The organism is Streptomyces sp. NPDC058198 (assembly GCF_042882605.1).
Taxonomy (GTDB): Bacteria; Actinomycetota; Actinomycetes; order Streptomycetales; family Streptomycetaceae; genus Streptomyces.
Map to the genome: position 1 here is coordinate 57,672 of NZ_JBHVVP010000011.1, position 113,369 is coordinate 171,040.

Genomic DNA, 113,369 nt, shown 5'->3' on the forward strand with positions numbered 1-113,369 from the left:
GCGCGCGTCCCGGTCTGCCAGGGCGCGTCGAATCCGCGCGCGTACCGCCCGATCAGGACGAGCAGGACGGCGAAGAGCGGCATCCAGGTCAGCCGGGCGAGAATCCAGCCGAGGGAGTCGGGGGAGGCCGTCAGGCCCGGCACCGCACCGGCGAAGGAGCCGGGCACCGCGGCGGCGAGCATCGCCGTCTGGTGCCAGCACAGGACCGTCATCGCGGAGAGATTGATGACGACGACCGGCGCCCAGAGGGCGGGCTTCCTCAGGAGGCGTGCGATCCGGTCCCGCAGCAGGATCGCCGCGCCGCTCTGCGCGGCGGCGAGGGCGAGGACCAGCAGGGACGGTGGATGCGAGTTGGTGCGGGCCTCGCCGGGGACACCCACCATCGACGCCGGGTAGTGGAAGACGACCAGCAGCGCGGCGAAGAGGAGCGTGCCGCCGATGAGCAGAGCGCGCGCCCCGCGGCTGCCGATCTTTCCCTCGGCCCAGGAGACCCCGAGCTGATACGCGAAGAGCCAGCCAGGCAGGATGTTCACCATGCTCAGCCACGAGGGCATGGTGTCCGCAGCGGGTCCGTAGGGCAGGAAGTCGACGGCGGCGACGGTCACCAGCAGGGGAGCGGCGGCCCACGCGCCCAGCGTGTGTGCGGCGCGCACACAGTACGGCGTCAGCGCGGTCACCACGGTGTAGACGCCCACGAACCACAGCGGCTGGATCACCAGCGTCGACCCGGTGCGCAGGGTGGCGCCCGGCACGCCGAGCGCGTACAGCACCGGGATCAGCACCGCCCAGACGGCCGTCACGCCGAGGACGGGCCTGCCCAGCCGCGCCACGCGCTGCCGCAGCCAGGCGGCGGTCGTGGACTTCCTCCCACGGTACGAGAGCACGGAGGCATACCCGCCGACCAGGAAGAAGATGCCCAGCATCTGCAGCACCCAGCTCACGGGCGCGAACCCGCCGAAGGCGGCGAGCGGACTCGCGTTGTGCAGCGCGCCGTCGCCGTCCAGGGTGAAGCCGCCGAGCAGCCAGTGCCCGGTCGGCACGGCGAGCAGCGCGAGGGCGCGCAGGCCGTCGATCGCGCGGTCACGGTGGGCGGGGGTCCGCGCCTCGATCTTCCCGATGGTCCCGGCGAGTGTCATCGCACCTCTCCCCGCGTGACTTCTCCCCGCGTGATCTCTCCGGCCGCGATGGCGGCGAAGGTACGGAGCGATTCGGTGCCGGGCGCGAAGTAGCCGGTGTGGCCCCGGGCGTCCCCGGCGGACACCCGGCGGGCGCCGAACTCCGGGTCGGTCGGGTCCTTGCCGTGGCCCAGGCCCGCGAACTCGACGTTCGGGACCTTGGAGATCCAGTCGGAGGGGTCCTTGGCGGCCCAGACACGCGCGTCTGTATGGAGATCCGCCACATCATCGGCGCGCATACCGGGCGAGCCGAACACCACAATGTCGGAGGCGTTCACCTCATGAGCGGCGAGACCGCATACGACGGAGCCGTAGCTGTGGCAGAACAGCACGGGCTCCTTCACCCCGGCGGCCGCGAGCCCCCGGGTGAACCGGGCCAGCCGTCCGGCCCCTGCCTGGGCGAGATCACCGGTGGCCGCGTCCGGACCGACCCCGACGGGAGTGGTGTAGCCGGCCCAGGCGATGACGGCGGTACGGTCCCCCGTCGCGGCCCGCAGCGAGGCGGCCATGCCGGCGGGGGCGCCGTACGGATCCTTCGTACGGTCGAAGGTCGCCGCGTCGATGTCCGAGCCCGGTACGACGACGGACACCCGGCGCGCGGTCGTCAGATCGCCGTACACCTCGGCGACCTGGCCACGGCCGCGCGGATCGAAGGCGAGGATCTGCCGGCCGGGCTCCGCCAGCCGCTCATACCGGGGGTTGTGCTCGGCCCGTACGGCAAGGGCGTTGGCCTCGTACCGCAGCGCGACCGGCACACCGTCGAGATTGCCGACGACGAGGGGGTGACGGCGGATCAGGTCCTGCCGCTGACGGGACGGCAAGGCGGCGAAGAACCGGGCCACCCGGGCGGGCGAGGCCGTCGCCGGATCGGGCAGCGCCCGGCCGAGCGAACCGTCCGCCCGCCACGCGGCGCTCCCGGCGGGCGGCCCCGTCACGGCCCGCTGCGCACTGCCGGAGGCCCAGCCCGCCGTTCCCGTGACCACGGTGGTCGCCAGTGCGGCGGCGGCCAGGGTCCTCTTGTAGCGGCGCATGTACGTCTCCTTCTGCTGCTCGTCCATGGAGGTGGCGAGCAGGAAGGTAAGGAGACGGTGTACGGCGGGACGTCACCCCGGGGAGCCAACCAGCGGGTGATACCTGGGCAGGGGAGGTACCCCGTGGTGGTGGGTTTCCGTACCGCTGCGGGAGCCCGGGAGCCCGGGAGCCCGGCAGCCCGGGCCCCCGGGCTCAGGCGGCTCAGGCGGACGCGTCGCCGGGGGTGACGAGACCCGACTCGTACGCGAAGATCACGGCCTGCGCGCGGTCGCGCAGAGCGAGCTTGGACAGGATGCGACCGATATGGGTCTTCACCGTCTGTTCGGCGACCACCAGCTGGTCCGCGATCTCCTGGTTGGACAGACCGTGGGCGATCAGTTCGAGCACCTCGGTCTCCCGGGGTGTGAGACCGCGCAGCCGCAGGGCACGGTTCCTGCGCGGGGCGGGCCGCTGCTGGGCGAAGTCCGCGATCAGCCGCCGGGTCACGGACGGCGCGAGCAGCGCCTCGCCGGCCGCGACGATCCGTACCGCCGCGATCAGATCGGCCGGGGGCGCGTCCTTGAGCAGAAAGCCCGACGCCCCGGCGCGCAGCGCCTCGTACACGTAGTCGTCCACGTCGAAGGTGGTCAGCATCAGCACCTTCGGCCGGTGGACGACCCCCACCGGCTGGCTCAACAGCTCCCGGGCGGCGGCCAGTCCGTCCATCTCCGGCATCCGGACGTCCATCAGGACCACGTCAGGATGGACGGAACGGCTCACCCGCACGCCCTCGCGGCCGTCCGGCGCCTCACCCACCACATCGATGTCGGCCTGGGCCGACAGCAGCGCCGCGAACCCCGCGCGCACCATGGCCTGGTCGTCGACGATGATCACGCGGATGGTCAAGGGACGTCCTTAGCAAGGGGTTTGAGCCCGGGGTGGGGGTCGGGACCGGGGTCGGTCAGGGGGAGCCGCGCGGCGACCCGGAAGCCGCCGTCGGGCAGCGGCCCGGTGTCGAGCGTGCCGCCGGTCAACCGTACGCGCTCGCGCATACCGACCAGGCCGTGGCCGGTTCCTGAGGTCTCCAGCGGTGAAGTACGTCCCGTCGCGGGGCCGTTGACGACCAGCACGGTCAGCCGGTCGCCGTCGGGGACCACCGACACCCGCGTCCGCGCGCCGGGCGCGTGGCGCACCACATTGGCGAGGGCCTCCTGCACGATGCGGTACGCGGAGAGGTCCACGGTCGCCGGAACGTGTCCGAGGCCGGCCGGCAGGGACAGCTCGGCGGGCACTCCGGCCCGTACCGTCGCCTCCACCAGCTGCTGCACCCGGTCCAGACCCGGCTGCGGCCCCCGCTCACCGGCCGCGTCCTCCCGGCGCAGCACCATCAGCAGCCGCCGCATCTCCGCCAGGGACTCACGCGCGCTCGCCGCGATCGACCCGAACTCCTCCCGTGCCTGGGGGGACAGGCCCTGGAGCCGGTACGGCGCCGAGTCGGCCTGCACGGTGATCACCGACATGTGGTGCGCGACGACATCGTGGAGTTCGCGAGCGATCCGGGTCCGCTCCTCCAGCAGCGTCCGCCGGGCGCGCTCCGCCTCGCTGATGGTCTCCTGCTCGACCAGCCGCCGCTGCGCCTCACCGCGCTCGCGCACGGCCACCCCGATCAGCAGCACGACACCGCCGAGCACGAACAGCAGCAGCGCGCTCGCGTTGTCGCGACCGGGGGCGAGGGAGTCCAGGCCGAGGCCCGCCGCACCCGTCAGGAGCCATACGGCGACCACGGTCCGCCGGGTCTCGCGCAGAGCGAGCGCGAGCAGCAGGAAGAGGTAACCGATGATGACCGGTGGGGTCCACGGCCAGATGTTGTACGGGTGGAGGGACTGGGTCAGCAGCGTCACGGCGCCGAGGACATCCGCGGAGAAGATGATCCACCAGGCTTGCAGCGGCCGGTGCGCCAGCATGAGCAGGGGCGCCGCCTGTGCGACGCCGAGCGTGCCCGCCAGGCCGCCGTTCAGACCGTACTGGCTGGTCAGGACCGTGATGGTGACCGGGATGAACGTGGCGGCGAGCGCCAGCACGACGACGTGGGGAAGCAGCCGCTGCCACTGCTTCGGCGCGTGCGCGAGCAGGGGCGTCGGCGGGTGGGAGGGATGGGTCAGGCCATGGGCGAGCTCGCGCAGATTGCGCCGCGCGGCGCTCAGCGGACCGTCGGCCTGCGGTGGCGTACGGGGCGGAAGCGCGGGCGGAGGCGGGTGAGGCGGTGGCGTATGGGACATGGCCCGCTCAGCGTAGGTACCCCGGCCCGGCTCCCGCGTCATACCCAGGAGCCGGTCCGAACGTCATACCGAGGTATGACGCCCGGCCCCCGATGTCCTGCCCCCCACGCCCCGGACCCGACGCCCGGACCCGACGCCCGGCCCCCGATGTCCTGCCCCGACGCCCGACGCCCGACGCCCGAAGCCCGGCCTCGAAGCCCGCCCCGGCGCCCCGCCCCGGCGCCCCGGCCCGGGCGTCACAACTCCGCGAGCAGCTCCGCCTTCTTCGCGGTGAATTCCTCGTCGGTCACCAGGCCCGCCTGATGCAGCTCGCCGAGATGCCGGATCCGGTCCGCGACATCGGCCGGGTCGCGGCGGCCGGACACCACCGCCGGGACCGGGACCGCCGCGCGGCTCGATGACGCGCCCTGGACCGCCTGCAGGACCGCCGCCGCGAAGGGCAGCGACTCGTGCACCGGCCCGTAGCCGAGCCCGAAGACGACGGCCGCCGGATCGTGGTCCACCTGGGACGGCTGGGGGAGTCCCGCGCTGTGGCCGTCGCGCCGCAGCAGCCGCAGATAGCCGTCGAAGACCTCGGGCGAGCGCCACTCGACCCCGTGCAGCTCCCCGACCGGGAAACCCTGGTCGCCCGCCTTCCACTTGGCGGAGGACGCGCCCGTCCAGAACCAGCGGAAGGACACCCGGTCGCCGTCGAAGGACGCCTTGCCGTCGTACGCCTTGAAGTGCAGGGGAGGTTCGGGCGCGGTCACCAGATAGCGCTCGGCCGGCTCCTGCCCGTCCCGTACGTCCCAGGGGCGGCGGGCACCGTCCCGGATCAGCGCGGCCCGCAACTCGTCGGCGTAGTACTCCGCGAGGGTCTCGCGCTCGGCCGGCAGCACCAGCCGGTACGGATCGCCGCTCTGTTTGAGCTGCCCGGCCGCGGCCTCCATCAGCGGGTCCGCGCCGGCTCTCGGCACAGCGTGCAGCACCACCGTCCCGCGCTTTCCGGGGGAGAGCGTCACCGATGACAACGCCTCGTGGGGGATGCGGCGTTCACGTAGCGCCTGGAAGAGCTTCGGCGTCCGTATCCCCCGTTCGAAGCGGATGAGCACGGAGTCGCTTTCGAACTCCCAGGTGGCATGAATCCCCGCAAGCACATCACCCATGCGCCTCATCGTAGGGCGCGGGCGCCCGTGCGTCGCCTGCCGAAGCAGACGAATTCTACGCGCGTCCGAACTCACCCACCCCGGTCTCACCCGACCCGGCGATTCCGCTCCTGCAGGCGGCATCGCCGTCGGCACAGCTCACCGCGTCGTACGAACCGACCCCGATGTCCGCGAAGTTGTCGAGGCTCTCCGTACCCGGCTGGAAGTATCCGCTGTGCCCGAGCGCGCCGGCCGCCGAGAGCACCCGTGACCCGAAGCCCCGGGACACCGGGTCCGCGCCGTGCCCGAGTCCGCCGACCGCCAGGTACGGGACGTCCTGGATCCAGTCGTCACGGTCCCGCATGGCCCACACATGGGCGTCGGTGCTCAGTTGGTCCGCGTTCCCGACCCGCATTCCGGGGCTGCCCGCGACCGCCACGTCCGTGACCCTGGCCGGCAGAGCGGCGGCGGCGACCCCGCAGACCACGGAGCCGTAGCTGTGGCAGAACAGGGAGACCCGCGACGCCCCCGGCAGCGCGGCGGTGAGCGCGGAGAGCCGTACGGCACCGTCCTCGGCGAGCTTGCCGATCGCCGCGTCCACCCCGAGACCGGCGGGCGAGGTGTAGTCGGCCCAGGCGATGACGGCGGTTCTGGTGTCCGGGTCGGTGGCTCGCTCGGCGTCGTACAGCGACGCGGCCATGCCCACCGGCGCCGTATACCTGCGCTCGGTCCTCTCGAACGTCAGCACATTGGTGTCCACACCGGGCACCACGACCGACACGCGCTGCGCGTGGTCGAGGTCGCCGAAGACCTCGGCGGCCCGGCCCTTCCCCGACGGGTCGAAGGCGAGGATCTGCCGGCCGTCGCTCAGCATCGACGCGTAGCGGTGCATCCGGCGGCCCGCCTGCTCCCGGCCGTCACCCGAAAGTCTGGTGTCGGTCATCCGGCGGTGCTCCACATCACGCGCCTGGGTGAGAGCCAGCCGGTTGGCCCGGTAGCGCAGTGTGACGGGGGCGCCGTTGAGATTGCCGACGACGAGCGGGTACGCCGTTGCGAGCCCGATCCGCTGACCGGCCGTCAGGGAGGCGAAGAAGGACGTCAGCAGTTTCGGCGGCCCCTTCGGGTCCGGCAGGTGACGGACACCTATCCGGCCCCGCTCCCAGGCGGTGAAGGCGACCCGCAGAGGCTCGCCCGGACTGTGCTGATGGCGTACGGCGGTCCATCCCGTGGTCGCCAGCATCACCAGCACGACCGCGAGAGCCAGCAGGGTGCGCCATGCGGTGAGGGAGGGAGAGGAGTCGAAGGAAGTCACTGCGGAACACCCTAGGACGCGGGTGGGGGGCCTCATGACGAGGGTGAGGCAGATCACGGGCGACGGAGGGTTGAACTGGCGGTAACTTCACCCTGCGTGCGCGGGGCGCGCACGCTCCGGCGCATTACGGGGCGTACGGGACGCGGAACCGGATGCCCGTACGGACCTCACGACCGCTGGCGCGCCCCGGTCGACCAGCTCTCGGCGAGCGCCGGGCCCAGGTGGTCGAGATAGCTCTCGGACAGCGCGCGGTGCGCCTCCAGGCTCATGTTCTGCCCCTGCCCCCACAGCCGGCCGGTCACCCGTATCACGCTGGTGAACGCGGCGACCGCCACCCGGGGCCGCGGATCGGTGTCCACGTCGAGACCCTCGCGGCCGGCGATCAGCCGCGCGACGGCTTCCTCCAACTCGGCGGAGCGGCGCAGATGGACGGCGAGCAGGGCCGGGGTCGATTCGATCATTTGATACGTCCGCATATACAGCCCGACCGGAACGGCGGCCTCGATCGCCTCACCGATCGTGTCCCAGGCGGCGGCGACGGCGTTACGCATCGCCTCGAACGGGAACTCGGCGGCGGGCCGCACGCGCAGCGCCTCGACGAACCTTTCCTCGACCATGTCCACCACGGCGAAGGCGACCTCTTCCTTGCTGGCGAAGTAGCGGAAGAAGGTGCGCTGGGAGACCTCCACGGCGTCCGTGATCTCGTCGACGGTCGTCCGGTCGTACCCCTGGGTGGTGAACAGTTCGAGCGCCACGCGCAGCAGGGCGTCCCTGGTGCGCTGCTTCTTGCGGGCGCGCAGCCCTGTCGGCTGTTCAGCCGCTGTTCCCTGTCCGGTGGTTGTGTCCTTCCGGAAGGAACACCGATCGGTCCTCATTCCACCGCTTTCGATACTTTTGCCCTGCTCGGTGTTCTGTGAGCTACCTGACAGTTACCAACTTGTGAATTGGTTAGTCAAATGTCAGCGGCTGACACTAGCGTGGCCGATATGACTAGTCAGACCACCGTCGACATGGCGAAGAGCCCGGAATCCCCGGCGCCGGCGTCGCCCAAGGGGCTGCGCGGCCACCCCTGGTTGACGCTCTTCAGCGTGGCCATCGGCGTGATGATGGTGGCGCTCGACGGCACCATTGTCGCGATCGCCAATCCAGCCATCAAGAACGACCTCGGCGCGAGCCTCGCCGATGTCCAGTGGATCACCAACGGTTACTTCCTCGCCCTCGCCGTGGCGCTGATCACCGCGGGCAAGCTCGGTGACCGCTTCGGCCACCGGCAGACCTTCCTCATCGGCGTCACCGGCTTCGCCGTGGCCTCGGGGGCCATCGGTCTCTCCCACAGCATCGCCCTCGTGGTCACCTTCCGGGTGCTCCAGGGGCTCTTCGGCGCCCTGCTGATGCCGGCCGCGCTCGGCCTGCTGCGCGCCAGCTTCCCCGCCGAGAAGCTCAACATGGCCATCGGCATCTGGGGCATGGTCATCGGCGCCTCGACGGCCGGCGGCCCCATCATCGGCGGTCTGCTGGTCGAACATGTCAGCTGGCAGTCGGTCTTCTTCGTCAATGTGCCGGTGGGCGTGGTGGCGCTGGTGGTCGGCGCGGTGATCCTCCGGGACCACCGGGCGGAGAATGCCCCGAAGTCCTTCGACATCCTCGGCATCCTGCTGCTCTCCGCGGCCATGTTCTGTCTGGTCTGGGCGATCATCCAGGCCCCGACCTGGGGCTGGGGCTCCGGTCTCACCTGGCTGTTCATCATCGGCTCGCTGGTCTGCTTCGGGCTCTTCGCCTTCTGGGAGACGAAGGTCAAGGAACCCCTCGTACCGCTGGGGCTGTTCCGCTCCGTGCCGTTGTCCGCCGGCGTGATCCTGATGGCGCTGATGGCCATCGCCTTCCTCGGCGGCATCTTCTTCATCACCTTCTACCTGCAGAACGTGCACGGCATGAGCCCGGTCGACGCCGGTCTGCATCTGCTGCCGCTCACCGGCATGATGATCGTCGCCTCGCCGCTGGCGGGTTGGGCGATCACCAAGGTGGGCCCCCGTATCCCGCTGGCCGGCGGCATGGTCTTCACGGCGGTCGCCATGTTCGGCATGTCGACCCTGGCCACGGACACCAGCAGCTTCACCATGTCGATCTGGTTCGCCCTGCTCGGCTTCGGCCTCGCCCCGGTCATGGTGGGCGCCACCGAGGTCATCGTGGGCAACGCCCCGATGGAGTTGTCCGGTGTGGCCGGTGGTCTCCAGCAGGCCTCCATGCAGATCGGCGGCAGCCTCGGTACGGCCGTGCTCGGCGCGATCATGGCCTCGAAGGTCTCCAGCGACCTGCCGGGGAACTGGACCGCGGCCGGTCTGCCGCCGCTCACCGGGGCGCAGGCGGACGCGGCCACCGAAGCCGTTCAGGTCGGCGTGCCGCCGGTGGCGCCGGGCACCCCCGCCGCCATCGCGGAGAAGATCACGAGCGTCACCTACGACACGTTCGTGGCCGGCATGGGGCTGGCCTGTCTGGTCGCGGCCGGTGTCGCGGCCGTGGCGGTCTTCGTCGCTCTGCTGACGAAGCGTGGCGCCAACGCGGACGCGGCGGGCGGAGGGGTGCACGTCTGACGTCAGCCCCCGGCTGACCCGACGTCAACTCCGCGCCTGTGACAGCCCCGCCGGAACCTTCCGGCGGGGCTGTCGCCTATCCGGGTGGAGGGCGCCCCCGCCCCTTCCGCGGGCCGCGCGCCGCGGGTCAGGGTACGGAGGACCGATTCGTACGACACGGGGGCTGATCCACATGCGCACGACCCTGCGTAAAACCACGTCCAAAGCCAGGTCCGAAGCCGGGCTCACGACCGCGCCGAAGATCCTGGCCGTCGGAGCACTGGCCGTCGCCGCGCTGCTGCCGCAGACCCTCGACGCCGCCGCCGCTCCACCGCGTCTAGGGGAGTGCGCGTCGGGCGAGCTCTGCTTCTGGGAGAAGGACGACTTCAAGGGCGTACGACGGACCCATGAGCTGTCCGGTACCGAGGTCGGGAGCTGCGTGCCGCTCCCGCGAGGCGCCACCGTCCACTCGCTCGCGAACCGCACCGGGCGGCCCGTGACCACCTATCAGTCCGAAGAGTGCGCGGAGACCGGCGAGTTCCAGACCTACCCGGGAGACGGCACCTGGCTCCCCCGATCGCCGTACCGCGTACGGGCCTTCAAGGTCTGGGAGCACTGAGCGGTCAGCGACGGGCCGGCCGGTACGCCGAAGGGCGGCGCAACCCGTGGGTTCCGCCGCCCTTCGACCTCGTCCTACAGTTCCGTCACCGCGGTCACGCGTCGCCGCCCGCCGCGCCCGGGTCCGCCGCCGAGGTGTCCAGCAGCTGGTAGCGGTCCACCGCCTGCTTCAGCACCGAACGGTCGACCTTGCCCTCCCTGGCCAGCTCGGTGAGGACACCGAGCACGATCGACTGCGCGTCGATGTGGAAGAAGCGACGGGCCGCGCCACGCGTGTCCGCGAAGCCGAAACCGTCCGCCCCAAGCGACTGGTACGTGCCGGGTACCCAGCGCGCGATCTGGTCGGGTACGGAACGCATCCAGTCGGAGACCGCCACGAACGGGCCCTCCGCGCCGGACAGCTTCTGGGTCACATACGGAACGCGCTGCTCCTCCTCCGGGTGCAGCAGATTGTGCTGCTCCACCTCGACGGCCTCACGGCGCAGCTCGTTCCAGGACGTCGCCGACCAGACGTCGGCCTTGACGTTCCACTCCTCGGCGAGCATCCGCTGCGCCTCGACCGCCCACGGCACGGCCACACCGGACGCCATGATCTGCGCCGGGATCGAGCCCTGCTCGCCCCGCCGGTAGCGGTGGATGCCCTTCAGGATGCCCTCGACGTCCACGTCGGCCGGCTCGGCGGGATGCTGGATCGGCTCGTTGTAGACGGTGAGGTAGTAGAAGATGTCCTCGCTGTCCGGGCCGTACATCCGGCGCAGACCGTCCTTGACGATATGCGCGATCTCGAAGCCGTAGGCGGGGTCGTAGGCGACACAGGCCGGGTTGGTCGAGGCCAGCAGATGCGAATGGCCGTCCGCGTGCTGAAGCCCCTCGCCGGTCAGCGTCGTACGTCCGGCGGTCGCACCCAGCACGAAGCCGCGCGCGAGCTGGTCGGCCATCTGCCAGAACTGGTCGCCGGTCCGCTGGAAACCGAACATCGAGTAGAAGACATAGACCGGGATCAGCGGCTCGCCGTGCGTGGCGTACGCGGAGCCCGCCGCGATCAGCGAGGCGGTGCAGCCCGCCTCGGAGATGCCGTCGTGCAGCATCTGCCCGGTCGGCGACTCCTTGTACGCGAGCAGCAGCTCACGGTCCACGGACTCGTACTGCTGGCCCAGCGGGTTGTAGATCTTCGCGCTCGGGAAGAACGAGTCCATTCCGAACGTGCGGTACTCGTCGGGGGCGATCAGCACGAAGCGCTTGCCGATCTCCTTGTCCCGCATCAGGTCCTTGAGCAGCCGGACGAACGCCATGGTGGTGGCGATCGACTGCTGGCCGGACCCCTTCTTCACCGCCGCGTAGACCTTGTCCTCGGGGAGGTTCAGCGGCTTCGCCCGCACGATCCGCGTCGGCACGTACCCGCCCAGCGACTTGCGGCGGTCGTGCATGTACTGGATCTCTTCCGAGTCCTTGCCGGGGTGGTAGTACGGCGGTGCGCCGTCCTCCAGCTCCTGGTCCGTGATCGGCAGGTGCAGCCGGTCGCGGAAGCCCTTGAGGTCGGAGACGGTCAGCTTCTTCATCTGGTGGGTCGCGTTGCGGCCCTCGAAGTTCGGCCCGAGCGTCCAGCCCTTGACCGTCTGCGCCAGGATCACCGTCGGCTGGCCCTTGTGGGCCTTGGCCGCCGCGTACGCCGCGTACACCTTCTGGTGGTCGTGACCGCCGCGGCCCAGATGCAGGATCTGGTCGTCCGACATGTTCTCGACCATGGCGCGCAGCCGCTGGTCGTCACCGAAGAAGTGCTCACGGATGTACGAGCCGGTCTCGGTGGCGTACGTCTGGAACTGCCCGTCCGGCGTGGTGTTCAGCCGGTTGACCAGGACGCCGTCCCTGTCCTGGGCGAGCAGCGGATCCCAGGAGCGGTCCCAGACCAGCTTGATGACATTCCAGCCGGCGCCGCGGAACTGCGACTCCAGCTCCTGGATGATCTTGCCGTTGCCGCGCACCGGGCCGTCGAGGCGCTGCAGATTGCAGTTGACGACGAAAGTCAGGTTGTCCAGGCCCTCGCGGGCGGCGATGGACAGCTGGCCCAGCGACTCGGGCTCGTCCATCTCGCCGTCGCCGAGATACGCCCAGACATGCGAGTCGGAGGTGTCGGCGATGCCGCGCGCCTCCATGTAGCGGTTCATCCTGGCCTGGTAGATCGCGCCGAGGGGGCCGAGGCCCATCGAGACGGTCGGGAACTCCCAGAAGTCCGGCATCAGCCGCGGGTGCGGATAGCTGGACAGGCCGTACGGGGCCTTCGACTTCTCCTGGCGGAACGCGTCGAGCTGCGTCTCGCTCAGCCGGTCGAGCAGAAAGGCGCGGGCGTAGATGCCGGGGGAGGCATGGCCCTGGAAGAAGATCTGGTCGCCGCCCTTGCCGTCGTCCTTGCCCCGGAAGAAGTGGTTGAAGCCCACGTCGTACAGGGAGGCGGAGGAGGCGAAGGTGGCGATGTGGCCACCGACACCGATACCCGGGCGCTGCGCGCGCGACACCATCACGGCCGCGTTCCAGCGGGTCGCGTTGAGGATCTTGCGCTCGATCTCCTCGTTGCCGGGGAAGAACGGCTCGTCCTTGGTGGCGATGGTGTTGACGTAGTCCGTGCTGCGCATCTCGGGCACAGCCACGCGCTTCTCGCGCGCGCGCTCGATCAGCCGGAGCATCAGATAACGGGCGCGCTCACGGCCTCGCTCGTCGACAGCGGCGTCGAGCGAGTCGAGCCACTCCTGGGTCTCTTCGGGATCAAAGTCCGGGACCTGGCTGGGAAGGCCGCCAATGATGATCGGGTTGCGATCGGATCCGGAAGCCACGCTTGTCCTTCGCTGTTTGGTCGTGTCGTGCCCCTGCACGCGATCGATGCAGTGCACGCCGTCGGGATACTGCTTCTACGCGGGCCCGGGGCCCGCGGGTGACCCCGCGGAGCGGCCCAGGGCATGGGCACGTACGCCGCCTCCATCGTGTACCGCGACGGCGGAAACGTCATCTCTACTGAGGGGTAACCAGTGGTCTCCGGGAAATCCCGCTCCGAAGCCGGTCCCCACGTCGGTCAAATCGCAACCTTACGCCCAACCCGTCTATGCGTTTCGTTCGGCCGTTCGGACCCGATTGGCGTACGGAAGCGGCATAACATTGCAAAGTGGGAGGAAATATATGGGGTGTGTCACAGGAGGCGGTGCCGAAGTGGCAGGAGATGCGATGAAGCGGCCCGGATCGTCACCGTTTCGGCGGTCTCGGCGGTCGGGTACTTGCGCGATCCGTCCCGTCCGTGTGGACTACGGCCAATGCCTCGCGCACGCGCGTGGCTGAAGCATTTTCCGAAACATGATCAGGAGGCAATCCGTGAGCGCGACCGCGGACCACGCGGAGGAACGGACCAACCAGGCAGCACGGCTGGGGTTCGAACCCGGACAGGTGGTCCAGGAGATCGGCTACGACGACGACGTCGAGCAGGAGCTCCGCGAGTCCATCGAGGCCGTCATCGGCCAGGAGCTCGTCGACGAGGACTACGAGGACGTGGCTGACGCCGTCCTGCTGTGGTTCCGTGACGAGGACGGCGACCTTACGGACGCGCTGGTGGACGCCATCGGTCTGATCGAGGAGGGCGGAGCGGTCTGGCTGCTGACGCCCAAGACCGGCCGGGATGGCTACGTCGAACCGAGCGACATCAACGAGGCCGCCCAGACCGCTGGCCTGTCGCAGACCAAGAGCGTCAACGCCGGCAAGGACTGGACCGGCAGCCGGCTCGTCACTCCCAAGGCGGCGAAGTCCAAGCGCTGACTCCGAGCGCCGCATCGAGCGCGCAAGACGCAGCCGGTAACAAGCAGCCTTGAGGGCCCCCGCCGATCTCTGTCGGCGGGGGCCCGTGCGTAGGCTGGAGGGTGTCTGACGGCATGTGACGGCATCCGCGGAACCCTGTGAAAGGACGTGCTCCATGGCGATCGAGGTCGGCGCCCCCGCCCCGGACTTCGCACTGAAGGACAACCACGGCCGGACCGTGCGGCTGTCCGACTACCGCGGACCCGACGGCGCGAAGAACGTGGTGCTCCTCTTCTACCCCTTCGCCTTCACCGGTGTGTGCACGGGCGAGCTGTGCGCCCTCCGCGACGAGCTGCCCTCGTTCGTCAACGACGACACGCAGCTGCTCGCCCTCTCGAACGACTCCATCCACACCCTGCGCGTCTTCGCCGAGCAGGAGGGCCTGGAGTACCCGCTGCTGTCGGACTTCTGGCCGCACGGCGAGGTGTCGCGCGCGTACGGCGTCTTCGACGAGGAAAAGGGGTGCGCCGTGCGCGGCACCTTCATCATCGACAAGGAGGGCATCGTGCGCTGGACCGTGATCAACGGTCTGCCGGACGCCAGGGACCTCGACGAGTACGTCAAGGCGCTCGCCACTCTCTGAATGCGCCCCGGACGCTCTGAATGCGCCCCGGCCGCCCCGAAATCGCACAGCGACGGGGAACCGGTCACTAGGATCCAGTCGTTCATCCGATGCCAACGCTTCAGGGGCGCGACCCGCGGCGGCAGCCGCCGATCACGGTCGCCGGCCCCGAGAAACCATAGGGAGGACTCGTGGGAGTCAGCCTCAGCAAGGGCGGAAACGTCTCGCTGACCAAGGCCGCGCCCAACCTGACCGCGGTCACCGTGGGTCTGGGCTGGGACGTCCGTACAACCACCGGCAGCGACTTCGACCTCGACGCCAGCGCCCTGCTGACGAACGCCGAGGGCAAGGTCGCCGTCGACGGGAACTTCATCTTCTTCAACAACCTCAAGAGCCCCGACGGCTCCGTCGAGCACACCGGTGACAACCTCACCGGTGAGGGCGAGGGCGACGACGAGGCCATCAAGGTCAACCTGGCGACAGTCCCCGCCGACGTCGAGAAGATCGTCTTCCCTGTCTCGATCTACGAGGCGGAGAGCCGCCAGCAGTCCTTCGGCCAGGTCCGCAACGCCTTCATCCGCGTCGTCAACCAGGCCGACAACAACGAACTGGCGCGGTACGACCTGAGTGAGGACGCCTCGACCGAGACCGCGATGGTCTTCGGCGAGCTGTACCGCAATGGCGCGGAGTGGAAGTTCCGTGCCATCGGCCAGGGGTACGCCTCGGGACTGCGCGGCATCGCGCAGGACTTCGGCGTCAACGTCTGAGCCGACAGGACCTGGTCCTTCCGTGTCCGGCGCCGCACACTCCGTGCGGCGCCGGACGCGCATCGGTACGGGAACGAACGGCATGAACAGGGCTTGAACGGGCATGACGTCAGGCGCGTCTTGCCGGCAGCACGGCACCACATCACCTCGGGGAGGACTCACCATCATGGGCGTCACGCTCGCCAAGGGAGGCAATGTCTCCCTCTCCAAGGCCGCACCGAACCTCACCCAGGTGCTGGTCGGGCTCGGCTGGGATGCGCGCTCCACCACCGGAGCGCCCTTCGACCTCGACGCCAGCGCACTCCTCTGCGAGTCAGGCAGAGTGCTCGGCGACGAATGGTTCATTTTCTACAACAATCTGACGAGTCCGGACGGATCCGTCGAACATACCGGCGACAATCTGACGGGTGAGGGCGACGGCGACGACGAGTCGCTGCTCGTCGACCTCTCCAAGGTGCCGGTCACCTGCGACAAGATCGTCTTTCCGGTCTCGATTCATGAGGCCGACAATCGAGGCCAGACATTCGGGCAGGTCAGCAACGCTTTTATTCGGGTGGCCAACCAGGCCGACGGACAGGAGCTCGCGCGCTACGACCTCAGTGAGGACGCCTCCACCGAAACCGCGATGATCTTCGGCGAGCTGTACCGCTATGGCGGCGAGTGGAAGTTCCGGGCGGTGGGACAGGGGTACGCGTCGGGGCTTCGGGGCATCGCTCTAGACTTCGGGGTCAACGTTTCGTAAAGCAGCATGCTGCGCGGGGGAAAACCCGTTAATCACCAGATGGGGTAGCCAGTGATCCTGAAAACCTTCGGCTGGTCGTTCGCCATCACGGCGGTCGGCCTCGCCTTCGCGGCCTGGCAGTGGGGGTGGGAGGCGTTCGGGATCGTACTGATCCTGTCGATCCTTGAGATCTCGCTGTCGTTCGACAACGCGGTCGTCAACGCCGGGGTCCTGAAGAAGATGAATGCCTTCTGGCAGAAGATCTTCCTCACCATCGGCATCCTCATCGCGGTGTTCGGCATGCGGCTGGTCTTCCCCGTCGTCATCGTCGCGATCAGCGCCAAGGTCGGGCCCATCGAAGCGGTCCAGATCGCGCTCGACAACCCCGACCGGTACGAAGCCCTGGTCACCGACGCCCACCCGGGCATCGCCGCCTTCGGCGGTATGTTCCTGCTGATGATCTTCCTCGACTTCATCTTCGAGGAGCGGGACATCAAGTGGCTGAGCTGGCTGGAGCGCCCGCTGGCCAAGCTCGGCAAGGTCGACATGCTGTCGGTCTGCATCGCGCTGATCGTTCTCCTTGTCACCGCGCTGACCTTCGCCACCCACGCCCACACCAGCACGGGCTATCAGGACAAGTCGGCCACCGTGCTGCTCGCCGGCGTCGCGGGTCTGATCACGTATCTCATCGTCGGCGGCCTCTCCGGCTTCTTCGAGAACCGGCTCGAGGAGCAGGAGGAGCAGGAGCACGAGGAGGAGGAGAAGGCCAAGGCGGAGGGCAAGCCGGTCTCTGCCATCGGCCTGGCCGGCAAGGCCGCGTTCTTCCTCTTCCTCTACCTGGAGGTCCTGGACGCGTCCTTCTCCTTCGACGGTGTCATCGGCGCCTTCGCCATCACCAACCAGATCTTCTGGATGGCGCTCGGCCTCGGTATCGGCGCCATGTACGTCCGGTCGCTCACGGTCTACCTGGTCCGCCAGGGCACCCTGGACGACTACGTCTACCTGGAGCACGGCGCGCACTACGCGATCGGTGCGCTCGCCGTGATCCTGCTGGTCACCATCGAGCACTCGATCAACGAGGTCATCACCGGTCTGGTCGGAATCATCCTGATCGCTGCCTCGTTCTGGTCCTCGGTGCGCCGTAACAAGGCACTGCAGGCGGAAGGCGGCGACAAGGACGCCGACGGCGACAAGGCGGCAGTGCACGTCTGAGCCGTGCTCCGGTGAGCCCTCCGGTGAGCCGGTCTCCGGGGTGTGACCCGGACAGGAATCAGGGAACGCTCTGAACGGGGCGGCCGACAGGCGGAAGCCTCTCGGCCGCCCCGTTGTTCCGTGTGGTGGTGGCGAGTTGACGACAGAGGAGGGGTGGGCATGGCCTTCTGGGACAACCTGTGGCAAGGGCAAAGGGCATCGCAATTCGATTCGGGCAGTGCCGCGTCCAACTCCATCGAGCTGACCAAGCGGCGGCCGACGGTCTCGCTCTCCAAGCAGGGAGCGGCCACCGGCAATCTGCGGGTGAACCTCTCCTGGCAGATGCGTACGTCCGACATCGAAGGACGGTCCAAGCAGAGCGGCCGGCTGCTGGGCAACCCCCTCAAGCTCTTCAAGCCCGAGGTGGTGCAGGCCCATACCCAGGGCATGGTCAATGTGGACCTGGACCTCGGCTGCATGTACGAGCTGACCGACGGCAGCAAGGGCGTGGTGCAGCCGCTGGGCAACTTCTTCGGGGACCTCAACGGGCCGCCGTACGTCAAGCTCAGCGGCGACGACCGGTTCGGCGCCGCCTCGGGCGAGACGATCTTCATCAACCTGGACCACCAGGAGGAGATCAAGCGGCTGCTGGTCTTCGTCTACATCTACGACCAGACGCCGGCCTTCGACCGCACGCACGCCACCGTGACGCTGTACCCGAGCAACGGCCCGCGTATCGAGATCGAACTCGACGAGCACGCCCCGCAGGCCCGGTCCTGCGCGGTGTTCTCGATGGAGAGCGTCAAGGGCGAGCTGACGGTGCGCCGTGAGGTGAAGTTCGTCTACGGCTTCCAGGCGGAGCTGGACCGGCTGTTCGGCTGGGGCCTGCAGTGGGGGCGCGGCTACAAGACGAAGACCTGAGGCGGCCTTGACCGCGGACGCCCGCGGCGGTGCCCCGGGCGTCCGCAGCCTAGGGGCGGATGAACTGCGGGCCCATCGGCGGGAGCCGGAAATTCGGGTCGGGCGCGGGCGCCGCCGCGGCGGCCGGCTGCGGATAGCCGTACGCGGGCTGCGGCGCCGACACCGGCTGCGGATAGCCGTATGTGGGCGGGGCCGACGGCAGGGCGGGCTGCGGATATCCGTACGCCGGCTGTGCGAACGGCTGGGTGGGCGGCTGGGCCGGCTGAGGCGGCAGCTGTACGGACGTCTCGGCGGCCTGCGACGGGTCGGGAGCGGTCGCGGACAGCGGGTCGTCGGCGGCCCCTTCCGTCTCGTCCACCGAGATGCCGAACGCCGTGGCCAGACCGACGAGGCCGGTCGGATACCCCTGCCCCACCGCGCGGAACTTCCACGCGTCCCCGCGCCGGTAGAGCTCGCCGCAGATGATCGCGGTCTCCTCGCCGGTCTCCGGCCTGACATCGAAGACGGCCAGCGGTTCGCCGTCGGCCGCGGCAGCGTCGTACAGAAGTATCCGGAGATCGTTCACATGCTGGAAACTCGCGCCGTCCGAGGAGGCCGCGAGCACCACCTGCTCGACCGAGGGGTCGAGCGCGGTGAGATCGGCCTCGACCGTATCGGTCAGCTGCTCACCGACCTGCTTCTTGGGCAGCCGCCGTACCACCCCCGACGGATGCCGCGGCTGGTTGTAGAACACGAAGTCCTCGTCGGAACGCACCCGGCCCCCGGCGCCGAGCAGCAGGGCGGAGGCGTCCACGTCAGGGATCCCGGGCCCTGGGGACCAGCGCAGCACGGCTCGTACAGCCATGGCGTCGAGGGGGACGTTCGAGCCCTTCAGCATCGCGTGCGTCATGCCGGTCATCCTGCCTTCCCACCGCCCGCGCGGACAACGTGGGGCTGGTTCACGACGTCACAGGACACGCGCGCGAAGCGGACGAGTTACCAGGATTTCATGCGGCGTGGGAACTCTTGACACCCGTCCGTACGTACTATTACCGGCCACATGACCATACGGCCACATCGGCAGTACGGGGGATCCACATGCGTCATTTCGGGCATATCCCGGCCGCCGCCCGGCAGCGGCTGTTCCATCAGGAGCCGTGCGAGTTCACCGCCGACTCCCCGGCCGTCCTGCTGTCGGCCGCTCTCGGCGCCACCCTCTACAGCCCGGCCACCCGGCCGCGGCTCGCCGACGATGTGGTGAAACTGGTCGGTCGCGGGGTCGTCTCCATGGTGCTGTGCCTGGAGGACTCCATCGACGACTCCGAGGTCGAGGCGGCCGAGGACAATCTGATCCGGCAGTTCGAGGACCTCGACGAGCGGGGCGACGAGACGCCGCTGCTCTTCATCCGCGTCCGGGAGCCCGATCAGATTCCGGACCTGGTGCGGCGCCTCGGTGCCTCCATTCGGCTGCTGTCCGGATTCGTACTCCCCAAATTCACCGAGGAGCGCGGGACGCTTTTCCTGGAGGCGCTCGCGGAGGCGGAAAACACGAGCGGCCGCAGGCTGTACGCGATGCCCGTGCTCGAATCGCCCGAGCTGCTGCACCTGGAGACGCGGACCGCGACGCTCACCGGGATCGCCAACGTCGTCGACAAGTACCGCGACCGGGTGCTCGCGCTGCGCCTGGGTGTCACCGACTTCTGCTCGGCGTACGGGCTGCGGCGGGCCCCCGACATGACGGCGTACGACGTACGGATCGTGGCCGGGGTCATCGCCGACGTGGTGAACGTACTGGGACGCGCCGACGGCACGGGCTTCACGATCACCGGTCCCGTCTGGGAGTACTTCCGTCTGCAGGAGCGGATGTTCAAACCGCAGCTGCGGCGCAGCCCGTTCCTCGAAGGCCGGGCCGAGGAGCTCCGTACGGCCCTGATCGAGCACGACCTCGACGGGCTGCTGCGCGAGATAGAGCTCGACCGCGCCAATGGGCTCCAGGGCAAGACCTGCATCCATCCCTCGCATGTCCCGCCCGTCCACGCGCTGTCGGTCGTCAGCCATGAGGAATTCAGCGACGCCCAGGACATCCTGCGGCCCGAGCGGGGCGGGGGCGGTGTGCTGCGCTCGGCATACACGAACAAGATGAACGAGGTGAAGCCGCACCGCGCCTGGGCCGTACGTACCCTCCATCGCGCCGAGGTCTTCGGTGTCGCGCGGGAGGACATCGGTTTCGTGGAGCTGCTCACCGCCGGCCTCGCCGAGTGACGAAGAAAGAGATCGCCAATATGACGTGGTCGGGGACATGGGTCGCTGAGCGGCTGGGAGTCGAACTCGCGGGTGGGGAGGGACTGCGGGATCTGCTCGGTCTGGCGCTGCGCCGCAACCCCAAGCGGGCCCATCTCCTTGTCTCGAATGTGCTGGGCAAGCATGTGCCGCAGCGCCCCCGGGTCGTATACGGAACAGGGGTCGAGCTCGGCGAACGCGTACGGGATCTGCTGGGCGCGGACGTGGAGCGGGCGGTGGTGCTCGGCTACGCGGAGACCGCGACCGGCCTCGGCCACTCGGTCGCCGACGGGGTGGGCCGCGCCCCGTACCTCCACTCCACGCGCCGCCCGGTCACGGGTGTCGCGGGGGCGGGAGGCTTCGAGGAGGCGCACTCGCACGCCACCTCGCATCTGCTGCTGCCGGAGGATCCCGGGCTGCTCGCCGGGGACGGCCCGCTCGTCCTCGTCGACGACGAGTTCTCCACGGGCAACACCGTCCTCAACACCATCAGCTCCCTCCACGAGCGCTATCCGCGCGCGTGGTACGTGATCGTCGCCCTGGTCGACATGCGCTCGGCGGCCGATCAGGGGCGGCTCGCGGAGTTCGCCCAGGAGATCGGGGCCCGCGTCGATCTGGTCGCCCTGGCCTCGGGCACGGTCCGGCTGCCGGACGGGGTCCTGGAGAAGGGCCAGGCGCTCGTGGCCGAGCATGAGGCGCCGGTTCTGGCAGCGGCTCCGGCGTCGGCCCAGGCACCTGCCCAGGCTGCGGCGTCGGTCCAGGCCCAGGCTGCGGCCCAGGCCCCGGCTCTTGGCGCGGTTCCGGTGCTGGAAAGCGCGGGGCCTGCGGTGCGGGATGTGATGCCGGACGGGGCGCGGGTGGCCCGGGTGGCGCTCGACTGGCCGGCCGGGCTGCCGGACGGCGGCCGCCACGGCTTCACCCCCGCCCACCGGGCCCGGCTGGAGTCCGCGCTGCCCGCCATGGCGGCCGCCGTCACCGACGAGCTGGGCGACGCCCGGCGCGTCCTGGTGCTCGGCTTCGAAGAGCTGATGTACGCCCCGCTGCGGCTGGCCGAGGAGCTGGAGCGGACCGTCGGCGCGGAGGTGCGGTACTCCACCACGACCCGGTCGCCGGTGCTGGCCGTGGACGACCCCGGATACGCGATCCGCAGCCGTCTCGTCTTCCCCGCGCACGACACCGCGGCCTTCCCGGACGGTGACGGCGCCGGCGACCGGTACGCGTACAACGTCGCGGGCGCCGGCTTCGACGCCGTGGTCGCCGTCGTGGACTCCGTGGCCGACTCCGCCGAGCTGCACGCCCCCGACGGACTGCTGGCGCAGCTCGGCGCGCACATACCGCGCATTGTGCTGACCGTCGTGCCCTCGTACCTCCCCGGGCCCTCGACTACCCCCGCATCCACGCCCGCGACCGCCTCCGCGTCCACGCCCTCGTCAACGTCTACGGCCACGCCCTCGCGTGAACCTGAACGGCAGGAACCCTCCATGCTGCCCGAACCCCTGCGCGGCCCCGCCTTCTCCTCGTACGCGCCCGACGATGTGGGCTGGCTCCTCCAGGACCTGTCCGATGTGGAGCTGGAGGCCCCGACGGAGGAGCGCGAGGAGGCGATTCAGAGCGGCGGCGCGCACTACGCCGAATCCCTTCCGGTCGAGTACCAGCCGAGCGCTCAGTACCAGCAGCTCTTCAAGTCCGCCCTGGACACCTCGGCAGCCCGTATCGCCCGGGCCGTCGGCACCGTCACCGAGACTGTGCTCGCCGAGCGGTCACCCCGCCCCGTCCTCGTCTCCCTGGCCCGCGCCGGCACGCCCGTCGGCGTCCTGATGCGGCGCTGGGCCCAGCAGCGGCGCGGACTGGACCTGCCGCACTACGCCGTCTCCATCGTGCGCGGCCGTGGTATCGACACCAACGCCCTGCGCTGGCTGGCCGCCCACCACGATCCCGCCGATGTCGTCTTCGTCGACGGCTGGACCGGCAAGGGCGCCATCACCCGCGAACTGGCCCAGGCCCTCGCCGCGTTCGACGGCTTCAACCCCGAGATCGCGGTCCTCGCCGACCCGGGCGGCTGCGTACGGACCTATGGCACCCGCGAGGACTTCCTCATCCCGTCCGCCTGTCTCAACTCGACGGTCTCCGGGCTGATTTCCCGTACCGTCCTGCGCTCCGACCTGGTCGGCCCCCATGACTTCCACGGGGCGAAGCACTACCGCGAACTGGCCGGTGCGGATGTCTCCGGCCACTTCCTGGACACCGTCGCGGCCCGCTTCGACGAGGTCGCGGACGCCGTGGACGCCGAGGTCAAGGAGCTGCTCTCGGCGGACCGCGCGCCCACCTGGGAGGGCTGGGCGGCGGTCGAGCGGATCAGCGAGGAGTACGGCATCCACGATGTGAACCTCGTCAAGCCGGGGGTGGGCGAGACGACCCGCGTCCTGCTGCGCCGGGTTCCCTGGAAGATCCTCGCCCAGCGCGACGCGGGCGCCGACCTCGACCATGTGCGGCTGCTGGCCGAACAGCGCGGAGTGCCCGTGGAGGAGGTCGACGGCCTTCCGTACACCTGTGTGGGGCTGATCCACCCCCGGTACACGCGCGGTGCGACCGGCGCCGACGGCAAGGCGGTGGCCACGCCGTGAACGCTTCCTTGCGCACTTCCCTGAACACTTCTCTGACGCCGCCGGCCCTGGTGGCCAGCGACCTCGACCGCACCCTCATCTATTCGACCGGGGCGCTCCAGCTTCCGATGCCGGACGCCGAGGCGCCACGTCTGCTCTGTGTCGAGGTGTACGAGAGCAGACCACTGTCGTATCTGACGGAGACGGCTGCCGGACTGCTCGACCGACTCGCCCGCACGACCGTCTTCGTACCGACGACCACCCGCACCCGCGAGCAGTACGGCCGGATTCATCTCCCGGGCCCCGCACCGCGGTTCGCGATCTGCGCCAACGGCGGCCATCTGCTGGTCGACGGGGTGTCCGATCCCGACTGGCACGCGCAGGTGACCGGCCGGCTGACCGACGAGTGCGCCACCCTCGCGGAAGTCCGCGCCCATCTGCTCTCCGCCGCCGACCCCGCGTGGCTCCTCAAGGAGCGGATCGCCGAGGACCTCTTCGCCTACCTCGTCGTCGACCGCGCTCTGCTGCCCGAGGGCTGGGTGAAGGAACTCGCCGAGTGGGCCGGGGGGCGCGGCTGGACCGTCTCCCTGCAGGGCCGCAAGATCTACGCCGTACCGCGGCCGCTCACCAAGAGCGCCGCGATGCGCGAGGTGGCCCGCAGGACGGGCGCCGAACTCACCCTGGCCGCGGGGGACTCGCTTCTCGACGCCGATCTGCTGCTGGCCGCCGACCGCGGCTGCCGGCCGGGCCACGGCGAACTCGCCGACACCGGCTGGAGCGCCCCGCATGTGGACGCGCTCCCGCATACGGGCGTGGCGGCGGGCGAGGAGATCCTGCGTCGCCTCACGCTCGCCGCTGACCCGCACGGCCCGGACCCGCTCGGCTGACCGCTCCCGTCGGCCGGTCGGTCAGCCGCAGCAGCCACCGCCGCAGCAGCCTCCGCCACCACCGGCCGACGGGGCGGGGCCCGGGGCGCCGCCCTTGGCCGTACCACCCACCGCCACGGTGGACAGCAGCTTCACGGTGTCGTCATGACCCACGGGACAGGACGCGGGGGCAGCGGACTCCGACATGGGGCGGCTGAGCTCAAAGGTGTCACCACAGGAGCGGCAGCGGTACTCGTAGCGAGGCATGGGCCCAGGCTATCCGGGTCCTGGCTTTCTGCGGGGCCGTCCGCCTTCCGGCTATCCGACGCCCAGGCGGCCCCTGCCGCCCTTGGCCCTGAGGCGCTGCTCGTGCTCGGCCTGCTCCGGGTGGCGGGAGCGCCAGTACGGATTGTCGTGCGGCAACCCGCCGCTCACTCTCCCGTACATCCCGAAGAACATCAGCATCACGCCCACCACAAAGCTGAACAGCACATTCTGGATATGGAAGGCGAGGAAATTGTAGGGGGTTTCCAGTAGAGCGAGATTGATGAAGCCGCTGGCGATGAAAAGGACGCCGAGGACCATATTCAGGGTCGAGGCGGTGTTTTTTCCGATGACCATGCCGATGAGGAGCAGCAGGCCCACACAGATGGAGATCACGCTCAGCGTGCCGTTGGTATTCAGGCCCGCGACCGTGGCCCCGCCGGTGTCGAAGAAGCCGATCTTGTCGATCAGCCCGAGAATCCCGAAAGCGATGAGAATCAGGCCGGTCACTCCGGCCCCGATGCGGTAGACCTGGTTGAGCCGGTGATCGACGGGCAGATGCTCGTCGAGCATGACATGTCGCCGGGTCTGGCGACGGAGCGCTTGGGTGGCCATGGACGGCCTCCTTTGGCGATACATACGTACACCCAGCATCCGCCCGCCACGCACGGGGGACAAATCAGCCGCCAGGCCCGGACCAACGCGGGAAGCGGGCCCGCGCCGGGAGCGGATCACTCGCGCGCCCGGGGTAGTCGCCGGGCCGATCAGCGCCGGGCCTGGGTAGTCGCCGTGCCCGGGTCAGCGCCGGCCCGGAGTAGTCGCCTTACCCGGGTCAGCCGCGTGCCCGGGGCAGCCGCCGACTCGGATCAGCGCCGGGCCGGGGCAGTCGCCGGGCCTGGATCAGTCGCCGTACCCGGGTCAGCCGTCCGCCTGGATCAGTCGCCGACTCGGATCAGCGCCGGGCCGGGGCGGTCGCCGTACCCGGGTCAGCGCCGGGCCGGGTAGGCCGTCGGGCCGGGCCCGGGTCAGCCGCCGTGTCCCGCCCCGCGCGCCTCGCGGATCTCCGAGACCACATGGGCGACGGCCTGCCGCACCGCCTCGGTCTCCGTCAGGAAGTGCCAGTAGTCGGGATGGCGGCCCTCCAGCGCGGCCACCGCCCGGTCCAGCCTTGCCACGGAGTCGTCCAGCGGGCGGGCATGGCGGGGCTCGGGCGTATTCCGGCCGGCCATGGCCAGCCGCTGGGCGTCCCGGATCGCGAACCGCGTGCGCTCGATCTCCTGCTGGGGATCCTTCGACACGGCGTTCAGCCGCTGGAGCCGGTCACCGGCCGCGGACACCGCCTCGTCGGTGCTGTTCAGCAGGGCCCGCGCCGTGCTGAGCAGCGCCGTGGCGTCCGCCCACCGCTGCTCCTCGCGCGCCGTGCCCGCTTCCTTCAGCTTCTCCTCGGCCTGGCGGACGCTGCCCGCCGCATCGTCGGGGACATGCTGAAGATCCTGCCAGCAGGCCGCGGTGAAGCGGCGGCGCAGCTCGCTGAGCACGGGCTCGACGGAGCCCGCGCGGTTCGTCAGGGCCTGGGCGCGGGTGCGCAGCGACACCAGCCGCCGGTCTATCTCCTGGGCGCGCTCGGGCAGCCGCTCCGCCTCGACCCGTACAGCCTCGGCGTCACGCAGCACCCGGTCGGCGCGCTGGAGTGTCTCCGGCACGCCATGCTGCCCAGCGCCCTGGTTGAGCTTGGTCAGCTCGGGACCGAGAGCGGCGAGCCGGGCGGCGAGATCGTCCGCTCGCAGTCCGGAGCCGCGCACCGCGTCGAGAGCATTAGTCGCGGAGAGGAGCGCCTGCCGCGCCCGCTCCACGGCCGGTGCGAGCCGCGCCAGTTGCGTCTCCGCCTTGTCGAGCAGCGGCCCCAGCCCCTGCTCGAAGCGGTCCAGCTCGCCCTTGATCCGGTTCAGCTCGTCCTTGGCCTTCGTCAGCTCACCGCGCGCCGTGGACATGGCAGAGGGCTCGAGGTCGTCGCGGTCCAGGTCGTGCGCGTCCACCGCGTTGATATAGCGGCTGCTCGCCTCGTCGATCCGCTGCCCCAGAGCCGCGAAACCGTCCACAGCCCGGCGGGCCCCCGGCGAGCTGTCCACCGCCGTGATGGTCTCGATCGAGATCCGCAGATCGCGCTGGGCGGTGTCCAGCTCGTAGAACGCGGCGGCCGCCGCGTCCTTCGCGGCCTGGGCATCGGCTCGCCGGCTCTCCCCGCGGCCGCCGAACCAGCGCCTCGTACCCCCGCCGGCGTAGGCCGCCGGCAGCACGGCCAGGACCAGCGGCACCGGGAGCAGCATCAGCGTGAGGAAGTCACGGACGGCACTCGCTTTCGCTTTTGCGTGCGGCTGCGCGTGTGTCGCCGTCACATCCCTCTCCCGTGCCGAGTTCGCCCTGCCTGGTTCATTCTCCCACCAGGTAGTGACGAACACACGGGCCGGTTAGTTCGCGCTTCGGATGGTGATCTTTCCGTTGTCGGTACGCGCCTTCAGCACATGGGCGCTGCTGTCGTCGGTCGGCACGTCCACGTTCACCTTGCCGTTGTCGCTCGACGCCGACACGGCGTAGGACGTTCCCGAGCCCGGCAGATCGATCGTGACCTGTCCGTTGTCCGTGCTGGTGTCCACGCTGTCGGGCACCACGGCGAGTCCGATCCGTACGGCTCCGTTGTTCGATGTCGCGGACACGGTCCTGGCGGAGATGCCCTCCGCCGTGATCGCCCCGTTGTCGCTGTCCAGGTCGAGCGGCCCGCTGGAGTCCCGTACCGTCACCGAGCCGTTGTCCGAATTGATCCGCAGCGCGGTGTCGAACCCGGAAGCGGTCACGCTCCCGTTGTCCCCCTTCACCGTCACCGCCACCCCGCGCGGCACCTTCACCTGATTCCGCGACGTACAGTCGCTCGCCACCGCGTCGCACTCGACCGCGAGCCTGAGCGTGGAGTCCGTCATCTTCCACCTGGCGTCGGGCCCGGTCCCCATGAACACCCACCCGTCGACCCGCCGGGTCACCTCGACGTCCTTCACATCGGCGGGCACCAGCTCGACCGACGCGTTCTCGGCCTCGATCGTCAGCGTCTTCCCACCGAGGGGAAACGCCCGTTTCTCGGCGGGCGCGTCCGAGGTGTCCGCGCCGCCGCACCCACTGACGCCGAGCACGATGACCACGGCCCCGCCCACGGCGAGAAGCGTACGACTGCGGTTACGGCTTGCGGCCACGGTGATCGTCCCCCAGAGAGTCGAGTCTTGACGCCCCCACCGTACGAACAGAACCCACCGAGTCCGATCCGGCGGCCCACCGTCTCCATGGTGGGGATACCCCCCGCACACCCCGTCACGACCGCCCCTCGCCCACCCCGGGATCATGAGTTTGCGGCGCTGCCCCCTCGGCCATGTACGCTGTTGCCTCATTCACGGGTGCGTAGCTCAGGGGTAGAGCGCTGCTCTTACAAAGCAGATGTCGGCGGTTCGAAACCGTCCGCGCCCACCAGTGGAAAGGCCCCCAGCCGATCATGGCTGGGGGCCTTTGACATCCACTTCTGACATCAACGGGCGCGGTCACCCACGGTCGGGACGCTGCCGCTTCAGCATGCGGTCCAGGTGACTCACGGCCTCGCGCTGCGTGTCCTGGACGACGTGGGCGTAGATGTTCATCGTCACCGCGATCTGACTGTGCCCGAGGATCTCCATCACGACGCGGGGCGCGACGCCGGCCGCGGTCAGCAGCGTCGCGCATCCGTGCCGGGCATCGTGCAGCCGGATGACACGGAGTCCGGCCGTTCCCGCGACGCGGGTGAACGAGCGATACAGGTTGCGGGGTTCGATCGGCCGGCCGGTCCGAGTGGTGAAGACGTAGCCGGTCTCCTCCCACTGGTCACCCGCGGCTTCGCGCAGGGCAGTTTGCCGCAGCCGTTCCCAGCGGAGCGGGGCGACGCAGAGGGCGGGCAGGGGGAGTGTCTGCTTCCTGCGGCGCCCCTTGGGATCATCCTCGTACGCCTCACCGCGGACACGCTGCCGCTGAGTACGGACCCGGATCTCCCGTTTGTCGAGGTCCACGTTCTCCCACCGCAGGCCGACAATCTCACCGCGACGGAAGCCGAGCGCGATGGCGAGGACGAAGGCCGCGTAGAGCGGGTCCTTTCGCGCGGCGGTGAGGAAGGCCAGGGTCTCATCGAGCGACCAGGGCGACAGATCCCGGGGCGTGGCGGACGGAGGCTCCACCAGGGTGGCCACGTTCCGCATGACCAATTCCTCACGGCAGGCGGCGGTCAGAGCCGTACGCAGTACGCGGTGAGACTCCTTGGCGGTAGCCGCGGTGGTCTTCTCCTCCAGGCGGACGAGGAAGCGCCGGACATCAGCGACGCTCAGCGATTCGAGCCGCTTCGAGCCGAGCATGGGCACGAGGTAGAGGCGGATATGCGTCTCGTACTTGGCGTAGGTCGTGCGCTTGCGGCGCGGCTTGATGATGTTCTCCAGCCAGTACGGCAGCCACTCGGAAAGCTTCGCCGACCGCGTGGGCACGGGCACGCCCTGGTCCACCTTGGCGAGCAGTTCGCGGCGCTTGGTGTCGCACTCGGCCCAGGTCTTGCCGTAGGCGAACTTGCGGGCCCGGGTGCCGTCAGGCTGGAGGACGTAGACAGCGGCTTGGTAGCGGCCGTCTTTGCGCTTGGTGATGGTGCCGGCGCCGTTGGGGTTGCGCTTGCGCTGGGGAGGCATCAGGCAGCCGCCTTGATCTCGTTGACGATGAAGTCCCGCACGGCGTCAGCGGGGATACGACGCGATCGGCCGATGGTGATCGAGACGAGCCGATGGGAGCGGATCAGGTCGTAGACCGCGGAACGTCCGAGCTTGAGCCGCGCCATGACCTCCGGCACGGTAAGCAGTTCGGCGGTGGCAGTGCTCATGCGTCGGCTCCTTCCAGAGCAAGTTGGTCCACGAGTTCGGCGCGGTGTTCGCGGGCGTGTTCGCGGTTGTGTTGGATGTCGCGGTGGATGTTGGCCGCGAGCCAGGATTCGCCGGGGGTGTGGCCGTGGCCGGCGTAGGCCCAGTGGGCGACCGTGAGGGTGGTGGCGTCGGGGTGGTCGTCCGGATTCGGCAGGCCGAGTGCTTCGCGTTGCTGGTTGGCGCGGTAGTCGGCGCGGACCTGTCGGAGGGCGCCGAGGGTGGTGGAGTAGCGGCGGGATTTGGTGGAGAAGTGGCCGCGAAAGCCGAGCATGTGGGCCCAGGCCCACAGGCGCCGGTCTGGGTAGGCGTCGTCCAGGTCTTTACAGGCGCGGATGAGGTGGCGGGTGTGGTCGGGCAGGTCGGGCAGCTTGTCGAGTTCGGCCATTTCCCCGATGCGCCGGTCCACGGTCCCGGTCGTCTCTGCTGCCTTGGTCGCGTATTTGGCGACGTAGGAGGCAACCGCCTGCTCGGTCAGGTCTTCACCGCTGCCGAAGGCGCCGATGGGCTGGACGTCGAGCTGTGTGCCCCAGCGCAGGACCCGGGCGGGGTGCTCACCGGTGGCGGGCAGGGTGACTTCGGCGCGGGCGGCGGCAGCCCGTAACGCGTCGGTGAGCAGGTCGTGCGTCGCCCAAGGCGGGGGCGGGGAGTCAGGGCCGTCGGGTCCGTCAAAGCGGATTACGGCGTGGAAGTGGATGGCGCCGCGTTTTTGGTACTCGGCAACCTTGCCGTAGGAGACGCGGAGCTGTTCCTTCAGTTCGCGTTGGGTGATGCCGGTGCGGGCGGCCAGCTCACGGGGGAGGTAGATGGTGACGTAGCGCCACAGGTGTCCGGCGTGGTTGTTCCACAGGACCGACCCTGCGTAGTCGTAGGTGTCCGGGTCGAGGGCGGTGTCGAGTTCGGGCGCGTCTTCGGCGTGGCGGGTGCCGCAGTGGCAGGGGCGGGGGCCGGGGCGGTTGTGGACGGGGCCGAAGCTGGGGGCGGTGAGGGTGGCGAAGACGCGGGGGTGTTCGCGCACGGTGTGTGGGGTGCCCTTGTTGGGGTCGCCGGTGAGGCCCGCGCGGATGAGGTGGTAGGTGTCGCCGGCGTAGGTCCAGGCGCAGGAGGGGCAGCGCGAGGCGCGGCGGTTGCCGCAGGCGACGCGGAGCCGTCCGCCGGGTTCGGTGTCGGTGGTGAAGGCGTGGAGGACGGTGCCGGTGGCGGGGTCGATGGTCTTGGTCCCGCCGGACAGGTGGATGGGGTCTGCGCATCCGCCGGTGCGGCGGATCTGGTCTTGCCAGCGGTCGAAGCCGGGGGCCCCGGCCACCCGGAGGAGGTCCCCCAGGGTGGTCGGGTCCAGGCCCGCCAGGGCGGCGGTGTCGTTCATCGGCGGCCACCGCAGGTGTTCTTGTGGTTGGTGTATTGGTCGACCAGGGCGGCGACGTTGTTGCGGCCGGTGGCGTTGGCGGTTTCTCCGCAGCCGCAGGCGTAGGAGGCGTTCGGGGTGTCGCCGTTGCGGTTGGACCAGCGGGCCGGGTCGTCGTGGTAGCGGTAGGGGGACGGGGCGTAGATGCGGATGCCGGGTGCGTCCGGGGTGGGGCTCAGGTCGGTCATGGCGGTCACCGGCCGGCGCGGACGAGGGCGGCGGCGGGGAGGGTGTGGCCGGTGCCGTTGCAGGTGCGGCAGGTGGCCGTGATGGTCTGGCGCCGGCCATCGGGAGTGTGCTGTCCGGTGGTGATGGCCACGGCGGGGAAGCCGTCGCAGTCGGGGCAGATGCGCGTCCGGGCAGGGGTGTGCTGGGGCATGATGGGGGTCTCCCTTTCGGGTCTGCGTGATCTGGAGTGGGTTGGGCGCCCGGGGCGGCGGATGTTTGGCGACGGATGCCGCCCCGGGTGTTACTTGCTGCGGTGGGGGCGCTTGAGGGTGAGGCCCACGCCGCCGGTGGCCGAGAGGACAGTGACTGTCGCGGCGGCGGCGACGTGGAGGGTGACGGCGATCATCAGGACGATGAGGGCGATGCCGCCGGTGATCGTGACGGTCAGCAGGATGGGGCCGGTGTAGTTGCGGGGCGCGGCCTGGACGATGACGATCTGTTTCGGGTCGGTGCCGGGCGGGAGCTGAGCAAGCAGGTCAGCGGGGATGTGTCCGGCGTTGAGCTGGTCTTCGGGGTAGCGCATGGGGGTCACCTCCTGTCGGGTGTGCAGCGGTGAGTACGGGCGGCGAGTTCGGCGGCGGAGCGGTCCAGGTAGTCGGCGGAGAACCCGCAGCCGGGGGCGGTGCACGCGGCGGTGTGTTTGGTGCGGCCCCGGCCGTCGTGATGGGTGCCGACCTGGACCGGACCGATACGGATCACGTCACGGAAGCGATTCGGACGCGGCATCGTCAGTCCTTCCGGGGTCGGCCGGCGGGGAAGTTCCGCATGACGAGGGCGTTCTCCTCCGGGGTGTTGCCGCAGTGGTACTCGGCTTCCTCTGCCAGGAGCGAGGCGAGCCCGGGGTGTCCGGCGTCGCGTTCCTCCTGCGCCGCTTTGAGGTACTCGGCGCGGGTGTCGAAGGTTCGAGGGTTCATCAGTCAACGTCCCTTCCAGCTAGGTGAGTTGGGCTGCGATTGCGTCTGCGAGCTGGGGCGAGACACCGAGCCGGGCCCGAAGCGTTCCGGGCTCGATCTCGTTGCCGGTTGCCGCGCGGTGGGTGTCAGCGATCTTCCGGGCGTGGTCGAGCAGAGCCGGGGGCACCGAAGGAGCGGCGATGGGCAACGGAGCCGCAGGCAATTCCGGGACTGCCGAGGCAGGCTCGGGGACGCGCTCCACGTCGATCTCGGTCACCGGGTTCAGGGCAGGTTCCGGGACCGTTTCCGGTTCGGCCGGCGGGGCGGGGTGGATGTCGTCTGCGGGTGTGGCGACGAGGTTGTGTACCTGGCGCATGAGCGCGCCGAAGGCGAGGAGCGCGGCGGAGGGGGGTACGGCGGCGACGACGTAGTGGAGTCGTGGTGCTCCGGCGCCGACGCCGGCGACGTTGAGGCCGATGGAGCCCAGTGACCCGGCGACGGTCAGGCCGATGGCCCACCAGTCCGTCACGCCCCGCAGAGCGGCCCGGAACATCAGGACTTCACCGGCGACGATGAACAGATCCAGGGTCGCGGGCCAGGCCCATGTACGGGCGTTGGAGGCGGCGAGGCCGTTGACCCGGGCCACGTCCGCGAGATGGGCGTAGGAGAGCCAAAACGCGACCGCTGTCAGGGCGAGGATCACCACTCCGGCGGTGAGGATCGCGGTCCGTTCGGCGTCCTGTTTCGTCATCACGGAGTCCTTTTCGGTCAGGAGTTGCCGGCAGCGGTGCCGGTGCCGAAGCAGGCCAGGCAGAACCCGTCCTGTTCCCCGACCGGGCGATGCCGGCGGCCAACGCGGACAGTGACGGAGACCTGTCCCGAGCCCTTGCACACCTCGCACGCGGCGGGCCGGGCGGGTGCCGTCTTCGAGGCGGTGCGAGGGGTGATGGTCTTCCGGGCCATGGCGGTGATTCCTTCCGGTTCCAGGCATGGGCGGGGTAGGGACCTGGCGCGAGACGGTCACGCCGACCGGTAGAGCGAGGAGGGTGTTACTCGGCCACCGGGACCGGTGTGACCAGCGGCGGAACCGTCACCGGGGCCGATTCGACGGGCAGGGCCGGGCGGTACGGCGCGAGAGCGGCGATACGGGGAGTGAGATGGGCGTACTGGCGGCAGATCGCCGTAGCTTCGGCCGGCGTCATCTCGGGCGTGCGGATACGGGACCAGCCACCGGAGGAGTCACCAGCCACCGCGACCCCGGGACGATCGGCCGGGATGAGAGTGACAGCGGCAACCGCGTCGGGCGCGATGTCGCCCAAGCCCATGTCGGCGGTCTGCTTGTCGTTGACGCGATGCACCACACGCCCCGTGAGCTGGGCACGGAGCATCGTGGCGCCCTTGCCCAGTTCCGAGCCGAAGCGCTGCCCGCAGATCTCCAGATAGATACCGACCGCGCGGGCCATCTGCGCGAGCCGCACCATCTGCTGGACCATCCGGTCCCGGCGTTCCTCATCCTTCTTCGCGGACGTGAGGAACAGCTCCGCAGCCTCATCCACCACGGTCACCACCGGCACCGGCCGCACATCCTCCGGCAGGTCCCACAGGTCGGAGACGCCATGCTCACTCAGGAGGTCGAAGCGGGAATCCATCAGGTCCACCAGCACATCCAGCAGCCCGGACGCCTCATCGGGAGTCGTCGCCAGGGCCGACAGGCGGGGCGCGTAAGAGCGCTGTTCCACCCCGCGTTTGCAGTCGATCCCGACCACGGCGACCGGCAGTTTCGCCAGGCCCGCTATCAGATTGCGCTGATACATCGACTTGCCCGACTGATTCGCCCCCAAAGTCAGAGCGTGAGGCACCTTCTGGTAGTCACGGACGAAGACCGAGCCGTCCTCGCGCACCGCCACCGGCACCACCATCGGGCCGGACGGGACCCGGCGCGGCATCCGCACCCGGCGCAGCACGTCATACCCGGTCATCCGCAGTTCCACGAACCCGGGCTTGGTCTCTGCCACGGTCACGGAGTGGACGCCCCAGGCGTGCCGCAACCGCTGCGAGGCGGCAGCCACGTCGGCGGGCTCCAGGCCGGCGGGAAGCCGCAGCGTCACCCGCATCCCCGTCGAGGAACCCCGCACCCGGCGGACCTTCGGCGGGACCGGCTGCACATCCTGCCGGCGGGCCACGGTACGGACCATGAACGCCCGCAGGCGAGACGGCTGCACCGTCAACCCACACACATCCATCGTCGACCGATACGTAGCCTGAAAACGCACCCGAGCAACCGGCAGACCTACCAGCGACCAGTACACACGCGGGGCGCGCACCTTCGCGTAGCCGAGACCACCAGCAGCCGCTAACGCCCCAGTCGCCTCCACCACCGTCACCAGATCCGACATCGTCAGACCCCCGACGTGATCGCGACCGCACGGAAGCTGATCCCGTGCCGCGCCTGACCATTGAACGTGTTCTCCCAGTCCCGCGCCCGCAGGCCGATCACCGACACCGGCGTCCCCGGCACCAGATCCGCCGGGAGACCCGTCTCCGGCACCGTCACCTGGTAGAGATTCCCCTCACCCTCATCCGAGATCAGCAGACCCACCGTCGACAGAGCCGCACCGGTCTCCCGGTCCATCGCCCGCTCACCGGTCTGCTTGTTCGCAAGCTTGGGCGCCGGCGCAGTCGCCACGAACACCACAGCAGTCGAGACATCAATCTTGAAGGACGGCATTCCATCTCCTCTAAAAGAGATCCGCTCCTGCACTCATGTACAGGAGTGATAGTTAGAAGAGTGCCTGACTCCTGTACATGAGTCAACCCGCCACCAGAAAGAATCTTGTGACGGGTTGTCGGAACTGACTTGCCGTCAATCTCCGGCAGGGAACCGGTAGTCCAAAACGAACTGGTCAGCGGCCATGATCGTGTCGCAGACCTCAACGACTCGGCCTGAGTCTGTGATCGCGTCTCGTACGAGATGAATCACTGGCGAACCAGGACTCAGCGCCAGGGCGGAAACCTCGGGCTTGCTGGCCAGTCTTGCCCGTACGGTCTCCGTGAACTCAGCGAGGCGATGCCCGTGATCTTCTAGCCGAGCGTAGATCCCCCCGCCGCCCGGGTTCTCTGCGAACGTCTCAGGAATGTCCTTCACGACGTCCCAGGGGAGGTACGAAGTCGCCTCCTCAGTGGGGACACCGTCACGGAAGTACCGGCGCTTGCGTGCGAGGACCTGAGCCCCAGCAACGACCTGGAGCCGTTCCGCGATCTCCGGAGGCGCTTCAACGGGCCCAATGAACAGGATCGTCACGGACGGCTTACCCCCGGACTGCTCAGCTTCCGCCAGATAGGCGGCCTTCCCGGCCTTCCGGTGGGAGCGGCGGAAACGGTCCGAAGACTTCCGCTGCACAGGAGGACGCGAGCGAACGAACGAGCCTCGCCCGTGATGCGTCTCAATGAGCTGGGTCGTACGCAGCTCTGCGACCGCCTTGCGCACGGTGCCCGAAGCAACGCTGTAGCGCTCCATCAGGTCCGCTTCGCTCGGCACAGCGTCTCCAGGAGCGAGCGCGCCCGTCCGGATCTGCGCTGCCAGGTCGTCCGCGATCTGGAGATACTTCGCCTTGGCCGTCGAGGCCACCTCAGTACTCGCCATAGTCCTTCTCAGTCTCCTATTCTCATGTACATGAGTAACAGTCGCCGGGAGACCACGTCAACGCCGCTCCACTCCGTATCCGTAGCGGGAGTGGTGGTGCGTGGGGACGGGCGCGTTCTGACGATTCAGCGAGCTGACAACAGGACGTGGGAGCCGCCGGGGGGTGTGCTCGAACTGTCGGAGGCTCCCGAGGACGGTGTACGACGTGAGGTCTACGAAGAGACCGGGATCAAGGTTCAGGTGGAGCGGCTGACCGGCGTCTACAAGAACACAACCCGAGGAGTCGTCGCACTGGTCTTCCGCTGTCACCCCGAAGGCGGTCAGGAGCAGCTCTCCGACGAGTCCACGGCTGTCGAGTGGTGGACCCCCGCCGAGGTCGCCGACCGAATGGCCGAGGTCTTCGCCGTACGAGTCACCGATGCCCTACGGGACGATGCTCCCCACGTGCGCTCCCATGATGGCCGCAAGGTCATTGCCAGCGTCTGAGGCATCCCGGGCTGTTACAGGTTTCTCTACCTCATCAAGCCCCACCCTTCGGGCGGGGAGGGGAAGGGAGGGGGAGTTCTCGGACTCCCGCGTGAGGAGGGCCGCTACTTCCGGAACCTGTCGGGCAAGGTGGCACCCCTTCGGGGAGGTTCCGGCAGGGGCAGCGGTGGAGCGCGGTTGCCGGCGGCCGTTCCGGTGCATCGGGGAAGCCCTTCGGCCGGCGGGGGTGTTCGGCGGGTGGCGTTGCTTCATCGGCTCGGTGTCTCTTGCCCTTTCGGGCATCCGGCGCGGTTGGGCAATCGGCATGCTGCCGCCGCTACGGATCACACCCCACCGGCCCGCCACGCGGGCCGGCGCGGGCACGGGGACTCGGGCGCCGCTCCTGCCTCCGGCCCGCTCCGCCCGGCCCCCGGCCCCGCGCCACCAGTAGATGCCACGGGGCTATCCGCTTCACGCTTTGCCCCGCCCTCCACACCACCGGACCGAGGACGACCACCGGCCGACAGCAGAGCCACAACCACCCCACCAGCCAGACACCCCAACATCGACACACCCACAGTCCGGCGAACCACAAGCCCAGGCCCACCACCCGACAACCAGCCCCAGAACCCGCAAGGCGAGGTGGAGATCAGGACGGAGGGGGGAGGGAAAGTGCGGGTCAGGGAGTGATGCCTCCGGCGGGGGATCGGCCGGCACCGGGGGGAGAGGGGGATCCGTTGCCGGGTGCGGGTTGGATCGGGTGAGGTGGCGGCTCCCATCCCGTCCACCGTCGACCCAGGCAGAGCCGAGCAGACGCGGCCCAGGGCGTCAAGGTCGTTCGTACAGTTGCGCGCTCCACCTTGACGCCCTGAACCACGCCCGCTCCACGATGTGTGGGTCGACGGCGGACGGGATGGGAGCCGGGGTGAGTGGTGGGTTGGGGCGGGTGATGAAGGATGGACGTCAGGCAAGATGGCGTGTCTCTCTGCCCCTACCATGCCAACATGGATGCGGGGAACGTGGCTCTGATCGGTGCGATAGCAGCAGTCCTGGGTGCGGCGACCGGTGCTGCAGGCGCAATCGGTGCAGCCGCGGTGAGCGGCCGGAAGCAAGCAGCAGCGCAGCATGGCCATTGGCGTCGACAGCTCCGCCGTGAGGCCTACGCCAATCTTCTGACGCAGGCACTCAGTAAACGCTCACAGGTCAGCAGCGTGGAGACCTCCTTCATTCGGGGAAACCCGGAACACGCGGTATCAGCGCTCGCCTCTGCTGTACAATTGGACGCTTTGCATGAGGCTTTCACCATTGTGTCGCTTGAAGGGCCCGAAGAAGCATCACAATCTGCGCTTGAGTTGGTTACCGCCGTCAGCGGTCAGGTCGGTCTCCTGCTGGTCGCCGCGCAGTCCGGCACTGCGGGTGGCGCAGGTGATCCCCTCCGCATTGAGATGGAGCAGCGCCACCGCGAAGCGAGCGAGGCAATGGAAGCCTTCAAGGCCCTAGCTCGGCGACTCCTCGACTAAGGGTGGCCCTGTCCTACCTGGAGAAGCACCCTCCCGGGCCGTCTCGGGGCCGTGAAAGGGTGCTCAAGGGTGACCAACGCTGACACCGATGACGGCTCGATCCCAGGTCACAGCGTTGATCGGTTACATAGGGGCAGGTCGAAAAATCAGCGGATCACTTCCTGCGCAACTAGTCGACCTGTCAGCAGACGCCGACGCCTCCGACTTGAAGGCTCGTCAGGACGAAGCGGTGGCCGATCATGCCTCTTTACCCTGCCCGTACCCCGAGGGGCTGTCAGTGCAGCCGCCTAGGGTACTCAGATCAACGAATCGTCCTGGGGAATACATGGCTACCTGGCTCCTGAGCTGCAACCCGAAGAAGTTCGACCTTGACGGGCACCGCCGTGACGGTCACGTTCTGGACTCATGGACCGTCGTGCGCTTCGTGGGCGAAGTGGCGGCCGGCGACGAGTTCGTGTTGTGGGTAGGCGGTCAGAACGCTGGTGTGGTTGCCAACGGCCACTTCACCGGGGCCGCCGAGTACGGACAGCCTGACCTCCGCTACTGGGCCGAAGATCCCGGGCCGCGGCACTTCGTCCCGTTGGTGGTCGACAAGTGGTTGGACCTGCGAGTCCCGAAGCAGCGGCTCTTTCACGACCCGCGCATGGCCAACGCCACGATCCGCCGGCAGCCGTTTGCCGGCAGTCCTCATCGGCTGACTGATGAAGAATGGCGCGCCGTACGCGACGCCATCGACGTGTCACAGGGCGCGGATCCAGATTGGGACCTGGTTCCGGGAGACGAGATCCGCAGAGTCGACCTCCACGCGAAGTACGGGGGAAGCAGCCAGAATGGCATCTCTCCGTGCAGCACCTCAGACAACATCTTGATCTTCACCGCGCCGAGTTCAGGTCACCAGCACGGTTACTACGACACCTGGAATGAGGACGGCACTTTCCACTACACCGGGGAAGGTCAGACGGGCAACCAAAGAATGATCCGGGGCAACAGGGCGATCCTGGACCACAGCCAGACCGGCAAGCGTCTGCGTCTGTTCGATGGAGCCCGAGGCACGGTGCGCTACCTCGGTGAGTGGACGCTCGACGCCGAGGATCCGTACACGGAAGACGAGGCGCCGGCCACCGGTGGTGGTGGGCTCCGGAAAGTCATCCGCTTCCACATGGTGCCGATCAAGGCCACCATTACCGCGCCCGAAGTCAAGATCGGGCAGGACTACGTGGCGCCAGACGAAAACGTCGCGCCGGCACCGGCCACACCGAGCGCACCGGATCCCGACCTCGTGGGACGCAACTTGTCAACCCACCGGAGGCTGCAAAACCTGCTGGCCGCCGAGGCGCAGAGCCGCGGGTACGTTGCGCTGTCTCCCGATGTCTCCGATCCCGACTTCGACCTTGCATGGCGGGAAAGTGAGGGCCGCTTGACCGTATGCGAGGTCAAGTCGCTGACACCGTCGAACGAGGCCCGTCAGCTTCGTGCGGGGCTTGGTCAGGTACTCGACTATCAAGATCAGCTCCGAGAGAGGGCACCGGAGATTTCGGCGGTCTTGTGGGTGGAGCGCGAGCCGTCTGAGCGGCGGTGGATCAACTTGTGCCAGCGGGTCGGCGTGACGCTTGCGTGGCCGGGTGAGGAGGAGTCGGCGTTCCGCCCGACCGGGACTGACATCCACCGCTGACATCAACGGCGGTGGACGCAAGCAGTTCTCGGCGTACCGTCGGGACTGCGTCGCCGTCCTTGGGCAGGTACACCCCGGACAACCGATCGAACTTACAAAGCAGATGTCGGCGGTTCGAAACCGTCCGCGCCCACCAGTAGGAATTCGCAGGTGAGAGCCTGAATACGGCCCCCCGGCCAAGATCGGCCGGGGGGCCGTTTCCATGGCCGATGCCACATGGAGTCCGCGTCCCCATGTGACTGATGTTCAAGTCACTCGGCCGAGGGGCTGAATGTGCGCCTGAGACACGTGCGCCGCGATCAGGCCGCTGGGATGCCGCCCATCCCGACCGCCTCCCACGGCGCCGCGCCATTGGTGAGCAGGTCCGTGCGGCCCGCATTCACGCCCGGCGAGTCGAGTCACTCCATCGTTGCGGTGCGTTGGCGAGGGACCTCTGAGCCAATGCAGTACGTTGCGTAACGCTTCGTAGTCACTCAGGCGCGAAGTGTGATTGCTTCGAAATGGAGGAGTCCTTCATGCGCATTCGATCTGCCTGCGCCCTGATCGCCGTAGCGTTCAGTGCGACCGTAGTCGGGGTGGGCACCGCCGACGCGACCGGGCCGCTGAGCGGCACCAAGGTCCGCAACTGGCAGACCGGCTTCGTCCTTGGCGTCGCCGGTAGCTCGACGGTCGGCGGCGCCGAGGTCCAGTACCAGGCCGACACCGGCGACCTGGCCCAGAAGTGGGCCGTCGACCCGGTCACCAGCAGCACCTTCCTGCTGCGTAATCTCAACAGTGACATGTGCGTCACCGCGGTGGGCGGCGGCGACCTGGAAGCCCTCCAGCAGCGCCCGTGTGACTCCCGGTGGGACGAGCAGATCTTCTCCATGGAGGTCGCCAGCAAGCCCAATCGGTACCAGCTGAAGAGTCAGGCCCACAGCAAGTGCCTGGTCCCTTACGCCGGCACCGCCCCCACCTACGCCAGGGTTGCCGCCTGTAGCCCCACGAACGGGTACATGACCCACTCGTTCGACGTCCGCTGACGCCTTCAGGCCGGCCGGGCGCACCGGTATGAAGCAGCATGACGAAACCGCCCCCTGCACTGGCCGTAGCCGGAACAGGGGGCGTGGTGCGTCCGGCGGAAAGTCGTAAGCTGCGGTGACCGCCCACACCGCGGCGAGCGCCTCGTACGGCATCCGCAGCCGGACGATTAGGCGCTTGGACATGACGAAAGCGTCCTGCCTCCCGGAGGAGAGCGGGGTGCGATGTGTCACTGATCGATGAGGTGCTGGTCGCCAGGGTCGAATTCGGGGACCGGGGAGCCCGGACAGACCGAGGCGCAAGGGGATAGCCTCGCCATGACAGGGCCGGTCGTCGGCGGCGTATCACCGGCGACTGGCAGCCACGGAATCTCGCGCAGAGCCGCTCGCGCGGTGCAATTCATTCGCAATCCATGCCGGTCCTCAGTCAACTTGCGCTCGCCGCTTGGGAGACCTTCTCCGTGTTGCCTCCCGACTGAGGGGCACCATCGCCAGTGAACAACAGGTGCTCCTCCTGGCCGCCAGCTGCACGGAGCGGGCACTGAAGCGACGGCAGCAACTGACGGCAACAGATGTCGGCGGTTCGAAACCGTCCGCACCCATTTGAGACGACACCAGCTGTCTTGATGAGGAGCGTCACCAGAGCGCGGCATTTCGCCGGGGGAGTTGACGCACATCACCGCTGAACGAGAGCCAAGCTCAGATGGTCCTCAAGACCTTCCGATTCTGGTCCCACGAGCACGGACGGGATGCCATGTTCATCTCCACGCGGGAACACGATCGTGTCTCTGCGGGGCTACTGCCATCAGCCAGCAAAGGAGACGGACGTGTTTGGAGCAATGGACCTGGGGACCGAGATCGCCGTAGCGGTCACGATCATTGCCGCCGCGGGGCTCGCCATAGCTGCGGTCCGGTGGTTCAGGACACAGGAGCGGTAGTCCGGCCGGCGCCGCTGGGGTCGGCGCGTCGCCGCCGGGGGCTGCCGGTGAAAGGGGCGCGCTCAGGGGCGCTTGGTGCGCCACAGCCAGCCGGAGCCGACCACCGTCAGGACGAACACCAGGGCGACGGCCGTCCAGCGCCACGCCTCGGTCGCGGCGCTGTCGTCGGGGACGACGAAGAGGAAGTACCAGGCGACGTGAAGGGCCACAGGGAGGAGGACGGCAAGTGTGAGGCCGATCCACTTCTGGGCCGCCCTCCAGCGGCGGGAGCGGCACACCATCACGATGGCGGTGATCTTGATGATGACGCTGATCCAGTCCCAGAGGACGATGTCTCCCGCATAGGGCAGGACATCGCTGACCAGCAGGAGCAGAATCGGTAGCCATGCCGGGGAGCGGCGGCGGGGCTTGTGGACGCGTGTGTCGGGGGTGTGGCCGAGCTCTTGGAGTGCTGTGGCGGCGATCGTGCGCGGGTCGCCCACCTCGTGGAGGATCTCGCGGATGCCGCCGGGCCGTTCGGCGAGCGCGACCTGAATGTGCTCGCCCAGGTCGGCCATGAGTTCCTGGCGGGCGGCCGGGGGCAGCGCCGCGCTCTCGCGTTCGACGGCCGCGAGGTAGTCCTCGACGAGGGTGTCGTCGGTCTTCATGGGTGTGCCTTTCCAGGGTCGCGCCGATGCCCGGCGATCGGCGTGAGGAGGTGGTCGACGGCGTCGCGGAATCCTGGCCAGATCCCGGCGAACTCCGTGAGTGCCGCATGCCCGGCCTCGGTCAGTTCGTAGTACCGCCGTGGCGGACCGGATGTGGACTCCTGCCAGGTGGTGACGACGAGCTCGTCCCGCCGCAACCGTGACAGCAGCGGGTAGACCGTGCCCTGACTGGTCGCCATGGTGCCGGTGTCCTGCAACTCGCTCAGCAGCTCAACCCCGTACTTGGGCCCGTCACGCAGCAGAGCCAGGACGCAGTACTCCAGAACCCCTTTGCGGAGCTGGCTCTCGACCTTCTCCGGCGCCTGGCGACTTGCCTTACCGCGTTCCATGCATAGCAATGTACCTGGCGGCTCGCACTACACCGCAAGCAGGGTGACTGTGTGGCCACCAGGGCTGGGGAGACATGCCGCAGCACCCGTACAGCCAGTGCTGGCCGCGGCCCGCGAGAGGTCCAAACCGGAGCAGGTTCTCCTCCACCTGCTCGCGCAGCTGCGCCGGTCCCGCGGCTGCTGCGAAGCCGCGCGACGCGTCGCGGACCACGCGGACCTTGGTAGCGATGTCCAGACTGTCGCGTCAGCGCGAGCTTGGGGTGCCGGAGGCTTTCGAGTGGCTGGCCGAGGTGACGCCGTCGCTGCGCGGCCGCATCGAAGAGGCGGGCCTCCTGGTGGCCGAACGCCCGCTGATGGTCCTGGACCCGCACCATCCGCTGCCCCCGCAGCGCCTTCCCCATGGCGTCACGATCCGCGCCCTGGACGCCGGCGACCCAGCCCTGCCCGCCGTGCTCGCCCTTCCCGGACTGGCGTTCGCGGACGAGAGCACAGCAGTGGGGCCGACGGGCCGCGTGGAGTTGGAGGCGGCGGCCGAAAAGCTCATGGCGGACGGCGCGGTGGCAACGATCCGCCCCTCCCTCCGAGCCGGCCACAAAACGCTCGCCGCTGCCTTCGGTCCCGACGGCACTCCGCTTGCCGTGGGCCACTACCACCCCGCGAACGGCACCACGGAGATCGGCGGAATCGGCACCCTCCCCGCCGCCCGCCGTCAGGGTCTCGGCTCCGCCGTCATGGCAGCGCTGGCCGCCCATGCCCGGGACCATGGGGTACGCACCGTCTTCCTCGCCTACGCGCAGGAGGCCGTCGCCCGTATCTACGCCCGCCTGGGATTCCGCCCCGCCGGCACCACTCTGCTGATCGCCAACCAGCCCGCCCGCGGTCAGTAGAAGCGGGAGCTGGAGACGGAGCGTCCGCCAGGGTGCCTGACCGCGGGGGAACCTCGCCGGGCCACTGCTGTCATTGCGTGACCTGAGGAACCATCAGTCTCTTCACGCTTTGGTCACAGATACGTCACCAAAACCGCACGCGCCCCTACCGGCATCTACTGCCCCGCTACGGTCATCCCTCTCGAACCACCTCAGGGGGGCACATGTCGTATCAGCAGCCGCAGCAGCCGAGTTGGGGACCGCAGCAGGCTGGTTGGGGCCCGCAGCCGCCGGCGCCGAAGAAGTCGAGCGCGGGCAAGATCGTCGGCTTCAGCTGCCTCGGAATCGTCGGGCTCTTCGTCCTCATCGGCGTCCTCGCCGCACTCGTCGGCGGCGGGGACGAGGACACGTCGTCGCGCGGCAGCAACCCTGCGGCCACCCAGGACGCCGCCGCCAAGCCGGACAAGGCCGGTGACACCAAGGCCGACGACGCGAAAGCCGACGACGCCAAGGAAGAGCCGGCCCCCGATGCGCCCGTGAAGGTCGTGGCCAAGAAGACGCCGTTCAAGGCGGGCATCCTCGCCGACGGCACCGACTACACCAGCGTTCAGGTCACCATCGCGAACGACAGCGACAAGGAGATCAGCGTTAACCCGCTGTACTTCACCATCACCGACACCAACGGCAGCAAGCACGCCGCCGAGTTGGCCGCGGATGAGAACCAGATCGACACCGTTGACCTGGCGCCCGGCGAGAACGTGACCGGCACCGTCACCGGCAAGGGCGACTTCACCCCGAAGTACGTCACCTACACCGACGGCCTGATCGGTGACAGTGTCCGGGGATATGTCTCCTGAGTTGCGCTGCCCCACAGGTTTCAGGTCCCGCCTCTGAGCCGTCCGTGACACCGCCGCCCCCGACGCCGCGCAGTGCGGTGTCGGGGGCGGCGGCGGTCCGGATCAGAACCCCATGAAACGCAGGCAGCCCTTGCGCTTGGACTTGACCGAGTCGTACTCCGTGATCCCCATCGGACCGCCGAGGTTCTCGTAGTGCACGCTGGAACTCTTCTCCGAGAAGCGGGCCTTGCCGCTCTTCCCGTGGTGGCCGTCGTCGGCCGAAGCGGAGACGGCGCCGCCCATGACGGTGGCGACAGCGAGGGCGCCGGCAACAAGCGCAGTGCGAAGACGCATCAAAACTCCCGAATAGTCAGTTATGCGGACAAGTAATACATACTGACTATTACGCGCTTCGAGAAGCACCCCGCCCTCTTTTCGCCCGATCGGACGCACCCCGGCCCCACCCGCCTCGCCCGTCCAGGTGCGGCAGCTACGGGCGGGAGAAGTCCATGCGCTGCGGGCCCGAGACCGACAGCTTGCGGAGCGCTTCCTCGGAGGGCGAGCCCGATTCCGCGGTGTAGACGACCACGTGCTGATCCACGTCGGGGATGGCGAGGACGTCACAGTTGAGGATGAGCTCGCCGACCACGGGGTGCCGCATCGTCTTGCGCAGGTGCTGCTCCTCCCGTACGTCGTGGGACTCCCACAACCGGGTGAACCGCGCGCTGCCGTCCACGAGTTCCGCGACGAGAGCGCGGGTCGAGGTGTCGTCCGGGTAGCGGGCGAGGACGGTGCGCAGGTGGCCGGCGGCGAAGGCTCCGAAGGCGTGGTCATCGGTCATGCCGTAGTGCGGACGCCCGTTGTGCGGCCCCAGGAAGTGGCGGCGGATGAGATTGCGGTCGCGCGGGGGCAGAGTGGAGAAGTCCTCGAGAAGCGCCGCGGCCAGCGGGTTCCAGGCGATCACGTTGTACGTCGCGTCGAGCACGAGCACGGCGGATCCGGGCATACGGTTGATGAGGTCCACGATGCTCTGCCGGACCTCCCTCGGCGGTCCCGGCGGCGGTCCGGGGGACTCGCCGGCGAGGGCGTACAGATAATCGCGTTCGGCGTCCGAGAGCCGTAGCGCGCGGGCGAGTCCCGCCAGGACCCGGCGGGACGAGCGGGGGCCCCGGGACTGTTCGAGCTGGGTGTAGTACTCCGTCGAGATGTACGCGAGCTCAGCGACCTCTTCCCGCCGCAGGCCCGGTGTACGGCGCCCGGACCCGGCGATCAGGCCCACGTCCGCGGGCCGGAGCCGCTCGCGCCTGCTGCGGAGGAAGGCCGCCAGTTCCTGTCTGTCCACCTTTCCAATGTATTCCAGCGACACCGCGCGTCTTCGTCCTGTCCTGGAGCCCACTTGGCGCGGATTGTCCAGGTACCCGCACTGCCTGGATGGCCCGGTGCGACCGTCACAGACTGAGGTCATGAGCACTTCGACGACATCGACCCCCATGGGCCTACTCACCGACAAGATCGCACTCGTGACCGGCGCGGGCCGGGGCATCGGCGCCGCTTCGGCCAGGCTCTTCGCCGCCGAAGGCGCGAAGGTCGTGCTGACAGCGCGTACGGAAACGGAGCTGCGGGCCGTGACCGAGGAGATACGGGCCGAGGGCGGCACCGCCGATTACGTGGTGTGCGACCTCGCCGACGCCGCGAGTGTCCGTGGCGCCGTCGACACCGTACTGAGTCTGCACGGCCGGTTGGACATCGCCTTCAACAACGCGGCGGTGTCCGTGCCGCCCGCTCCCCTCGCCGATGTGCCGGAGGCGGACTTCGATCTGATCCTCTCGGTCAACCTCAAGGGCTGCTGGCTGGCGATGGCGGCCGAGATAGCGGCGATCCGCTCGACCGCCGGGTCCGGCGCCATCGTCAACAACAGCAGCGTCGGCAGCCTGCGCGGCAACCCGACCCTGCCGGCGTACGGCGCGGCCAAGCGCGCGGTGAACAGCCTCACCGAGTCCGCCGCTGTCTCTTACGGCCCGGAGGGGATCCGCGTCAACGCCGTCGCCCCCGGCACCACCATGACCGAGATGATCAAGCGATGGGTCGCCTACGAGCCCGACCTCCTCACGCGGCTCAACGCCAAGACCCCGCTTCGGCGCCCCGCGGAGCCGTACGAGGTGGCCGAGGCGGCAGCGTGGCTGCTCAGTGACCGGGCGTCGTATGTCAGTGGCGTGGTGCTGTCGGTCGACGGCGGCATGCAGGCGTAAGGGGGCAGGGTGATGCCCCCACCCGTACGGATCCTCGCCGTGATCGTTTCCTCGCCGTGAAGACCTCCGCGCCGTGAACGCCCTCATGGCGGCCCGTCGCCCCGGGCACGTTCCTGGCGCAGCAGTTCCTCGCGATCCGTGAGGCGGTCCAGGCCCAGGACCGCGCGGGTCATCCGCGGGTTGTGCCGCAGGCTCGCGCGGTGCCGGTCCAGGAAGGCCCAGTACCCGGCCGTGTACGGGCAGGCGCGTTCGCCCACGCGCTCGGTGGGCCGGTAGGCGCAAAGGCCGCAGAGGTCGCTCATGCGGTTCACATAGGCGCCGCCCGAGGTGTACGGCTTCGTGGTCATCCGGCCCCCGTCGGCGTACTGGGACATGCCGATGACGTTCGGCAGCATGACCCAGTCATAGCCGTCCACGAAGCAGCGGTGGAACCAGTCCGTGACGGCCGCCGGATCCCAGCCGCGCTGGAGCGCGTGGCTGCCGAGGATCATCAGCCGGGGGATGTGATGGGTCCACCCCGTGTCGCGCACCTGCGCCAGTACCGTCGACAGACAGCGCGCCGTGACGGCGTCGGCGTCCAGATCGAGAAACCAGTCGGGCAGGGGCGCCCGGTGCCGCAGGGCGTTGTGATGCCGGTAGTCCTCGCCGAAGTACCAGTACAGCTGCCATACGTACTCGCGCCAGCCGGCGATCTGACGGACGAATCCCTCCGCGCTGTTCAGCGGCGCCTCCCCCGCACGCCAGGCGGCCTCCGCGCGCGCCACGCATTCGGCGGGGTCGAGCAGGCCCAGATTGAGGGAGGACGAGAGCAGGCTGTGGCTCATCACCGGGTCGTCCGCCAGCATCGCGTCCTCGTACGGGCCGAAGGCGCCGAGGCGGTGCGTGATGAAGCGGCGGAGCGCGGTCAGGGCCTCGCGGCGGGTCGCGGGGAACAGCCGGGGGCTGTCACGCCCCACGAACGAGACATCGCCGTCCCGTTCCCAGCGGTCGAGATCACGGCGCACCTCGTCGTCGATCCCGTCCTCGCGCGGCCGGTAGGGGGCGGGGACATCCAGGGTCCGCGCTCCGCGGGGCGGTGGCTCGCGGTTGTCCTGGTCGAGGTTCCACCGTCCGCCGGCCGGGCGGTCTCCGTCGATGAGCAGATCGTGGCCGCGTCGCACCCAGCGGTAGAAGTCCTCCTGCCGAAGCCGGTGGCCGTGCCGGCCGTCCGCCCAGGCCCGGAAGTCGTCGTGCGGGACGAGGAAGCCGCGGGCGGGCAGCACGGTGACATTCGGCAGTGAACGGACCAGGCTCAGGGCGGCCCACGAGGTCGGGTGATGGACCGTCACCTTGTCGTCCCCGACCGCCTGCCGCAGCCCCTCGCGGTAGGTGTCGGCGCGGATGTACCGCACACGTTCGCCGAGTTCGGCGGCGCGGTGGCGCATCGCGGAGAGCACGAGATGGGCTTTGGCCCGGTGGAAGCGACGCCGTCGGAAGACCGACCGCGACTCGATCACCACCAGCGGCGCGTCTTGGGCGGGCCCGCCCTCCCGTTCGCCGCGACCGGGTTCGATGAAGTGCGGGCCGAGCTGGTCGCCGAAGAGCCAGTGCGCTGTGCTCATGGTCGTAGCCTGGCTCATCGGGCGGCCGGCGCCGTGGAGCGCGGCGCATCGCCGTGTCTCTCGCGGCGCCGCCGACGGCGACGCGGGCGTCGTACGTCAGTGGCCTGGTGCTGTCGGTCGACGGCGGCATGCAGGCAACCAGGCACAGGGTGCCCAACCGGCGGTTGCCCGGAGCGTCGCGGAGAGGGGCGGGCGACGCCAATGCCGTCCGATCGGACGACCCGGGCCGGCGCGGCGTCCCGGGCCTCGTGGATCGCGCGCGGAAATCCGCTCGCTCGCGGCGCGGTACGGAGGGCAGCATGCGGGCATGAAATATTCCGGACCGCCGCGTTCCGAGGTGCGCGTACCCGCGCCGATTGCTGCCGTAGCCGGGGATCGGCCGCTTCTGCCCGTGTGGCAGAACGAGTTGGGTGGCTTGACCTTCCAGATCGGTAGCGGGGAGGGGCGGCTGTTCGCCAAGTGGGCGCCGGCGGGCTCGGGGCTGGACCTGGCCGCCGAGGATGCGCGCCTGCGCTGGGCCGGGCGTTTCGCGGCGGTGCCCCGTGTGCGGGACTACGGAGCTGACGAGGGGGGAGCCTGGCTTGTCACTCATGGGCTTCCTGGGGAGAGCGCCGTCAGTCCTCGGTGGAAGGCGGATCCGAGTCAGGCCGTTCGTGCGCTGGGGGCAGGGCTGCGGGCTCTGCACGAGCGGCTGCCCGTGGCCGACTGTCCTTTCAGCTGGTCTGTCGATCACCGCTTGGAACGCGCCCGGCGCGCGGGTGTCGAGGTGCCCGCGGACCTGTCTCCGTACCCGCCGATCGACCACCTGGTCGTGTGTCACGGCGACCCCTGCGCGCCCAACACGCTGTTGCACGAGGATGGTTCCTGGTCCGGACATGTGGACATGGGTGCCCTCGGCGTCGCCGACCGATGGGCCGATCTGGCCGTTGCCACTTGGAACACCGGGTGGAATTACGGCCCGGGCTGGGAGGACGCCCTTCTCGACGCCTACGGCATCGCTCCCGACCCGTACCGGATGGACTTCTACCGACGTTTGTGGAACGCGACGTGAGCACCCCGGGAGGGCGTGTGTCGTCGGTAGTCCTTCTCGGTGCTCCGCGAGCGCTCGTGCGCGGGGGTGGCGGGGGGCCGGGGGATGGAGGCGCACACTGAGGGCATGAGCAACTACCAAGGTCCCGCGACGCTTGTCGCCGGCGAATCCGAGATCGAAGTCCACGCCACGCTGAGCGCGAGTCTGTCCGGGGCGGTACGGCAGTGGGGTGGCAGCGTGCAGACCTCGGACGCGGGGGAGGCCTTCTACGCGGCCTTGGACAGCGACGATGTGAAGATCCGCTTCCCCGACGGCCGGGAGGGGACGGTCGTGGCCACGCACACCGCCATCGGCAGCGGACGGCTACGGGTGTCGGGGAGCGGCACGATTCCCTTCTAGGCTTGTCGTCGCATTCCATCAGTCGTTCAGTTGTACGAGAGCCTCGCCCGGGCCCTGAACCAGCGAGGCGCCGCGCACCGGTAGGTCAGGCCTCCGGAGGCAGGAGTTCGCCCAGCAGCGCCTGCACGCGCGTGACGAGGCGCGGAGGCGGGGAGACGCAGGTCACATCCGTCCATGTCACAGGGGGTCGGGCTACCCCGTCTCAAGAGGTGTAGCCACTGACGACCACGGAGGACACACCATGGACGCGCGACTGAACTTCTTCGCCGGACCGACCGCCGGCAAGGTCCTCAAGCACCTCATGTCGGCGGGCAAGGTGATCAAGGACTCACCGCTGCCGGCCGCGACGCAGGAGCTGGTGGCGCTGCGCGTGAGCCAGATCAACGGCTGCGCCGTCTGCATCGACATGCACACCAAGGAGGCCGCCGCCGCCGGCGAGACCTCGGTGCGGCTGAACCTGGTGGCAGCGTGGCGGGAGGCCACGGTCTTCACCGAGGCCGAGCGCGCCGCGCTGGAGTTGGCGGAGGAGGGAACCCGGGTCGCGGATGCGGCCGGCGGGGTCAGCGACGCGGTGTGGGCGGATGCCGCCAAGCACTACGACGAGGAGCAGCTCACCGCCCTGGTGGTCCTGGTCTCCTTCATGAACATGGTGAACCGGTTGAACGTCATCACCCAGCAGCCGGCCGGCGACTACGAGCCCGGGCAGTTCCACTGAGCGCCAGAGGGGGTCAGCGGGAGGGGGCAGCGTGAGCAAGGTCGAGGACTTCGAGGAGCTGCGGCCGCTGCTGTTTTCGATCGCCTACCGGATTCTGGGCAGTGTGAGTGAGGCCGAGGACGCGGTGCAGGAGACGTGGCTGCGCTTTGACGGCTCGGCGACCCGGCCCACGTCGACCAAGGCTTTTCTGTCGGCCACGGTGACACGGATCTCGATCGATGTGCTGCGTTCCGCGCGGGTACGGCGGGAGGAGTACGTCGGGCCGTGGTTTCCCGAGCCGCTGCTGAGCGATCCGTATCAGGATCCGGCGCGGTCGGCGGAGCTGGCCGACTCCGTGTCGATGGCGGCGCTGCTGCTGCTGGAGCGGCTCAGCCCGCTGGAGCGGGCAGTTTTCTTGCTGCGGGAGGTGTTCGCCTTCGGATTCGACGAGGTTGCCGCGGCGGTGGGGCGTTCGGAGGCGGCATGCCGGCAGCTGCTGGTGCGGGCACGGCGGCACATGGAGGCCGGGCGGCCGCGGTTCGCAGCGGACCGTCAGGAGCGGCAGAGGCTGGCGGCGCGGTTCTTCGACGCGCTGGAGAACGGCGATGTGGGCGGGCTGCGGAAGCTGCTGGCCGCCGACGTGCAGCTGGCCGGGGACGGCGGCGGCAAGGCCCCGCAGCTGGCCAAGGCCGTCATGGGCGCGGACAACGTGGCCCGGGTGCTGGGCTCGGTCTTCCCCTGGCTGATGCGGATCGGCGTGACGTTCGAGCCGCACGAGGTCAACGGCCAGCCCGGCGCGACCTTCCGCGACCGGGACGGCAAGATCCTGTACACCCTGGTCCTCGAGGTGCTCGACGGGCGGATTCAGACCATCCGTGGGGTGATCAATCCCGACAAGCTCGGCCACCTCGGGCCGGTCGCCGACGCCTGGGCCATCGACCGAGAGATGAAGCAGGCCCGCCGGCGGATGAACTGACCTCGACCGTGGTGCGGACAGGGCCGCTGCCCTGGAGAGCTCCTGCCCGTCGAGCAGGGTGGGGGCCGGTGGGCTGCCGGGTTGCGGCAACCGCACCGGGGCGCGTCAGTGGTGGATCGACAGTTCCGTACGGGTCAGCCGCTCACCCGTGCCGCCCCATCTCAGCGCGATGATCTCGGCCATGATCGCCACCGCCGTCTCCTCGGGGGTGCGGGCGCCGAGGTCCAGGCCGATCGGGGCGGAGAGCCGGGCGAGGGCGCTCTCGCTCACCCCCGCCTCGCGCAGCCGGGTCAACCGGTCCTCGTGGGTGCGGCGGCTGCCCATGGCGCCGATGTAGCGGGCGGGGGTGCGCAGGGCTCGTTCCAGCAGCGGGACGTCGAACTTCGGGTCGTGGGTGAGGACGCAGATGACCGTGTCCTCGTCCACCGGGTGTTCTTCGAGAAAGAGATGCGGCCACTGGACGACCAGCTCATCGGCGTCGGGGAACCGCTCGCGGGTGGCGAAGACAGGGCGGGCGTCACAGACCGTGACGTGGTAGCCGAGGAACTTCCCGATCCGCGCGACCGCGCCCGCGAAGTCGATCGCGCCGAACACCAGCATCCTGGGCGGTGGCGCGAAGGACTGGACGAAGACCGCGAGCTGGTCCATGCGCTGCTCGCCGTTGCGGCCGATGTGTACGACTCCGGTGTGGCCCTGCGCGAGCATGCCACGGGCCTGTTCGGTGATCGCGGCGTCCAGCCGCGCGTTGCCGAGGGTGCCCGCCGCCCCGGCCGTGTCGGGGGCGACGACAAGGTTTCCGCCCGGGTACGCGTCGCCCGAGAGCACCGAGGCGACCGCGACCGGGCGCCCCGTGGCGATGTGGCCGAGGACGGCCGGCAGCTCGGGGAAGTGGTCGTCGTCGGCCGGACGTACGAGGATGTCGACGACCCCGCCGCAGGTCAGCCCCGCCTCCAGCGCGTCGTCATCACTCACGCCGTACGTCTTCAGCACCGCTTCGCCCGAGGCGAGGACCTCCCGGGCGACCTCGTACACCGCGCCCTCGACGCAGCCCCCGGACACGCTGCCGCGCACCTCTCCGCTCTCGGCGACCGCCATCGCGGCGCCCGGCCGCCGTGGCGCCGATTTCCAGGTCCGGACAACGGTGGCCACCGCGAAGCGCACTCCGGCGGAGTGCCAGGAGGCGAGGCCCTCGGCGATGTCCCGCATGCGCGCGCTCCCTTTCGCCGGCCGCCCCCGCCGAGCGAGAACTCGCCCACCCCCCGCCAAGCGCAGCGTGTGTATGCCGACAAACAATGTCAACAGCGACTTAAGCGACACCTTAAGTCGCTGTTGACTTTCCGCACCCCGAAGCGCCCACTGACGGTGCGTGACGGGGGCCGGTAAGCGGCGACGTCGCGAGAGCGAGAGAAGGATCGCTGATGCAGGTTCCCGCGCCATTCGAGTACGAACGCGCCACCAGCGTCGACCAGGCGATCGGGCTGCTCGACCGGCTGGGAGACACCGCGCGGCTGGTGGCCGGCGGTCACAGCCTGCTCCCGATGATGAAGCTGCGTCTCGCCAACTTCGAATACCTGATCGATATCAACGATCTCTCCGACGAGCTGGCCTATATCGCGGTCGAGCAGGACCTGATCCGGATCGGTGCGCTGACCCGCCACCGCGAGCTGCTGGAGTCCGCCGCGCTCGCCCGGACGTTCCCGATCTTCGCCGACGCGGAGCGGGTGATCGCCGATCCGGTCGTACGCAACCGTGGCACGCTCGGTGGTTCGCTCTGCCAGGCCGACCCCTCCGAGGACCTCTCCGCCGTGTGCACGACCCTCGGCGCGAGCTGCGTGATCCAGGGCGGCGACGGCAGGCGCGTGGTGACGATGGAGGAGTTCCACCGGGGACCGTACGAGACGGCCGTCGGCGACGCCGAGATGCTGGTCGAGGTCCGCTTCCCGGTCCGGCCGAACGGTTCGAGCGCGTACGAGAAGGTCGAGCGGCGCGCGGGCGACTGGGCGGTGGTCTCGGCCGGCGCGGCGGTCTGGCTGGACGGCGTGGTCATCTCCGACGCCCGCGTCGGACTGGCGGCGGTCGGGCCCAACACCACGGGGCTGCCGGAGATCTCCCGGGCGCTGCGCGCGCGGCTGCCGTCGGAGGAGCTGTACGCGCAGGCCGGCACGATCGCGGCGGCCTCCTGCGAACCGGTCACCGACCGGCGGGGCAGCGCCGAGTACAAGCGCCATCTCGCCAAGGAACTGACCGTACGCGCGCTGCGCCGCTCCGTCGCCCGCGCCAGGGCGGACCGGGCCGCCAGGGGCCCCGAAGCAGCCGAGACCCCCGAAGGACCGGGGACGGCGCCCGGCACATGGTCCGGTCCGCCGTCCAGCCCACAGTCCGGTCCGCCGTCCAGCCCGCAGTCCGGTCCGCGATCCGACGGACAGGGAGACTGATCATGCAGGTCACGATGACCGTCAACGGCGACGAGGTCACCCGTGAGATCGAGGGACGGCTGCTCCTCGTCCACTTCCTCCGTGACCATCTCGCCCTCACCGGCACCCACTGGGGCTGCGACACCAGCAACTGCGGCACCTGCGTCGTCTGGATGGACGGCGAACCGGTCAAGTCCTGCACGGTCCTGGCCGCGATGGCCGGCGGGCATGACATACGGACCGTCGAGGGCCTGGAACAGGACGGCCGGCTCGACCCCGTACAGCAGGGCTTCATGGAGTGCCACGGCCTCCAGTGCGGCTTCTGCACCCCGGGGATGATGATGGCTGCGCGTGCGCTGCTCGACCGCAACAAGGACCCGTCCGAGCAGGAGATACGGGAGGCCGTCTCCGGCCAGATCTGCCGCTGCACCGGATACACCTCCATCGTCCGCGCCATCCAGTGGGCCGCCGCGGAAGAGGCGGGCACCCGCACCACCACGGCCGCCGCCGGAGGGAGCGAGTCATGAGCACCATCGCCGGTCATCCCTCCGCTCCCCCCGCCGACCCCGTCACCGCGTTCACCGACAACGACCGGAAGCCCGTCGGCCACGGCCGGATGCTGCGCAAGGAGGACCCGCGCTTCATCCGTGGCAAGGGCCGCTATGTCGACGACGTACAGCTGCCGGGCATGCTGCATCTCGCCGTCCTGCGGTCCCCGATGGCCCACGCGCGGGTCGTGAGTGTCGATACGAGCCTGGCCGAAGCGCATCCGAAGGTGAAGCTCGTCGTCACCGGCGCGATGCTCGCCGAGAAGGGCCTCGCGTGGATGCCGACGCTCTCCAACGACGTCCAGGCCGTGCTCGCCACCGACAAGGTGCGCTTCCAGGGCCAGGAAGTCGCGTTCGTCGTCGCCGAGGACCGCTACGCGGCGCGCGACGCGCTGGAGCTGATCGACGTCGAGTACGAACAGCTCGACCCGGTCGTCGATGTCCGCCGGGCGCTGGAACCCGACGCCCCGGTCATCCGGGACGACCTCGAAGGCAAGACCGACAACCACTGCTTCGACTGGGAGACCGGCGACGAGGCGGCGACCGCCGCCGTCTTCGACCGCGCCGAGGTCGTCGTCAGCCAGGACATCGTCTATCCCCGGGTGCACCCGGCACCGATGGAGACGTGCGGCGCGGTCGCAGACTACGACGCGGTCGACGGCAAGCTCACCCTCTGGTCCACCAGCCAGGCCCCGCACGCGCACCGCACGCTGTACGCGATCGTGGCCGGGCTCCCGGAGCACAAGATCCGGGTGATCGCCCCCGACATCGGCGGCGGATTCGGCAACAAGGTGCCGATCTACCCCGGTTACGTCTGCGCGATCGTCGGTTCGCTGCTCACCGGAAAGCCGGTGAAGTGGATGGAGGACCGCTCGGAGAACCTCACCAGCACCGGCTTCGCGCGCGACTACGTCATGCGGGGCGAGATCGCGGCGACCAGGGAGGGCCGGATCCTCGCGATCCGTACGCATGTCCTCGCCGACCACGGCGCGTTCAACGGCACGGCGGCGCCGCTGAAGTATCCGGCCGGCTTCTTCGGGGTGTTCACCGGCAGCTACGACATCGAGGCCGCGTACTGCAAGATGACCGCCGTCTACACCAACAAGGCGCCGGGCGGCGTGGCGTACGCCTGTTCGTTCCGGATCACCGAGGCGGTGTATCTGGTCGAGCGGATCGTCGACTGCCTCGCGTACGAGCTGGACATGGACCCGGTGCGGCTGCGGCTGAAGAACTTCATCAGGCCCGAGCAGTTCCCGTACCGGACGAAGACGGGCTGGGTGTACGACTCCGGGAACTACGAGCCGACCATGCGGCTGTCGATGCGGCTGGCCGGGTACGACGAACTGCGCCGCGAGCAGGCCGAGAAGCGGGCCCGCGGTGAACTGATGGGCATCGGCGTCGCGTTCTTCACCGAGGCGGTGGGCGCCGGACCGCGCAAGGACATGGACATCCTCGGCCTCGGCATGGCGGACGGCTGTGAGCTGCGGGTGCATCCGACGGGCAAGGCCGTGGTGCGGCTCTCGGTCCAGACGCAGGGGCAGGGCCACGAGACGACGTTCGCGCAGATCGTCGCCGAGGAGATCGGGATTCCGCCCGCCGACATCGAGGTGGTGCACGGCGACACCGACCAGACCCCGTTCGGTCTCGGTACGTACGGCAGCCGCTCGACACCCGTCTCGGGAGCGGCGGCGGCGCTGGTGGCCCGTAAGGTGCGGGACAAGGCGCGGATCATCGCCTCCGGAATGCTGGAGGTCTCGGTGGCGGACCTGGAGTGGGAGAAGGGGTCCTTCCATGTCATGGGCGACCCGTCGAAAATGGTGACCATCCAGGACATCGCGATGCGGGCGCACGGCGCCGGCGATCTGCCCGACGGCATCGAAGGCGGGCTGGAAGCGCAGATCTGCTACAACCCGGAGAACCTCACCTATCCGCACGGCGCGTACATCTGTGTCGTGGACATCGACCCGGGGACCGCGCAGGTGAAGATCCGCCGGTTCGTCGCGGTGGACGACTGCGGTACGCGCATCAACCCGATGATCATCGAGGGGCAGGTGCACGGCGGGCTCACCGACGGCGTCGGGATGGCGCTGATGGAGATGATCGCCTTCGACGAGGACGGCAACTGCCTCGGTGGCTCGCTGATGGACTATCTGATCCCGACGGCGCTCGAAGTGCCCACGTGGGAGACCGGGTTCACGGTGACGCCCTCGCCGCACCACCCCATCGGGGCGAAGGGTGTCGGCGAGTCCGCGACGGTGGGATCCCCGCCGGCCGTGGTGAACGCGGTCGTGGACGCGCTGCGGCCGTACGGCATCCGGCACGCCGATATGCCGCTGACGCCGTCGCGGGTGTGGGACGCGATGCGGGGGCGGCCGACACCGCCGATCTGAGCGGTACGAACGGGACGAACGACGGTACGGAGGTGCCGATGACGATCACGACCACGCGGGTGGCGGCCCGCATGCGGGAGCTGACCGCCGATCGGGTGCCGTATGTGCACGCGACGGTGGTACGTGCCCAGGTGCCCAGCTCCGCCAAGGCGGGCGACGAGGCGATCGTCATGCGGGACGGGTCGATCGACGGCTTCGTGGGCGGTGTGTGCGCCGAGGAGTCTGTCCGTACAGCCGCGCTCGGTGTCCTCGACGGCGACGGGCCCGTACTACTGCGGGTGCTGCCGGAGGGCGAGCCCGGCTTTCCCGAGTCACCGGGCGCGCGGGTCGTGGTGAACCCGTGTCTGTCCGGAGGCGCGCTGGAGATCTTCCTGGAGCCGCGACTGCCGCCGCCGCTGCTCGAGATCGTCGGCCGGACACCGGTCGCGGAGTCGCTCGTCGCGATGGCGGAGCTGCTCGGATACGCGACGGCCCGGTCCCTGCCCGGCGGGCTGTCGGACCACACGGACGCGGTGATCGTCGCCAGCCACGGCCGGGACGAGGACGCGTCGCTGCGCGCCGCGCTGGACGCGGGGGTCGGCTATATCGCGCTGGTCGCGAGCCGTCGGCGGGGCACGGCGGTCCTCGACGAGCTGGGGCTGACCGGCGAGGCACGGGAGCGGATCAGCACCCCGGCCGGGCTCGACATCGGAGCCAGGACGGGTCCGGAGGTGGCGCTGTCGATCCTGGCGGAGGTCATCAGCAGGAACAGCAAGGCCATCCGTGGGAACAGCGAGGCCAGGAACAGCAAGGCCATCGGCGGGAACAGGGAGATTTTCAGCGGCGGGACCGACCGGTGAACGCCGTGTTCGCGGACGCCGACGACGTACGGCGCCGTCTCGACGGCGTGGACTATCTGGTCGACGAGGGCACCGCCACCGCGCTGTTCCTCGCCCTGACCCTCGACCGGCCGCTGCTGGTCGAGGGGGAGCCCGGAGTAGGCAAGACCACATCCGCGAAGGCGCTGGCCGAGGCGATGGGCGCCCCGCTCATCCGCCTGCAGTGCTACGAGGGACTGACAGCCGCCGAGGCGCTCTACGAGTGGAACTACCAGCGGCAGCTGCTCGCCATCCGGCTCGCCGAGTCGCGCGAAGAACGGCTCACCGACGCCGATCTGTTCACCGAGGAGTTTCTCCAGGACCGGCCCATTCTGCGGGCGATCCGCCACAAAGGGCCCGTACCGCCGGTCCTGCTGATCGACGAGATAGACCGAGCCGACGACGAGTTCGAGGCGCTGCTGTTCGAGTTCCTCGGCGAGGCCGCGATCACCATCCCCGAGCTGGGCACGTTCGCGGCGGCCCGGCGTCCGGTGGTGGTCCTGACCTCCAACCGGAGCCGCGAGCTGCACGATGCGCTGCGCCGACGCTGTCTGTACCACTGGATCGCCTTTCCGGCGGCCGGACGGGCGGCGGAGATCCTGCGCCGGTCGGTGCCCGCCGCGAACGAGCCGCTGATCGCCTCGGCCGCCGATTTCGTCGGCCGGGTCAGACGGCTCGACCTCGACAAGGCGCCGGGCATGGCGGAGACCATCGACTGGGTCTCCGCGCTGTCGGTGCTGGGGGCCTCGGAACTGGTACGCGCCGACATCGTGCGCACCCTCAGCGCCCTCGCCAAGAGCCCGGACGACCACACCACGATCGTGGACGCGCTGGACGAACTGGGCTACGCGGAGCCTGCCTCGGCGTAACGCGCGCCCCGGCCGACCAGGGAGGAACCTATGAAGATCGACAACGAGTTCACCGTCGGGGTGCCCATCGACCGGGCCTGGGAGGCGCTCACCGACCTGGAGGGCATCGCGCCCTGTATGCCGGGCGCGCAGCTGACGGGTGTCGACGGGGACGTCTACAGCGGCAACGTGAAGATCAAGGTGGGCCCGGTGATCAGTCAGTACGCGGGGACCGCGCAGCTCGTCGAGAAGGACGAGGCGGCGCACCGCGCCGTGATCCGGGCCAGGGGGAAGGACTCCCGGGGCGCGGGGAACGCGACGGCGCTGATCGACGCGGTGCTGCACGCGGAGGGCGCGGGGACGGTGGTCACCGTCGCGACCGATCTGAACGTCACGGGCAAGATCGCCCAGTTCGGCAGCGGGATGATCCAGGAAGTGTCGGTGAAGCTGCTGGGCCAGTTCGTCCAGAACCTGGAAGCGGAACTGCACGTGGCGCCCGGTGCGGCTGCTGCTCCTACTCCTGCTCCTGCTCCGGGGCCGGCGGCCCGGCCCGAGACCGGCACGGCGGCAGGCACGGCGGCCGGTACGACGAGAGGCCACAGCGCGGTGGCCCGTACGGCGAGGGGCCGTAGCGCGAGCCATGGCGCCGGAATCGTCGAAAGCGCGGCACCCGCCTCCGCATCGGTACGGGCGTCCGCATCGGCCCCCGCCGGCGCGACCCCGACCGCCGCGGACAGAATCGAGCAGCAGCGGCAACGACAGCAGCACGCCCCGCACGACCTGCACGATCAGCAGGGCCAGCAGGGCCAACAGGAGCCCCAGCCGCTCGATCTGATGACTCTCGCGGGCAGCTCCATGTACAAGCGGTTCATCCCCATCATCGCCGCCGTGCTGGTGGCGGCCGCTCTGATCGTCTACTTCGTTGCCCGCTGATCCGGCCGCGCCGCCGCTGCTGCGGGGCGTCGACCGGGCCGCCTTCGCCGTGGCCTTCGCCACGCGGCTGCGCTCGCGCGGTCTGCCCGTGGGGTTCACCCCGGTCGAGGACTTCGTACGGGCACTGGGCGCCGCGCCCCCGCGCTCGCGCGGCCGGCTGTACTGGACCGCCCGGATCACTCTCGTACGCGACCACGCCGGCCTGGCCGTCTTCGACGCCGTATTCGCCGCCGTGTTCGAGGACGCGGTCCTCGCGACGGACCCGAACGCCCGCCGCCGTGGACCCGCCGGCTCTCCGGCCGACGACGAACGCCGCGGCTCCCTGCCGACGGCGGCGCCCGAGGACAGCCCGCCGGGCTCGGGCGGGCTGCCGTGGGTGACGCTGCCACGGGCGGTGGCCGACGACGAGGACTCCGACGGCGTGCTCACCACGCCTCAGCGGCTGCCGAGCGAGCTGGCGGGACTCGTCGACGTACCGTTCGAGCTGCTCGGTCCCGAGGAGACCGCGCTGCTCGGCCGGTGGCTGGAGTCGGCCGTACGGACCTGGCCCACCCGGCGGTCGCGACGGTTCGCTCCGGGGCGGGGCCGCGGCCGGATCGCGCTCCGGCCGACCCTCGCGCGCTCCCGGCGCACCGGCTGGGAGCCGATGGAGCCCGTACGGGTCACCCCCGTCGACACCCCGCGCCGCGTCGTCATGCTGTGTGATGTCAGCCGGTCCATGCAGGCCCAGGCCGTCGCGTATCTCCATCTCATGCGGGCGCTCGCGCTGACCGCGGACGCCGAGGTCTTCGCCTTCGCCACCTCGCTCACCCGGCTGACCGCCGTTCTCCGCCACCGCTCGGCCGAGGTCGCGATCGACGGCGCGACGTCGCAGGTCACCGACCGCTTCGGCGGCACCAGGATCGCGACCTGCCTCGGGACGCTGCTCGCCTCGCACCACGGCGGTGCGCTGCGCGGCGCCATCGTGATCATCGGTTCTGACGGCTGGGACGGGGACCGCCCGGAACAGCTCGCCACGGCGATGGCCAGACTGCGCCGACGCGCCTACCGGGTGATCTGGATGAACCCCCGTGCCTCGGCCCCCGGCTTCGAGCCGCGTGTCGCCACGATGGCCGCGGCGCTGCCGTACTGCGACGCGCTGCTGCCCGCGGACAGCTTCCGCTCGCTCGCGCGGGTGATCGGCGAGATCTCACGGTGCGTGAGCCGTACGAGCGCTGTACGGAACAGTCGTGTCGGGGACAGCGGCCGCGTCAGCTCCACAACGTCACATGGACCGCGGGGCGGAACCGTCCCGCCGTGACCCCCGAGCCCCGCAGCATCGCCTGGATCGCGCGGGGCGTGGCGACGAAGCGGATCAGCTCGGCCGCGGCGGGCGGCGCGCTCCGCCCCGCGAGCGCGAGGATGCTCCAGGAGCCCTTGGCGGGCAGCGGCGGCCCCGACAGCTGAGTGAGATCTCCGGTGGCGAGATCCTGCGCGACCGCGAAGGACAGCGCCAGCGCCACCCCCTTGCCGTGCTTGGCCTCCTCCAGCGCCGCGGCGTGGCTCTGGAAGATCCGCTGGTGCTCCTCGTCCACCATGAGCTGCCGCAGGACCGTGGGGACGAGCCCGATCCGGCCGGCCGCCGAAGGACCGAGCAGCCAGGTCTGCTGCCGCAGTTCGCTCGCGCTCGCCCGCTTCGTGGCGAGCGGATGGTGCGGTCCGACGACCCCCATGATCTGGTAATTGAGGAACGGCGTGCTGGAGACCGCCTCGTCCACGTCCGCGGGCCGGGGGCCGAGGGCGACATCGACCGCGCGGTTCAGCAGGAGCGCGTTGAACCGCTGCGGGCTGTGCACGCTCAGCTCGACGTCCAGATCGTCGGCCCGGCTCGCGAACAGGTCGATGAGGCCGGGCGCCGCGTGCTCCGCGAAGAGACTCGACGCGGCGACGCGCAGCAGCCGGCGTCCCGAGCCCGCCTGGCTGACCTCCAGGACGGTGCGGTCCTGGAGCCCGAGCAGCTCCGCCGCCCGGCTGGCCAGCCGCAGGCCACCGGGGGTGAAGGCCAGCCCGGCACCCGTCCGCGTGAACAGCTGGTCCCCGAGCTCCTTGCGCAGATGCGCGACATGCAGGGAGACCGCGGCCTCGGACACCGACAGATCCGCCGCGGCCGCCTTGACCGAGCCGAGGCGGACGACCGCCGCGAAGGCACGCAGCTGAGTAGGCGTCATAGCTGCCTCCCAGCGAGCCGAGCCGACGGTCTGCCACGGCGGCCACGGCCATGGCGACTGTGGCGACCATGGCGCCGTGCCTCAAATTATCCCCTGTCCTGGCGGGCGGCCACAGGACGTCATTCCCCACCCGCCCCGGTGACGGTGAACCGGGCGTGCAGCTCGCGGGTGTGGTCCACCTGCCGTACCGGCCCGGTCAGCACGGCTCCGGCGGTGAGCCGGATGTCGGTGCTGGAGGCCGCCAGGCACAGCTCCAGCTCTCCCGGCTCGACGACGCGCAGCCCGTCGCGGCCGGTGAAGGAGGCGAGATCGGCGGGTACGGTCACCCCGACCCTGACCCGCTCGTCCGGTTCCAGGGGGAGCCGGACGTACCCGACCAGGCGCCGCACCGGCTGGACGACCGAGGCGACCGGGTCGCGCAGATACAGCTGGACCACTTCGACGCCCGACCGGCTCCCGGTGTTGCGGACGGTGAAGGACAGCCGTACGGAACCGTCCGTACCGGTCTCCAGCAAGTCACCGGTCTCCCGCGAGTCACCCGTCTCCAGGTCCGACCAGACGAACGAGGTGTACGTCAGCCCGTGCCCGAAGCCGAAGGCGGCCGTGGGGTCGATGCTGGAGACCTCGCTGACCTGGGCCAGCGTGGCCGCCAGATAGGTGGAAGGCTGGGCGCCGGGGAGCCGCGGGACGCTCACGGGAAGCCGCCCCGACGGGTTGATCCGTCCGCTCAGCACTCCGGCGAGTGCCGGGGTGCCCTCCTGCCCGGGGAAGAAGGACTGCACGATCGCGCCCGCTTCCGTGGCGGCGCGGCCGAGGGCGTACGGGCGTCCCGCCAGCAGTGTCACCACCACCGGCGTACCGGTGTCGAGCAGGGCGTCCAGCAGCTGCCGCTGTACGCCGGGCAGGTCGAGGGTCTCCGCGTCGCAGCCCTCGCCGCTGGTGCCGCGGCCGAAGAGCCCCGCCCGGTCGCCCAGGGCCGCGACGACCACGTCCGCGTCGCGGGCCACCCGTACGGCCAGGGCGAACCCGTCGGTGCCGGTGGAGTCGACTCCCGCTCCCGGCGCGGTCACGATCTCGCTGTCCGGGAACTCCGCGGCCAGGGCCTGCCGCAGCGTGGGCAGTTCGACGCCGGCCTCGGTGCCCGGGTGCTGGGCACCGACATGGACCGGGAAGGAGTAGCAGCCCAGGACGGCCGTCGGGGTGTCGGCCTGTGGACCGATGAGCGCGATCCTGCGCGGCCTGTCCAGCGGGAGCATCCCGTCGTTGCTCAGCAGGATCACCGACTGCTCGGCGAGACGGCGGGAGATGGCGCGGTGCGCGGGGGAGTCGAGGCCGACCGTGCCCCGCAGCCGCTGTGGATCATGGAGCGCGGCGTCGGCCAGGGCCGGCGGCACCGGGCTCCAGCCAGGGTCGAGCAGCCCCAGCCGCGCCTTCTGCGCCAGGACCCGGCGCAGCGCGCGGTCGATCACCTCTTCCGGCAGCCGTCCGGCGGCGACCTCGTCGCGCAGCGGCTGTCCGAAGGTCTTCACGGTGGGCAGTTCCACATCGACCCCGGCGGTCAGGGCCGCGGCCGCCGCCCCGCCCCAGTCGGCGGCCACGCCGTGCAGGGTCTTGAGGAAGGCGATGCCGAAGTAGTCGGCCACCACCGTGCCTTCGAAGCCCCAGGTGTCGCGGAGCAGACCGGTCAGCAGGTCCTCGTCGGCGGCGCAGGGCACCCCGTCGGTGTCGGTGTAGGCGTGCATGACCGACCGTACGCCGCTCTCCCGCACCGCCATCTCGAACGGCGGGAGCATGACATCGGCGCGCTCCCTGGCGCCCATGCTCACCGGTGCGAGGTTGCGCCCGCCACGGGAGGCCGAATAGCCCACGAAGTGCTTGAGGGTGGCCACGATCCCGGCGGACTCCAGGCCCTGGATGTAGGCGGTGGCGATCGTGCCGACGAGATAGGGGTCCTCGCCGATGGTCTCCTCGACCCGGCCCCAGCGCGCGTCGCGCACCACGTCGAGCACCGGGGCGAGGCCCTGGTGGAGGCCCACCGACCGCATGTCGTGGCCGATCGCGCCCGCCATCTCCCGGACCAGACCGGGGTTGAACGCCGCGCCCCATGACAGCGGGACGGGGTAGGTGGTGGCGCCCCAGGCGGTGAAGCCGGCCAGGCACTCGTCGTGCGCCATGGCGGGAATGCCGAAGCGGTTGGCCGCCACGACGCGCTCCTGGGTGCGCATCAGGGACAGCGCGCCCAGAGCCGGGTCCACCGGGACCGTGCCGAACGGCCGGGTCAGCTGGCCGAGCCCGTGCGGGAGGAGTTCGTCGAGGGTGGGCGGCCGGTCCATGTCGTGCTGGTGCGGGGCGACTTCGGCGCCGTCGTTGGAGGCCCCGGCCCACAGCCCGTACAGCTGCGCGAGTTTCTCCTCCAGGGTCATGGCGGAGATCAGCTTCTCGACCCGTGCCGCGCGCTGATCCTGAAGGTCGTGCGTCGAGGTACCGGAGCGGATGTCGGCGGTCACGTTGTCGGTCACTTTCCTCCGACGCCCATCAGCCCCTGGACCAGGGCGCGGCGGGCGAACAGGTAGACGAGCAGGACGGGCAGCGTGGACAGGACCACGGCTGCCAGCAGGCCGGGGATGTTGATCCCGTACTGGGTCTGGAAGTTGTAGAGCCCGAGGGTGAGCACCTTGGTGTTCTCGGACTGGGTCAGCACGAGGGGGAAGAGGAAGCCGTTCCACGCCTGGAGGGCGGAGAAGACCACGATGGTCGCCAGCCCGCTCCTGGACAGCGGGACGACGAGCTGGAAGAAGACCCGCCGGGTGTCGGCCCCGTCGATGGCCATGGCCTCGAAGAGCTCGTCGGTGATGTCACGCATGGTGCCGGTGAGGATGAGCGCGCAGACCGGCAGGCAGAACGCGGCGGTGGGCAGGATGACACCGATGAGGTTGTCGTAGAGACCCGCCTGGCTGATCACGTAGAACATGGGGACGATCACCGCCTGGGCGGGAATCGCCAGCCCCAGCAGGAAGAGCCGGAAGACGCGTGAGGTGGCCCGCCCTCGGTTCCGTACGATCGAGAAGGCCAGCGGCGGTACGAGAATCAGCACGATCGCCACGACACTCGTCGTGACGATCACGGTATTGAGGAAGTACCGGCCGAAGCCGTTGGAGAAGTCCTGGATGTAGTTGGACAGGGTGAAGCTGTCGGGGAACGACAGCGGACCGTTGGCGCTGTAGTCCGCGCGGGACTGGACGGTCGCGCCGAGCATCACATAGATCGGCAGGCCGACCAGGCACAGCCAGACCAGGACGCCCAGGCCCGCGAGGTAGTTGGGGCGGCCGCGCATCACAGTCCTTCCTTCGTGCCGGCCATCTTGTCGAAGCCGGAGATCCGCACCACGACCAGCGAGATGACCGTGGCCACGACGACCAGCAGCAGCGCGATGGCCGCGCCCGCGCCGAAGTCGAAGCCCTTGAACGCCTTTTGGTACATGTAGAAGGCGCTGATGGTGGTGTCGGTGCCCGGGCCGCCCTGGGTGAGGATCAGTACGGTGTCGAAGGTGGTGAGCCCGCCGACCACCATGAGGATCACCGACGTGATGATCGAGTTGCGCAGCTGCGGCAGCGTGATGTGGAAGAACCGCCGTACGGTCCCGGCGCCGTCGATGGCGGCCGCCTGGTAGAGGACCGTGGGGATCGCCCGCGTCGCGCCTTGGTAGATCAGCGCGTGCAGCGGGGTGAACTGCCAGGTGCTCACCAGGACGAGGACGCCGATGGCCCCGGTGCGTGAGCCCAGGAGATTGCCGTCCCCGAAGAGCCAGCGCGCCTGCGCGGGCACCCCGAAGTTGGGGTCGAGCAGCGCGCGCCACAGCACGGACACCGCCGTGGCGGACAGCAGCAGCGGGATGAAGAAGACCGCCGACAGCACGGCGCGGTTGCGCTGGGGGCCGGCGGCCCAGACGCCGAGCAGGATGCTCAGGGGCGTCTGGACCAGCACGCCCAGCGCGGTGAGCAGCACACTCAGCCAGAGGCTTTTGATCATCACCGGGTCGTGGAACAGCGCGGTCCAGTTGTCGAGACCCGCGAAGGCCGGCGACCCCAGACCGTTCCAGCTGGTGAAGGACAGCACGGCGACCAGCACCAGCGGAACGATCGCGAAGAGGGCGAAGAACAGGGTGGCCGGCAGGGCCCAGCCCAGGCCGGGGCGGGCGACTCCGGGACCGGCCGGGCCCGGCGCCCGCGACCGCCCGCCCTTCACCGGGGAGGCGAGGGAAACCATGTCGGATGTCACTCCCACTTCTCCGTTCCTGGTTCTCGGCTCACAGCTCACAACTCAGCTCACAGCTCTTGGCTCACCGCTCTCAGGCGGTGGTCAGGGCCTGCATGGACGCGATGAAACCGGCCGCGTCGAGCTGCCCGTTGAAGAACTGCTGGACCGCCACGTAGATGGGCGTCATGTTCGCCGGCGGATACGCCTGGTCCCACGACAACTGGAACGCGGGCGCCTTGTCGACCAGGCCGAACTGGTACTTCAGATACTCCGGGTTGTCCGCGGAGTCCAGGAACGTGTCGGTGTTCGTGGTGGTGGGCAGATTGCCGATGGCCAGCTGGGCCTTCACGAACTCGTCCGAGTACATCAGCTTGAGGAACTTCGCGATGGCATCGGCGTGCTGGGTGCCCTTGCGCACCGAGTAGAAGTTGTTCGTGTTGCCGACGAGGTCGGCCGCGTCGCCCTTGCCGCCCGCGACGCTGGGGAAGGTGGTGTAGCCCAGGTCGTCCTTGGCGAAGTCGGGGTTCGCGTCCTGCTGGGTTGAGTACGCCCAGGAGCCCATCAGCTCGAAGCCCGCCTTGCCGCCGGCCAGCAGGGCCGGGGAGCCGCCGTCGGTGAACTTCACGGAGTCGTAGTTGGTGCCGAACGCGCCCGTGTCGATGAGCTCCTTGAGCATGCTCAGCGCCTTCTTGCTGTCGGCGCTCTCCCACACGCTCTTGTCGCCCGACAGGGCCTTCTCGAACAGCCCGGGGCCCGCGACGCGGTCGTAGAGATACTCGAACCACATCAGGGTGGGCCACTTGTCGCCGCCGCCGAGCGCGATCGGTGTGACGCCCTTCGCCTTCAGCTTCTTCACCGCGGCCAGCAGCTCGTCCCAGGTCTTGGGCTCCGCCACGCCGGCGTCCGCGAGCACCTCGCGGTTGTTGAACAGCAGGACCGGCTGGGTGCCGCGCATGGGCACCCCGTACGCCTTGCCGTCGACCACGGCGGTGTTGAAGACCGACGGCAGGAAGTTGGACTTGAGCCCCGGGTCCTTCTTGATCAGGTCGTCGAGCGGCATCAGGAGATCCGCCTTCACGAACGGCTGGATGCTGCCGCCGCCCCAGTTGAAGAAGACGTCGGGAGCCTGCGCGGTGCCGATGACGGTCTGGAGCTTCTGCTGGTAGTCCGCGCCGGGGACGGTGTCCAGGACGGCCTTGACTTCGGAGGTCTTGTTGAACGTCGCGACGATCTGCTTCTCGACCTTGTTCGCGGCGTCGCCGTAGACGAGTACGTGGAACTCGTCGGCGCTCGAAGAGGGGCCGCTGTTGCCGCAGGCCGCCAGGGACAGAGTCAGGACGAGCGCCGCGCCACCGGCGACGGCTCGGGGAAACCGTGCGCGTGTTGTCATCGATCGACCTCTCGAAAGTATCGGCCACTTTGCCGAAAGTCTCTGTCGAGCGACCGTAGGGTTCCCTCTCGGGAGGGTCAACAGCGGGGTCGCCGCGCTATCAAACCGTTACCAAGCGCCGGTGCCCTATCCTTCAACGCATGCGTGATGACAGGAGTGCGGGCCGAGTGACCCTGGCCCAGGTGGCTTCGCAAGCCGGCGTATCCCTTTCGACAGTTTCGAAAGTCCTCAACGGGCGGCCCGATGTCTCCGCTCCGACCCGCGTGAAGGTCGAAGAGCTGCTGGAAGAGCACGGATACCGGCGCTCCGCGACCACTCCGCCCGAGTCACCGCTCATCGAGATCGTCTTCCACGAGCTGGACAGCACGTGGTCGATGGAGCTGATCAGGGGCGTACAGAACGTCGCCAAGGCGACCGGGATGAGCGTGGTGCTCACCGAGACCGGCACCCGCCACTCCCCGGGAGCCGACTGGGTCGAAGGAGTGCTGCGCCGCCGCCCGCTCGGGGTGGTCCTGGTCTTCTCCACCCTCCCCGACGACCTCAAGAAGAAGCTGTGGTCCCGGGCCATCCCGTTCGTCATCATCGACCCGGCCGGCGACCCGGAACCCGATGTGCCCTCCGTGGGGTCCGCCAACTGGGCCGGCGGGCTCGCCGCCACCCGTCATCTCATCGAGCTCGGTCACCGCAGGATCGCCGTCATCACCGGCCCCGAGGACATGCTGTGCTCCCTGGCGCGGCTCGACGGCTTCCGCTCGGCCATGGGCATGGCCGGACTCGACACCGACCCCGCACTGGTGAGATTCGGCGACTTCCACGTCCGGTCCGGCCATACGCACGCCCTGGAGCTGCTCCGGGATCCCGACCGGCCGACCGCGATCTTCGCGGGCAGCGACCTCCAGGCGCTCGGGGTGCTGGAGGCGGCCCGGGTACTGGGGTTGCAGGTGCCCGAAGACCTGTCGGTCGTGGGATACGACGACATCCCGCTCGCCCAGTGGTCGAGCCCGGCCCTGACGACCGTGCATCAGCCGCTCGAACAGATGGCCGAGGAGGCCGCGCGGATTCTGCTGCGGCTGCGGAGCTCGGACCAGGCGGACGCCCGTATCGAGTTCGGAACCCGGCTGGTCGTCAGGAACAGCACGGCGGCGGTGGAGGACGGGGCGGCGGTGGACGGCGCGGCGGTTGAGGAAGACGGGGCCGGGCGGTAGCGCGTCCGTCATCCGGCCCGGGTGCCGGTTCCTTTCCGAACCGGCCGCGCCTCGGTCACACTGGAGGCATGTGCCGCAGCATCAAGACCCTCCGTCCGCCCGTACTCCCCGAAGAGGCCACCGAGGAGGACATCCGGGCCGCCGCCCTGCAGTACGTACGCAAGGTCTCCGGCTTCCGTGAGCCCGCCGCGCACAATCGCGAGGTGTTCGAGCGGGCCGTCGACGAGATCGCCGAGTCGACCGCGAAACTGCTCCAGGGCATCGAGGTACGGGGCTCGGCGCGCACGCCGCAGCCGCAGCCGCAGAGTGCCTAAGCGGCCGGAGCAGGGGCCGCGACGGCGGCCGGCGCCGGGCGCCGTATGACGTACGCGGCCAGCGTGCCCGCCGCGAACAGCGCCAGTACGGACACGGCCGCGCCCACCCAGCTCCCACCGAGCCACTGGCCGCCGAAGTAGCCGAGGCCCGCGCTGTACCCCGTCCATGCCACGCCGGCCAGCGCCGACCAGGGCAGGAACTCCTTCACCTTGCGGTGTGCCGCGCCCGCGCCGATGGACACGACCGAGCGGCCGGCCGGCGCGAAACGGGCTATGACGACAAGGATCCCGCCGCCACGGCTGAGCGCACCGCCCAGCCGTTCCTGCGCGGTGGTCAGCCTGCGGGAGCGGGCGATGGCGCGGTCGAGACGTTCGCCGCCGCGCCGGGCGAGCCGGAAGGCGACGAGATCGCCGAGCACGGACGCACCTGCCGCGCAGAGCATCAGAATCAGCAGGGACGGCACCTCGTGCGGCACCTGCGCCACCTTGCCGGCCGCGCCCGCGACGGTGGTCGAGCCCGCGGCCGCCGCCGTGGCGGCCGTGATCACCAGCACCCCGCTGGGCAGCACGGGTAGAAACACATCGAGCAGCACGGAGAGGGCGACGACCGCGTAAATCCATGGGCTGCCGGTCAGCGACCCCAGACTCTCCAGCACCTTTTGACTCCCCCGCCCGTCCCGTTGCGACGCCGGATGTCGCAGGGGAGCGGCAGCGGCGGCTGCAGCCATACAGCGTACGCCTGTGCGGTACGGAGAGTTAACCCGGGTTATCAAAAGGTGACACCCGGACCCTGGTCGCGGGTCCGGGCGCCGTCTCATCGGTCGTACGGATCAATCGGTCCTACGGATCGGTCGGTGCCAAGGCTCAGGCGGTCCTACGGGCTCAGGCGGTCCCGAGGATCAGGCGGCCACGGCCGTACGGTGCTCCCGCCGCTCCTCCTCGCCGTCGCCGCGGGAGGTGAACAGCCGGTCCAGGGCCAGCGCCCCGGGGCCCGTGAAGACGATCAGCAGGAACGTCCAGGCGAAGATCGCCGCCGGTTCACCGCCGTTCTGCATCGGGAAGAGCCCATCGGGCTGGTGGACGTTGAAGTACGCGTACGCCATGGAGCCGGAGGCCACCAGAGCGGCTATCCGCGTCCCGAGGCCGAGCAGCACCAGGGTGCCGCCGACGAGTTGGATGGCGGCGGCGTACCAGCCGGGCCACATCCCCGCGGCAACGGTGTCCTTGCCGAAGAAACCGAAGAGCGAAGCGGCTCCGTGGCAGGCGAAGAGCAGCCCGACGACGATACGGAACAGGGCGAGTGCGTAGGGCTGCGCGTGATTGAGGCGTGTATTCATGGGGGGTTGTACTCCTTCGATCTATTGGTCTGGACCGATGAGAAGCTCCCCTCACGTTAGGCAGACCTAATCAATGCTTGCAAGTTCAACATTTTGTCGGGGAACAATTCGCGCCGCGTATTCCGCTTCTCCGATGGCCGGCGTTCGCAAGGTGGCACGTGCCACTGCGTCGGTGTCCGAGAGCATCACCGAGTCGACCCCGGGCCGGGCGCCCGCCGCGGTCACCCAGTGCACCCCTTCCGTGGGCACGCCGAGCGCGAACCTCCTTGGGTGAACATCCCCCTGACGGCCTATCAGGCGATATGGACGGCGGGTTACATCCACCCCTCCGGTTTCGTAACCGTCGACGGTGTGCGGCCGGCACTGACCGGTCTTCAGGAGTCGCGAGAGCAACGGATCGCAACTGCGCCGAAGGTCCGGTTCCGGCAGCCGGGCCTCCACGAGGGTGGTCGCGCGGACCAGGGATCCCGGCACCTCGGGGGACTCGGCGGTGAACACCCCGTCCCGCGTCCGCACGGTCGTCCGCGGGCCGATCACATCCAGCACCCCCGCCTCGATCAGGGCCGCCATCTCCTCGATGCGGCGGCGCGGCGGGCCGATGGAGAGGAAGGCGTTCAACGGCGTGTACCAGCGGTCGAGATGGTCGCGCCGGGAGGTGCCCGAGAGGCCGGAGTGGTCCACGATCTGCCGCAGCTCATTGCGGAGATCGCGCAGCACGTCCAGCGCCGCCTTGACCGGACCCGCCACATTGCCGAGCGCGGCCTGCGCCGCGTCCTGCCGCAGATGTGCCAGCAACCAGGCACGATGATCGGCCGGATCGCGGAAGGTCTCCCCGTCGTAGGGGCGCGAGATCCGGTCCCAGGACCAGCGGTCCGCCGCCCCGATCCCCGCTTCGTCCAGCACCGCGGTCTCCCGCGCGCTGCCGTGCGGCGCCGCGAGGAAGCGGTCGACGAACCGGTCGCGGCTGCCCTGCGGGCGGCCGCCGGCCGCCAGCGCCGCGTCGTAGAAGACCGCCTCCACCTCCTTGGCGACCAACGGCCAGATCTCTTCGAGGAAGTCCGGCGGGTCGCCCTCGTCCGCGCGCTTGCGGAACAGCGAGATCACATCCGGGGTGAGCACCAGCGGGAGATGACGTCCTGACGGGCCCTTCGCGTTGTCCCCGCGTGCCTGGTACGGGACACCGCGCCGCGACCCCGCGTACAACTGCGGCTCCCGCCCCGACGGGTGGTATACGAGAACGCCGTCGAGGCCCCGGGTGAAGAGACCGCCGCGACCCGCCGTCAGCAGCGCCATGTGGTCGAAGAAATTGAGGCCGAGCCCGCGCAGCAGAATCGGTTCGCCCGGGGCGACCGCGGAGAGGTCGACATCGGCCGGGTTGGCGGGCGGCAGATAGCGCAGCCGGTGGCGTTCCGCGTACTCCGAAAGCGTCGCCTGGGTCTGTCCGGAAACCACCGGAAGATGGCCCTGCGCGAGTACGACGGCGGAGAGGCCGGAAATCGTCGTGCCATTGTCGAGGGTGAGCGTCTGCGTGGGGCGGTACGGGAGGGACGCACCGGGCGCATCGGGTGAAACGGGCGTGGTGGACGGGGCCTTCGGGCCGACGGTGGCGCTGTCGGGGTCGTCATCGAGACGGATCGCCCGGGCGCGGTGCACCTCGACCGTCACATTCTCCGGGGCGCCGGCCACCGTCCTGCGGAAGGCCCACTCCAGATAGCGGCCGTAGGCGGCACGGCTCGGGTAGTCGTCGGGGCCGAGCCGCTCTCCCGGGCGGGTCGCCGCCCACTCGTACAGACTCGGCCCCGGGTGTATCGGGCCCTCGCACTCGACGCTGTCGTCGGTGAAGACGGTCACCTGCGAGGCCACGGTGTTCATCAGGAGCTCGGCCGACTGGTCGGTGCGCCAGACGCGCCCGGCGCCGGGCGGCGCGGGATCCACGAGATGCACGGTCAGCGGTAGGTCCGGGGCCAGTTCGGGCACGGACGCGCAGAGTCTTTCGAGGACAGAGGTGCCGCGGGGGCCGGCGCCGACTACGGCCAGGGAGCGGGGCAGGGGCTGCCGTACATCGGACAAAGCGGTGACTCCGGGGCATGTGGGGTGCGGGAAGGGAACGATCCGCTTCGGGAAGCGGATGGCCTGCCTCATCATGCCGCTGGTGCCGCGGGTGTCGAACCCTTGGGTGAAGGATCACGCCTTGTGGGAAGGATCACGGACGCCGCGGCGAGGCATCACGGACGCCGCGTCAACGGATCGCGGACGCCGTGGCGAGGCATCACGGACCCGCTGTCAGGCTTCTTTCCTCCACGGTCACCAGCTCCGTGCCGCTGTCCGTGGTGCGGGCGTGGTCCAGTCTGAGATCGGCGGAACGGCCGTGCAGGGTCAGGGTCATCAGCTGATTGCCGAACCAAGGCCCACCCGTTTTGCGCCAGTTGACCGCCGACGGGGTGACTCGTCCGTGTCGGGTCAGGCCATGGCCAAGACCCCGGGCCAGCCGGCTCCAGCCGAAGCGGAAGCCGAGCTTTATCGACGCCGGGATGGAGTTGTGCACCGGGGAGCAGGTCAGCTGGACGACCTTCGCGTCCGGGTCACCGCTCGTCCACGAGGGCTCGGCGACATACGCGTGGTGCACGTCGCCCGACAGCACACACACCGTCGCCGGGGCCCCGGGCCCGCTGCCGGCCTCCGAGATCAGCGCCGACAGCTTCTCGAAGGAGTCGGGGAAGGCCGCCCAGTGCTCCAGGTCGGCCGCTCTGCGCAGCCATTCGCCGAAACGCGCCCAGCGCGCGCCGCGTTCACCGCCGCACAGCGCGGAGTCCCAGGACTCCACGTCATGGATGAAGGGCGGCAGCAGCCAGGGCAGTGAGGTGCCGACGAGGAGATGGTCGTACGAACCCCGCCCGTCCAGCGCCTGCTCGCGCACCCAGCGCGCCTCGCCGTCGTCGAGCATCGCGCGGTGCTGCTCCTCCAGCACGCGGGCGGCGCGGGAGTCTACCATCAGCAGCCGGGTACGGCCGAAGTCGCGCCGGTAGCTCCAGCGCGCGCACGCCGGATCGCGGTCCGCCTCGGAGGCGAACCGCCGCAGCAGGTCGGTGCCGTCGGGCGCCGCGCGTACGGCCGCGTACAGCTCGTCCGTCGCCAGCTCGGCGGGGGAGAGATTGCCGAGGTGCTGATAGACCCAGTACGACATCAGCCCGCTGAGCACCCGCTCCTGCCACCAGGGTGTCGCGCGCACGTCGGCCAGCCAGGCGGCGCTGGTGTTCCAGTCGTCGATCACATCGTGATCGTCGAAGATCATGCAGCTGGGGACGGTGGAGAGCAGCCAGCGCACCACGGGGTCGCGCCAGGACTCGTCGTAGAGGTGGGTGTACTCCTCGTAGTCGGCGACCTCCGCGCCCGGCGGCTCGCTCAGATCCCGGCGCTCCGCCAGCCAGCGCCTGGTCGCCTGCGAGGTCTCGTCCGCGTACACCTGGTCGCCGAGGAGCAGCAGGACGTCGGGGCGTTCGGCGCCGGGATCGTGGGCGATGCGTGTCGCGAGGGTGTCGAGGGCGTCGGGTCCGACCGGGTCCTGCTCGCCGTGGGCCGGTGACGCCCAGCGGCAGGAGCCGAAGGAGACGCGCAGCCCGGCCGAGGTCGCGCCGGGGCCGGCGGGGGTACGGATCGTGCTCGGCGGGAAGCGGGAGTCCTCGGGCGGCCAGACGCGCCGGTCGTCGAGCAGCACCTCGTACGCGGTGGCGGTGCCCGGCGTCAGGCCGGTCACCGGTATCAGCGCGTAGTGGTGGCCGGCGATCTGGAACGTACGCGTGGTGCCGTACGCCCCGTCCTCGCAGCGGACCTCCGCCGTGCACGGCCGGTCGGCCTCGACCCAGACGGTCGCCGTGCCGCCGGCGTCCCAGTCGACGTACCGCAGCAGTGGTCCCAGGCGCAGCCCGGTCATAGGTGCCCTCCTCCGTCGTTCCGTACGGTACGGAACGACGGAGGGGAGCGGGGAGGGGGGCCCGGATTGAGCGGGGCCCGGACGTGCTGGGTCAGCAGCCGTTCAGGACGCTGGAGAGCGCGCTCTTCTCGGCGGAGTCGACGCTCAGGTTGTAGTAGTACTTCACCTGCACCCAGGCGCGGGTGTACGTGCAGCGGTACGAGGTGACCGGCGGCAGCCACTCCGCCGGGTCGCGGTCGCTCTTCGACTGGTTCACGTTGTCCGTGACGGCGATCAGCTGCGGGCGGGTCAGGTCGTTCGCGAAGGACTGCCGCTGCGCGGTGCTCCAGCTGCTGGCGCCCGAGGTCCAGGCCTCGGCGAGCGGCACCATGTGGTCGATGTCCACGTCGGACGCGGCGGTCCAGGTGGCGCCGTCGTACACCGAGTACCAACTGCCGCTGGTGGCGGCACAGGTGGAGCTCTGCACGACGTTCGTGCCGTCGCGCTTGAGGACGACCTCACGGGTGTCACAGGAGCCGGACTGGGTGATCCAGTGCGGGAACAGGTCGCGGCTGTAACCGCTGGTGGAACCTTCCGCCTTCACGGTCAGCTGGCTCAGGTAGGAGCGCGCGGTGGACGCGCTGACCGGGGTGGGCATGGCTGCCTGCGCGGCGGGGGCGGTGAGCAGCGTGGTTGCGGTGGCGAGCGCGGCCGAGGCGGCGAGGACGGCTATGCGGGGCATGCGACGCGCGTAGATACCTGACATGCGAACTCCCTTGAAGTGGGGGGACCTGACCGGACCGTGCGGGGGCACGGGGCCCGGTGGTGCGGGGTGGTGAGCCCGGCCGCCATCGTGACGGCGGCGGGTTTCCGGGGGGTGGGCTTCAGGTAACAGGGTGGCGACATGGGCACGTCACATCAAGAGGAAAAGGGTGACGATGTTGTTGTGATGGGGCGGCAATTCGGGCGCCAAGGCACAAGGTTGGCGCCGGACGTCAGGGCCGGGCCTCAGTGCTTGGCGTCAGGGCTGGGCGCGGCCGGGCGCATTCGGGTGAGTTCGGGTGCGTTCGGGTGCGGCATAGGGTGGGCGCGTGCTGCTGCGTGTCGATGTCACGTTCGGGGTCGTCCTCGGCCTGCTGCTGATCGTCGCCGTGACCGTGGCCGCGCTCGCTCACCTGGGGCGGGCCCGCGAGATCGCTGTCGCGGGGGTGCGGGCGGCGGTCCAACTCGGCGCGGTCTCCCTGGTGATCGGGTGGGTGGTCGGGGCCGTACCGCCGCTGCTCGGCTTTGTCGCGCTGATGTACGCGGTCGCGGTGTGGACGGCGGGACGACGTGTCACCGGGAACGGGACCTGGTGGTGGGCGGCCGTACCGATCGGCGCGGGGGTCGGGCCGGTCATCGGCCTGCTGCTGCTCACCGGAGTCGTACCGGTCAAGGGCATCGCCCTGATCCCGGTGACCGGCATCCTCATCGGCGGCGCGCTCACCGCGACCGTACTGGGCGGGCGGCGGGCGCTCGACGAGCTGCACGCGCGAAAGGGCGAGGTCGAGGCGGGGCTCGCGCTCGGGCTGCTGGACCGTGACGCCCGTATGGAGATCGCCAGGCCCGCCGCGGCGGACGCGTTGCTCCCGGGCCTCGACCAGACGAGGACGGTGGGACTCGTGACGCTGCCGGGCGCGTTCGTGGGAATGCTGCTGGGCGGAGCGTCCCCGGTCCTGGCGGGCGCGGTGCAGCTGTTCGTACTGGTGGCGCTGATGGCGGTACAGGCGGTGGCGGTGAGCGTGGTGCTGGAACTGGTGACCCGGGGCCGGCTGAACAGGGACGGCTGAGCGGGCCGGTTGAGCGGGCCGGTTGAGATGGCCGGTTGAGCCGGGCCGGTTGAGCCGAGCCGTCCCTGCGGAGCCGGCCGGCCGGGTCCGGCCTCAGCCGATGTGCAGGCGGATGTCGCCGTTCGGGAGGGGCTCCACGCGCAGGTGCGTGAGGTCGTGGATGTGGGCGTCCGGCGACTGGGCCGCGGCCCGGGGGCCCACGCCCACCACGCGCATGCCCGCCGCCCGGGCCGCCGTGATGCCGGCCTCGGAGTCTTCGAAGGCCACGCAGTCCTCCGGGGCGAAGCCCAGTTCGGCGGCGCCTCGGAGGAAGCCCTCCGGGTGGGGCTTGCTGGCGGTCACGCTCTCGGCCGTCACGCGGATCTTCGGCATCGGGAGGGCCGCCGCCGTCATACGGGCGTCCGCCAGGGCCACGTCCGCCGAGGTGACCAGGGCGTGCGGGAGGGTGGCGATGGCCGCCATGAAGGCCGGGGCGCCGGGGATCGGGACGACGCCGTCCGTGTCGGCCGTCTCCCGGGCCAGCAGCACGAGGTTGTCGGCGTGGTTCTGCTCCACGGGGCGGTCCGGGAGCAGTACGGCCATCGTGGCGTATCCCTGACGGCCGTGGACGACCTTCAGTACCGCCTCGGGATCGAGGCCGTGCTCGGTCGCCCAGCCGCGCCAGCAGCGCTCCACGGACGCGTCGGAGTTGACGAGGGTGCCGTCCATGTCGAGCAGGAGGGCACGAGCGGTCAGGACGGACGTCGTGGTGGAAGCGGTGGCCGGCATCGGCGGACTCCAGAGGGCGGGAGCAGAGAGAAGTGGCCCCGCCCGCCGGTCAGGGAGTACGGACGGAGCCACTTTGTTTCGTCATTATACAAAGCGGCTCAGTGCCGGCGACCCCGGCCCTGGCTCTCTGCTTCCAGCGCGCGCCGGGTGTTCGGTCCGTAGACGCCCTGGGGGTCGCCCTCGATGTTCTTGTACGACTGATAGACGCGTACGGCGCCCTCGACGCGTTCGTCGTACCGACCGTCCGAAGCCCCGCGGAACAGCCAGATCTCCGCCAGCCGGTTCTGCAGCTCGACAACCTCGGGGCCGGAGTCCCCACGGCTGAGCGAGGCACCCGGCGGAGCCTGGAGCGGCTGCTCCGGAGCCGGGGGCGTGGGCTTCGCCGGAGCCGACGACCGTGGCGCCTCGGGAGAGGTCGAGCGCGGCGCGCTCGGGGTCGCGCGGGGCGAGGGCGCCGTGACCGACGGGGTCGCCGACGCGGAGGGCGACGGCGAAGGCGACGCGGACGCGTCCCGCTCCGGGGCGCTCGCCGTCGGCGGACCCGGGTACGTCTCCTCGGGCATCGCCCGTTGGTGTCCGCTCCCCGAGAACAGGCCCCCGGCGAACGCCGCTGTCCCGATCACCGCCACGGCGGCCGCGCCGATCGCCACCGCGCGGAACGGCGCGCGGCGGGCCGGCGGCGGCGACGGATAGAGCTCCGCGGCCGGCGGCCTGGCGGAGCTGGTCTTCACCGCGAGGGGCGGAAGTGGGCCCGCCGTACGGAATGCCGTCGGTGCCGCCTTCTCCGTATCGAGCGTCACATACGGACGGATGCGCAGCGGATCGAAGTCCTCCGACGCCGCGACCTCCTCGGAGCGCCCGGCCTGAACGGCCCGTACCGCTCGCTCCGCGCAATCGCAGTCGGGTCTGCCTTCCGCGGCGCGCGGCGTACCGCATGCGGGACAGAGCTGTCCGGTCAACGTGGGTTCCCCTCCCCTTGAACTGCCGCCGATTATGCAGGCCGTTTTCGAACGCTGTGCCACGCCCGGGGGCCGGGCCGGACGCTCGGCAGGCCATAACGGGACAGAACGGCCAGGATGGAGTTCGGCGGACCCCGAGGAGATGTCCCATGGCTCAGGAAGCGACCCTGCCGGCCGTGAGCCCGGCCCCCGGCGAGGGCCAGAACCCGCGCACCGTACTGGTCGCCATCGGCGCCCTGCTGATGGGCCTGCTGCTCGCCGCGCTCGACCAGACCATCGTGTCCACCGCCCTGCCGACCATCGTCAGCGACCTCGGCGGTCTGGAGCATCTGTCCTGGGTCGTCACCGCCTATCTGCTGGCGTCGACCGCGGCCACCCCGCTGTGGGGCAAGCTCGGTGACCAGTACGGCCGCAAGAAGCTCTTCCAGACCGCCATCGTCATCTTCCTCATCGGCTCCGCCCTCTGCGGAATCGCCCAGAACATGCCGCAGCTCATCGGCTTCCGCGCGCTCCAGGGACTGGGCGGCGGCGGTCTGATCGTGCTGTCGATGGCGATCGTCGGCGATATCGTCTCGCCGCGCGAACGCGGCAAGTACCAGGGTCTGTTCGGCGCCGTCTTCGGCGCGACCAGCGTCCTCGGACCGCTGCTCGGCGGGTTCTTCACCGAGCAGCTCAGCTGGCGCTGGGTCTTCTACATCAATCTGCCCATCGGCGTCGTCGCCCTGCTCGTCATCGCCGCCGTCCTGCACATTCCGGTACGCGCGGCCAAGCACACCATCGACTACCTCGGCACCTTCCTGATCGCGTCCGTCGCCACCTGTCTGGTGCTCGTCGCCTCGCTCGGCGGGACGACGTGGGCCTGGGGCTCGGGCCAGATCATCGGCCTCGCCATCCTCGGCGTCGTCCTGCTCGCCGTCTTCATCCGGGTCGAGGGGCGCGCGGCCGAGCCGGTCCTGCCCCTGCGGCTCTTCCGGCTCAGAACCTTCACGCTGATCGCGCTCATCAGCTTCATCGTCGGCTTCGCGTTGTTCGGCGCGATGACCTATCTGCCGACGTTCCTACAGGTGGCGCAGGGCGTGACCCCCACCATGTCCGGGGTTCGCCTGCTGCCGATGGTGCTCGGTCTGCTGATCACATCCACCGTGTCCGGGCAGCTCGTCAGCCGTACCGGCCGCTGGAAAGTCTTCCCCATCCTCGGCACCGGCATCACCGCCGTCGGACTGCTGCTGCTCCATCAGCTCACGGCGACCACCGGCGTCTGGGAGATGAGCGGCTACCTCTTCGTCTTCGGCGCGGGCCTCGGGCTGGTCATGCAGGTCCTGGTGCTGGTCGTACAGAACGCCGTCAGCTACCAGGACCTCGGCGTCGCCACCTCGGGCGCCACCTTCTTCCGCTCCATCGGGGCGTCCTTCGGCGTCGCCGTCTTCGGCACGATCTTCACCAACCTGCTCGGAGAGAAGCTCGTCAGAGCCCTGGCCGGCCGGGTGCTGCCGCCCGGTGTGAGCCCCGGCCGGCTGTCCGCCGACCCACGGGACATCGGCCGGCTGCCGCCCGCGCTGCGACCCCCCGTACTGAACGCGTACGCGACGTCCATCACCGATGTCTTCCTGTACGCCGTACCGGTCGTGCTGCTCGCCTTCGCCGTCGCGTGGTTCCTCAAGGAGGACACGCTGCGCGGCTCGGTGACCGCCCCGGAGATCACCGAGACCCTGGCGTCCAACCCGGTCGAGCGCTCCTCGCGCGACGAAGTGGCCCGCGCCCTGTCGGTCCTCGGCACGCGCGAGGGCCGCCGCGAGATCTATGTGACGATCACCGCGAAGGCGGGGTACGACCTGCTCCCGGCGGCCAGTTGGCTGCTGCTGCACATCAGACGCCACGGCTCCGTCCAGCCGGCCGTGCTCGCGGAGACCTCGCCCGTACCGATCAGGACGGTCACCGACGCGTCCCGGCAGGTGGAGGAGCGCGGGCTCGCCCGCCGCGAGGGTCTGGAACTGATGCTCACCGACCGAGGCGCGCGGACGGCGGAAGTGCTGGCGAAGCTCCGCGAGGAGTCCTTGGCGGAGCTGCTGGGCGACTGGTGGGGGCCCGACCGGCCGACCGATCTGGTGCGGCTGGTGCGGGAGCTGAACAGCGAGCTGTGCGGCTCCGAGAGCGAACGGCCGCGCGCCCCGGAACCGCCCAGGGACCACGCGGCCTGAGAGGCCCCGGCCGCCCTAAGTCCTGGCGGGCGCGGTGAGTTCCTTGCCGTACCAGATCTCGCTGTACGGGCCTTGCTCGCCGTACGCCGGGATCTCCTGGAAGCCGTGCTTGGCGTACAGCCCGCGCGCCTCGACCAGATCGAGCCGGGTGTCGAGCACGAGCCTGCCGGCCCCGAGCCGCCGCGCGGCCTCCTCCAGGGCGGTCAGCAGCGCCCCGCCGCCCCCGGTGCCGCGTGCGGCGGGGGACACGTACACCCGCGTCAGCTCGGCCGTCCCCGCGTCCAGCACGCGCAGCCCGCCGCAGGACGCGGCCTCGCCGCCGTACCGTCCGACGACGAACTCTCCGGTGGGGCGGACGAGGTGATCGGGCGGATCGCCGGCCAGCCCCTCGTCGATCTCCGCCGCCGTCGCGGGGCGGCCCCAATAGCGGCTCGCGACCTCGTCGTAGTAGGCGCGGCGCAGCCGGGTGGCGTCGGGGGTGCCGAAGGACTCGGGACGGACGGACCAGTTCATGGTTATTTCTGTACCCGAGCGCGGGACCGTTTGGCCACCGGATTCCGGGCAACCCGACTCGGAGAACGACCCGTTACGAGCAGTACCGAAACGAGTACGAGCCGAGACGAGCCGAGAACCAGGAAGGCAACCATGTCCACAGTCCTGATCGTCGTCGCTCTGATCGTGGTGTTTGTGATCATTGTGGCCGCGGTCCTGTACCTCGGGCCCGGCAGGGGAAGCGGGCGAAGCGGACTGAAGCGCCGGTTCGGACCGGAGTACGACCGTGTCGTCGCCCGCCATGACGGTGACGCCAAGGCCGCCGAGCGCGAGCTGACGGACCGGGTCCGGCGCCATGGCGACCTGCGGCCCGAGCCCCTGCCCGCGGACCAGCGCGAACAGTACGTGGCCCAGTGGGCCGGACTCCAGGAGCGCTTCGTCGACTCCCCGCAGGACGCGGTGGCCGAGGCGGAAAAGCTGCTGGCCCGGCTCGCGGGGGAGCGCGGCTACCCCGCGAGCGCGCGGTACGACGACCAGCTCGACGCCCTCTCCGTACACCACGCCCACCAGGTGGACGGCTACCGCAGGGTGCATCACGTGGCCTCCGACGACGGCCGCGGCGCGAGCACGGAAGAGCTGCGCGAGGCGATGGTCGGCGCGCGCGAGCTCTTTGAGCAACTGATCCTCGCCCACCCGGAGGAGAGCGGAAAGAACCGCCCCGGGAGCGCCGGCCGGAACCGGAACTTCTCACTGCGGCCCAAAGGGAGTGGTGCGTAATGACGTACGACCCGAAGAGTGACCAGAAGCATGAGGAAATACCCGAGGCGGCGCAGGCCCCCAAGGCCCCGCAGGCCGCTCCGGCGCCCAGGACCGGGCAGACAGGGCACACCGCCAGGACCGGGCAGGAGCGGGCCGTCATGACCCCTGAGGCCCGCGAGGTCCGTGAGCTCCGCGAGGAGCCCGCGACGTCGGGGACGAGCGAGGCCGTCAAGCCCCTGCACACCCGGCAGTCCCACGACACGCACGAGGTCCGCGAGCCGGCCATGCCGACGCGTGCCCCGGACGCGGTCCCGGGCGGAACGGCCGACAAGGCCCGCGCCACGACCCCCGGCACAACCGCCGGAAAGGCTTCCGGCAAGGCTCCTGGGCATGCGACGGACGGCGCGAATCCGCGGCTGTTCCCCCAGGACGAGAGCGACAAGCTGACCCTGCGTCTGCAGGAGGCCCTCAACACCTTCGTCGACGGGCCGCGGCGCTCCGTCGAGGAAGCCGCCGGTGTGCTGGAGGAGGCCGCCGAGCGACTCACGAGCGCGCTCGCCGAACGGCCCCGTTCGCTGCGCGCCAGCTGGGACGGGACCTCCGCGGGCGACAAGAACCGCTCGGCGGACGGCTCCGACACGGAGGACCTGCGGCTCGCGCTGCAGAGCTACCGCGAAGTGACGGAACGGCTGCTGCGGATCTGACACCGCGCCCACGCGGTGACGAACTCGGAGGCGACGGGCAAGGGACGGCCCGCCGCCTCCGTTCGCGTGTCGCCTTAGTTGGAGATCTCGATGTCGTCGATGAACGCGTTGAAGTCGCCCGCCGTGCCGCTCCGGTCGTAACCGACGAGGATCTTGGTGATGGTCTTCCCGTTCAGCCAGGTCCCGATGTCGCTCCGGATCTTCGTCCAGCTGCCGACCGTGCCCTTCGCGGCACCCGGATGCATGTCCACCCCGGTCGTGGTGGTCGCGGCGCTGTCCCTCAGCGTCGTCCCGTCGCTCAGGATCAGATCGACGGACACACTGCGGCCGCCCGCGTCCTTCGGCAGGAAGCCGTACGTCAGCTTGGTCGTCGCGGCGACCGGGATGCTGACGTCGAACGCCTGGAAGTACACGTACGAGTGGGCCGTCGACGGCGTACGGCCCTGGGCGCGCAGCGCGGACTGGCCGAGCTGATGGTCAGCGCCGGTGACGACGCCGAGGGTGGGGGCTCCGGTGCCACCGGGCCCCGTCACATTGAGCGTGCCGCCGCCGACCGGGGTGTTGGTCCAGGTCGGCTGGGCGTCGGCGTCCTTCTCCAGGCTCGTACGGAGGTAGACGGGGCCGGCCGAGAGCGGGATCGGCACCGTGGTGGAGAGCGGGTCCTGACCGGTGATCATGCGCGTCGCCTTGGCGGCCAGCCGCAGATAAAAGTCCGAGGAGACGAACTTGCCGTCGGCGCTGGTCGTCAGGAAGTACTGGTTGGTCGGGACCATCGAGGAGTCCTCGGCGGCCGGCGCGATGGCCGTGCCCTCGTCGTACTCGTCGAACATCGCGATGAACGCCTGCCCGACCCCGGCCTTGCGTACGTTGGCGGCCTGCTGCCAGAGGAAGTCACCGCCCTTACGCGGGATCTGGTTGCGCGAGCCGCCGTTCCAGTTGGACCACGCGAAGCCCGGGTAGATGACGGGCTGGTAGTCCTGTCCGTTCGCGTTCATCGCGTCCCGGTCGGCGGCCAGTTGGGGCGCGGTGTCCCCGATGGAGCCGACCATCCACGGCGAGAGCATGTTGAAGGCTTTGTAGACCGCGCCGAATCCGGGCTTGGCGTCGGTGTCGGTGCGCCAGCCGCGCGGGACGCCGCCGATCACGTAAAGGCCCTGGTCCTTGAACCACTTGACGATGCGCTCCGCCTGCGCGGCTGAGCCGGGGCGGTCGGCGAAGCCGAAGCCCCACAGCTCGACGACCGGCTTGCCGCCCTCCCTGGCGTAGGCGGGGGAGTCGGTGATCTTCATCGAGCCGTTGAGCGTATTGGTCCAGTCGTCCTTGAGGACCTGTTCCACATTGGCGTCGGTCAGCCCGCTGACGTCGTACTCGACGTAGAAGCCGCGGCCGTACTTCTCGGCGGCGGTCCGCACCTTGGTGGTGATGGCGTTGCGCTGGGCCGTGCGCGGCGAGGCGGGGTCCGCGATCTCGTTGCCGAAGCGCTGGAGCGCGGCGCCGTCGATTCCGTACTGCTGCATCCAGCTGAAGTGCTTGTCCACCACATCGGTGGGATACGAGGAGAAGAGCGTCGCGGGGCTGCCGTTGCCGAGCGGGGCGTACCCGGTCTGGAACGACGACGACGCGGCGTACTGGCGCATGTCGGGGTACAGCTCGAAGGACTGGTTGCCCGGGGACGGCTGCCTGCCGCCGGCCCAGTGTGTCCACTGATTGACGGGGGAGCCGTCGCCGGGGGCGGCGAACCAGCCCTGATAGCCCGCGTAGACCTTGTTCTTGACGCTGGGGGGAGCGAGGGCGGCGGCGTCGGCCTGGGGGACGTTGGCGGTGCCTGCCCAGAGGAGGCCTGAGACCACGGAGAGGGCGAGGGCGGTACGGAGGAATATCTTCCGGCGTCTGAGCACGATGCTCCCTTGGTTGGGGAGTGGGGGGACGCGGCGACAGTGCCCGCGCGCGACGCGAACGCGTCAGCATTTGTCAACGACACTCACAAATGCCGGAGTTGATGTCAATACTTCTGACGCCGACGCCCCCCCGGTGCCTGGTGTGCCGCGTGTGTCTCTGGGGCGGCGCGGGTGGTGCGGGTGGTGCGGGTGGTGTGTCTCTGGGGTGGTGCGGGGGGGGGTGATGCGGGCGGTGTGGGTGGTTCGGGTGGTTCGGGTTGTACGGGCGGCGCGGGTGGTGCTCGGTGTGTCAGGCGAGTACGCGGGCGAGCGCGAAGCCGTCGTACCCCTTGCTGCCCACCGTCTGCACCGCGGTCGCGGACAGCCGCGGATTGGCCGACATCAGCTCGATCATGCGCTGCGTGCCCCGCACCGCGGGCTCGGTGCTCGCCGCGTCGGCGACCGCCCCGCCCCGTACGACGTTGTCGACGATGATCACACTGCCCGGGCGTGTGAGCTTCAGCGCCCACTCCAGATAGTGCGGGTTGTTCGGCTTGTCGGCGTCGACGAAGACGAGATCGAAGGGGCCCGCCCCCTCTTCGGCGAGGCGTGGCAGGGTCTCCAGCGCGGCCCCCGTCCTGACCTCGGCGATCTTGTCGAGTCCGGCACGCGCCAGATTGGCACGGGCCACGTCGGCGTGGGCGGGGTCGTACTCCAGGGAGATCAGCCTGCCGTCCTCGGGCAGCGCCCGGCCCAGCCAGATGGTGCTGTAGCCGCCGAGGGTGCCGATCTCCAGGATCGTACGGGCGCCCTGGATGCCGGCCAGCAGATGGAGCAGCTTGCCCTGGTTCGGGGCGACGTTGATGGCGGGCAGGCCGGCCGCGTCGCTGGCGGCGAGGGCCGCCGAGAGCGCTTCGTCGCGGGGACGAGCTGATCGGTGAAGTAACGGTCGACCGCGTTCCACTGCTCCTGGGACATGAGGGCCTCTCATCGGTGGCGGAGTACCGGGTGCCGGGATACCGGGATACCGGGGTGCCGGGAACCGGGAAACCTGAGTTAGTTCCCGCCTGGAACATATCGCAGAGGGTAGGTGGGGTAGGTGGTGGTTCCCAGCCTGTTGTCACCGAAAGTCCGGAAGTCATGGGCGTTGAGACAAAACAGGGATGACAGTCAGGCGAAGAGGGGGTTGCCTGAGTCTTCTCGACGGGGCAGTGCGAGGCTCTATGCCCCAAGGACGGCGTTTTCGGACGGAGGGTCGGCGCGGCGTGGTGAATGCAGAGCACAGCGTGCACGGCGGTGCGGCGGCGGGTACTGCGGGAACCGGGCTCGGCAGGGCCCGGGCAGTTCTCTGGCTGGTCGCCGCCGTACTGGCGGTGAGACAGGCGGCGGCGGTGCTACGGCAGCCGCCCGGTGAACGGCTGACCGATCTGGGGACCTGGATCGGTGACAACGGTGTGCTGCATGTGACGGGTTCGCTGTACGACACCGGACAGTTCACCGGCACACCGTTCGCCGGCCTCGTCCTCAAACCGCTGGCACGCTCGGCCGAGCGGAGCCTCGGCATCGCGTGGACCTTCGGCACCCTGCTGCTCGTCGTCGCCCTCGGACTCGTCGTGGCCCGTGCCCTCCCGGGCCGCGTTTCGCGCCGTACCGGACTGCTGGCGGCGCCGGTCGCGATCAGCCTGCTCATGCTGTCCCTGCCGGTACGCAACAGCTTCTATCTCGGCCAGACCAGCATCATCCCCGTCCTGTTGGTGCTGCTCGGCTGCTTCGTCGTACGCGGTGAGCGAAGCTCCGGCGTCCTCATCGGCGTCGGCGCGGCCCTCCAGCCCGCCGTACTGCTCTTCGCGCCGCTGCTGTGGCTGACCGGCCGGAAGAAGGCCGCCGTCACCACCGCGGGCACCTTCGCCGGTGCCACGGCCCTCGCGTGGGCGGCCATGCCGGCGGACTCCTGGACGTACTGGGTACACCACGTGGCGGGCGCGGGCCTCGGCGAACGCCCGGACAACCTCGCCAACCAGTCCCTGCACGGCGCGCTGCTCAGGATCGGCCTCGAAGGGCCCCTGGAAGTCGCGCTCTTCGTCGTCCTGGCGGCGGTCGTCATCGCGCTCGGCCTGCGGCGCGCGGTCCGCTACGCCCGGGACGGACAGCTGCTGCTCGCCGTCGCGCTGACCGGCTGCGTGGCGGTCGCCGTCTCACCGACGGCCTGGCAGCACCAGCTGCTGTGGATCCTGCTGGCGCTCGTCGGCCGGGTCGGGACGCGGGCCGGGGACCGGCTGGTCTGGCCGGCGGTGGTGGTGCTGCTGATGACGCTGCCGGGGAAGATGATGCTGCCCAACATGGCGCCGCTGCACCCGATACGGGAGAACGTGCCGCTGATCGCGGCGCTGGCGGCGGCATGCGCGGTGCCGTTCCTGACGCGTACCTCGCCGTATTTCGAGAGACCGGTGCCGACCGAATACGCGCGGCCGGTGCCCGCGCGCTGGAGCCGTGTCCCGCTGGCACCGTTCTGGCGCCGGCTGCTCAGCCGCCCGAACCTGCTGCTCGAACTGCTCGTCATACGTGTCGGATACTCGGCCTACTCCCATATCCGCCTCGCCGCGACGGGCGGCCGCACGGCCGCCGAGGAGCACGGCCGTCAGATCATCTCGATCGAGCGGGCGCTCGGGATCGACATCGAGCACTGGGTCAACCACGCGGTCGTGAACGCGAAGTGGGCCGAAAGTTTCTTCAACTTCTACTACACGTCCTTCCACTTCGTGGTGCCGCTGTCGATCCTTGCTGTGCTGTACGTACGCCGCCCCGCGGACTACCGCTGGGCGCGCTCCTCACTCGGCTTCGCCACGGTCCTGGCGCTGATCGGCTTCTGGTTCTACCCGCTGGCCCCGCCGCGGCTGATGCCGGGGCTCGGCTTCATTGACACCGTGCACGGCCCGCAGGACCTCGCGAACCCGGACTACGGGGCGATGACGGCGGTCACCAACCAGTACGCGGCGATGCCCTCGCTGCACTTCGGATGGTCGCTGTGGTGCGGTGTGGTGATCGTGATCCTGGCGCCGAAGCTGTGGATGAAGCTGCTCGGTCTGCTGCACCCGCTCTTCACGGTGTGCGCGATCGTCGCCACGGCCAACCACTGGGTGCTGGACGCGGTGGGCGGCGCGGCTGTGGTGGGCACGGGCTTCGCGCTGACGTACGTACTGGCGGGCCGACGAGAGCTGCTGCCGGAGCTACGGTCGTCGGGGGATGGGGACGGGGATCGAGCGCGGACAGGGGCGCGGGGGCAGGCAGAGTCGCGGGCGAAGGCGGACCCGTTCCCGGAGGGGAAGCGGGCGACCGGCGGTGAGTCCGTCCCGGCGGGGTAGGGGCGGGGTTGTTGTCTGCGGGTGAGGGCCGAGGGGTATTCGGGGTGGGTCGGGTTGTGTGGTGTCGGGTGGGGCCGCCCCTTTCTGTGTGAGTGTCGCGGTTGCGGGTCGGGCGTCAAGGGCGCTCCTGCGTCGCGTCGGCTACGCCGATTCCGCTGCGCTCCACCCGTGACCCCCGTCCCTCCACCGCAAGTGACTCTTTGAGGGGGGCGGCCGGGGGAGGGTTCCCCGGGGAAGATCCGCTGTTTCCTGGGGCCCGTTCCCGGCCGCCAGGCCGGTGGGTGGTCTGCGCGGCAGTGGAATGGGGCGGCCCGGCAAGGCTTAGCGACCGACCACCGTCCGTGGCCGAGGCGCAAGCTGGTGTCTGAGCTCTGTGACCGCATGACACCTCAGAGGCGGGTACGAGAGACGCTCGATGCCCTGATATACACCCATTTGACCGGCCGATTGGATCCCCCGTCGGTCGGTCATGCGTCAGGGGGTGCGATTACGGGCTCTCCCGCGATTGGTCGTGAGGCGTGTTGGCCTGGAGGCTGGTGGTTGGTTCAGCAGGTCATCGGCAGACGGGCACGAGTTCGGTGCTCGTCCGGCGCTGGGTGGTGCGGTCGGAGACCGGGCCGGTGATCGCTCCACTGGCGGTGTTCGGCGTTGGCGTGTTCGACGCAGTTCCGGCGTGAGGACTGGTAAATCCGGGTGTCCCCCTACAGCCACTGCGCCGCCCCAAGCACCTGTACGCCGACCGAGGCTATGACCACGAGGTTTACCGGGACAAGGTCCGCCGGTTCCAGATCACCCCGCACATCGCCCGGCGCGGCACCGGGCACGGCTCCGGCCTGGGCGTCTACCGCTGGGAGATCCGCGACTCCACCACGCGTTCGTCACCCTCGGCTGCGCGGTCATCTGCTTTGTCGGGAATAAGGGCAGGCGATGCACCCCAGGAGATGGCCTGCTCGATGTGCCAGAACGCACTCATAGCAGCGGGCCCGCGCAGCCTCACATCCGGGATCTCAGCACGTCGACCTCACAGCCCGCCATGAACGGGTCGAAGCCGTGCTCGACCAGCCAGTGAACCACCAGCAGGCTTCGTAACGACCACCACGCGCGGATCACGTCGAGGTCGACGTCGGTGCCATAGCCGGCGACGACGTCACCGAGGTGCTCCTCGTGTCCGAGCGTGAGGGTGGCGAGGTCGTACAGGGGATCGCCCTGGCCTGCCTCGGACCAGTCGATGATGCCGGTGATCTCGTCGTCTTCGGTGAAGACGTGAGTGATCTGCAGGTCGCCGTGCGTGAACATCGGAGTCCACGGCCGGAGCGCGGCCTCGGCGACCTGGCGATTGCGGGTGACCAGGTCGGCGGGCAGGACGCCGTTCGTCACGAGCCGCTCGCACTCGCCGTCGAGATCCGCCGCGAGTGCGTCGAGGTCCCGGCCGGCCCCGCCGGGCCAGGGCGGCAACGGCGCGTCGTGCAACTTCCGGATGGCGGCACCCGCCGCGGCCCACGCCGCCGGGGACGCGGTCGACGGCTCGCCGAGGCGGCCGAGTGCCGTCCCCGGGACCGCGGCAATCGCGAGCACGGGCGGCTTGCGCCACAGGACCTCCGGGGTCGGGACCGGCGCCAGGGCCATCGCCTCGACCTCGACGTCGATGCGCGCCTGATCGGCATCCACCTTCAGGAACACATCGCCGACGCGCAGGGTCGCGCGCTCGGAATGGGCGACGACAACTTTGACCTCATCCATGGGCGACCAGTATCCCGGGGATGACCGTCTGCGTCGCAGGGTTTATCGCGTGCGATTGCGCGGCTACCCGGCGGCCTCATGCACGACACCGACCGCTGCCCGGGTCCTAATATTCCAGCTGTAGATCGTGATCTTGCTGGTCGGGGCCAGTGCGGATACGGGTGCAGCCACCGTTGATCATCGTGAGTTGTGTGGACTGACGATGAGACGGTGGCCGCAGGTCAAAGCATAGATACAGGCCGTTGGCGGCACGCGTTCGAGGCGGCCATGGGCCGTATTGCGGGCCGCTTCGCCCGGGTCGAACCCCGGCTGCGGGCCGGACGTTTGATGCTGGGGCTGCTGTTGGACCTGCCCCGCAAGAACTGCTGGACGATCGACGAGTGGGCGGGGGAAAAGTCCCCGCACGGCATGCGGCATCTGCTGTGCAGGGCGTCGTGGGACGCCGATGCGGTGCGTGACGATGTACGCGAGTACGTCGTGGAACATCTCCACGACGAGGAGGCGATCCTGGTCGTGGACGAGACCGGCGACGTGAAGAAGGGCACCCGTACCGTAGGGGTCCAGCGCCAGTACACCGGAACCGCCGGCCGGATTGAGAACTCCCAGGTCGCCGTCTATCTCGTCTCCGCCGGGGCACGGGGACACGCGGCCGTGGACCGGGAGCTGTACGTCCCCCGCTCATGGACCTCGGACCCGGACCGCTGTCGGGCGGCCGGGCTGGCCGAGGACACCGTCTTCGCGACCAAGTCGGAGCTGGCCCGCACTGTGATCGAACGGTTCCTGGACGCCGGGCATCGTATCGACTGGGTGACGGGCGATGAAGTTTACGGCGGCAACCCGAAACTGCGGGCGGCCCTGGAGGAACGCGGTCTGGGCTATGTCCTCGCGGTTGCCTGCTCGGCCGAAGTAGCCACCTCGCCTACTACCGCTGCCATTCCACCGGGCCGGCTCCGTTGCGCACCCTGGTCAGGACGGCGGGATCCAGATGGCGGGTGGAGGAAACCTTCCAGTCCGGGAAGGGGCTGGCCGGACTCGATGAACACCAGGTCTGCCGCTACCGTCCTGGAGCCGCTGGGTCACCCTCGCCATGCTCGCTCACGCCTTCCTCGCCGTCGTCCGCGCAGACGAGCATGCACGGCGCACTGGTTCGGACGACCCGGCCCCGCTGACTTGCAACGAGATCCAGCACCTGTTCCTCACCATCGTCGTCCGGCCACTGAACGACCTCGCTCACCGGATCGGCTGGTCCGACTGGCGACGCCGCCATCAGGCACGATCACAGGCCAGCCATTACCGTCGACAAGCCGCAGCCCAGACATAAAGATCACGATCTACACCCGGAGCACTAACCGATCTCGGCATGCATGGCGCTCCGCCGGAGCTCACTCGATCATGTGGAACATGAAGCCCCGGGAGCGTGCTCTCACGTCACGGCAACGAGCGTGTGAGCCAGACGACTTCACCGTTGTCTTCCGTGGAAACGTGATCCCGCTCGAACCCGAGCTTCTCAAGGACGCGGAGCGACGGTGTGTTCCACGCACCGACGGTCGACCAGAGCCGCTTCCGCCCGGTCGCGATAGCGGCATCGAGCACCGCGCCGGCCGCCTCGGTGGCGTAGCCACGCCCATGCGCGCGCTGGAACAGCTCATACGCGATTTCAGGCTCCTCTACGGTGGAGCGGCCGATGATCAGCCCGCAGTAGCCGATGAAGTCGCCTTCGTCACGGCGCTGGATGGGCAACAGGGCGATCCCCGTAGTCGCCGTCGCAGTGAGCAGCTCCGCGATGGACGTCTGGATGCGCTCAACCGTGGGGGTTCCCTTGCCGCGTTCGGAGAGGAGGACGCAGAACTCAGCGGCGTCCGACTCGGCCCATGGCCGCAGTATCAGCCGCTCGGTCTCAAGGTGGAACGGCATCGTCTCGTACGTAGTCATGCCCCCACTTTGCCCCACTGATCATCACGAACTACAGCTGGAGTACTAAGGGCTATTACTGGCGCGGCTCCGCGTAGCGGGCCCTTGCCTCAGGAGCCAGGCCAACACGCCTCACGACCAATTGCGGGAGAGCCCGTTGGGGCCCGTCTGGCGGATCATGGACGGGGCGTCTGGCGATCAGCTTTGTCCGTGCCGTACGGATCCAGGCTGGGCTCGCATGACCCACATGTAGCCGGCCAGACCAATCGATCCGCGCACCATGGCGTCAGCCCACGCCGGCAGGATGCTGCCCCAGGCGTTCCATCCCAGGCTCCAGAAGAGGAGCAGACTCAGTGCGCTTGCTACTACGACCGCGCTCCCGTACTTGACCAGTGTCGTGCGGCGTCTGCCCAGCCAGGCTCCCAAAAGCCCAGCCGGGATCTGCACCATCACATGGAAGCTTGCGCATGCCATCGGCACAACGAGGAGGAGGACCAAGGGAGAGTCCGCGGTGGGATCTCCTGGCGGGGTTGCGTAGGCGGCGTCCAGCATCCACAACGGCGGCACCAGGAACGTGAGCAGGAGTATGGCTCCGCTCAGATGCATAGCGCCGAGGTGCCGCAGTGCGGAATGTGAAGCCCTGACGCTTCGCCCTCTGACGCCATCGGTTCTCTCGCTCATATTTCCTCTCCCGTCGCCGTATGCATGGTAATCAGGCGGTTGCCCCGTCCTCGCACGGCCTAGCACGTCCCGCAGGGGAGTCGTCATGATCCGCCGCCTGTCGATTCGCGTTTCTGACTCACTCTGCTGCTGTAATGCGTGTCAGCAGATTCGAAAATCGAACCAACTTGGCCGGCGGGACAGGAGACCGACATGACGTCCGTGCTCATCACCGGCGCCTCCAGGGGCATCGGTCGGGCCATCGCGATCGAACTCGCCGCCCGCGGCCACAGGGTCGTCGCCACCGCCCGCCGGCCCGAAGACCTCGACGATCTCCCCGTCGACCAGCGTCTGCGCCTCGATGTCACCGATCAGAAGAGTGTGGATGAGGCCCTCCGTGCCGCCGGAGAGATCGACGTGCTCGTCAGCAACGCCGGCGCGACGGTCCGCGCGTCCCTGGAGAATGTGCCCATCTCCGAGGTCGAAGCCCTCTTCCAGCTCAACACCTTCGGCCCCCTGCGGGTGGTGCAGGGTGTGCTGCCCGCCATGCGCGAACGAGGCGCGGGCCGACTGGTTTTCGTCTCCAGCATCCAGGGCCGACTCGTGGTGCCGATCATCGGCCCCTACGCCGCCAGCAAGTGGGCATTGGAGGCGTTCGCCGAGACGCTGGCCGTCGAGGCAGGCCACTTCGGCGTCAAGGTGAGCATCCTCCAGCCGGGCTCCGTCTCCTCCGGCGCAGTCGAGCGCGCCAAGTCCTTCTTCACGGAGAACGACCCCTACACCCCCCTGTTCAAACAATTCGGCCCTCTGCGCGGCACGTCCATCTTCGAGACCATCACCCCCGAGGAAGTGGCCGCCGCGGTCGCCGACACGATCGAACAGCCCGATCCTCCGCTCCGCGTCCCGGTGGGCGCGCCCGCCAGGACCGCTCTGGAGGCCCGCAAAGCAGCACCGGAGGACGCTCCCTTCGTACCGATCGCACTCGACTGGTAGCCGCATTGCGATGCGTCAGAGGCGCCTCGCTGACGCGCCAACTTCCGCCCGCGCCTTGGGTCGGCTGCGCCGAGCACGCCAGCTCCACACCGTGTGCCCCACGGGAGCCACGGCGACAACGGCTGTAACGACGCGAATCGCGTTCCAGGTTATAGCGACAATCAGCCCTTGCGAGTCCGCCTCCGTGCTCAACCGCTCAGAGGTCTCAATGAAAGCGATCAACGGCACAAGCAGGCGGAACGGAAGGCCGGCGATACCGGGCGTTCGCGCCAGGTTTCCCACGAGCCCCACAGGCGCACCGAAGGCGAAAGCTGCTATTCCCCAGACCAGGATACTGGAAGCGAGGCCCTCCCCGGACCCGCCAGAGATAACGCGTCCGATCGGAGCAGCGGGGCTCAGAAACTTGAAGAGGTAGTACACGACCACGCCGATGGCCAACGCCGAAGAAGGCAGCAGTGCCGACTCAATCTTGGACCGGCGGGAATAACCCACCAGAAAGGCGAAACACGCCCACGACCATCCCCCGGAAAAGACAAGGGCCACGGCATGGCAAATCGGGTTATCGAATTTGCCTGCGAGCGGGCCAATTACACCAAGCGCCGCGCCCAGCCCGAGAGCTACCGCGACAGGCACGACAAGATCTCCTGTACTTCCGCGTCCGCCCACACCGTTGGGCAGTGATCCCGATCGGTGTATGAGCTTCGCCGAACGGCGGAGATGGCGTCAATACCGCTATCATCCAGGCGACTTGGCGTGATGGCGAGCACAACCGACATGGACGCGGCCAAGGACGCGCGCGGAACCTTTGCCCCGGCGGGTGAGATGTGCCGTGCATGAAGCCGATCAAGCCATCTAGTGCCGCACTAGTGCTCCAGCCGTAGATCGTGATCTCGATGGTGAGGGGCGCCGAGGCGACAGGTGGCCAGCGTCGATCATCTCGCCCGAGATCGCCCACGCCGTCGCGGGCGTCGGCTCCTTCTCCGTCTACCCGAGTTCACCGAGACGGAGGGCGTCCCTTATCTCGCTGAGCTTCGCGGTCGTTGCCGGGGTCCGCTCCTGCGCTTGTTCAGCGAGTTGTAGGGCATCGTCAATCTCGCTGAGCTTCACGGAGGACAGGACGGCCGCCCGCTCTATCAGGTCGTCCCGGGACACAGTGGTCAGCCACGTGCAAGGGGTGAAGCCTGGACGCGGGAACGCGAGCCGCAGCACGCCTTCGAACGGCAGACCTTCACTGGCGCCGACCATCACTTCGATGCCCAGACCGCTGATGTCGACGCCCGCCGGAGCGACGACCTGCATCACCCGGATACCGGACGTGTCGTCTCCCGACAGCAGTACGACCAGCCTCCGCTCGTCGAACTGGACCCACCAGACTTCGCCACGTTGCACAAGTCCTCCAGACATAGGATGGCAGGCAGACGCTGCGCGAGCCTGACGCGCTGTGGAGACGGGTGCGGCCACCGTTGATCATCGGTGTGTGAAGACTGAAGATCATGCGGTGGCCGCAGGTCACAGCGTAAACCCTGCCCGCTGGCAGGAGGCGTTCGAGGGCCTGATGAGCCGGATAGCGGGACAGTTCACGCGGGTCGAATCCCGGCGCCGGGCCCGGAAGTTGGTACTCGGCCTGCTGTCGGACCTGCCGCGCAAGAACTGCTGGACCATCGCCGAGTGGGCCGGAGACAGGACCCCGGACGGCATGCAGCACCTGCTCGGGCGGGCCAAGTGGGACGCCGACCAGGTCCGCGACGACGTAAGTGACTACGTGGTGGAGCATCTGCACGACGACGAGGCGGTGCTGGTGGTCGACGAGACCGGCGACGTGAAGAGAGGCACCGACACCGTCGGTGTCCAGCGCCAGTACACCGGCACCGCAGGCAGGATCGAGAACGCCCAGGTCGCCGTCTACCTGGTCTACGCCGGCCGCCGCGGGCACGCCGCGGTAAACCGGGAACTCTATGTTCCGCGTTCCTGGACCTCCGATCCCGACCGCTGCCGGGCCGCCGGCCTCGGTGACAATACGGAGTTCGCGACCAAGCCGGAGCTGGCCGCTCGCATGGTCACCTGATTCCTCGACGCCGGCCATCGGGCCGCCTGGGTCGCGGGAGACGAGGTCTACGGCGGCAACCCGAGGCTGCGCACCGCGCTGGAGGAACGCGGCACCGGCTACGTCCTCGCGGTGGCCTGCTCGCACGAAGTCACCACAGGCGCCGGGAGGTTTCGCGCCGACATGTTGGCCAGGAAGGTGCCCAAGAGGGCCTGGCAGAAGCTGTCCTCAGGGGTCGGAGCCAAGGGCCACCGCTTCTACGACTGGGCCGTCATCGACCTCACCGATCCCCGGCCCGGGAGCCGGCAGTTGCTGATCCGCCGCAACCGCAGCACCGGCGAACTCGCGTACTACCGCTGCTACTCGCCGGCCGCAGTGCCGCTGACCACCTTGGTGCGCGTCGCTGGATCAAGGTGGCGGGTCGAGGAGTTTTTCCAGTCAGGCAATGGCTTGGCGGCCTTGGACGAGCACCAGGTCCGCCGCTACCCGTCCTGGTCCCGCTGGGTCACCCTGGCCATGCTCGCGCATGCCTTCCTCGCTGTCCTCCGCGCGAACGATCACGAGGGTCATCCCTCGCCCGACGAGCTGATACCGCTCACTTGTGACGAGATCCAACGACTGTTCATCACGCTCGTCAACCGGACCGTCTTTGACCCTGTCCGCCGACTTCGCTGGTCCGTCTGGCGACGCCGCCACCAGGCCCGATCCCAGACCAGCCACTACCGGCGTCAAGCCGCTCAAGCATGAAGATCACGATCTACGGCTGGAGTACTGGGCAACGTTCGCCCTGTTGGCAGGCGATGGGTCGCCAAGACAGACTGCCCGGCATGGAGTTGATCGCACGGGGGCGGGACGCTGATGTGTTTGCCCTGGATGAGTCCAGGGTGCTGCGACGGTATCGGCACGAGGGGCGGCCGACCGATCTGGAGTCGCGCTTGATGACTCACCTGACTGCGTGTGGGTATCCGGTGCCGAAGGTGTACGAGGTCACCGATACCGACATGGTTCTTGAGCGGCTGACCGGACCGACGCTGCAGGAAGCGTTGGCCCGGCGCCCGTGGCGGGTGCGTGACCTCGGTCGAATGCTGGGCGGCCTCCACGATCGACTTCATGGGCTGTCGGCACCGGCATGGCTGCCCAAGCGGTTCGGCACTGCGGGTGATGACCGGGTGCTGCACTTGGATTTGCATCCGGGCAACGTCATTCTGACCGGGCGCGGCCCCGTGGTAATCGACTGGAGCAATGCGGGCGCTGGTGATCCCGCTGCCGATGTGGCGATGACCATGGTGACCGTCGGCAGCGCCGATGTCCCCGGGCTTGCCGCACGTCTGGGACGGGGTCTGCTTCTGCGAGCTGTCCAGGGCGGCTGCGGAACTGATCCCACCCCGCGGGTTCAGGAGGCGGTCAACGCCAAGCTGGCCGACCCGAATCTCACCATCACAGAGGTGGCGTGGTTGCGGAACCGTGCTGCTGTCTCTGCCGGTCCCTGAAACCGACGCGGACACGGGCAGTGGACCAGATCGCCGTGTCCTGCGCTGACGCGATGACTTGCCCACGGAGGGCCTGCGCAGGGTCGTCGACAGGGCGAACGTTGGGACACGTAACGCCCTGATATGTACCTATTTGCCCGGCTGATTGGATCCCCCAGCGGTCGGTCGTGCGTCAGGGGGTGTGTTAAACGGATCCTCGGGCACAAACGAGCCCTCACCGGCCCACTTTCGTCCCACATGTCACACCCACCCCACCACCCACCCGGCTCAGACACCAGCTTGCGCCTCAGCAACGGACGGTGGTCGGTCGCTAAGCCCTGCCGGGCCGCCCCATTCCACTGCCGCGCAGACCACCCACCGACGCGAGGTCGGCAAAGGACCCGGGCCCAGAACTGAGCCCCCCGGGGAACCCTCCCCCCGGCCGCCCCCCACTTCCTTCACTTGCGGTGGAGGGGCGGGGGTCAAGGGTGGAGCGGAGCGGAATCGGCGTAGCCGACGCGACGGAGGAGCGCTCTTGATGCCCGGCCCGGAGCCGCGACACTCACACAAGAAGGGGCGGCCCCGCCCGTCATTGAACGGCCCGGCCCGCCTCGGGTACCCCTCGGTCCTGAGCCGCAGACGGCAGCTCCCCGCCGTTGAGGACCGGGTCCTCGAAGGTGGCCTCCGCGTCGAACGCGGCCCGTCGGGTGGCCCGGCGTAGTGCCTTGAGCACCGTGGCGCCGATGGTGAGGGTCAGTACGACCGTGAGCACGGCCCGCCCCAGGTCCCAGCCGAACGAGGTCGCCGCGCAGTACGCCAGGAAGCGGACCACGTTGTCGTGGACCGGATTTCCGGGATGGAAGGAGATACCGGTCGAGAGCCCGCCGATATACGTCCACCCCTGCAGATTCATGATCGTGCCGTACGCGAACGCCGCGCACGCCCCGTACAGCGCGAGCATCAGCAGCTCGCCGCGGCCACGCAGCCGGTCCGGCCCCGGCAACAGTCCGGCGCCCATCGTGAACCAGCCCATGGACAGCATCTGGAACGGCATCCATGGCCCGACCCCGCCGGTCAGCAGCGCCGACGCGAACATCGTGACCGAGCCGAGGACGAAGCCGAACCCCGGCCCCAGGACCCGGCCGCTCAGCACCATCAGGAAGAACATGGGTTCCAGTCCCGCCGTGCCCGCCCCCAGTGGTCGCAGCGCCGCCCCGACGGCGGCCAGTACCCCCAGCATCGCGACCGCCTTGGCGTCCAGCCCGGAATCGGCGATGGTCGCGACCACGACGGCCACCAGCAGGGGGAGCAGCGCGGCGAAGAGCCAGGGCGCGTCCTGGGAGTGCGCGAGACCGGACGGGGAAGCGGCGAGCAGCGGCCAGCCGAAGGCGATGATCCCGATCGCGCTGACCAGGGTGAGGGCGGCGACGGAGCGCGGACCGAGCCGTACGGCGCGAGCCTGCGGTACGCCCACGTCGGCAGCGTCGGCAGCGTCGGCAGCGTCGGCAGCGTCGCCCGCGTCGCCCGCGTCGCCCGCGTCGCCCGCGTCGCCCGCGTCGGCAGCGCCGCCCATGTCGCTCGCGCCGTCCGTCCTCATCGCGACTCCTCCGCCACGGCGAGCGCCGTACGGACCTGAGTCACCGTCAGCCACTCCTGCGGGGCCATGATCTTCGCGACCTGCGGCGCGAAGGCCGGGGACGACACCACCACCCGGTGCGTCGGGCCGTCCGCCACGATCTCGCCGTCGGCCAGGATCACCACCCGGTGTGCCAGCTCCGCGGCCAGTTCGACGTCATGCGTCGCCAGGACGATCGCGTGCCCCTCGGCCGCCAGCGCCCGCAGCACCCCGACGAGACGGCCCTTCGCCGCGTAGTCCAGGCCGCGCGTCGGCTCGTCGAGGAGCAGCAGCGGAGGCCGTCCGGTCAGGACGACAGCGAGCGCCAGCGCCAGCCGCTGTCCCTCGGACAGATCGCGCGGATGCGTCGTGTCCCGTACATCGGGCAGCAGCTCGCCCACCAGCGCCCGGCAACTGCCGGGCGCCGCGCCCGCGTCGCCGTCCGCCGCCGCGCACTCGGCGGCGACCGTGTCGGCGTACAGCAGATCGCGCGGCTCCTGCGGTACGAGACCGACCTGACGGATCAGCTCGCGCGGCTGCGTACGGTGCGGGGTGCGGCCGCCGACGACCACCGTGCCGGAGGCGGGCTCGACCATCCCGACCAGGGTGCTCAGCAGGGTGGACTTGCCCGCCCCGTTACGGCCCATCAACGCGATCGTCTCGCCCGGCGCGACGGTGAGCGAGACCCGGCGCAGCGCCTCGATCCGGTCGCGCCGTACGCCGAGGTCCTTGACGACGGCGAGAAACTCGGGGTCGCCGGATACCGGGACGGCCTCGCGGCGGCGCAGCAGCCTGGCGAGCGAGCCCCGGGGTGCCGGCCCCCCAGCGCCTGTATTGATGCTGCTACGAGCGCCCGCACCACCGCCGGCCACCAGCAGTGGTTCTGTCACCGCCAGCCGCTCCCGCAGCTCCGCCGCCCCGCGCCTGGCATCCCGTACGGACAGCGGCAGCGGCTGCCAGCCGGCCAGCCGGCCCAGCGCCACCACCGGCGGATACACCGGCGACACCGCCATGATCCGTTCCGGATCCCCGACCACCGGCGGCTCCCCGGGGCCGGGGAGCAGGATGACCTGGTCCGCGTACTGCACCACCCGTTCGAGCCGGTGCTCGGCCAGCAGGACGGTCGTGCCGAGGTCGTGCACCAGCCGTTGCAGTACCGCGAGCACCTCCTCGGCCGCCGCCGGGTCGAGCGCCGAGGTCGGCTCGTCCAGCACCAGCACCTTGGGGTGCGGAGTCAGTACGGAACCGATCGCGACCCGCTGCCGCTGACCGCCCGAGAGCGTGGCGATCGGCCGGTCGCGCAGCTCGGCCAGCCCCAGCAGATCGAGCGTCTCCTCGACCCTGCGCCGCATTACGTCGGGGGCGAGACCCAGCGACTCCATGCCGTACGCCAACTCGTCCTCGACGACGTCGGTGACGAAGTGAGCGAGCGGGTCCTGCCCCACCGTGCCCACGAGGTCGGCGAGTTCGCGCGGCTTGTGGGTACGGGTGTCGCGGCCGTCGACGGTGACGCGGCCGCGCAGTCTGCCGCCGGTGAAGTGCGGGACGAGGCCGGAGACCGTACCGAGCAGCGTCGACTTGCCGACCCCGGACGGCCCGACGAGCAGTACGAGTTCGCCCTCGGGCACGGTGAGGTCGACCCCGCTGATCGCGGGCGCCGGGGCATCGCCGTACGTCACCGACACCTGCTCGAACCGGATCACGGGGTCGTCTCCTTCGACGCGGAAGCCTGCGGGGGCGCCGTGGGCGCCGTGGGCGCCGGGCGCGTCGACGGCGCCGTGGGCGCTGCGGGCTTCGTCGGGGCCGTGGGCTTCGTCGGCGCGCTCGGCACGGGCGCGATGAACGCGGGCAGCAGACCGATCAGCGCCCCCGCCGCCGGCCACAGCGGCAGCGTCGGCGCCACCAGAGGTACGACACCGGGGTGCAGCGCCTCCGGATCCACGGCGCCCGCCCGGATCATCAGCGCCGCGACGGCCGCGCCCGAACCGGCCACCAGCCAGGCGCGGACGCCCCAGCGGTCGGGACGGTAGCGGGTACGGACGGAGCGCCGGCCGCCGAGCCGCAGCCCGGCCAGCGCCGCGGCGAGCCCGGCGGCCAGCAGGGGCAGCCCGTATCCGGCGCCCTGTGCGGCGAGCAGTCCGTACGATCCGGCGCACACCCCCAACAGCCCGCCGAGCGTGAGCGCGGTGGTGGTATGCCGTACGGCGGGCGGGACCTGGGCCGTACGTCCGTATCCGCGGGCGTCCATCGAGGCGGCGACGGCGACCGACCGTTCCAACGCGCCTTCCAGGACCGGCAGTCCGATCTGCAGGATCGCCCGCACCCCGCCGGTGGGACGGCCGCGCAGCCTGCGGGCGGTGCGCAGCCGCAGCACATCGGCGACCATGTTCGGCGCGAAGGTCATCGCCACGACGACGGCGACCCCGGCCTCGTACAGCGCGCCCGGCAGCGACTTGAGCAGCCGGGCCGGGTTGGCGAGCGCGTTCGCCGCGCCCACGCAGATCAGCAGTGTGGCGAGCTTCGCGCCGTCGTACAGCGCGAAGACCAGCTGCTCGGCCGTCACCCGGCCGCCGATCCGTACGCCCCGCGCCCAGTCGGGCAGCGGCAGTTCGGGGAGGGTGACCAGTACGTGCGAGCCGGGGATCGGCGAACCGAGGAAGGCCGAGAACAGCAGCCGGATGACGATGACGGCCAGGCCGAGCTTGACGAACGCGCCGTACGAACGGGCCCAGGGCGCGTCGGTACGGCGAGCCGCCACCACATAGCCCGCGACGCCGACCAGCAACCCGAGCAGCAGCGGGTTGCTCGTACGGGAGGCGGCGGCGGCCAGCCCGAGCGCCCACAGCCACCAGGCCCCGGCGTGCAGGGCGTTGGAGCGGTTCGCCTCGGGCGCGCGGAGCGCGGAAGAGCGGTTCGCGGTATGGGGTTTCGCGGTGCGGCGGCTTACGGAACGGCGGCTTACGGTCCTGCTCATCGCGTCCGGCTCAGCCGCGCCGGCGGCGGGCCTGCCAGAACCCGGCGGCGGCGAGGACGATCACGGCGGCGAGGCCGCCGAAGACGCCGACGAAGGGGCCGCCGCCGTTACTTCCGCCGTCGCTTCCGCCACCGTCCGCACGAGCGGAGCCGGAGGGCTCGGACGCGGCCGAATCCGCGGTCGTCGGCGTGGCCTTCGAAGCGGGCTCCGAGCCCCCGTCTCCACCTGGCACCGACACCTGATCCCCGCAGCCCGAGGCCGGGTAGCCGGAGATCGCGCAGAGCAGCGCGGCGCTGTTGTAGCGCAGCGGCTTCGCCACCACCGCGAGGGCATCCGCGGCGGTCGCGTCCTCGCCGACCCGGGCGCACCCGGCCCGGAGAGCGGGCGGAGTCTCCCCGTCCGGGGCGTCGGCCGGCGTACCGGAGTCGATGACGACCGCGATCCGCTTGCGGCCGTCCTCGGCCGGGGTGTCACCGCAGACCGCCTCGAAGTCGGGGGTTCTGCGTGGCTTGGCCGCGTCCCCGCTGTCCTCGCTCACCGAGAAGCGGAAGCCGCGGACAGCGCCGTCGGCGGGCCGCGCCGTCGCGGGCCCCTGGGTGGCGTAGGTCCACTTCCCGCCGCCGCTCTCCCAGAACGACCAGTAGCGGTAGCCGGCCGCTTGCGCGTTCCCGGCGCCGAACGTGAGGACGGCGGCGAAAGAAAGGAGGAGGACACAAAGGGCACAGACGAAAGCGGACGGAGCGGACGGAGCGAACGGAGGCCGGATCCGGGTGCGGATCACGGCTGCTGGGTCTTCCTGCGGCTGTTGATCACAAAGCCGATCGCGACGCAGCAGACGATCAGACCGATCCCGATGCCCCACAGCGTGCCGCGTCCGGCCCCCGCACCGGTCCCGCTCTCGGCGGTGGCCGGTGCCGTCGCGGCCACCACGGCCTTCGGCGCGGGACCGGTCGCGTTCAGCCGCTGTACGAGGTCGATGCCGCCGAAGTTGTGCGGGTCCGTGTCCGTCGCATGGGCGGCGAAGATCAGCTGGGCGTAGGCGGCCGGCCCGTTCTCCTGTGCCCAGGCACCGGAGTTCTCCTTCAGCCACTCCAGGGCGCCGGTCGCCTGGTCCCCGTATCCGGAGGCCATCAGGGCGACGACGGCGTCCGCCGTGTTCCCGACGTCGGGCAGCGGTGCGCTGTCGTCGGCGCCGGGCATCGGCGGCAGATCGAGATGGCCGGTCGCCGCGAGCGCGGACGCCAGATAGGCGGCGCCGTTGCGGGCCGCCCGCTCGGGCGCGAGGTCCGCGGTCTTCTCGCAGGACGGCGCCGGGCCCGCCTCCACCGGCGCGGTCACCATCCGCTTGCCGACCCCGCCGAGCACGGCCGCCGCGGTGGCGTCGTCATTGGCGCTCAGCTTCCCGGCGGCGTCCGGCTGGTACGCGAAGGCTCCGGCGTCCGCTCCCGGATCGCAGGGGATCGAGAAGCTCACCAGCGCGTCGTAGGCGTTCCTGCCCTCCGGCGACCGTATCGAGCTGGGGCGTATGCCGGCGACGGTCAGCGCGCCTATCACGAGGGAGGTGGAGTTCGCGTCGCTCGGCGTACCGGGGCTGTAGCTCCAGCCGCCGTCCTTGTTCTGTACGGACCTCAGCCAGTTCATCGCCTTGTCCATGGGAGCCCGTTGGCCGCCGAGCGTGGAGAGCGCCTGGACGGCGGCCGCGGTGGCGTTGGAGTCGACCATGGTCGTGGCGTCGCACGGTGTGGTGGGGTCGGCGCGGTACGCGGGGAAGGCGCCGTTGGCGCACTGCTGTCCCTTCAGCCAGGCAACGGCCTGGTTCGCGGGCCGGACGCCCGCCGCGAACTGTCCCAGCATCGCCAGCGACTGCCGCCACACACCGTCGTACGTGGGGTCCTTGTCGCCGTACAGCCCCGGCGGGATCACGACCGGCGGGGGCGAGGAGGGCGAGGCGGAAGGAGCGTCGGACGCGGCCGGCGAGGGGGAGGCGGAGGAGGACGGCGAGCCGGCGGGATTCACATCGCCCCCCGCGACAGCGGCCGGAGCGACGGCCACGCAGAGCACGGCGGATGCGGCGAACGCGGCCGAGCTGCGGCGAACGGTGGTCATGGCGGGGTGGGCCTCTCCTGCGGGAGCCGGGCGCAGGCACACTCAGGCACCAGACTCCGGCCTCGTATACCTCGACGATGCCGGCCACCGGCGGTTTCCGATGGCACGAGCCGGTCACGACCGCGTACGGGGCATTCCGGCTCCCCGCCTGCGAGGGCGGGCTCACGGCTGCGGGTCAGCGCCGGATTCGCACCGGCTTCCCCCCGTACGGACATGATGACGACGCGCTCACTCTACCGGCCCGTACCAGACCGCTCCCCTGGGCGGGCGGCCCGAGGCGGACGGGGGTACGGGCGGGTGCTTAACTCGCCTACTGAGCAGGGAGGTTGTGGGCCGGCGAAGGAGATAACGATCAGTGGGTCCATCGCCCCGCCACCCGGCAACCTGGTTAAATCCGGCGAACGGTTGGTAAACACTTGTGCTTTGGGTCGTACCGCCTCTTGTTGGAGCCCGGTCTACGCGCGTATCTTGAGCCGACTTTCAGGCTTCGCGCACCTCTCCTCCACGCCGCGTCCACATGAATCACGTGCGGGAACACACGGGGAACGCACGGGGAGCGCGTGAGAGAACACGCGACAGATCACGCGACACAACATGCGACGCAACACGCAACACGCGACAGAACGCACAAGAAGGACCAGAAGAAGGACCAGAAGAAGTCCCGCACGCAGGTCCGCAGGCTGGTCCGCAGGCTGGTCCGCAACACGTCCCGCAAGAGAAAGAGCTCACCGTGCCCCCTTCCATACCCCCGGCCCTGCGCGGTCGGCGCGGCAGATTCATCGCGCTGGCGCTCCCCGTCGGCCTGGCCGGATCGTTCGTCGTGCTCCCCTTCACCGCACAGGCGGCCCCGTCCCCGGACGCGGTGATCGCCGAGGTCTACGGCGGCGGTGGCAACTCAGGTGCCACCCTCACCAGCGACTTCATCGAGCTGGGCAACTCCGGTGACGGTCCCTTCGACCTCACCGGCTGGTCCGTGCAATACCTCAGCGGCGCGCCCACCCAGAGCTCCAAGTGGCAGGTCACCGAGATCACCGGTGCCATCCCGGCGGGCGGCAGCTACCTCGTCGAGGAGGCCAAGGGCACCGGCGGCGACACCGCCCTGCCCACCCCGGACGCGACCGGCGCCATCGCGATGTCGGCGAGCAGCGGCACCATCGCGCTCGTCCACTCGACCGCCCCGCTGACCTGCGTCACCGCCGCCGACTGCGCGGCGGACGGCAGCATCAAGGACCTGGTCGGCTTCGGCACCGCCCTGGTACGGGAGACCTCGCCCGCCACCGGCGCGGGCAACACCACCTCGGTCGCCAGGAACGGCGCCCTCGCCGACACGGACAACAACTCCACCGACTTCGTCGGCGGCACCCCGAGCCCCCGCAACAGCGGAGGCACGGGCGGCGGCGGCGAACCGTCGCCCACCCCTTCGCCCACCGACACCACCCCCGGTGAGCTGCGCATCCACGACATCCAGGGTGCCACCCGGATCTCCCCGCAGGCGGGCAACACCGTCACCAACGTCCCCGGCGTGGTGACCGCCGTACGCTCCACCGGCTCCTCGCGCGGCTTCTGGTTCCAGGACACCACCCCGGACAAGGACCCGGCCACCAGCGAGGGCGTCTTCGTCTTCACCGGCTCGGCCACCCCGCTGGTGCGGGTCGGCGACTCGGTCCTGGTCTCCGCGAAGGTCACCGAGTACTACCCGGGCGGCGCGAGCGCCGGCGGGCAGTCCGTCACCGAGCTGACCGGCCCGACGACCACCGTGCTGTCCTCCAGCAACGCGGTGCCCGCGGCCGAGCTGATCGACTCCAAGACGCTCGCCGAGTCCTACGCCCCGAAGGTGCAGGGGCTCAACATCGAGCCGCTCACGCTGAAGCCCGCCAAGTTCGCCATGGACTGGCTGGAGTCCCGCGAGGGCACGCTGGTACGGATCGGCGACAGCCGCGTGGTCGGCGCCTCGAACTCGTACGGCGAGACCTGGATCACCACCAAGCCCAAGCAGAACCCGACGCCCCGCGGCGGCACGATCTACACCTCGTACAACGACGTGAACTCGGGCCGTCTCCTGGTCGCCTCGCTGACCGGCGACAGCCTCGCGGCCAACGTGGGTGACACCCTCGCCGGCCTGACCGCCGGCCCGCTGGACTTCGCCAACTACGGTGGCTACAACATCCAGGCGACCGTCATGGGCAAGGTCACGTCGGGCGGGCTCAAGCCGGAGGTGGCGAAGAAGGCCAAGTCCGACGAGCTCTCGGTGGCCACGTACAACGTGGAGAACCTCGACCCGACCGACCCGCAGGCCAAGTTCGACCGGCTGGCCGAGGGCGTCGTCACCAACCTCGCCACGCCGGACATCCTGAGCCTGGAGGAGATCCAGGACAACAACGGCGCCAAGGACGACGGTACGGTCGCAGCAGACCAGACCCTCGCCCAGTTCATCGAGGCCATCAAGAAGGCCGGCGGCCCGACGTACGACTGGCGCTCCGTCGACCCGACGGACAAGGCCGACGGCGGTGAGCCGGGCGGCAACATCCGTAACGTCCTCCTCTTCAACCCGAAGCGGGTCAGCTTCGTGGACCGCCCGGGTGGCGACGCCACCACCGGCGTCAAGGTCGTCACCAGCGGCAAGCACGGCAAGGACATCTCCCTGTCCGCCTCCCCGGGCCGCATCAACCCCACCTCGGACGCCTGGACGAACAGCCGCAAGCCGCTGGTCGGTGAGTTCACCTTCCGCGGCGAGCAGGTCTTCGTCATCGGCAACCACTTCAACTCCAAGGGCGGTGACCAGCCGGTCCACGGCCGGTTCCAGCCCCCGACGCTGAGCTCCGAGACCCAGCGCCTGGCCCAGTCCAAGGAGGTCCACAGCTTCGTCGCCGGGCTGCTCCTCAAGGACATGAAGGCCAAGGTCGTCGTCCTCGGTGACATGAACGACTACCAGTTCTCCAAGCCGCTGACCGCCCTCACCAAGGGCAAGGTCCTCATCGACCTGATCAACACGCTGCCGGAGAACGAGCGCTACAGCTACGTCTACGACGGCAACTCGCAGACCCTGGACCACATCCTGGTCAGCCCGGCCATCAAGAAGCCCGGGTACGACGTCGTCCACATCAACTCGGAGTTCTCCGACCAGACGAGCGACCACGACCCCCAGGTGGTCACCATCCGCTGACCCCTCGCACGCGTACGGTGTGCGCGCCCCCACCCCGGGGGCGCGCACACCGCCGCATGGGGCCACGCCTGAGCACCGGCTGGGCCCTGTCCGGGCGTCGCGGGCCCGCGAAGATCGACCGGACAGGGCCTAGGATCACCCTCCATGGACTGGGTCGAGCGGATCTCCCGTATGCGTCGTTGGGCGCGTCAAGGCGAACGCGCCCCGCACAAGCCGCTGCTGCTCCTCTACGCCCTCGGCCGCTACCAACGGGACCGGACCGTCGGGCTGCGCTTCACCGACACCGAGGCGGATCTCGCCCGTCTGCTGGCCGAGTACGGCCCGCCCCGCACCACCAGCCCCGGCTACCCGTTCCACCACCTCACGAGCGACGGCTTCTGGCACGTCAGCACGGAGGACGGCGGCGCCAGCCCCGGACCCGGCCTCGGACGGCTGAGGGCCACCGGCGCGACGGGCTCGCTCAGCCCCGAACTACGCGCCGACCTGGACGCGGACCCGGGACTTCTGGCCCGCATGGCCCGGCTGCTCCTGGACACCAACTTCGCGCCCTCGCTGCACGCCGACATCCGCGCGGACACGGGCCTCGACATCGACGGAGCCGAGCCCGACAGCGGTCACATGCCGCGCGTTCTCATCCCGGCACCCCGCCGACGCGATCCGGCCCTGCGTGAGCTGGTGCTGACCGCGTACGAGTACCGGTGCGCCTTCTGCGGCTACGACGGCCTGCTGAGCCGAGTCCCGGTCGGACTCGAGGCAGCACACGTGCGGTGGTGGGCCTTTGAGGGCCCGGACACCCTGAGCAACGCCCTCTGTCTCTGCTCCCTGCACCACAAACTCTTCGACAAGGGCGTACTGGGCCTCACCGCCGACCGCGACATCACCGTCTCCCGCAGCTTCGTCGGCCGCAGCGACGCCGCCCGCCAGTTCGTCACCGACCTCGTGGGCCGCCCCCTCCTCGCCCCCCAACCGGGCTCCCCCGACGTAGCGCCGGACCACATCGCCTGGCACTCCACCCAAGTCTTCCGAGGCACCGCCCGCACCCCCGCGTAAGCGCGTGTGCTCCTCCGGACCCGCCGTTCATCCGAGGAACGGCGCCTCCGGGAAGCGGTGTTGGCTCACAGCCGAGCTGAGCGTTAGTCATATGATCGGTGTGTGGGAATTGCTGACGTCACCCGTGACGATGTGCTGCGGACACTGGCCGAGTACGACGACCTCGGCGGGGAGAAGTTCCTCGCGGACCACGGGTTCAAGCCCGCTCGAAGTTACGTGCTCCTTCACGACGGCCGTCGATACGACTCCAAGGCCATCGTCGGTGTGGCCCACCGTCATGTGAACGGTCAGGTTTTAGGATCCGGCGACTTTTCCGGAGGTGCCGCGACTGTCGTTCCCGTGCTCACCCGGCTCGGATTCCATGTTGAGGTGTCCTCGGCGGGGGACGGACCCACCGACCCGGGCCTCACGGCCCGCTTGCTGGTCTCCCCGGCGTTCGGCAGTGCCGAGTCACGTCGGCACTGGGAGGACACGCTGGACCGGACGGTGCCGTTCACCGAGGCTCAGTACGCAGACAAGTTGACGGCCGATCAGTTGCGCCGCCTCAACGAGCTCCACCCCGACGGGCGGTCCCGCTTCTGGGGTGCCACGTCGGGCCACGACGGCAAGATGGCGGACGTCACCACTGGGGACGTCGTGTTGTTCACGGGGAAGAATCACGTCCGGGCCGTCGGAGAGGTCGGGGCGATCTTCCGGAACAGCTCCTTCGCCGACGTGATGTGGCCACCGAAGGACGGTGGCGAGAGCTGGCACACGGTGTACAGCTTGCGGCAGTTCGCGCCGGCCGAGATCCCGTACGCGACATTGAGTGAACTCCTCGGCTACAAGCCGAACTTCCAGTACCCCGGGCAGTTGGTGCTTTCCGGTGAGCGGGCCAGAGCAGGGATCGACGGGCTGCTCATCACCACCAGCACCGCCCTGGAGGAGGCCGGTGCCGAGACGCCGCCCGGCGTGGTGCGGGAGATGCCGGTGGAGCGCCAGCACACGCGGTCAACGACGGTGGAGCGCGTCGCTCAACAGCTGCTCTTCAACCGGGACGAGTCGGCGTTGGTGATCGAATTCTGCGGCAGCCTCACCGGCGTGACGGTGAATCGCTTCTCGAGTGCGGCGGGCATCTGCGACATCTATCTGAACGGCCCCGGCGGACGTGAGCTCATAGAGGCAAAGGGCCGTGTCGAGCGCGGCTACGTACGCGAAGCGCTGGCCCAGCTGCTCGACTACGTCCGCTACGCTCCGGACCCGGTCGGCCGCCTCGCCGGGCTGTTTCCGCAGCCCCTCGCGCCGAAAGAGCGCGACCTGCTGCACCACTACGGCATCGACGTCATCCATCGGGTCGCACCGGGCGCCTTCGAACGCCTCCCGGCTCCCGATGGTGCTCGGGAGCGCGCGCGTGGTCTGTGGGAGGGCGGCGAGCGGTAATCGCCCTTCGTTCACGGCTCGCTCGCCGCGTGAGTGGTGTCAGTCGGGTGGGGGGAGTGGGTTGTCGGTGGGGGTTGTCAGGTCGATCAGGCGGCAGGCCGTTTCGATGTCGGCCTTTACCTGGGCGATCGAGGCGCGGCCCGAGAGCCAGGTGATCAGGGCCGCGTGCCAGGTGTGTTCGATGACGCGGACCGCGGAGAGCTGTTCGGGTGTGGGGCCCTCCTGGGCGATGGCCCGGCCCATCGCGTCGAGGATGATCGCCGTCGTCTGGCGGGAGACCGTGTCGACCTCCCGGCTCACGCCGCGGTCCGCGAAGGTCAGCGCCCGGACCATCGCGTCCGCGAGGTGCGGGTCGCGCTGGAGGGAGCGGAAGGCGCGCAGCAGGGTCTCGGCGACCCGTTCGGCCGGGCTGTCGCTGGCGGGGGGCCGCTTGCGCAGGGTGGTGTGGAGGTGCTCCAGCTGGTCCTGCATCGTGGCGACCAGCAGATGGATCTTCGAGGGGAAGTAGCGGTAGAGCGTGCCGAGGGCGACGCCGGCCTCCTCGGCGACCTCGCGCATCTGTACGGCGTCGAAACCGCCCCGGCCCGCCAGCCGGGCGGTGGCGTACAGGATGCGGCGGCGCCGTGCCTCCTGGCGTTCCGTCAGCGGGGGCGGCGCTGACACCGGGTTGACTCTCGCGGCCATATGTCCCACTCCATGCCCTTCGCTCAGCGCGCTGCCCCAGGAGGGCTCCGGACCCTCCGGGATCGAGGGTGGCGCCTCCGGACCGCACAGCATGGCAGACCTGCCGTGGCGCGAATCACCTGATCCGGCCCGTACAGCGACGCTACCTGCCGGTAGATTCGGAGGCTGTGAGCGGCCGATCGGGCGATCAAGGCGCGTCAACCGGCGGTCGATCACGGCCGGCTCCCCCCGGGAGCGGCGGCCGGGCCCCCGGCCGACAAGAACTTGTTCTAGATTGGCGCCAGCGGTTACGCTCCGGCGAAAACGCGGAAGAGCGCAGTGAGAAGGGGGCCGAGAGTGACCGCTGAGGCCATAGAGGCGGGCACGGGAGCGGGGCCCCGGGGCGAGAGTGACCGCCCGCTGCGTATCGCACTCCTCAGCTACAAGGGCAACCCGTTCTGCGGCGGCCAGGGCGTCTATGTCCGGCATCTCTCCCGCGAACTCGCCCGCCTCGGGCACAGCGTCGAGGTCATCGGCGCCCAGCCCTATCCCGTACTCGACGCGGGCGTCCCGCTCACCGAACTGCCCAGCCTCGATCTCTACCGGCACCCCGACCCCTTCCGCACGCCGAAGCGCGACGAGTTCCGCGACTGGATCGACGCTCTCGAGGTCGCGACCATGTGGACGGGCGGCTTCCCCGAGCCGCTGACCTTCTCGCTGCGCGCCCGCCGTCATCTGGCCTCCCGCGTGGGCGAGTTCGATGTCGTCCACGACAATCAGACGCTCGGGTACGGACTCCTCGGCGACCTCGGCGCGCCCCTGGTCACCACCATCCACCACCCCATCACCGTCGACCGGCGGCTGGAGCTGGACGCCGCGGAGCACTGGCGCAAACGTGCCTCCGTCCGCCGCTGGTACGGCTTCACCCGGATGCAGAAGCGCGTCGCGCGCCGGCTGCCGTCCGTGCTCACCGTCTCCGGCACCTCGAAGCGGGAGATCACCGACCATCTCGGCGTACCGGCCGACCGTATCGACGTCGTGCACATCGGCGCCGACACGGAGCTGTTCTCGCCGGACCCGGCCGTGCCCGAGATCCCGGGCCGGATCGTCACGACCTCCAGCGCGGACGTGCCCCTCAAGGGCCTGGTCCATCTGGTCGAGGCCCTCGCCAAGCTCCGTACCGAACACCCCGCCGCGCACCTCGTCGTCGTCGGCAAGCGGGCCGAGGACGGCCCCGTCGCACAGGCCCTGGAGCGGTACGGACTCGAAGGCGCCGTCGAGTTCGTCAAGGGCATCTCCGACGCGGAACTGGTCGATCTGGTCCGCGGCGCGCAAGTCGCCTGCGTGCCGTCCCTGTACGAGGGCTTCTCGCTGCCCGCCGCCGAGGCGATGGCCACGGGCACGCCGCTCGTCGCCACCACCGGCGGTGCGATCCCCGAGGTCGCGGGCGCCGACGGCGCCACCTGTCTGGCCGTCCCGCCGGGCGACGCGGGCGCGCTGGCCGCCGCCCTCGGACGGCTGCTCGGCGACGCGGAGCTGCGCGCCCGGCTGGGCGCGGCGGGCCGCGAACGGGTGCTGGCCCGCTTCACCTGGGCCAGAGCGGCCCAGGGCACCGCCGAGCTGTATCGCGCCGCGATCGTCGCGCGGGCCGGCTCCCGAGAGGCCGGCGCCCGGCAGCGGGGCCGTACCACGGCGGCGGCCCGTGGCGGCACCGACTGATGCCCTGCCCGCTCCTGCCGTACCCGCTCGCCTCGCACCCGCCGGGCCCGCACCGACTCGGCCCGCACCCGCTCGGCTCGCGTCCGTACGTCCGTCTCCGTACGGCGGCGCCCCCCGCCCCCGCACGCCCCCGCCTCCTCCGCCCCCTCGACCGCGAAAGCAGGACCCAGTGCTGACCGTGGACTTCACCCGCTTCCCGCTCGCCGCGGGCGACCGCGTGCTCGACCTGGGATGCGGCGCGGGCCGCCACGCCTTCGAGTGCTACCGGCGCGGCGCCCAGGTCGTGGCCCTCGACCGGAACGGCGAGGAGATCCGCGAGGTGGCCAAGTGGTTCGCCGCGATGAGGGAAGCCGGGGAGGCCCCGGTGGGCGCCACCGCCACCGCTATGGAGGGCGACGCGCTCAATCTGCCCTTCCCCGACGAGTCGTTCGACGTCGTGATCATCTCCGAGGTCATGGAGCACATCCCCGACGACAAGGGTGTGCTCGCGGAGATGGTCCGCGTGCTCAGGCCCGGCGGACGGATCGCCGTCACCGTCCCGCGGTACGGCCCCGAGAAGGTGTGCTGGGCGCTCTCCGACGCGTACCACGAGGTCGAGGGCGGCCATATCCGGATCTACAAGGCCGACGAACTGCTCGGCAGGATGCGGGAGGCCGGGCTCAAGCCGTACGGCACGCATCACGCGCACGCCCTGCACGCGCCGTACTGGTGGCTCAAGTGCGCCTTCGGCGTGGACAACGACAAGGCGCTGCCCGTCCGCGCGTACCACAAGCTGCTGGTCTGGGACATCATGAAGAAGCCCGCCGTCACCCGGGTCACCGAGCAGCTCCTGAACCCCGTGGTCGGCAAGAGCTTCGTCGCCTACGCGACCAAGCCGCACCGCGCCGTTGCGGCTGCCAAGTGACCTTGGCCGGCCGTGGCCCCGACGCCACGGAACACCTCGTCCTGCCCGGTGTGCTCACCGCCGAGCAGGCCACCGAGACAGTGGCGAGTGTGCTCGCCGTACAGCGCCCGGACGGATCCATTCCGTGGTTCCGCGGGCACCATCTCGACCCCTGGGACCATGTCGAGGCGGCCATGGCGCTGGACGCCGCGGGCGAACACGACGCGGCGGCGCGGGCGTACGAGTGGCTGGCCCGGCAGCAGAACGAGGACGGGTCCTGGTACGCCGCGTACGAGGACACCGCCCACGACGAGAAGGGGGACGAGGCCGGGGACGCGGCTCGCCCCAGCGACCGGGCGCGGGAGACCAACTTCTGCGCGTACGCGGCCGTCGGCATCTGGCACCACTACCTGGCCACCGGCGACGACGGGTTCCTCGACCGGATGTGGCCGGTCGTCCACGCGGCGATCGAATTCGTCCTCGTGCTCCAGCAGCCGGGCGGACAGATCGGCTGGAAGCGCGAGGCGGACGGCACGGCCGTCGACGACGCGCTGCTGACCGGGTGTTCGTCGATATACCAGGCGCTGCGCTGTGCGCTCGCGATTGCCGAGGAACGCGAAGAGCCGCAGCCCGACTGGGAGCTGGCGGCCGGCGCGCTCGCGCACGCGATCCGCAGCCACCCGGAGCGGTTCCTCGACAAGAGCCACTACTCGATGGACTGGTACTACCCCGTACTCGGCGGGGCGGTGACCGGAGCGCAGGCGAAGGAGCGGATCGAGGCGGGCTGGGACAGCTTCGTCGTCCCCGGACTCGGGGTGCGCTGTGTCCTGCCCAACCCCTGGGTGACGGGCGGCGAGAGCTGTGAACTCGCCCTGGCGCTATGGGTGATGGGGGAGTCGGACCGGGCGCTGGAGGTCCTTCAGTCCATCCAGCATCTGCGGGCCGACGGCGGTTTGTACTGGACGGGGTACGTCTTCGAGGGCAACCGTGCCGTCTGGCCGGAGGAACTCACCACCTGGACCGCGGGTTCGCTGCTGCTGGCGGTGGCCGCCCTGGGGGGAGATGAGGCGACCACCGCCGTGTTCAGCGGCGAACGTCTGCCGCGCGGACTGGAGCCCGACTGCTGCGGCTGAGCTGTGGACGAGCCCGTGACCGCGGTCGGCGTGAACGGTCACGGGGTCGGCCGGGTCAGATCCGGCGCAGGCGGTTGGCCAGCCCGTGGCCGATGAGCAGGTAGACGACCGCGGCGAGACCGTAGCCGCAGACCACACGGGCCCAAGCCTCGTCGAAGGTGAACAGGTCATAGGACCAGCCGGCGAGCCAGCGGGCCGCGTCCTGGATGAAGTTGACCAGGTCGTTGGCGCGGTTGGCGTCCAGCAGGTACATCAAAATCCAGAGGCCCAGTATGAAGGCCATGATGTCCGCGATGACGATGATGATCGTCGCCGCGGAGCCACTTCCACTGCGATGACGTGAGGACATGCCGAACGTGTTGCCGCTTGTGAGCGGGTGAAACCCGTACGGCCGGGCCAGCCCATAGGGTGCAGCGCATGACGCTTCTGGGGCATGACCGTTACTGCGACCAAATCATTGAGCAGACCGACCGGTTGAGGGCGGTACTGGTCGGCGCCGACCTCTCGGTATCCGTGCCGAGCTGTCCCGACTGGACACTGGGGCAGCTCGCGCGGCATGTGGGCGGCGCGCACCGCTGGGCCGAGACGATCGTACGGACCCGGGCCGAGGAGGCGGTCCCCGACGACCAGGTCCCGGATGCCGAGGGCCCCGGCGACGCCGAGCCGGCCGCGCTGGACGCCTGGCTCGCGGAGGGTGCGGAGAAGGCCGCCGCGACTCTGCGGGCAGCCGGTCCCGACGCCCCGGTGTGGAGCTGGGGCTGGGACCGCTCCGCCGGCTTCTGGGCGCGGCGGATGACCCACGAGACGGTCGTTCACCGCGCGGACGCGGCGCTGGCCGCCGGGATCGCCTACGAGGCCGAGCCGGAGGTCGCCGCGGACACGATCGACGAATGGCTCCAGTGCGTGGCCTTCGCGCAGGCCCACGGTGACGCGGAAGCCGCCGAGCTGCGCGGCGGGGGACGCAGCATCCACCTCCACGCCACGGACGCCCCGGACGGGCTGGACGCCGAGTGGCTGATCGAGTTCGGCGAGGACGGCTTCAGCTGGCGGCGCGGGCACGAGAAGGCGACCGTCGCGCTGCGCGGCCCGCTCACCGACGTGCTGCGGGTCTTCTACCGGCGGCTGCCGGCGGACAGCGACCGGGTCGAGGTGCTGGGGGACGCGAAGCTGCTGGACTTCTGGCTGGAGCGGGCGTCGTTCGGATGACGGACGGGTGACGGACGGGTACGACCGCGGCCCCCGCCCAGGAAGGGCGGGGGCCGCAGGCCGTGCTGTGGTGACGCGGTGTCAGCCGCGCCGGATCCCGCGCGGTGTCAGCCGCGCTGGATCCCGGTGGTGTCCTGCAGGACACCGCGGCGGCCGTCCTGCGTCTGGGCCACCAGGCTGGACCCGCGCTGCTCGACCGCGAGATACCAGGTGCCGGGCGCCAGCTCGGCGATCGGGGACGGCGAGCCGTCCTCCCCGTACAGCGGACGGGCCACCGGCACCGCGAACCAGAACGGCGTGAAGTCGCCCGCGGGCGCGGCGCCGCCCTGCGACGGCTGTCCCTGCTGCGGCCGGCCCGCCTGGGGCTGGCCCGCCTGGGGCTGACCCTGCTGGGCACCGTACGGCTGGGGCTGTCCGCCCTGGGCACCCTGGGCGCCGTACGGCTGACCCTGCTGCGCACCGTACTGCTGCTGGCCGCCCGGGTAGCCGTACCCGTGGCCGGGGCCGCCCGGCTGTCCGCCGTACGGCTGCGGGGTCTGCGGCTTCGGGGCG

Annotated in this window: 103 protein-coding genes, 1 tRNA gene, 3 pseudogenes and 1 riboswitch (2 of these 108 cut by a window edge); of the genes and pseudogenes, 48 read left to right on the top strand and 59 right to left on the bottom strand. The window is 69.9% G+C overall.

The window, feature by feature from the left end; translation table 11 throughout:
- The 7 genes from ACFVWW_RS27750 to ACFVWW_RS27780 form a co-directional block, all read right to left on the bottom strand.
- Positions 1-1,136: the 5' portion of an acyltransferase gene (locus ACFVWW_RS27750; RefSeq protein WP_386877482.1), read on the bottom strand. The gene continues 73 nt to the left of window position 1, outside the view; the window shows 1,136 of its 1,209 coding nt (coding positions 1-1,136); it begins with the start codon at positions 1,134-1,136; its stop codon lies off the left edge, out of view.
- Positions 1,133-2,206 (bottom strand): alpha/beta hydrolase, encoded by a 1,074-nt coding sequence (locus ACFVWW_RS27755; protein ID WP_386877717.1) that lies wholly within the window; start codon positions 2,204-2,206, stop codon positions 1,133-1,135. Before ACFVWW_RS27755 ends, ACFVWW_RS27750 begins: the two co-directional genes overlap by 4 nt.
- Positions 2,207-2,408: 202 nt before the next feature.
- Entirely contained in the window at positions 2,409-3,092 is a 684-nt protein-coding gene (locus ACFVWW_RS27760) for a response regulator (protein WP_386877481.1), read from the bottom strand.
- Positions 3,089-4,465, bottom strand: a complete 1,377-nt coding sequence (locus tag ACFVWW_RS27765; protein ID WP_386877480.1) for a sensor histidine kinase — start codon at positions 4,463-4,465, stop codon at positions 3,089-3,091. Before ACFVWW_RS27765 ends, ACFVWW_RS27760 begins: the two co-directional genes overlap by 4 nt.
- A gap of 236 nt (positions 4,466-4,701) precedes the next feature.
- The gene (locus tag ACFVWW_RS27770; RefSeq protein ID WP_384183865.1) at positions 4,702-5,610 is read right to left on the bottom strand and encodes a DUF4429 domain-containing protein; all 909 of its coding nucleotides are present in this window, start codon (positions 5,608-5,610) and stop codon (positions 4,702-4,704) included.
- Between the two features lie 55 nt (positions 5,611-5,665).
- The gene (locus ACFVWW_RS27775; RefSeq protein ID WP_386877479.1) at positions 5,666-6,901 is read right to left on the bottom strand and encodes an alpha/beta hydrolase; all 1,236 of its coding nucleotides are present in this window, start codon (positions 6,899-6,901) and stop codon (positions 5,666-5,668) included.
- 167 nt (positions 6,902-7,068) lie between these two features.
- Positions 7,069-7,776, bottom strand: coding sequence for a TetR/AcrR family transcriptional regulator (locus ACFVWW_RS27780; RefSeq protein ID WP_384183860.1), 708 nt, complete (start codon positions 7,774-7,776; stop codon positions 7,069-7,071).
- A gap of 111 nt (positions 7,777-7,887) precedes the next feature.
- On the opposite strand from ACFVWW_RS27780, the gene ACFVWW_RS27785 reads away from it, so the two are divergent.
- Entirely contained in the window at positions 7,888-9,492 is a 1,605-nt protein-coding gene (locus ACFVWW_RS27785) for an MFS transporter (protein WP_384183857.1), read from the top strand.
- A gap of 172 nt (positions 9,493-9,664) precedes the next feature.
- Positions 9,665-10,090: a peptidase inhibitor family I36 protein gene (locus tag ACFVWW_RS27790; RefSeq protein WP_386877478.1), complete on the top strand. Its 426-nt coding sequence runs from the start codon at positions 9,665-9,667 to the stop codon at positions 10,088-10,090.
- A 94-nt stretch (positions 10,091-10,184) separates the two neighbouring features.
- On the opposite strand, the gene aceE is transcribed toward ACFVWW_RS27790, so the two are convergent.
- Positions 10,185-12,917 carry a pyruvate dehydrogenase (acetyl-transferring), homodimeric type gene (gene aceE / locus ACFVWW_RS27795; RefSeq protein ID WP_386877477.1) on the bottom strand — a complete coding sequence of 911 codons (2,733 nt, stop codon included), beginning with the start codon at positions 12,915-12,917 and terminating at the stop codon, positions 10,185-10,187.
- Between the two features lie 529 nt (positions 12,918-13,446).
- On the opposite strand from aceE, the gene ACFVWW_RS27800 reads away from it, so the two are divergent.
- The 6 genes from ACFVWW_RS27800 (at position 13,447) to ACFVWW_RS27825 (ending at position 18,085) form a co-directional block, all read left to right on the top strand.
- The gene (locus ACFVWW_RS27800; RefSeq protein WP_384183850.1) at positions 13,447-13,884 is read left to right on the top strand and encodes a DUF3052 domain-containing protein; all 438 of its coding nucleotides are present in this window, start codon (positions 13,447-13,449) and stop codon (positions 13,882-13,884) included.
- 154 nt (positions 13,885-14,038) lie between these two features.
- Entirely contained in the window at positions 14,039-14,506 is a 468-nt protein-coding gene (locus ACFVWW_RS27805; RefSeq protein ID WP_384331672.1) for a peroxiredoxin, read from the top strand.
- Between the two features lie 170 nt (positions 14,507-14,676).
- Positions 14,677-15,252 (top strand): TerD family protein, encoded by a 576-nt coding sequence (locus ACFVWW_RS27810; RefSeq protein ID WP_384013462.1) that lies wholly within the window; start codon positions 14,677-14,679, stop codon positions 15,250-15,252.
- Positions 15,253-15,418: 166 nt separating this feature from the next.
- Positions 15,419-15,994, top strand: coding sequence for a TerD family protein (locus ACFVWW_RS27815; protein WP_384183844.1), 576 nt, complete (start codon positions 15,419-15,421; stop codon positions 15,992-15,994).
- Between the two features lie 51 nt (positions 15,995-16,045).
- Entirely contained in the window at positions 16,046-17,185 is a 1,140-nt protein-coding gene (locus ACFVWW_RS27820) for a DUF475 domain-containing protein (protein WP_384183842.1), read from the top strand.
- A 159-nt stretch (positions 17,186-17,344) separates the two neighbouring features.
- Positions 17,345-18,085, top strand: a complete 741-nt coding sequence (locus ACFVWW_RS27825) for a Tellurium resistance (RefSeq protein WP_384183840.1) — start codon at positions 17,345-17,347, stop codon at positions 18,083-18,085.
- A gap of 49 nt (positions 18,086-18,134) precedes the next feature.
- On the opposite strand, the gene ACFVWW_RS27830 is transcribed toward ACFVWW_RS27825, so the two are convergent.
- Complete coding sequence (locus tag ACFVWW_RS27830) at positions 18,135-18,974, bottom strand: TerD family protein (protein WP_384331675.1); 840 nt, start codon at positions 18,972-18,974, stop codon at positions 18,135-18,137.
- A 188-nt stretch (positions 18,975-19,162) separates the two neighbouring features.
- Here ACFVWW_RS27830 and ACFVWW_RS27835 point away from each other — a divergent pair, with 188 nt between their 5' ends.
- The 3 genes from ACFVWW_RS27835 to ACFVWW_RS27845 are packed head-to-tail and all read left to right on the top strand — an operon-like array spanning position 19,163 to position 23,834.
- Entirely contained in the window at positions 19,163-20,326 is a 1,164-nt protein-coding gene (locus ACFVWW_RS27835; RefSeq protein ID WP_386877476.1) for an HpcH/HpaI aldolase/citrate lyase family protein, read from the top strand.
- Positions 20,327-20,346: 20 nt separating this feature from the next.
- Positions 20,347-22,968 (top strand): phosphoribosyltransferase, encoded by a 2,622-nt coding sequence (locus tag ACFVWW_RS27840; protein WP_386877716.1) that lies wholly within the window; start codon positions 20,347-20,349, stop codon positions 22,966-22,968.
- Complete coding sequence (locus tag ACFVWW_RS27845) at positions 22,965-23,834, top strand: HAD family hydrolase (protein WP_386877475.1); 870 nt, start codon at positions 22,965-22,967, stop codon at positions 23,832-23,834. The genes ACFVWW_RS27840 and ACFVWW_RS27845 overlap by 4 nt, the downstream gene beginning before the upstream one ends.
- 21 nt (positions 23,835-23,855) lie before the next feature.
- On the opposite strand, the gene ACFVWW_RS27850 is transcribed toward ACFVWW_RS27845, so the two are convergent.
- From ACFVWW_RS27850 to ACFVWW_RS27865, 4 genes are all read right to left on the bottom strand, one after another.
- Positions 23,856-24,080, bottom strand: a complete 225-nt coding sequence (locus tag ACFVWW_RS27850) for a zinc ribbon domain-containing protein (protein WP_384331681.1) — start codon at positions 24,078-24,080, stop codon at positions 23,856-23,858.
- 51 nt (positions 24,081-24,131) lie between these two features.
- Positions 24,132-24,692 carry a DUF4383 domain-containing protein gene (locus ACFVWW_RS27855; protein ID WP_384183829.1) on the bottom strand — a complete coding sequence of 187 codons (561 nt, stop codon included), beginning with the start codon at positions 24,690-24,692 and terminating at the stop codon, positions 24,132-24,134.
- A 410-nt stretch (positions 24,693-25,102) separates the two neighbouring features.
- Positions 25,103-26,473, bottom strand: a complete 1,371-nt coding sequence (locus ACFVWW_RS27860) for a hypothetical protein (RefSeq protein ID WP_384183826.1) — start codon at positions 26,471-26,473, stop codon at positions 25,103-25,105.
- A 72-nt stretch (positions 26,474-26,545) separates the two neighbouring features.
- On the bottom strand, positions 26,546-27,319 hold the full coding sequence (locus ACFVWW_RS27865; RefSeq protein WP_386877474.1) for a DUF4097 family beta strand repeat-containing protein: 774 nt from the start codon (positions 27,317-27,319) through the stop codon (positions 26,546-26,548).
- 196 nt (positions 27,320-27,515) lie between these two features.
- On the opposite strand from ACFVWW_RS27865, the gene ACFVWW_RS27870 reads away from it, so the two are divergent.
- Positions 27,516-27,590: transfer RNA gene (locus ACFVWW_RS27870), tRNA-Val, on the top strand.
- 68 nt (positions 27,591-27,658) lie between these two features.
- On the opposite strand, the gene ACFVWW_RS27875 is transcribed toward ACFVWW_RS27870, so the two are convergent.
- From ACFVWW_RS27875 to ACFVWW_RS27935, 13 genes are all read right to left on the bottom strand, one after another.
- The gene (locus ACFVWW_RS27875; RefSeq protein WP_386877473.1) at positions 27,659-28,816 is read right to left on the bottom strand and encodes a tyrosine-type recombinase/integrase; all 1,158 of its coding nucleotides are present in this window, start codon (positions 28,814-28,816) and stop codon (positions 27,659-27,661) included.
- Complete coding sequence (locus ACFVWW_RS27880) at positions 28,816-29,004, bottom strand: helix-turn-helix domain-containing protein (RefSeq protein WP_386877472.1); 189 nt, start codon at positions 29,002-29,004, stop codon at positions 28,816-28,818. Before ACFVWW_RS27880 ends, ACFVWW_RS27875 begins: the two co-directional genes overlap by 1 nt.
- On the bottom strand, positions 29,001-30,407 hold the full coding sequence (gene repSA, locus ACFVWW_RS27885) for a replication initiator protein RepSA (RefSeq protein ID WP_386877471.1): 1,407 nt from the start codon (positions 30,405-30,407) through the stop codon (positions 29,001-29,003). The genes ACFVWW_RS27880 and repSA overlap by 4 nt, the downstream gene beginning before the upstream one ends.
- Entirely contained in the window at positions 30,404-30,634 is a 231-nt protein-coding gene (locus ACFVWW_RS27890; RefSeq protein WP_386877470.1) for a hypothetical protein, read from the bottom strand. The genes repSA and ACFVWW_RS27890 overlap by 4 nt, the downstream gene beginning before the upstream one ends.
- A 5-nt stretch (positions 30,635-30,639) precedes the next feature.
- Positions 30,640-30,825: a hypothetical protein gene (locus ACFVWW_RS27895; protein WP_386877469.1), complete on the bottom strand. Its 186-nt coding sequence runs from the start codon at positions 30,823-30,825 to the stop codon at positions 30,640-30,642.
- Between the two features lie 90 nt (positions 30,826-30,915).
- Positions 30,916-31,197 (bottom strand): hypothetical protein, encoded by a 282-nt coding sequence (locus ACFVWW_RS27900; RefSeq protein WP_386877468.1) that lies wholly within the window; start codon positions 31,195-31,197, stop codon positions 30,916-30,918.
- A 5-nt stretch (positions 31,198-31,202) separates the two neighbouring features.
- Positions 31,203-31,400 carry a mobile element transfer protein gene (locus ACFVWW_RS27905; RefSeq protein WP_386877467.1) on the bottom strand — a complete coding sequence of 66 codons (198 nt, stop codon included), beginning with the start codon at positions 31,398-31,400 and terminating at the stop codon, positions 31,203-31,205.
- Between the two features lie 2 nt (positions 31,401-31,402).
- Positions 31,403-31,588: a hypothetical protein gene (locus ACFVWW_RS27910; RefSeq protein WP_386877466.1), complete on the bottom strand. Its 186-nt coding sequence runs from the start codon at positions 31,586-31,588 to the stop codon at positions 31,403-31,405.
- Between the two features lie 19 nt (positions 31,589-31,607).
- A complete protein-coding gene (locus tag ACFVWW_RS27915; RefSeq protein ID WP_386877465.1) occupies positions 31,608-32,318 on the bottom strand; it encodes a DUF2637 domain-containing protein in 711 nt (236 codons plus the stop codon).
- 17 nt (positions 32,319-32,335) lie between these two features.
- The gene (locus ACFVWW_RS27920; RefSeq protein ID WP_386877464.1) at positions 32,336-32,530 is read right to left on the bottom strand and encodes a hypothetical protein; all 195 of its coding nucleotides are present in this window, start codon (positions 32,528-32,530) and stop codon (positions 32,336-32,338) included.
- A gap of 86 nt (positions 32,531-32,616) precedes the next feature.
- Positions 32,617-33,963 carry an FtsK/SpoIIIE domain-containing protein gene (locus ACFVWW_RS27925; RefSeq protein WP_386877463.1) on the bottom strand — a complete coding sequence of 449 codons (1,347 nt, stop codon included), beginning with the start codon at positions 33,961-33,963 and terminating at the stop codon, positions 32,617-32,619.
- Positions 33,964-33,965: 2 nt separating this feature from the next.
- On the bottom strand, positions 33,966-34,295 hold the full coding sequence (locus ACFVWW_RS27930) for a hypothetical protein (protein WP_386877715.1): 330 nt from the start codon (positions 34,293-34,295) through the stop codon (positions 33,966-33,968).
- Between the two features lie 135 nt (positions 34,296-34,430).
- Entirely contained in the window at positions 34,431-35,210 is a 780-nt protein-coding gene (locus tag ACFVWW_RS27935; RefSeq protein ID WP_386877462.1) for a GntR family transcriptional regulator, read from the bottom strand.
- Positions 35,211-35,228: 18 nt separating this feature from the next.
- On the opposite strand from ACFVWW_RS27935, the gene ACFVWW_RS27940 reads away from it, so the two are divergent.
- The 4 genes from ACFVWW_RS27940 to ACFVWW_RS27955 all read left to right on the top strand — a co-directional run bounded on the left by ACFVWW_RS27940 (position 35,229) and on the right by ACFVWW_RS27955 (position 39,889).
- On the top strand, positions 35,229-35,696 hold the full coding sequence (locus ACFVWW_RS27940; protein ID WP_386877714.1) for an NUDIX hydrolase: 468 nt from the start codon (positions 35,229-35,231) through the stop codon (positions 35,694-35,696).
- A 983-nt stretch (positions 35,697-36,679) separates the two neighbouring features.
- Positions 36,680-37,195 carry a hypothetical protein gene (locus ACFVWW_RS27945; RefSeq protein ID WP_386877461.1) on the top strand — a complete coding sequence of 172 codons (516 nt, stop codon included), beginning with the start codon at positions 36,680-36,682 and terminating at the stop codon, positions 37,193-37,195.
- Positions 37,196-37,520: 325 nt separating this feature from the next.
- Positions 37,521-38,867, top strand: a complete 1,347-nt coding sequence (locus tag ACFVWW_RS27950; RefSeq protein ID WP_386877460.1) for a hypothetical protein — start codon at positions 37,521-37,523, stop codon at positions 38,865-38,867.
- A 515-nt stretch (positions 38,868-39,382) separates the two neighbouring features.
- Entirely contained in the window at positions 39,383-39,889 is a 507-nt protein-coding gene (locus tag ACFVWW_RS27955) for an RICIN domain-containing protein (protein WP_384183821.1), read from the top strand.
- Between the two features lie 997 nt (positions 39,890-40,886).
- On the opposite strand, the gene ACFVWW_RS27960 is transcribed toward ACFVWW_RS27955, so the two are convergent.
- Together ACFVWW_RS27960 and ACFVWW_RS27965 are read right to left on the bottom strand one after the other, a co-directional pair.
- The gene (locus ACFVWW_RS27960; protein ID WP_386877459.1) at positions 40,887-41,471 is read right to left on the bottom strand and encodes a DUF1700 domain-containing protein; all 585 of its coding nucleotides are present in this window, start codon (positions 41,469-41,471) and stop codon (positions 40,887-40,889) included.
- A complete protein-coding gene (locus tag ACFVWW_RS27965; RefSeq protein WP_384183817.1) occupies positions 41,468-41,860 on the bottom strand; it encodes a PadR family transcriptional regulator in 393 nt (130 codons plus the stop codon). The genes ACFVWW_RS27960 and ACFVWW_RS27965 overlap by 4 nt, the downstream gene beginning before the upstream one ends.
- A gap of 227 nt (positions 41,861-42,087) precedes the next feature.
- Here ACFVWW_RS27965 and ACFVWW_RS27970 point away from each other — a divergent pair, with 227 nt between their 5' ends.
- Positions 42,088-42,747, top strand: coding sequence for a GNAT family N-acetyltransferase (locus ACFVWW_RS27970; RefSeq protein ID WP_386877458.1), 660 nt, complete (start codon positions 42,088-42,090; stop codon positions 42,745-42,747).
- Between the two features lie 203 nt (positions 42,748-42,950).
- Positions 42,951-43,583, top strand: a complete 633-nt coding sequence (locus ACFVWW_RS27975; protein WP_386877457.1) for a DUF4352 domain-containing protein — start codon at positions 42,951-42,953, stop codon at positions 43,581-43,583.
- A gap of 102 nt (positions 43,584-43,685) precedes the next feature.
- Here the strand turns inward: ACFVWW_RS27975 and ACFVWW_RS27980 are convergent, their stop codons facing one another.
- Together ACFVWW_RS27980 and ACFVWW_RS27985 are read right to left on the bottom strand one after the other, a co-directional pair.
- A complete protein-coding gene (locus ACFVWW_RS27980) occupies positions 43,686-43,916 on the bottom strand; it encodes a hypothetical protein (RefSeq protein WP_384183808.1) in 231 nt (76 codons plus the stop codon).
- 136 nt (positions 43,917-44,052) lie between these two features.
- Complete coding sequence (locus tag ACFVWW_RS27985; RefSeq protein WP_386877456.1) at positions 44,053-44,904, bottom strand: helix-turn-helix transcriptional regulator; 852 nt, start codon at positions 44,902-44,904, stop codon at positions 44,053-44,055.
- 121 nt (positions 44,905-45,025) lie between these two features.
- Between ACFVWW_RS27985 and ACFVWW_RS27990 the strand changes: the two genes are divergently transcribed.
- Positions 45,026-45,811, top strand: a complete 786-nt coding sequence (locus tag ACFVWW_RS27990; RefSeq protein WP_384183802.1) for an SDR family NAD(P)-dependent oxidoreductase — start codon at positions 45,026-45,028, stop codon at positions 45,809-45,811.
- Positions 45,812-45,894: 83 nt separating this feature from the next.
- On the opposite strand, the gene ACFVWW_RS27995 is transcribed toward ACFVWW_RS27990, so the two are convergent.
- Positions 45,895-47,412 (bottom strand): cryptochrome/photolyase family protein, encoded by a 1,518-nt coding sequence (locus ACFVWW_RS27995; protein ID WP_386877455.1) that lies wholly within the window; start codon positions 47,410-47,412, stop codon positions 45,895-45,897.
- Positions 47,413-47,803: 391 nt separating this feature from the next.
- On the opposite strand from ACFVWW_RS27995, the gene ACFVWW_RS28000 reads away from it, so the two are divergent.
- The 4 genes from ACFVWW_RS28000 to ACFVWW_RS28015 all read left to right on the top strand — a co-directional run bounded on the left by ACFVWW_RS28000 (position 47,804) and on the right by ACFVWW_RS28015 (position 50,511).
- Complete coding sequence (locus ACFVWW_RS28000) at positions 47,804-48,463, top strand: phosphotransferase (protein ID WP_386877454.1); 660 nt, start codon at positions 47,804-47,806, stop codon at positions 48,461-48,463.
- 105 nt (positions 48,464-48,568) lie between these two features.
- A complete protein-coding gene (locus ACFVWW_RS28005) occupies positions 48,569-48,841 on the top strand; it encodes a DUF4873 domain-containing protein (protein WP_384183793.1) in 273 nt (90 codons plus the stop codon).
- 241 nt (positions 48,842-49,082) lie between these two features.
- The gene (locus ACFVWW_RS28010) at positions 49,083-49,556 is read left to right on the top strand and encodes a carboxymuconolactone decarboxylase family protein (RefSeq protein ID WP_384331714.1); all 474 of its coding nucleotides are present in this window, start codon (positions 49,083-49,085) and stop codon (positions 49,554-49,556) included.
- Positions 49,557-49,587: 31 nt separating this feature from the next.
- Complete coding sequence (locus ACFVWW_RS28015) at positions 49,588-50,511, top strand: RNA polymerase sigma-70 factor (RefSeq protein ID WP_384331717.1); 924 nt, start codon at positions 49,588-49,590, stop codon at positions 50,509-50,511.
- Positions 50,512-50,616: 105 nt separating this feature from the next.
- Here ACFVWW_RS28015 and ACFVWW_RS28020 read toward each other — a convergent pair whose 3' ends face one another.
- Positions 50,617-51,717, bottom strand: a complete 1,101-nt coding sequence (locus ACFVWW_RS28020; protein WP_384183785.1) for an XdhC family protein — start codon at positions 51,715-51,717, stop codon at positions 50,617-50,619.
- Between the two features lie 212 nt (positions 51,718-51,929).
- On the opposite strand from ACFVWW_RS28020, the gene ACFVWW_RS28025 reads away from it, so the two are divergent.
- The 7 genes from ACFVWW_RS28025 to ACFVWW_RS28055 are packed head-to-tail and all read left to right on the top strand — an operon-like array spanning position 51,930 to position 59,801.
- Positions 51,930-52,946, top strand: a complete 1,017-nt coding sequence (locus tag ACFVWW_RS28025) for an FAD binding domain-containing protein (RefSeq protein ID WP_386877453.1) — start codon at positions 51,930-51,932, stop codon at positions 52,944-52,946.
- A gap of 2 nt (positions 52,947-52,948) precedes the next feature.
- The gene (locus ACFVWW_RS28030) at positions 52,949-53,452 is read left to right on the top strand and encodes a (2Fe-2S)-binding protein (RefSeq protein ID WP_386877452.1); all 504 of its coding nucleotides are present in this window, start codon (positions 52,949-52,951) and stop codon (positions 53,450-53,452) included.
- On the top strand, positions 53,449-55,863 hold the full coding sequence (locus ACFVWW_RS28035; RefSeq protein ID WP_384183776.1) for an aerobic carbon-monoxide dehydrogenase large subunit: 2,415 nt from the start codon (positions 53,449-53,451) through the stop codon (positions 55,861-55,863). The genes ACFVWW_RS28030 and ACFVWW_RS28035 overlap by 4 nt, the downstream gene beginning before the upstream one ends.
- Positions 55,864-55,901: 38 nt before the next feature.
- Positions 55,902-56,702, top strand: coding sequence for an XdhC family protein (locus tag ACFVWW_RS28040; RefSeq protein WP_389680187.1), 801 nt, complete (start codon positions 55,902-55,904; stop codon positions 56,700-56,702).
- Complete coding sequence (locus ACFVWW_RS28045; RefSeq protein WP_386877450.1) at positions 56,699-57,589, top strand: AAA family ATPase; 891 nt, start codon at positions 56,699-56,701, stop codon at positions 57,587-57,589. The genes ACFVWW_RS28040 and ACFVWW_RS28045 overlap by 4 nt, the downstream gene beginning before the upstream one ends.
- 30 nt (positions 57,590-57,619) lie before the next feature.
- Entirely contained in the window at positions 57,620-58,501 is an 882-nt protein-coding gene (locus ACFVWW_RS28050; RefSeq protein WP_386877449.1) for an SRPBCC family protein, read from the top strand.
- On the top strand, positions 58,491-59,801 hold the full coding sequence (locus ACFVWW_RS28055) for a VWA domain-containing protein (protein WP_384183765.1): 1,311 nt from the start codon (positions 58,491-58,493) through the stop codon (positions 59,799-59,801). The genes ACFVWW_RS28050 and ACFVWW_RS28055 overlap by 11 nt, the downstream gene beginning before the upstream one ends.
- Here the strand turns inward: ACFVWW_RS28055 and ACFVWW_RS28060 are convergent.
- The 5 genes from ACFVWW_RS28060 to ACFVWW_RS28080 form a co-directional block, all read right to left on the bottom strand.
- A complete protein-coding gene (locus ACFVWW_RS28060; protein WP_384183763.1) occupies positions 59,752-60,708 on the bottom strand; it encodes a LysR family transcriptional regulator in 957 nt (318 codons plus the stop codon). The two genes, ACFVWW_RS28055 and ACFVWW_RS28060, sit on opposite strands and share 50 nt — an antisense overlap.
- 119 nt (positions 60,709-60,827) lie before the next feature.
- On the bottom strand, positions 60,828-63,215 hold the full coding sequence (locus tag ACFVWW_RS28065) for a glycoside hydrolase family 3 N-terminal domain-containing protein (RefSeq protein WP_386877713.1): 2,388 nt from the start codon (positions 63,213-63,215) through the stop codon (positions 60,828-60,830).
- Positions 63,216-63,223: 8 nt separating this feature from the next.
- Positions 63,224-64,042, bottom strand: a complete 819-nt coding sequence (locus tag ACFVWW_RS28070) for a carbohydrate ABC transporter permease (RefSeq protein ID WP_386877448.1) — start codon at positions 64,040-64,042, stop codon at positions 63,224-63,226.
- Entirely contained in the window at positions 64,042-64,974 is a 933-nt protein-coding gene (locus tag ACFVWW_RS28075; RefSeq protein ID WP_386877712.1) for a carbohydrate ABC transporter permease, read from the bottom strand. The genes ACFVWW_RS28070 and ACFVWW_RS28075 overlap by 1 nt, the downstream gene beginning before the upstream one ends.
- A gap of 82 nt (positions 64,975-65,056) precedes the next feature.
- The gene (locus tag ACFVWW_RS28080) at positions 65,057-66,355 is read right to left on the bottom strand and encodes an ABC transporter substrate-binding protein (RefSeq protein WP_386877447.1); all 1,299 of its coding nucleotides are present in this window, start codon (positions 66,353-66,355) and stop codon (positions 65,057-65,059) included.
- Positions 66,356-66,495: 140 nt separating this feature from the next.
- On the opposite strand from ACFVWW_RS28080, the gene ACFVWW_RS28085 reads away from it, so the two are divergent.
- Positions 66,496-67,560: a LacI family DNA-binding transcriptional regulator gene (locus ACFVWW_RS28085; protein ID WP_386877446.1), complete on the top strand. Its 1,065-nt coding sequence runs from the start codon at positions 66,496-66,498 to the stop codon at positions 67,558-67,560.
- A 68-nt stretch (positions 67,561-67,628) separates the two neighbouring features.
- On the top strand, positions 67,629-67,874 hold the full coding sequence (locus tag ACFVWW_RS28090; RefSeq protein ID WP_384183751.1) for a DUF2277 domain-containing protein: 246 nt from the start codon (positions 67,629-67,631) through the stop codon (positions 67,872-67,874).
- Here the strand turns inward: ACFVWW_RS28090 and ACFVWW_RS28095 are convergent.
- The 5 genes from ACFVWW_RS28095 to ACFVWW_RS28115 all read right to left on the bottom strand — a co-directional run bounded on the left by ACFVWW_RS28095 (position 67,871) and on the right by ACFVWW_RS28115 (position 73,887).
- A complete protein-coding gene (locus tag ACFVWW_RS28095; RefSeq protein ID WP_384183749.1) occupies positions 67,871-68,530 on the bottom strand; it encodes a DedA family protein in 660 nt (219 codons plus the stop codon). The genes ACFVWW_RS28090 and ACFVWW_RS28095 overlap by 4 nt on opposite strands.
- A 243-nt stretch (positions 68,531-68,773) precedes the next feature.
- Positions 68,774-69,211, bottom strand: coding sequence for a DoxX family protein (locus tag ACFVWW_RS28100; RefSeq protein WP_384183746.1), 438 nt, complete (start codon positions 69,209-69,211; stop codon positions 68,774-68,776).
- A gap of 66 nt (positions 69,212-69,277) precedes the next feature.
- Complete coding sequence (locus tag ACFVWW_RS28105; protein ID WP_386877445.1) at positions 69,278-71,353, bottom strand: FAD/NAD(P)-binding protein; 2,076 nt, start codon at positions 71,351-71,353, stop codon at positions 69,278-69,280.
- A 127-nt stretch (positions 71,354-71,480) separates the two neighbouring features.
- Positions 71,481-73,142, bottom strand: a complete 1,662-nt coding sequence (locus ACFVWW_RS28110) for an alkaline phosphatase D family protein (RefSeq protein ID WP_386877444.1) — start codon at positions 73,140-73,142, stop codon at positions 71,481-71,483.
- 91 nt (positions 73,143-73,233) lie between these two features.
- The gene (locus tag ACFVWW_RS28115) at positions 73,234-73,887 is read right to left on the bottom strand and encodes an HNH endonuclease family protein (protein WP_384183737.1); all 654 of its coding nucleotides are present in this window, start codon (positions 73,885-73,887) and stop codon (positions 73,234-73,236) included.
- A 325-nt stretch (positions 73,888-74,212) separates the two neighbouring features.
- On the opposite strand from ACFVWW_RS28115, the gene ACFVWW_RS28120 reads away from it, so the two are divergent.
- Entirely contained in the window at positions 74,213-74,950 is a 738-nt protein-coding gene (locus ACFVWW_RS28120) for an ABC transporter permease (RefSeq protein WP_384183735.1), read from the top strand.
- Between the two features lie 93 nt (positions 74,951-75,043).
- Here ACFVWW_RS28120 and ACFVWW_RS28125 read toward each other — a convergent pair whose 3' ends face one another.
- Positions 75,044-75,718 carry an HAD-IA family hydrolase gene (locus ACFVWW_RS28125; protein ID WP_386877443.1) on the bottom strand — a complete coding sequence of 225 codons (675 nt, stop codon included), beginning with the start codon at positions 75,716-75,718 and terminating at the stop codon, positions 75,044-75,046.
- A 98-nt stretch (positions 75,719-75,816) separates the two neighbouring features.
- Positions 75,817-76,677 (bottom strand): peptidoglycan-binding protein, encoded by an 861-nt coding sequence (locus ACFVWW_RS28130; protein WP_386877442.1) that lies wholly within the window; start codon positions 76,675-76,677, stop codon positions 75,817-75,819.
- Positions 76,678-76,826: 149 nt separating this feature from the next.
- Between ACFVWW_RS28130 and ACFVWW_RS28135 the strand changes: the two genes are divergently transcribed.
- A complete protein-coding gene (locus ACFVWW_RS28135; RefSeq protein ID WP_384183727.1) occupies positions 76,827-78,875 on the top strand; it encodes a DHA2 family efflux MFS transporter permease subunit in 2,049 nt (682 codons plus the stop codon).
- Between the two features lie 15 nt (positions 78,876-78,890).
- Here ACFVWW_RS28135 and ACFVWW_RS28140 read toward each other — a convergent pair whose 3' ends face one another.
- On the bottom strand, positions 78,891-79,388 hold the full coding sequence (locus ACFVWW_RS28140) for a GNAT family N-acetyltransferase (protein WP_384183725.1): 498 nt from the start codon (positions 79,386-79,388) through the stop codon (positions 78,891-78,893).
- Between the two features lie 132 nt (positions 79,389-79,520).
- Here ACFVWW_RS28140 and ACFVWW_RS28145 point away from each other — a divergent pair, with 132 nt between their 5' ends.
- Positions 79,521-80,144: a hypothetical protein gene (locus tag ACFVWW_RS28145; RefSeq protein ID WP_386877441.1), complete on the top strand. Its 624-nt coding sequence runs from the start codon at positions 79,521-79,523 to the stop codon at positions 80,142-80,144.
- The gene (locus ACFVWW_RS28150; RefSeq protein WP_386877440.1) at positions 80,144-80,830 is read left to right on the top strand and encodes a hypothetical protein; all 687 of its coding nucleotides are present in this window, start codon (positions 80,144-80,146) and stop codon (positions 80,828-80,830) included. Before ACFVWW_RS28145 ends, ACFVWW_RS28150 begins: the two co-directional genes overlap by 1 nt.
- Positions 80,831-80,904: 74 nt before the next feature.
- Here the strand turns inward: ACFVWW_RS28150 and ACFVWW_RS28155 are convergent, their stop codons facing one another.
- The gene (locus ACFVWW_RS28155) at positions 80,905-82,728 is read right to left on the bottom strand and encodes a glycoside hydrolase family 71/99-like protein (protein WP_384183716.1); all 1,824 of its coding nucleotides are present in this window, start codon (positions 82,726-82,728) and stop codon (positions 80,905-80,907) included.
- A gap of 289 nt (positions 82,729-83,017) precedes the next feature.
- A pseudogene (locus ACFVWW_RS28160) lies at positions 83,018-83,685 on the bottom strand (O-methyltransferase).
- 287 nt (positions 83,686-83,972) lie between these two features.
- Between ACFVWW_RS28160 and ACFVWW_RS28165 the strand changes: the two are divergent.
- Complete coding sequence (locus ACFVWW_RS28165) at positions 83,973-86,069, top strand: bifunctional glycosyltransferase 87/phosphatase PAP2 family protein (protein WP_386877439.1); 2,097 nt, start codon at positions 83,973-83,975, stop codon at positions 86,067-86,069.
- A gap of 993 nt (positions 86,070-87,062) precedes the next feature.
- Here the strand turns inward: ACFVWW_RS28165 and ACFVWW_RS28170 are convergent.
- Positions 87,063-87,809 (bottom strand): phosphotransferase family protein, encoded by a 747-nt coding sequence (locus ACFVWW_RS28170; RefSeq protein WP_386877438.1) that lies wholly within the window; start codon positions 87,807-87,809, stop codon positions 87,063-87,065.
- A gap of 267 nt (positions 87,810-88,076) precedes the next feature.
- On the opposite strand from ACFVWW_RS28170, the pseudogene ACFVWW_RS28175 reads away from it, so the two are divergent.
- A pseudogene (locus ACFVWW_RS28175) lies at positions 88,077-89,130 on the top strand (IS701 family transposase).
- Positions 89,131-89,237: 107 nt separating this feature from the next.
- On the opposite strand, the gene ACFVWW_RS28180 reads toward ACFVWW_RS28175, so the two are convergent.
- Complete coding sequence (locus ACFVWW_RS28180) at positions 89,238-89,741, bottom strand: GNAT family N-acetyltransferase (protein ID WP_384183703.1); 504 nt, start codon at positions 89,739-89,741, stop codon at positions 89,238-89,240.
- 852 nt (positions 89,742-90,593) lie between these two features.
- Between ACFVWW_RS28180 and ACFVWW_RS28185 the strand changes: the two genes are divergently transcribed.
- Positions 90,594-91,373 carry an SDR family oxidoreductase gene (locus ACFVWW_RS28185; RefSeq protein ID WP_386877437.1) on the top strand — a complete coding sequence of 260 codons (780 nt, stop codon included), beginning with the start codon at positions 90,594-90,596 and terminating at the stop codon, positions 91,371-91,373.
- 15 nt (positions 91,374-91,388) lie between these two features.
- Here ACFVWW_RS28185 and ACFVWW_RS28190 read toward each other — a convergent pair whose 3' ends face one another.
- Complete coding sequence (locus ACFVWW_RS28190) at positions 91,389-92,006, bottom strand: hypothetical protein (RefSeq protein WP_386877436.1); 618 nt, start codon at positions 92,004-92,006, stop codon at positions 91,389-91,391.
- Between the two features lie 351 nt (positions 92,007-92,357).
- Positions 92,358-92,762: a type II toxin-antitoxin system PemK/MazF family toxin gene (locus tag ACFVWW_RS28195; protein WP_384183697.1), complete on the bottom strand. Its 405-nt coding sequence runs from the start codon at positions 92,760-92,762 to the stop codon at positions 92,358-92,360.
- 166 nt (positions 92,763-92,928) lie between these two features.
- Between ACFVWW_RS28195 and ACFVWW_RS28200 the strand changes: the two are divergent.
- Together ACFVWW_RS28200 and ACFVWW_RS28205 are read left to right on the top strand one after the other, a co-directional pair.
- Positions 92,929-94,164, top strand: a pseudogene (locus ACFVWW_RS28200) (IS701 family transposase).
- Positions 94,165-94,244: 80 nt separating this feature from the next.
- Positions 94,245-94,907 (top strand): phosphotransferase, encoded by a 663-nt coding sequence (locus tag ACFVWW_RS28205; protein ID WP_386877435.1) that lies wholly within the window; start codon positions 94,245-94,247, stop codon positions 94,905-94,907.
- 568 nt (positions 94,908-95,475) lie between these two features.
- Here ACFVWW_RS28205 and ACFVWW_RS28210 read toward each other — a convergent pair.
- From ACFVWW_RS28210 to ACFVWW_RS28230, 5 genes are read right to left on the bottom strand one after another with little or no spacing between them, the layout of a single operon-like run.
- Positions 95,476-96,483, bottom strand: a complete 1,008-nt coding sequence (locus ACFVWW_RS28210; protein ID WP_386877434.1) for an ECF transporter S component — start codon at positions 96,481-96,483, stop codon at positions 95,476-95,478.
- The gene (locus ACFVWW_RS28215; protein WP_386877433.1) at positions 96,480-98,204 is read right to left on the bottom strand and encodes an ABC transporter ATP-binding protein; all 1,725 of its coding nucleotides are present in this window, start codon (positions 98,202-98,204) and stop codon (positions 96,480-96,482) included. Before ACFVWW_RS28215 ends, ACFVWW_RS28210 begins: the two co-directional genes overlap by 4 nt.
- The gene (locus ACFVWW_RS28220; RefSeq protein WP_386877432.1) at positions 98,201-99,475 is read right to left on the bottom strand and encodes an energy-coupling factor transporter transmembrane protein EcfT; all 1,275 of its coding nucleotides are present in this window, start codon (positions 99,473-99,475) and stop codon (positions 98,201-98,203) included. Before ACFVWW_RS28220 ends, ACFVWW_RS28215 begins: the two co-directional genes overlap by 4 nt.
- Before the next feature lie 10 nt (positions 99,476-99,485).
- Entirely contained in the window at positions 99,486-100,256 is a 771-nt protein-coding gene (locus ACFVWW_RS28225) for an SCO2322 family protein (protein ID WP_386877431.1), read from the bottom strand.
- Complete coding sequence (locus ACFVWW_RS28230; RefSeq protein ID WP_386877430.1) at positions 100,253-101,581, bottom strand: prenyltransferase/squalene oxidase repeat-containing protein; 1,329 nt, start codon at positions 101,579-101,581, stop codon at positions 100,253-100,255. Before ACFVWW_RS28230 ends, ACFVWW_RS28225 begins: the two co-directional genes overlap by 4 nt.
- Before the next feature lie 129 nt (positions 101,582-101,710).
- Positions 101,711-101,784: riboswitch (cobalamin riboswitch) on the bottom strand.
- A gap of 527 nt (positions 101,785-102,311) precedes the next feature.
- Between ACFVWW_RS28230 and ACFVWW_RS28235 the strand changes: the two genes are divergently transcribed.
- The 3 genes from ACFVWW_RS28235 to ACFVWW_RS28245 all read left to right on the top strand — a co-directional run bounded on the left by ACFVWW_RS28235 (position 102,312) and on the right by ACFVWW_RS28245 (position 107,213).
- The gene (locus tag ACFVWW_RS28235) at positions 102,312-104,744 is read left to right on the top strand and encodes a lamin tail domain-containing protein (RefSeq protein ID WP_386877429.1); all 2,433 of its coding nucleotides are present in this window, start codon (positions 102,312-102,314) and stop codon (positions 104,742-104,744) included.
- A gap of 144 nt (positions 104,745-104,888) precedes the next feature.
- The gene (locus ACFVWW_RS28240) at positions 104,889-105,794 is read left to right on the top strand and encodes a phosphorothioated DNA-binding restriction endonuclease (RefSeq protein ID WP_384193907.1); all 906 of its coding nucleotides are present in this window, start codon (positions 104,889-104,891) and stop codon (positions 105,792-105,794) included.
- 102 nt (positions 105,795-105,896) lie between these two features.
- Positions 105,897-107,213 carry a hypothetical protein gene (locus tag ACFVWW_RS28245; RefSeq protein WP_386877428.1) on the top strand — a complete coding sequence of 439 codons (1,317 nt, stop codon included), beginning with the start codon at positions 105,897-105,899 and terminating at the stop codon, positions 107,211-107,213.
- A 39-nt stretch (positions 107,214-107,252) separates the two neighbouring features.
- Here the strand turns inward: ACFVWW_RS28245 and ACFVWW_RS28250 are convergent, their stop codons facing one another.
- Entirely contained in the window at positions 107,253-107,897 is a 645-nt protein-coding gene (locus tag ACFVWW_RS28250; RefSeq protein ID WP_384331790.1) for a TetR family transcriptional regulator, read from the bottom strand.
- 336 nt (positions 107,898-108,233) lie between these two features.
- Between ACFVWW_RS28250 and ACFVWW_RS28255 the strand changes: the two genes are divergently transcribed.
- From ACFVWW_RS28255 to ACFVWW_RS28265, 3 genes are all read left to right on the top strand, one after another.
- Positions 108,234-109,595, top strand: coding sequence for a glycosyltransferase family 4 protein (locus ACFVWW_RS28255; RefSeq protein ID WP_386877427.1), 1,362 nt, complete (start codon positions 108,234-108,236; stop codon positions 109,593-109,595).
- A gap of 169 nt (positions 109,596-109,764) precedes the next feature.
- Positions 109,765-110,499 (top strand): methyltransferase domain-containing protein, encoded by a 735-nt coding sequence (locus ACFVWW_RS28260; protein WP_384193916.1) that lies wholly within the window; start codon positions 109,765-109,767, stop codon positions 110,497-110,499.
- A 2-nt stretch (positions 110,500-110,501) separates the two neighbouring features.
- Positions 110,502-111,611, top strand: coding sequence for a prenyltransferase/squalene oxidase repeat-containing protein (locus tag ACFVWW_RS28265; RefSeq protein WP_384193922.1), 1,110 nt, complete (start codon positions 110,502-110,504; stop codon positions 111,609-111,611).
- A gap of 55 nt (positions 111,612-111,666) precedes the next feature.
- On the opposite strand, the gene ACFVWW_RS28270 is transcribed toward ACFVWW_RS28265, so the two are convergent.
- Complete coding sequence (locus tag ACFVWW_RS28270) at positions 111,667-111,960, bottom strand: hypothetical protein (protein ID WP_384193919.1); 294 nt, start codon at positions 111,958-111,960, stop codon at positions 111,667-111,669.
- Between the two features lie 68 nt (positions 111,961-112,028).
- Between ACFVWW_RS28270 and ACFVWW_RS28275 the strand changes: the two genes are divergently transcribed.
- Positions 112,029-112,817, top strand: a complete 789-nt coding sequence (locus ACFVWW_RS28275; protein ID WP_386877426.1) for a maleylpyruvate isomerase N-terminal domain-containing protein — start codon at positions 112,029-112,031, stop codon at positions 112,815-112,817.
- A 107-nt stretch (positions 112,818-112,924) separates the two neighbouring features.
- Here the strand turns inward: ACFVWW_RS28275 and ACFVWW_RS28280 are convergent, their stop codons facing one another.
- Positions 112,925-113,369 carry the 3' portion of a hypothetical protein gene (locus ACFVWW_RS28280; RefSeq protein WP_386877425.1) on the bottom strand. It continues 419 nt past the right edge of the window, so the window shows 445 of its 864 coding nt (coding positions 420-864); the start codon falls outside the window, past its right edge — the gene reads right to left on this strand; its stop codon occupies positions 112,925-112,927.

Coding starts and splice junctions, on each gene's coding strand:
- ACFVWW_RS27755 (WP_386877717.1), bottom strand. CDS start 2,206: ATGCGCCGCTACAAGAGGACCCTGGCCGCCGCCGCACTGGCGACCACC.
- ACFVWW_RS27765 (WP_386877480.1), bottom strand. CDS start 4,465: ATGTCCCATACGCCACCGCCTCACCCGCCTCCGCCCGCGCTTCCGCCC.
- ACFVWW_RS27770 (WP_384183865.1), bottom strand. CDS start 5,610: ATGGGTGATGTGCTTGCGGGGATTCATGCCACCTGGGAGTTCGAAAGC.
- ACFVWW_RS27780 (WP_384183860.1), bottom strand. CDS start 7,776: ATGAGGACCGATCGGTGTTCCTTCCGGAAGGACACAACCACCGGACAG.
- ACFVWW_RS27785 (WP_384183857.1), top strand. CDS start 7,888: ATGACTAGTCAGACCACCGTCGACATGGCGAAGAGCCCGGAATCCCCG.
- ACFVWW_RS27790 (WP_386877478.1), top strand. CDS start 9,665: ATGCGCACGACCCTGCGTAAAACCACGTCCAAAGCCAGGTCCGAAGCC.
- ACFVWW_RS27805 (WP_384331672.1), top strand. CDS start 14,039: ATGGCGATCGAGGTCGGCGCCCCCGCCCCGGACTTCGCACTGAAGGAC.
- ACFVWW_RS27815 (WP_384183844.1), top strand. CDS start 15,419: ATGGGCGTCACGCTCGCCAAGGGAGGCAATGTCTCCCTCTCCAAGGCC.
- ACFVWW_RS27825 (WP_384183840.1), top strand. CDS start 17,345: ATGGCCTTCTGGGACAACCTGTGGCAAGGGCAAAGGGCATCGCAATTC.
- ACFVWW_RS27830 (WP_384331675.1), bottom strand. CDS start 18,974: ATGACGCACGCGATGCTGAAGGGCTCGAACGTCCCCCTCGACGCCATG.
- ACFVWW_RS27835 (WP_386877476.1), top strand. CDS start 19,163: ATGCGTCATTTCGGGCATATCCCGGCCGCCGCCCGGCAGCGGCTGTTC.
- ACFVWW_RS27840 (WP_386877716.1), top strand. CDS start 20,347: ATGACGTGGTCGGGGACATGGGTCGCTGAGCGGCTGGGAGTCGAACTC.
- ACFVWW_RS27850 (WP_384331681.1), bottom strand. CDS start 24,080: ATGCCTCGCTACGAGTACCGCTGCCGCTCCTGTGGTGACACCTTTGAG.
- ACFVWW_RS27855 (WP_384183829.1), bottom strand. CDS start 24,692: ATGGCCACCCAAGCGCTCCGTCGCCAGACCCGGCGACATGTCATGCTC.
- ACFVWW_RS27875 (WP_386877473.1), bottom strand. CDS start 28,816: ATGCCTCCCCAGCGCAAGCGCAACCCCAACGGCGCCGGCACCATCACC.
- ACFVWW_RS27880 (WP_386877472.1), bottom strand. CDS start 29,004: ATGAGCACTGCCACCGCCGAACTGCTTACCGTGCCGGAGGTCATGGCG.
- repSA (WP_386877471.1), bottom strand. CDS start 30,407: ATGAACGACACCGCCGCCCTGGCGGGCCTGGACCCGACCACCCTGGGG.
- ACFVWW_RS27890 (WP_386877470.1), bottom strand. CDS start 30,634: ATGACCGACCTGAGCCCCACCCCGGACGCACCCGGCATCCGCATCTAC.
- ACFVWW_RS27895 (WP_386877469.1), bottom strand. CDS start 30,825: ATGCCCCAGCACACCCCTGCCCGGACGCGCATCTGCCCCGACTGCGAC.
- ACFVWW_RS27900 (WP_386877468.1), bottom strand. CDS start 31,197: ATGCGCTACCCCGAAGACCAGCTCAACGCCGGACACATCCCCGCTGAC.
- ACFVWW_RS27905 (WP_386877467.1), bottom strand. CDS start 31,400: ATGCCGCGTCCGAATCGCTTCCGTGACGTGATCCGTATCGGTCCGGTC.
- ACFVWW_RS27910 (WP_386877466.1), bottom strand. CDS start 31,588: ATGAACCCTCGAACCTTCGACACCCGCGCCGAGTACCTCAAAGCGGCG.
- ACFVWW_RS27915 (WP_386877465.1), bottom strand. CDS start 32,318: ATGACGAAACAGGACGCCGAACGGACCGCGATCCTCACCGCCGGAGTG.
- ACFVWW_RS27920 (WP_386877464.1), bottom strand. CDS start 32,530: ATGGCCCGGAAGACCATCACCCCTCGCACCGCCTCGAAGACGGCACCC.
- ACFVWW_RS27925 (WP_386877463.1), bottom strand. CDS start 33,963: ATGTCGGATCTGGTGACGGTGGTGGAGGCGACTGGGGCGTTAGCGGCT.
- ACFVWW_RS27930 (WP_386877715.1), bottom strand. CDS start 34,295: ATGCCGTCCTTCAAGATTGATGTCTCGACTGCTGTGGTGTTCGTGGCG.
- ACFVWW_RS27935 (WP_386877462.1), bottom strand. CDS start 35,210: ATGGCGAGTACTGAGGTGGCCTCGACGGCCAAGGCGAAGTATCTCCAG.
- ACFVWW_RS27945 (WP_386877461.1), top strand. CDS start 36,680: ATGGATGCGGGGAACGTGGCTCTGATCGGTGCGATAGCAGCAGTCCTG.
- ACFVWW_RS27950 (WP_386877460.1), top strand. CDS start 37,521: ATGGCTACCTGGCTCCTGAGCTGCAACCCGAAGAAGTTCGACCTTGAC.
- ACFVWW_RS27955 (WP_384183821.1), top strand. CDS start 39,383: ATGCGCATTCGATCTGCCTGCGCCCTGATCGCCGTAGCGTTCAGTGCG.
- ACFVWW_RS27960 (WP_386877459.1), bottom strand. CDS start 41,471: ATGAAGACCGACGACACCCTCGTCGAGGACTACCTCGCGGCCGTCGAA.
- ACFVWW_RS27965 (WP_384183817.1), bottom strand. CDS start 41,860: ATGGAACGCGGTAAGGCAAGTCGCCAGGCGCCGGAGAAGGTCGAGAGC.
- ACFVWW_RS27970 (WP_386877458.1), top strand. CDS start 42,088: ATGTCCAGACTGTCGCGTCAGCGCGAGCTTGGGGTGCCGGAGGCTTTC.
- ACFVWW_RS27975 (WP_386877457.1), top strand. CDS start 42,951: ATGTCGTATCAGCAGCCGCAGCAGCCGAGTTGGGGACCGCAGCAGGCT.
- ACFVWW_RS27980 (WP_384183808.1), bottom strand. CDS start 43,916: ATGCGTCTTCGCACTGCGCTTGTTGCCGGCGCCCTCGCTGTCGCCACC.
- ACFVWW_RS27990 (WP_384183802.1), top strand. CDS start 45,026: ATGAGCACTTCGACGACATCGACCCCCATGGGCCTACTCACCGACAAG.
- ACFVWW_RS27995 (WP_386877455.1), bottom strand. CDS start 47,412: ATGAGCACAGCGCACTGGCTCTTCGGCGACCAGCTCGGCCCGCACTTC.
- ACFVWW_RS28005 (WP_384183793.1), top strand. CDS start 48,569: ATGAGCAACTACCAAGGTCCCGCGACGCTTGTCGCCGGCGAATCCGAG.
- ACFVWW_RS28010 (WP_384331714.1), top strand. CDS start 49,083: ATGGACGCGCGACTGAACTTCTTCGCCGGACCGACCGCCGGCAAGGTC.
- ACFVWW_RS28020 (WP_384183785.1), bottom strand. CDS start 51,717: ATGCGGGACATCGCCGAGGGCCTCGCCTCCTGGCACTCCGCCGGAGTG.
- ACFVWW_RS28025 (WP_386877453.1), top strand. CDS start 51,930: ATGCAGGTTCCCGCGCCATTCGAGTACGAACGCGCCACCAGCGTCGAC.
- ACFVWW_RS28030 (WP_386877452.1), top strand. CDS start 52,949: ATGCAGGTCACGATGACCGTCAACGGCGACGAGGTCACCCGTGAGATC.
- ACFVWW_RS28035 (WP_384183776.1), top strand. CDS start 53,449: ATGAGCACCATCGCCGGTCATCCCTCCGCTCCCCCCGCCGACCCCGTC.
- ACFVWW_RS28040 (WP_389680187.1), top strand. CDS start 55,902: ATGACGATCACGACCACGCGGGTGGCGGCCCGCATGCGGGAGCTGACC.
- ACFVWW_RS28050 (WP_386877449.1), top strand. CDS start 57,620: ATGAAGATCGACAACGAGTTCACCGTCGGGGTGCCCATCGACCGGGCC.
- ACFVWW_RS28060 (WP_384183763.1), bottom strand. CDS start 60,708: ATGACGCCTACTCAGCTGCGTGCCTTCGCGGCGGTCGTCCGCCTCGGC.
- ACFVWW_RS28070 (WP_386877448.1), bottom strand. CDS start 64,042: ATGCGCGGCCGCCCCAACTACCTCGCGGGCCTGGGCGTCCTGGTCTGG.
- ACFVWW_RS28075 (WP_386877712.1), bottom strand. CDS start 64,974: ATGGTTTCCCTCGCCTCCCCGGTGAAGGGCGGGCGGTCGCGGGCGCCG.
- ACFVWW_RS28080 (WP_386877447.1), bottom strand. CDS start 66,355: ATGACAACACGCGCACGGTTTCCCCGAGCCGTCGCCGGTGGCGCGGCG.
- ACFVWW_RS28085 (WP_386877446.1), top strand. CDS start 66,496: ATGCGTGATGACAGGAGTGCGGGCCGAGTGACCCTGGCCCAGGTGGCT.
- ACFVWW_RS28090 (WP_384183751.1), top strand. CDS start 67,629: ATGTGCCGCAGCATCAAGACCCTCCGTCCGCCCGTACTCCCCGAAGAG.
- ACFVWW_RS28100 (WP_384183746.1), bottom strand. CDS start 69,211: ATGAATACACGCCTCAATCACGCGCAGCCCTACGCACTCGCCCTGTTC.
- ACFVWW_RS28105 (WP_386877445.1), bottom strand. CDS start 71,353: ATGAGGCAGGCCATCCGCTTCCCGAAGCGGATCGTTCCCTTCCCGCAC.
- ACFVWW_RS28110 (WP_386877444.1), bottom strand. CDS start 73,142: ATGACCGGGCTGCGCCTGGGACCACTGCTGCGGTACGTCGACTGGGAC.
- ACFVWW_RS28115 (WP_384183737.1), bottom strand. CDS start 73,887: ATGTCAGGTATCTACGCGCGTCGCATGCCCCGCATAGCCGTCCTCGCC.
- ACFVWW_RS28125 (WP_386877443.1), bottom strand. CDS start 75,718: ATGCCGGCCACCGCTTCCACCACGACGTCCGTCCTGACCGCTCGTGCC.
- ACFVWW_RS28135 (WP_384183727.1), top strand. CDS start 76,827: ATGGCTCAGGAAGCGACCCTGCCGGCCGTGAGCCCGGCCCCCGGCGAG.
- ACFVWW_RS28140 (WP_384183725.1), bottom strand. CDS start 79,388: ATGAACTGGTCCGTCCGTCCCGAGTCCTTCGGCACCCCCGACGCCACC.
- ACFVWW_RS28145 (WP_386877441.1), top strand. CDS start 79,521: ATGTCCACAGTCCTGATCGTCGTCGCTCTGATCGTGGTGTTTGTGATC.
- ACFVWW_RS28150 (WP_386877440.1), top strand. CDS start 80,144: ATGACGTACGACCCGAAGAGTGACCAGAAGCATGAGGAAATACCCGAG.
- ACFVWW_RS28170 (WP_386877438.1), bottom strand. CDS start 87,809: ATGGATGAGGTCAAAGTTGTCGTCGCCCATTCCGAGCGCGCGACCCTG.
- ACFVWW_RS28180 (WP_384183703.1), bottom strand. CDS start 89,741: ATGACTACGTACGAGACGATGCCGTTCCACCTTGAGACCGAGCGGCTG.
- ACFVWW_RS28185 (WP_386877437.1), top strand. CDS start 90,594: ATGACGTCCGTGCTCATCACCGGCGCCTCCAGGGGCATCGGTCGGGCC.
- ACFVWW_RS28205 (WP_386877435.1), top strand. CDS start 94,245: ATGGAGTTGATCGCACGGGGGCGGGACGCTGATGTGTTTGCCCTGGAT.
- ACFVWW_RS28210 (WP_386877434.1), bottom strand. CDS start 96,483: ATGAGGACGGACGGCGCGAGCGACATGGGCGGCGCTGCCGACGCGGGC.
- ACFVWW_RS28220 (WP_386877432.1), bottom strand. CDS start 99,475: ATGAGCAGGACCGTAAGCCGCCGTTCCGTAAGCCGCCGCACCGCGAAA.
- ACFVWW_RS28230 (WP_386877430.1), bottom strand. CDS start 101,581: ATGACCACCGTTCGCCGCAGCTCGGCCGCGTTCGCCGCATCCGCCGTG.
- ACFVWW_RS28240 (WP_384193907.1), top strand. CDS start 104,889: ATGGACTGGGTCGAGCGGATCTCCCGTATGCGTCGTTGGGCGCGTCAA.
- ACFVWW_RS28250 (WP_384331790.1), bottom strand. CDS start 107,897: ATGGCCGCGAGAGTCAACCCGGTGTCAGCGCCGCCCCCGCTGACGGAA.
- ACFVWW_RS28270 (WP_384193919.1), bottom strand. CDS start 111,960: ATGTCCTCACGTCATCGCAGTGGAAGTGGCTCCGCGGCGACGATCATC.
- ACFVWW_RS28275 (WP_386877426.1), top strand. CDS start 112,029: ATGACGCTTCTGGGGCATGACCGTTACTGCGACCAAATCATTGAGCAG.